The sequence below is a fragment of the Neisseria sp. S1 genome, from assembly GCF_048060015.1.
Lineage (GTDB): Bacteria > Pseudomonadota > Gammaproteobacteria > Burkholderiales > Neisseriaceae > Neisseria > Neisseria arctica.
Genome location: NZ_JBLUPI010000002.1, coordinates 172,032 through 257,496, shown reverse-complemented (window position 1 = coordinate 257,496; position 85,465 = coordinate 172,032). Strand labels below are relative to the sequence as shown.

Genomic DNA, 85,465 nt, shown 5'->3' with positions numbered 1-85,465 from the left:
TGTTTGGCTTTGCTTCGGTCCCGCATACTTAGCTTTAGCGCAAAACCGTGCGTATCCAGCGGTTGACCCACTGCTGCTGTTTGCGGGTGATGGTGCTGTAACCGGGTGTACTGTGCTCCGGCGGCGGCTCTGCAAAGCCAAAGGCGGGAGGAAGGCGGGTGTCTTTGATGGCCGGGTAGACCCACATTTCGGCGGGTAGCGCCTGTTGCGCCTCGGGGGTCTGTAGAAAGGCCACCAGCTTGCCGGCCAGTGCCGGTTGGGCTGCTCCTCTTAATACCGCCGCGCCTTCTACCTGACGGTAAACGCCTCCTTTGAGTAGCAGGTTCCCTGTCGGCGGAACCTTGTATCGGCCCTTGCTGAAGAAAACCTCCGCCGCAGGGCTGGTGGTGTAGCTGACTATCAATGGACGACTACCACCACCAGATCATGTAAGATATTTGTAGTATATGAAAATTTTTATTTTTGCAGGTACTAATTTTAAGTATTTAAATATAACCACAATTTGACTAACTTTGATTATTTTTATGAGTACAAAATAATTTTGAAAATTACTTGAATTTGTTGTATTCACCCTTATTTAGGTAAGTATTGAAATCCGGTATTTGTATTTACTGTTAGAGTACAAATACTGATTTTGTTTGAAACATCTGCCTTTGCAGGTATTGTTATATTTTATCGGAGCATACACATGACCATTCGTCCTTTACATGACCGTGTAGTTGTTAAACGCTTGGAAGCTGAAGAAAAAACTGCCTCAGGTATTGTATTGCCGGGAGCTGCTGCTGAAAAACCAGATATGGGTGAGGTAATCGCCGTAGGCGCAGGTAAAGTTGGTAAAGACGGCCAGCGTCGTTCTTTAGATGTTAAAGTTGGCGACAAAGTAATTTTTGGAAAATACAGCGGTCAAACTGTTAAAGCTGATGGTGAAGAACTATTGGTAATGCGCGAGGAAGATATCTTTGGCATTGTAGAGTAATCTGTTGTTTTAATATGAACAAAAGGCGCCATCTAAATAAGATTGGGCCTGCTTATAAATATATTTAAGTTAAAAGTTGGAGATGAAAATGGCAGCTAAAGACGTACAATTTGGTAATGATGTTCGCCAAAAAATGGTAAATGGTGTGAATATCTTAGCTAATGCAGTTAAAGTAACTTTAGGTCCGAAGGGACGTAATGTAGTATTAGATCGTGCATTTGGCGGTCCACATATCACTAAAGATGGTGTATCTGTGGCAAAAGAGATTGAATTAAAAGATAAGTTTGAAAACATGGGCGCTCAAATGGTTAAAGAAGTGGCGTCTAAAACTTCGGATGTTGCAGGTGACGGTACTACTACTGCTACCGTATTGGCACAAGCGATTGTTGCCGAAGGTATGAAATATGTAGCAGCGGGTATGAATCCGACTGATTTGAAACGAGGTATTGATAAAGCTGTTGCTGCCTTGGTAGAGGAGTTGAAAAATATTGCGAAGCCGGTACCTGAAAAGTCAAAAGAAATCGCTCAGGTTGCATCAATTTCTGCTAACTCTGATGAGTCAATTGGTGCCATCATTGCCCAAGCTATGAATGAAGTAGGTAAAGAAGGTGTCATTACCGTAGAAGATGGCAAATCATTAGAAAATGAAGTAGAAGTAGTGAAAGGTATGCAGTTTGACCGCGGTTATCTATCTCCTTATTTTGTAACCGATGTTGAAAAGCAAATTGCAGGTATGGATAATCCATTTGTATTGCTGTTTGATAAAAAAATCAGCAATATTCGTGATTTGCTGCCTGTGTTGGAGCAAGTTGCCAAAACTAGCCGTCCGTTGTTGATTATTGCAGAGGATGTTGAGGGTGAAGCTTTAGCAACTTTGGTTGTTAATAATATCCGAGGCATCTTGAAAACCGTTGCAGTGAAGGCTCCTGGATTTGGTGATCGTCGTAAAGCCATGTTACAAGATATCGCTATTCTTACAGGTGGTACCGTTATTGCTGAAGAAGTAGGTTTGTCATTGGAAAAAGCTACTCTGGATGATTTAGGTCAAGCTAAACGTATTGAAGTAGGTAAAGAAAATACTACGATTATCGATGGTTTAGGTGACAAGAATGCCGTTGAAGCCCGAGTGAAAGAAATTCGTACCCAAATTGAAATTGCAACCAGCGATTATGATAAGGAAAAACTTCAAGAGCGTGTGGCTAAATTAGCCGGTGGTGTTGCCGTGATCAAAGTCGGTGCTGCTACTGAAGTTGAAATGAAAGAGAAAAAAGACCGTGTAGATGATGCCTTGCATGCTACTAGAGCAGCTGTAGAAGAAGGTGTGGTAGCGGGCGGTGGCGTAGCACTTTTGCGTGCCCGCTCTGCATTGGAAAACCTCAAAGGTAGCAATGCTGATCAAGATGCAGGTGTAGCAATTGTACTGCGCGCAATCGAGGCGCCTCTTCGTCAAATTGTTGCAAATGCTGGCGATGAACCAAGCGTAGTTGTGAATAAAGTATTGGAAGGTCAAGGTAACTTTGGCTTTAATGCTGGTACCGGTGAGTACGGTGATATGATTGAGATGGGTGTTTTGGATCCGGCGAAAGTAACCCGCTCTGCATTACAGCATGCTGCTTCTATTGCAGGTTTGATGCTGACTACTGATTGTATGATTGCTGAAATCCCGGAAGATAAACCTGCTATGCCAGATATGGGCGGCATGGGTGGTATGGGCGGCATGGGTGGTATGATGTAAGGCCGTCTGAAAAGTACCCACAAGTTTAAAGCCTGCAAACCACTGTTTGCGGGCTTTTTTATTTTTTGATTCTTAAATGTATCAACATATTAAAGTTTGGTTAGGGTTTAAGAAAATCAATGTATTTACTGCATTAGCTTCTTGCATTCAATGGTAAGGAATACTGAGAACTACTTTCGCATTAAATTAATCAGGATTTGATAAAACATTTAAATATGAAGCTGATACCCTGTAGTGGCTGTAATTGAAGTGTCATCAAACGCACATAAAAATGTCATTTTAAGAAGTTATGCTTACTATGTTTTATATTTTAAGTAAAAACTCAATTTAAAAGGACAAAATCATGGGCCGACCTCTAAAAAATCATCTGATTAAAAACAGCCATGCCGATGAGATTAGTAATGAAAGTAGTAATACTGCATTTTCACATGTAATGAATGTGCATGTATCACGTCGTAGCATATTGCAGAGTAGTAGTGCGCTGGGGGTGGCAGCCGTTTTGCCATTGGGTTTATTCGGTGGCCATAGTTCTACACAAGCAGCCGTATTGGAAAGTAGGATGCAACGGGCAAAAAAGCTGAATTTTCATTCAGTGCCATTTTCAACTCAAGATCAAGTGATTGTACCGAAAGGATATACGGCTCGTGCATTTTATAAGTGGGGGGATCCGGTCGGTATTCCAGGGAAAATGCCGGTATTTAAAACAGATGCTTCTAACACTACACAAGAGCAAGCATTACAGGCTGGTATGCATCATGACGGTATGGCTTTTTTTCCTTTACCGTTAGGTTCGGAAAGCAGTAATCACGGTTTGCTGGCCATGAATCATGAATATGTTGATAATGGTTTGTTATTCAAAGATGGTACGGCCAATTGGGATTTAAACAAAGCGCGTAAGAGTCAAAATGCGATGGGCGTTTCGGTAATAGAGGTAAAAAAAGGTGCTAGAGGTTGGGATGTTGTCCGTCCGTCTCGTTATGCGCGTCGGATTACGCCGCATACTCCTATGGGTGTTACCGGGCCTGCCAGAGGTCACCGTTTGATGAAAACGCACGCTGATTCACGAGGTGAGCGTATTCTTGGAACGATGCAGAACTGTGCCAACGGCTATACTCCTTGGGGAACATATCTAACGTGCGAGGAAAACTGGAGTGATATTTTTACGAATCCGAGTGGCAAGATTACACCTTTGGAAAAGCGCTATGGTATCGGTCAAAATGATGATAGTTACCGCTGGAGCGAAGTAGACGATCGTTTTAATAGTGAGAAAAACCCCAATGAGCCTAACCGTTTTGGCTGGATTGTGGAAATTGATCCGTTTGACCCTAAATCGACTCCGCGTAAACATACTTCGCTGGGGCGTTTCAAACATGAAGGTGCTAAGGTTACTGTAACGCCGAACGGGCAGCTGGCTGTTTACATGGGAGATGACCAACGGTTTGAGTATATCTATAAATTTGTATCAAAAAATAAATATCAACCAAATAATCGCGCTGCGAATATGCGTTTGCTGGAAGAGGGAATCCTTTATGTTGCACGATTTAATGAGGATGGAAGCGGAGATTGGTTACCTTTGATACACGGACAAAACGGCTTGACTGTCGAAAACGGGTTTGAAGACCAAGGTGAAGTATTAGTAAAAACCCGTATGGCCGCTGATATGCTAGGTGCGACCAAAATGGACCGCCCTGAATGGATTACGGCAGATCCGTTTATTTCAGGCAGCATTTATTGTACCCTTACCAACAATAGTCAGCGTGGGCAGGCAGGTAAGCCTTCAGCCGATGCCGCCAACCCACGCAACGATAACCGTTTCGGACATATTATCCACTGGCAGGAAAGTAATGGTGATGGTACACAAGTTACCTTTAAATGGGATATCTTAGTATTGGCTGGTAACAAAAATGCTGTAAAAGCAGAACATCAAGGCAATATTAATGGTGATGATTTCGGTAGCCCTGACGGCTTGGCTTTTGATAATCGTGGTGTGCTGTGGATTCAAACAGACGTTTCTACATCAACATTAAATGCCAAAGAGTATGCAGGTATGGGCAATAATCAAATGGTTGCAACTATTCCGGGTACTAATGAGTATCGCCGTTTCCTAACCGGGCCGAATGGTTCGGAAATTACCGGAATCGCGTTTACACCTGATAACCGTACTATGTTTATCAATATCCAGCATCCGGGGGAACCGAGTGAGGGAGATACAGACCCGGCAAATCCTTTGGCTATTTCCAGCTGGCCGGACGGACCACAAGGTGGCCGGCCGCGTGCAGCAACGGTTGTTATTACTAAAGATGATGGAGGAATTATCGGTAGTTAACCGATTGAAAAGATTAAAGGCCGTCTGAAAATATTTCAGACGGCCTTTTATTTTTGGTGCATTTTTATATTTGGGCTTCGGTATAATAAAAAGTAGGAGAAGCAAACGGAAATTAAAAATAAAATATCTGATATAAAATTCTATCTGGTAAATTATTCTAACAATCGTAGTTATATGCATTGTTTGTAACAAGTTATATGGAAAGGTAACTATGCATTATTTAATGCAGACAAATCGAGATGCAGTTTTCATATCGAAAACACTATTTGATTATTAATTTTGTTATAGAGCCGTTATAGTTTGAGAAGCCGGCTTTATTTGTTTAAATCTTTTTAGTTAAACCCAGGCCTGGTACAGGCCGTCTGAATAGTTAGAGAATTGGAGTCCTAATGATTACACGCCAAACGTTATTAGCCTGGTGTGACGATATGTTGCAGCCCCATCTATTCAAAGATTATGCTCCAAATGGTTTGCAAGTTGAGGGTGCCGAAAATATTAAGAAAGTTGTAACGGCTGTTACTGCCAGCCATGCTGCTATTACATATGCAGCAGATAGTGGGGCGGATATGCTTTTGGTACACCATGGTATGTTTTGGAAAAATGAATTACAAACAATTACCGGTTGGAAAAAACAACGAATTGCAACATTGTTGAAACATGAAATCAGTATGGTTGGCTATCACCTTCCTCTCGATGCTCATTCCGAGTTGGGTAACAATGCTCGCTTAGCAGCACGAATGGGATGGATAACCGAGCGGCAGTGTGGCGAACAGAATCTGTTAAATATAGGCTGCCTTAACCAATCGCAAACTTTGGCAGATTTGGCAGTACAGCTTGAAAAGCAGCTTGGTAGAATCCCGGTTGTTGTTGGAGATGTTGAGAAGAAAATTAGTAAATTAGCTTGGTGTACGGGTGGTGCACAAGGTTTTTTCCAAACAGCTATTAATGAGGGGGTGGATGTTTTTGTTACCGGAGAAATTTCTGAGGCGCAATATCATTTGGCTAATGAAACTGGGATCGCCTTTATCAGTGCGGGACATCATGCCACAGAACGTTACGGTATTATGGCGTTGGGGGAGGCCATAGAGGAAGAGTTTGGTGTACAAATTGATTTTTTTGACGAACAAAACCCTGCATAAAATCAAAGTTTGTCGTAAAACTTTACGTTATTTTAAATAATACTTTAAGTATCCCTATAAAATCAGGTAGAATTACGGCGTTTAATGGCTCGGTATTTCCCATAATTAGGATGACTGAATAATGGATAATAAAGAAATCAATCAAGGACGCCGCCGCTTCCTTACGCTGGCTACGGCCGGCGCCGGCGGGGTGGCCGCTCTCGGCGTGGCTACACCGCTGGTGGCCAGCTTTTTCCCATCGGAAAAAGCCAAAGCAGCGGGCGCGCCGGTAGAAATCGATGTCAGCAAAATTGAAGCTGGCCAACTGCTGACTGCAGAATGGCAAGGTAAGCCGATCTGGGTGCTGAATCGTACTGAGCAGCAGCAAAAAGATTTACCAACCTTGGATGGAGAATTGGTAGATCCAACATCGGAAGTAGACCATCAGCCGGCAGATTGTAAAAACCCGCTGCGCTCGTTGAAGCCGGGAATTTTCGTTGCCATCGGTATCTGTACTCATTTGGGCTGTTCTCCCACATTCCGTCCGGATGTGGCTCCTGCTGATCTGGGTGCGGGCTGGAAGGGTGGTTTCTTCTGTCCTTGCCACGGTTCCAAGTTCGATTTGGCTGGCCGCGTATATAAAGGCGTACCGGCACCGACCAACTTGGTTATTCCGCCTTACAAATATCTGACCGACACCACTATTTTGGTCGGTGAAGGTTAAAAGAAAAGGGACCCATTATGGCAAACCAAAGCAATAATGAAAATAAATCATTGTTAGGCTGGGTGGACGCGCGTTTCCCTTTGTCTAAAATGATGAAAGAGCATGTAACCGAATATTACGCACCTAAAAACTTCAACTTTTGGTATTTATTCGGCTCATTGGCTATGTTGGTGTTGGTGATTCAAATCGTTAGCGGCATCTTTCTAACGATGAACTACAAACCCGACGGTAACCTGAACCAATACCATCTTCCTGCTGCTTTTACCGCTGTCGAATACATCATGCGCGACGTATCGGGCGGCTGGATTATCCGTTATATGCACTCCACTGGTGCATCCATGTTTTTTGTTGTCGTGTATCTGCACATGTTCCGTGGTTTGATTTATGGTTCATTCAAAAAACCACGTGAATTGGTGTGGGTATTTGGCTCGCTGATTTTCTTGGCATTAATGGCAGAGGCTTTCATGGGCTATCTGTTACCTTGGGGGCAAATGTCTTTCTGGGGTGCTCAGGTAATTATTAACCTGTTTTCCGCCATTCCTGTAATCGGCCCCGATTTGTCAGTGTGGATTCGTGGTGACTTTAACGTTTCTGATATTACTTTGAACCGCTTCTTTGCTTTGCATGTAATTGCTCTGCCCTTGGTATTGGTTGGTTTGGTGGCGGCTCACCTGATCGCTTTACATGAAGTCGGCTCAAACAATCCGGACGGTGTTGAAATCAAGAAATTGAAAGATGAAAATGGTATTCCTTTAGATGGTATTCCTTTCCATCCTTATTACACCGTTAAAGATATTCTGGGTGTAGTAGTATTCCTGATTGTATTCTGTGCAATCATGTTCTTTGCTCCTGAAGGTGGCGGCTACTTCTTAGAGGCACCTAACTTCGACCCGGCTGATCCGATGAAAACGCCTGCGCACATTGCTCCGGTATGGTACTTCACGCCTTTCTATGCAATCTTGCGTGCTATTCCTTCTTTCTTTGGAACGCAAGTGTGGGGCGTATTGGGTATGGGGGCAGCAGTAGTTTTGATTGCCTTGTTACCCTGGTTGGATAAGTCACCGGTTAAGTCTGTTCGCTATCGCGGTCCGATCTTTAAAACCATGCTGGTATTATTTGTAATATCTTTTATTGGTTTGGGTATTTTGGGGGCATTGCCTGCAACCAACGTACGTACAGTTGTGGCACAAATTTTGAGCTTCATTTACTTTGCCTTCTTCTTGGGAATGCCGTTCTATACCAAGATTGATAAAAACCGCGAAGTACCTGAGCGTGTAACCATGGGCACCAGCAAGCAACGCATGATGTTCTGGGTATATGTAGCCATCACATTGGTTGGTTCTTACCTATTTGCAACCAATATCTGATGAGGGCAGTAAGAATGAAAAAAACACTTAAAAATTGGTTTGCCGTACTGCTTTTCGCAGTTCCGATGGGGGCGGCTTTTGCGGCAGGTGGTCACGCGAACTATGAAAAAGTCCATATTGATTTGGGTGATCAAGTCAGCTTGCAGCGCGGCGCTCAAATTTTCACCAACTACTGTTTGTCTTGCCATTCGGCCTCAGGTATGCGCTTTAACCGTCTGCAAGATTTAGGTTTGACTGAAGATCAAATTAAGAAAAATTTGATGTTCACCACAGATAAAGTTGGTGATGTGATGCAGGCCGCTATGGCACCTGAGGACGCCAAAAAATGGTTTGGTGTTGCTCCGCCTGATTTGACTTTGATTGCCCGTTCACGCGGTGCAGACTACTTGTATGCTTATATGCGCGGTTTTTATAAAGATCCTACCCGCCCGACAGGTTGGAATAATACCGTTTTACCTAATGCGGCAATGCCTCATCCTTTGTGGGAACAACAAGGTATTCGTGCGGTAGAATTGGATGCTAAAGGCCGCCCTGTAATGGAAACCGATGAGCATGGTAACTTAGTACCCAAGTTATATTGGGAGTCCACTGGCTTACACAGTCGACGTTTACCCAATGGTAAGGTTATCGAAAAAGAATATGATGACTATGCCCGTGATCTGGTGAATTACTTGGTATACATGGGAGAGCCTGCCCAAATACAGCGTAAACAGGTTGGCTATATCGTTTTAATGTTCTTGCTGGCAGTTATGTTACCTTTGGCATACTTCCTGAAAAAAGAATATTGGAAAGATGTGCATTAATTAAGTAGATTATTTAAGAGGGCAGAACCAATAGGTTTTGCCTTTTTTCTTGACTTTTAACCTGATGATGCGTTGGTGAAATTTATATTTAAATCAATGTCTTGAATTGATTTTGTGGAAGAAATTTAAGAAATTCGTTATAATTTGCTAACTTTGCAAATATTAAAGGCCGTCTGAAACCGAGCCTGTTTAGGAGCAGTATTTATTATGATGACTTTGTATTCGGGTATTACTTGTCCATTTAGCCAACGGTGCCGTTTTGTTTTGTTTGAAAAAGGCATGGATTTTGAAATTAAGGATGTTGATATCTTTAATAAGCCGGAAGATCTGGCCGTAATGAATCCTTACAATCAGGTACCGGTATTGGTGGAGCGTGATTTAATTCTACATGAATCTAATATTATTAATGAATATATTGATGAACGCTTCCCGCACCCTCAGTTAATGCCCGGTGATCCTGTAATGCGTGGGCGAGGTCGTTTAGTATTGTACCGTATGGAAAAAGAGCTGTTCAGTCATGTCCAAGTATTAGAAAACCCTGAGGCAGGTAATAAAGAGCAAGCGAAAGCTCGTGAGGCAATTGCGCAAGGCTTGACTATGTTGGCTCCGGCATTTGCAAAAAATAAATATGTATTGGGCGAAGATTTTTCGATGATTGATGTGGCATTATCTCCATTGCTTTGGCGCTTGGATTATTATGATATCAAACTGGGCAAGAGTGCTGCACCATTATTGAAATATGCTGAGCGTATCTTCCAGCGCGAAGCATTTATCGAGGCACTTACTCCCGCAGAAAAAGCTATGCGCCGATAATGCCGTCTGGAACAGGATAGAAAATGACTACTTCTACCAAACCTTATCTATTACGTGCATTATATGAATGGTGTATGGATAATAACTATACGCCGCACATTGTGGCATGGGTTAATGAACATACGCGTGTTCCGATGCAATATGTTCGGGATAACGAAATCGTATTAAATATTGGTGCAAGTGCGTGCCATAATCTGGTAATCGATAATGAATGGGTCAGTTTTTCTGCTAGATTCGGTGGCGTTGCACATGAGATATGGATTCCTGTCGGGCATGTAATCAGCTTTTTTTCTCGGGAAAATGGCGAAGGTTTAGGTTTTGAATTAGAGCCTTATGAACCTCGGAGAAAAGAAACTATCCCCGTAGAGGAGGAGACGGCAGAAGCTGTTGAAGATGGCTCGACAGATAAAAAAGCCAAAGCTAAAAAAGGTTTGCGTTTAGTGAAGTAATTCTATTGAAAAATAGCCGCTCCGAAGAGCGGTTATTTTTATTCCGGCATATTGGGAAGGATGAGAAACAGCTTTTACTTATTTTTATGTAGATTTGTGATTTGCGAAATTTTATTATATTGATATTGTTTTTATTGGGCACTTACAAGTTTAACCTATCTTTACTTGAGTAATGACTGGATTTTTTTTAGTGTTTGCCAAGTTTCGGCTTTTAGTTGTGGTTGGCGAAGCAGGCGTGCAGGATGGGGAATGATAAAGCGGGGAGTATTACCGCATAAGGTGTTTAGCACATCAGATTGTTCGGGTTGTTCGAAAATTTGCCCCATTAATAATATGGCAGAGGCTTCAGCTTGCTTCAATTCGGCTTGTATACGGGGTAGAGCTGCATAGATTTGTTCGGTTGTCGGATTAGGACTAAAGATAGCTGTATCGTTTACCCAGGTAGTTTTATATACGGTGTCATTTGATAAATTAATAGATTTCAGCATGTTACTCAGTAAAATGCCAACATCCCCGCTAAATAATTCTCCTGCTAAGTTATCTTCGGGGGCAGGGCAGATGCTGACAATCATTAGCGGAACAGGTTTGATATTCGCTGTCGGGGCAACGGTTGCTTCAATTATAGATTGGCTTTGCGTGTTTTTTGAAGAATGAGCGTCGGAATATGGTGCGGAAATACCTACCTGATTTTTTCGGATTGTCATGCCGGTGGACGCAGGCAGTGATCCGATGGCTGCCATAGCTGCTAACCGGGCATGATTTTCAGGTTGGGGTTGTGATGCTATATGTGAATCGTGGGGAGTCGGTATTTGCTTTGCCGTTGTAAAATTTTTCTCGGCTTCGTGGGTATTTCTTTCATGGTCGGAAGATAGTACTTTGGCTCCTCGTAGAAGCCATATTGGCCCTAAGCCCAAAGCTTCATGCAAGTGGATATAGCGACTGCTTAGCATATTTTCTCCATCCATACAGCATCTTCACGATTGCCGTCAGGTAAACTGTAATAGTGCCGGCGGCGACCACATTCACAAAAGCCGTGCTTTACATATAAGGCTTGAGCTGCTTGGTTTCCGGCACGTACTTCAAGCAGGCAGCGTTTTACAGTTTGTTCTTTAATTTTTTCAAACCATTTTTGTAGTAGCTTCGAAGCTAGGCCCAGGCGCCGGAACGCGGGGCTAACGGCAAGCAAATGTAATTCTGATTCATCGGCAATGGTTTGCCAAACGATAAACCCTGCCAAAGTTTGTTTATTTTCTATGACCCAAATTTCATTATGGCGGTTGTATAAAGCCGTCTGAAATTGTTTATCTGTCCAAGGTGAGGGATTACCTGTCGCATCCAAATTTGCCAATGCACGGCAGTCTGCCTCTATGGCTCTGCGTATTTCCCACATACTATAGCCCTTTACGTGCGGCTTGCTCTTTGGCGGTTAGCGCAATTTTGTTGCGAACATATAAAAGTTCGGCATGAGCAGGCTCAGTGGCAGGATAGCGTTGTGTTTTTGCTAATACAAGATAGTTTGAGGCGCTTGGCATATCGCTTTTGCCGTTTAGCGGGGGAGGCTCTGCCAATGAAAAAGCATTGCCGATACCTTGTGGGTTGCTGGCATTTTCAGGTAAGGGAATGGCAGTGGCTTTACCGACTTGATAGTCGCTTAGCCGTTGCGAGGTACAGGTATCGAACCATGCGTAAAACACTTCGCCCATGCGGGCGTCTGTAGCGGCTAAAATACATTCCCCTTTAACTTGATAGGCAACTGCATCTAAGCAAGGTATACCAATTAACGGGATATGAAATGGAGTGGCCAAACCTTGGGCAATACCTGCCCCAACCCTCAATCCGGTAAATGCTCCGGGCCCTTGTGCATATACGATAGCTCCTAAATCTGAAATTTTAATATCGGCTTCATCCATAAGATGACGGATATGAGGCAAAATCAGTTCAGACTGCTTGGGGCCGACATCTTCATGGTATAGGAATTGCTGGCTATCGGTATGCAATGCAATTGATAGATAACTGGTACTGGTATCAATGGCAAGGATAGGGCGGGAGAAATCTGGGAGCATAAATTTTTCGGTATCGTGTAAAACAGCGGGTATTATAACACTTCAATAGCATGGATAATGAAAGAGGCCGTCTGAAATCGTCCGGTAGACCAGTGTGCAAATTGTTATAAAATTCCCCTTCTATCTTGAATCATATTAGGATTTATTCGGAATAAAAGTTAGGGATTCAGAGTTTTAAATCGTAATTTTTAATTAGTGAATATTTGATGACTAATTATATTGGACGGTTCGCGCCCAGCCCAACGGGCCTGTTACATATTGGCTCTCTATTAACGGCAGTAGCTTCTTATATCGATGCCAAAGCGCACGGGGGGAGCTGGCTGTTGCGTATGGAGGACTTGGATCCGCCTCGCGAAATGCCCGGTGCGGCCGATCATATTTTACGCACTTTGGAAGCGTTCGGCTTTGAATGGGATGGGCAGGTCTTGTACCAAAGTAGTCGGGATGCTGCTTATCAACAAGTATTAGGCTACTTGAAAGCTCAAGATTTAGTTTACCCTTGTGATTGCAGCCGTAAGGTTTGGCAGGAAGCCGCAACTATAGGGGCAGACGGATTTGTATATAACGGCTACTGTGCAACTTTGGATAAGAAACGGCTTCTAAATAAGAAGCCGGCTTGGCGGATGCGGGTGCCTAGGCAGGAGTTTGGTTTTGAAGACAGGATTGTCGGGTATTATGAACAAAATCTAGCCGAAGAAATCGGAGATTTTGTTTTATTACGCGCAGATGGCTACTGGGCATACCAGTTGGCTGTTGTAGTGGATGATGCGGAACAAGGCGTTACGCATATTGTGCGCGGGCAGGATCTCCTGGTTTCTACACCACGTCAAATATGGCTTCAAGAATGTTTGGGTATTCAAATACCCAAATATGCACATTTGCCCTTACTGGTGAATGCAAAAGGGCAGAAGTGGTCAAAGCAGACTTTAGCTCCCGCTTTGGATTTGAATGCTTGTGAGCATCTCTTAAGACAGGTATTGGCTTATTTAAACCTCCCGGAAGCACCGCAGGTAGCTCGACCAAAAGATTTGCTAGATTGGGCAGTAGGTTGTTGGGATATTTCCAACCTCCCGAAAACGGCTATTTGCACAGAGTAGCCTAATTCCGGCTTATATCTCAAAACTATAAAAATGATTAAAAGGCCGTCTGAAAATTTCAGACGGCCTTTATTTTGTAGAGACTTTAAAGATAAAGTAGCTTTTTAGACGGCATCAACCTCTTCGCTTAAAAAGCCGCGTAATTTCTGCATGGCTTTTGCTTCGATTTGTCGGATACGTTCGGCAGATACACCGTATTCTGCAGCCAGTTCATGTAAAGTCATGCCGCCATCGTCTTGCAGCCAGCGGGTTTCAACAATACGGCGACTACGGTCATCCAACTGAGCCAACGCATTTTGCAAGCCTGTGGTTTGCAGCTCGTAATGGGCTTTTTGCGCAATTTGCTGAGTAGGTTCGTTATTGTTATCGGCCAACCAATCAATGGGAGAAAAGCTGTCTTCGTCATCATTGTTTTCAGCCATGATGCCGATATCCCGCCCGGTCATGCGCTGTTCCATCTCCAGCACTTCATTTAATTTCACGCCCAGATCATCTGCAATAGCTTGTGCTTCTTTAGGAGAAAGAGCGGAGAGGCTTTTACGCATGCTGCGCAGATTGAAAAACAGTTTACGTTGGGGTTTGGTGGTGGCAACGCGAACCAGGCGCCAGTTGCGCAGAATAAATTCATGTATTTCGGCTTTAATCCAGTGAACGGCAAATGAAAACAGACGGGCGCCGCGTGAGGGCTCAAAGCGTTTTACGGCTTTCATGAGGCCGATGTTTCCCTCTTGGATGAGATCCGCTTGATTTAGGCCGTAACCATCGTAACCGCGGGCAATGGAAACCACTACACGCAGGTGGGAGAGTATCAATTTTTTTGCGGCTTCGAGATCGCCGGAGAGTTGGCGCTCGGCCAAAGAAGTTTCCTCTTCGGGGGTGAGCATGGGAATACTGTTTACAGTATGAATGTATTGCTCCAAGCTGCCGTGGCCGGTAGGAACAGGCAGGGTCAAAGCGGTATTCATGGTCATCAGTTTTTTCCTTTGTGTATAAGCCTGCTGCTTTACAGTAGCAGCGGGGCGTTTATTCTAGCATGGTTTTTAGAGTTAGAGGGTGTGCTAACGAGGTGCATTCAACCGATTGGCGTTGGTTGTTTTGAATTAGATAACTAAATTATGTATAGATTCAATGGGCAATAGGTTAAATTTTGTATTTTTTTAAAATTGATTGTTTTTTAATATTTGAGTAGTTTACTCGGGATATGGAGAGTGTGCAATGTTTGTTTGGGTAATATCATGCAAGGGGGGATTGCGATATTGCCGATATGGAGAAATCCTGCTTAAGGCCTTGAAATAGATAAATTTATACTTCTATCTTTTATCTTTTTTCAATGCCTTAAGCAGGCAGATTGTTAGGGAATATGGCGGCGTTTACCGGATATATAGAGAATAAGGCTGAGAATACTTAGTAAAATCACCAAAGGCCAAGAGCCACCGAGTCTCATATAGGGTGTTTCTCCTGTATAGCCTTCGATTTCGCCTTCTAACACAATGGCAGTATTGGGGGGGGCTAAGGAAATTACATGCCCTTTCGGATTAATGATGGCAGTAGCCCCGGTATTAGTAGCGCGTACCATATAGCGGCCGAGTTCCAAAGCACGTGCTTGAGATTGTTGCAAGTGTTGGAACATAGCATTGGATTTGCCATACCAAGCCATATTGCTGGCGTTGGCTAAAAGAGTAGATTGCTTGGCCGCTGCAATGAGTTCGTCACCGAAGCCATCTTCATAGCAGATGTTAAATGCAACTTTTTGGTTAGCCATTTGAAAAATTGGTTGGTTTGAGCCGCCGCGCTGGAAATCTGCCAAAGGCATATCCATGATATTGTAAAGAGGTTGAATAAGTGATGGCAGCGGCTTGTATTCCCCAAAAGGTACTAAGTGGTTTTTTGAGTAACTAGGAAATTTCGGGTTGTCCGGGTCGTAGTCGGCCAAGTTGATAACCGAATTTAAATAACCGGTTTCATTTTCAGTATATTGGGCTATACCTATGGCCAAAGCACTACCGTTACGTTTGGCTTGGTCGGCAAATTGGTTGATTAGACCGGGCGGGAGTGCTTGCCTGATAACCGGTATGGCTGTTTCGGGCAGGATAACGATATCAGCATGTGTGTAGGCTACTTGCTCATAATAGCGTTCGATGGTTGGGGCGAATTGGTCGTCGCTCCATTTAAGTGTTTGTTCTATATTGCCTTGAGCTAGCCCTACAGTGGTGCGGGTATTGTCGGGGCGGGTAAATTGCATATTACGGGCGGAGAAGCCGGCCGATAATATGACAGCTAAAACCACTAATGCGGTAAGGCGCAGTTTGGTGTGACCGCCGTTGTTAATGAATAAAACCAGCCATGCGCCGCAAAATGCAGTCGCAAGTGTAACCAAATGGATGCCGCCAATGGGGGTGAATCCGGCAAGCGGGCTGTTATCAGCGATTTGTGAGTATCCCAATGCGCCCCATCCGAAACCTGTAAGCAAGCGTTCTCGGGCAAACTCGGTAAGTGTCCACAAAATGGGAAGTACTACCCCAATGTGCAGCCAACGGGGCAATGTAAATTTTTCCCATAGCCAAAATGCAGCGGCAGGATAAAGGGCTAAAAACGCAGGTAGTAAGAAGGTAAATGGTACCGCGTAGAGATTGGGTAGGCCGGATACATCGTGTAATGCTGTGTGTACCCAGTAGAATTGAGCTGTATATCCGATTAGTCCGAAAAAATATGCGCTACGGACGGCATAACGCGGGCGAAGTTCGATCAACCGGATAAGTGCGCCAAATAAAATGGGCATCAGCCAAAAATGATAATACGGGGCGAACGTTAAAGGTGTGGCTGCTGCGAATGCGATAAGTAGCGGCCAATAAATAAAGGGCTTTTTCCAATATGATTCAAGTTTTTGAATAGTATTCATAAGTATTGGGATGAATAGGTAGGAGACCGTCTGAATTGTCTTGGCCGGTTGGCGGAAGTTTCAGACGGCCTCGGATTATACTGGTTTTAAGATTGCAGTTTAGTGGGCTTGTTTTTTCGAAAACATGCGTACTATGGGCAAAATAACCAAGCAGATAAATAATCCGGTCAGTAAACCTATCACCAAATTGGCTGATATACTGTATAAGCCATTGTTCCAGTGCATTTTTTCAAGGAAATGATGGATGAAGCCCGCATTGTGGGCAATGATGCCGCCGCCTACTAAGAACATGGCTAAAGTTCCGGCAATGCTTAATCCGCGCATAAACCAAGGCATAAAGGCAATAATGGCGCGTCCGCCGGCACGAGATAGTGCGCTGCGCTTCTTCATGAGCCAAAAGCCGATATCGTCCATTTTCACAATGCCAGCTACCAAACCATATACGAGTACGGTCATGCCGAGGCCGATAGCGGCCATGACTAATGATTTGGTCATGATGCTATAAGAGCCGACTACACCTAAGGCAATAATGATAATTTCGGCAGATAAGATAAAGTCTGTTCGGATAGCCCCTTTGATTTTGGCTTTTTCGTCAATGATTTCATCGCTGGCGCTTGGGGAGTCTGCATGAGTACTGTGCTTGTTAAGCAGCTTGTGTAATATTTTCTCGGCGCCTTCAAAACATAAGAATGCGCCGCCTATCATCAGTAGTGGCGTAATCAATACCGGCAGGTATACGGATAAAAGTAAGGCAAGCGGCACCAGAATTACCTTATTGACAAAGGAGCCTTTGGCGACCGCCCATACGATAGGCAACTCTCGGTCGGCAGAAACGCCGGTGACCTGATTGGCATTTAGGGCCAGGTCGTCACCGACCACGCCGGCGGTTTTTTTTGCCGCCACCTTGGTCATCATCGCTACATCATCTAAAACAGCGGTAATGTCATCAAGTAAAGTGAATAAAGAAGCAAATGCCATGAATGATCCTGTTTGGTTGGATAATTAAAGACGGAAGAGGCCGTCTGAAAACAGATAGATTATACTTTTAGGCGTTCGTTTTGTATGTTTTGTGGTGTTTTAATCTATATAGATGAGTGTTTAAATCAGTAAAGAGGTTATGCAAGGCCTTTTTATATCAGGTTAAAACTTTATATTACGTTGTAGAGAGTTGACATTATTGGCCATGAAATGTTTGAAATAATAAAAAACTATGTGTTGTACAAAGGATACATATAGAAATATGCTAAAATTCTGCTAATTTATTCTTTCTGACGGTTATTTAAAACAAATGGATGGTATTAACAGTTTATTTTTGCTTGGGGGATTGCTGCTTTTCATCAGCGTGATCTCAACTACGCTGTCAGCCCGGTTGGGGTTGCCGTTATTGTTACTCTTTCTCGGTGTTGGGATGCTGGCAGGAGAGGAAGGAATCGGCGGTATTCAGTTTGACAGTTTTGTAACGGCTACCTTAATAGGTCAGTTGGCTTTGGCCGTGATTCTTCTAGATGGTGGTTTGCGTACGAAATTGGATAGTTTTCGTATCGCTTTGAAACCTTCCGCCGTATTGGCTAGCTGGGGTGTAATTGCCACGGTGGCTTTGCTGGGTGTATTCGCCACACTTTATATGGGTGTCGACTGGCGCTTGGGCATCTTGATGGCGGCCATCGTAGGCTCTACCGATGCGGGTGCGGTATTCAGTTTGCTGCGTAATAGCGGCGTACGCCTGAATCAACGGGTGCAGGCGACTTTGGAAATCGAATCCGGTGCCAATGACCCTATGGCGATTTTCTTGGTAACCGCCTTGATTGCGCTGACGTTAAATCCTGAAGAGGCCGGTATCGGTTCTTTTTTACTGATGTTGGTACAACAGCTCGGTTTGGGCTTACTGCTGGGCTTTCTAGGCGGTAAGGTGTTGTCGCGCTTGGTGCGCCGTCTGAATCTTGCTGAAGGTTTGTATGCCCTGCTGATTGTTTCCGGCGGCCTGCTGGTGTTTGCGGTTGCCAATTTGCTTGGCGGTAGTGGGTTTTTGGCAGTGTACTTGGCAGGTATTTTGGTTGGTAACCAACACAGCCATGCTACGGAACATGTTTTGCGGGTGATGGATGGCTTAGCTTGGCTGGCTCAAGCATCGATGTTTGTCGTATTGGGTTTGCTGGTTTCTCCCTCGCGTTTGCTGGAACACGGCATGGATGCACTGGTTATCGCAGCCTTTTTGATGTTGGTAGCCCGTCCGATAGCCGTTATCAGCAGTATTTGGCGCTTCCATTACAGCAGGCGCGAATTGGCTTATATTAGCTGGGTAGGCTTGCGCGGCGCGGTACCGATCACTTTGGCAATGATGCCGTTGATGATGGGCGTGCCGAATGCGAGATTATTATTTGACGTGGCTTTTGCCGTAGTGATTTTGTCGCTGTTGATTCAAGGCGCAACCATTCCTATAGTGGCTCATTGGCTGAAAGTTACTGTTCCTCCGAAGCCGGAGCCTGCAGACAGCCGTGAAATATGGTTGTCGGAAAGCTCTTCCGTACAGCTGTTTGCATACCAAGTGGTTGCGGATGCTGAGGTAGAAGGCATGCATCCCGATGAAGTTGCTAGGGATTTGGATTTGCTTGCAACCCGTTGTTTCGCATTGATTCGTGACGATAATCGGGTTGAGCTTTCATTGGATACGCGGTTACAGGCCGGCGATCGGGCTTGGTATATTGTGCCGGAAGACCAAATCAATGTATTGGCTAAGAGGTTTGCCGAAACCGGCACTTCCATGGGGTTGGCTCAAAGCTTCTTCGGAGAGTTCGTCGTTAATCCGGCCAGTATGGCGAGTGACTTGGCAGATGCTTATGGTTTGAGTTTGGATGAGACAGAGCGAAACCTAACATTACAGGCTTTGTTTAAAAAACGTTTCGAAGGTGTGCCTGTAGAGGGTGACCGTATCGCCATCGGTCAGTTTGTATTGACTTTGAAAGAAGTGGATGCAGACGGCAATATGCGCTGGCTGGGGTTGAAGTGCCCGGTAGACGGCTCTCCGGAGGCCGTATAAATTATCTTGCAATCATTTGTTAATACTAGGAAACCACCCGTTTAGTTCGGGTGGTTTTTTGCTTTTTGAAATAATGTAGGATTCGACGGCTATTGGCTAGAGTTCGCTATATTTTAGACGGCTAGGGTAGGTATCATTTATATGAATATCAGTATATGTGGCCATATCATATTTTTAATAACGGGATTGCTGGCCAGTTGCTGATAAATCTGTGTGCCTATACCGTATACGCAGTCTTTTATGATACATTTGCAGACTGGCTATCCTTTATCGGTATAAGTATTCATATTATTTTTTAAAGATTAAATAATATGGGTGGTTGTTGGTTTATTTGACAGACTGCCTTGTAGTGCTTATTGGATGGGAATACGAAAATTTCAGTTGAGAGATAGATAAATGTCTGCCCTTAAAGATATTATCCGTGCCGATGTGCGTGCGATGACGGCTTATCAGGTAGCTGATTTACCTGAAGATTTTATTAAGTTGGATGCGATGGAGAGTCCGTATCATCCGTTTTCGTCTTCTCCCGAATTACTTGCCCAATGGCAGAGCAGTTTGGCTGCCGCACCTATCCATTTATATCCGAATCCGGCTACCAGCGGTTTACAGCAGGCTTTGCGCAAAGCGTTTCGTATCCCTGACGCGGCGCAAATCGTGTTGGGTAACGGTTCGGATGAACTGATTCAGTTGCTTACTATGCTGGTGGCGAAGCCGGATGCCGTTATCTTGACGGTTGAGCCTAGTTTCGTCATGTATAAGCACAACGCTGTGGCTTATGGTTTGGACTATGTAGGTATTCCTCTAAATGATGATTTTAGCTTGAACCTACCTGCAGTTTTGCAGGCTGTTGAAAAGCACCGCCCGGCGTTAGTTTTCTTAGCTTACCCTAATAATCCGACCGGTGTGAGCTTCAGCCGGGAAGAAGTTATGGCGGTTGTGCGTGCGGCTCCGGGTATCGTTGTGGTAGATGAGGCTTATGGCCCTTTCAGCCGCGACAGTTTTTTAAATGAAGCTGGGCATATTGAAAATCTGGTAGTGGTTCGGACTGTGAGTAAAATAGGCTTTGCCGGTATCCGAATCGGCTATGCTTCAGGCAGCCCTGTCATTATGAATGAGTTGGCAAAAATTGTGCCGCCGTACAATATGAACCAACTTAGCTTGTTAACGGCTAAATTTGCAATGGAGCATGCGGATTTGATTGAAGCGAATACCGCTAAACTGAAGTCGGAACTCGGCAGAATGTTTTCCGAGCTCTCTGGTATAAGCCGTCTGAAAGCTTTTCCAAGTGATGCGAACTTTATTACCATTCGCGTTCCGGATGCGCAGCTTCTGTTTGATACATTGAAGCAAAACAAAATTTTGATTAAAAAATTACACGGTATGCATCCGCTTCTGGATCAATGCGTCCGCATTACGGTGGGTACGCCCGAGCAGAATGATGCTGTTTTGGCCGTGATCCGACAACTTTATGGGAATTGATTTTATGCGTACAGCAACCGTAACCCGCAATACCAGCGAAACCCAAATTACCGTTACCATTAATTTAGATGGAACCGGCGTAGGCCGTTTTGATACGGGCGTGCCATTTTTAGAGCATATGCTTGACCAGATCAGCCGACACGGCTTGATTGACTTGGACATTACTTGTAAAGGCGATTTACATATAGATGATCACCATACGGTTGAAGACATCGGTATTACTTTGGGGCAGGCTTTAAAACAGGCACTGGGCGACAAAATGGGCATCCGCCGTTATGGTCATAGTTATGTGCCGTTGGACGAAGCTTTAAGCCGGGTCGTGTTGGATTTATCCGGCAGACCGGGCTTGGAATATAATATTGAATTTACCCGGGCTATGATTGGTCGGTTTGATGTAGATTTATTTAGTGAATTCTTCCACGGCCTGGTAAACCACAGCATGATGACCCTGCATATTGACAATCTGCGCGGTTACAATGCCCACCATCAGGCAGAAACCGTATTTAAGGCGTTTGGACGTGCTTTGCGTATGGCGGTTGAATTGGACGAGCGTATGGCAGGCAAAATGCCTTCTACTAAGGGAACACTTACGGCTTGATATTGCTGATATTTTCATATTGATAACAAGAAGTTTGCCACAAAAATAATTGGAATCTTTAAATTACGTGATTGGTGCGAAAAATATGCCGTCTGAAAAATCAGGCGGCATATTTTTGTTAAGAAAAATAGTTTATTTATATAGATATAATTTAATTGTTAACAATTAAATATTGGGTGGAATGCTACTTTTTTATTATTATCTTTTAAGAATCAAATTTATATAGTTTTTACATATTAAGCTGATTGTCAAATAAAAAAGGTTAAGTTAGCATGGTTTACATGAAGGTCGGTGAAGCAAAAATAGTATTTCCGATCGGCGACATCAACAATAAAAACTTCTTTAGGAGTAATAAATGAAACTAATTGTATTAAAACCATTCAGCCTCGCTTGCCTGATGGCTTTGGGTCTTACTGCTTGCGGAGGGGAATCTTCTTCATCTGCTCCTGCCGCCGCTTCGGGGGCAGCCCCCGCTGCTAGCGCGCAAGGTACCTTGGACAAAATCAAATCATCCGGTACGATTGTTTTGGGGCATCGTGATTCATCGATTCCGTTCTCTTATATTGCCGATCAGCCCAATCAGCCGGTAGGTTATGCCCATGATTTACAATTGAAAATTGTTGATGCGGTGAAAAAAGAACTGAATATGCCGGATCTGAAAGTACGTTACAATTTGGTAACTTCTCAAAACCGTATCCCATTGGTTAGCAACGGTACGGTCGACATTGAGTGCGGTTCGACTACTAATAATTTGGAACGCCAAAAACAAGTTGATTTCTCCAATGCCTTCTTTGAAATCGGCACCCGTTTGATGGTCGCTAAAGATTCCGGGATTAAGGATTTCCCCGATTTGAAAGGAAAAACCGTTGTTACGACGGCAGGCACCACGTCTGAGCGTTTGCTGAAGGAATATAACGATAAAGAAAAACTCGGTATGAATATTATTTCTGCCAAAGACCACGGTGAAGCCGCACTGATGCTGTTTAACGGACGAGCTCAGGCTTTTATGATGGATGATATTCTTTTGGCCGGCGAGCGTGCGAAAACGCAAGACCCTGCTAAATGGGAAATCGTTGGCAAACCTATGTCGTTCGAGCGTTACGGCTGTATGATGCGTAAAGGTGATGCACCGTTCAAAGCCGTAGTGGATGGCGCTTTGGCGGAAACTTACAAAAATACCGCTGAAATTGATGCTTTGTATAAAAAATGGTTTGAAACACCGATTCCGCCTAAAAACGTGAACCTTGAGTTCCCGATGTCGGAGCAAGTGAAAGCTATTATTGCCAATCCGACCGATAAAGCGGCCGAGTAAGCCGGCGCCAGGCCAATATATTGTATGAGAAGCAGCGGATACGCAGGCCGTATCCGCTGTTTGATTGCCGTAATGTCATATTTTCAGACGGCATGACAAATATATGGCATTGGCTTGAGGCCTGAAACCTGAAATAAGAATGAAAAAGAGGTTGTTGTAATGGGTTATTCTTGGAATTGGGGCGTGCTGTTTGACAGCACCGGTATCGGTAACGAAACCTATCTCAACTGGGTTCTCTCCGGTATCGGCTGGTTGTTTCTTATCGGCAGCATTGCTTGGATTATCGCTATGGTACTCGGTACGGCTTTGGGTATCATGCGTACTTTGCCTTCTAAGCCGATGCAGATGATTGCTTCGTCTTATGTTGCACTTTTTCGTAACGTGCCTTTATTGGTACAGCTTTTTATCTGGTATTACGTTGTTCCTAACTTTTTCCCGGAAGGTTTGAAACAATGGTGGTTTTTTGGACTTGCCCCCAACACTTCCGCTATGCTTTCAGCCAGTGTCGGCTTGGGGTTGTTTACGGCCGCCCGGATATGTGAACAAGTTCGTACCGGCATTCAATCCTTGCCTAAGGGGCAGAGCAATGCTGCTTACGCACTCGGTTTTACAACCGCTCAGGTTTACCGCCAAGTGTTGCTGCCGCAATCTTTCCGTGTGATTCTTCCGCCATTGAGTTCGGAGTTGACCAACTGCTTTAAAAACGCTTCAGTCGCTTCGTTGGTAGGGGTTTCCGAGTTAATCAGCCAAACCAAAACGATTGCCGAATATACGCAGAATAATTTAGAAATTTATACTTATGCCACATTAATTTATTTGGCAATCAATTTGGCACTGATTATGTTTATGAACTTTCTCGAGCGCAAGTATCGTGTGCCGGGTTTGATGGCGGAGGGTAAATAAGATGGCTTTTGGTATTTCAGAACTACAAGCCGCTGCTCCTGGCCTGATTGACGGTATCACCACTACTTTGGAAATTGTTGCTATTGCAGTGGTGGGGGGGATGGTGATAGGTACGCTGCTGGCTTTGGCACGTTTGTCTCCCTATAAATTTTTATCGTTGCCTGCCAAGCTGTATGTCAATTTTTTTCGTTCGGTGCCGCTGTTGCTGGTATTGATTTGGTTTTATTTCGCCGTTCCAATGGTGTACAACCTGATAACGGGGCAGTATCTCACCATCAATGTAGCATTTGCCTCATGTGCCGTTGCCTTTATGGTATTTGAGGCCGCTTATTTTTCCGAAGTGGTTCGTGCCGGTATCCAATCGATTCCGAAAGGGCAGGTCAATGCGGCAAAAGCATTGGGTATGACTTACGGCCAAACTATGCGTTTGGTGATTCTGCCGCAGGCCTTTCGCAAAATGTTGCCGCTGATTTTGCAACAAAGCATCATTTTGTTCCAAGATACGACACTGGTATTTGCCATCGGTTTGGTAGATTTCTTCCGTGCTTCTTATGTGCGCGGTGATCTGATGGGTTTGCTGACTCCTTATATTCTGTTCGCCGGAGCGGTGTATTTTGCAGTGAGTGCAGTAGCTACTTTTGGCGTGAAACGTTTGCAAAAAAGAATGCGGATATAAAAATGATTGAAATTAAAAATGTGAACAAATGGTATGGTGATTTCCAAGTCCTGACCAACTGTAATACCAGTATTGCCAAAGGCGACGTAGTGGTTGTGTGCGGTCCGTCTGGTAGCGGAAAATCAACATTAATCAAGTGTGTAAACGGTTTGGAGTCTTTCCAAAAAGGTGAGATTATTGTTGACGGAACCTCTGTTGGCGATCCCAAAACCAATTTGCCCAAGTTGCGTAGCCGTGTCGGAATGGTGTTCCAACATTTCGAATTGTTCCCGCATTTGAGCATTGCCGACAACCTGACGGTAGCGCAGATCAAAGTATTGGGACGTAGTAAAGAAGAAGCCACTAAGAAAGGTTTGGCATATCTTGACCGTGTAGGTTTGAGTGCCCATGCGCACAAGTACCCGGCCGAACTTTCAGGTGGCCAGCAGCAGCGCGTAGCAATTGCCCGTGCATTGAGTATGGATCCGGTTGCCATGCTGTTTGATGAACCCACTTCAGCCCTTGACCCCGAAATGATTCAAGAAGTTTTGGATGTGATGGTAGGCTTGGCCAAAGAGGGGATGACTATGATGTGCGTTACCCATGAGATGGGCTTCGCGAAGCAAGTTGCCAATAAAGTTATCTTTATGGATGCCGGGCAAATTGTGGAAGACTGTACCAAAGAAGAATTCTTCGGTAGCCCGCGTAGCGAACGTGCGCAGCAGTTTTTATCTAAAATCCTCAATCACTAAATACCGCCAGAGTCATACAAAAGCCCGGGAAACCGGGCTTTTGGTTTATTAATATTTAAGATGCTGTCTGAAACTTACTTTTCAGACGGCCTTGGAAAATATAAAGAAATCATTGGGTGGAAGAAATAGAACAGCCTAATTATTTAGTTTGCCACCATTACAAAAGAAGTAGAATGTCGAAATTTAGATATAAATCAAATATTTCTTTTTTTTATAGTTGCTTGCAGACATAGGTTGGGAAAGATTGTAATAAACACTTGGCAATAGGCCGTCTGAAACATACAATCGCCTTGTCAGATGTTTTACTATCTTTACATAAGATAAAATGAACCGCAGTTATTTGCCGGTTGTGGTTGAAGTGATGGATGCGGACTCTGAGAGACCATGTAAGTAATCCACATACTTTTCAAATTCGGAATAGTTGCTCAATTGGTATGACTCCTACTTTATTGTTGCTCATATTTGGTAAATTGCAAGAATATATCGGACGTAATGCCCCGGCTTGGCCGTGGGCACTATCTTTCGGCTTGTGCTTGGGTTTTATGGGGTTGGCAGTTGTAGGCGATGAAATGTCGCCGATTGCTGCAACAGCATTTGGTTTTTACTGTTGGGCGTATTTGATGTTCTTACGCCGTTGTCGTGGACAAAAGGCGAAATGGTTGGTCGCATACTTAATCGGCGCGCTATTGCCCGCTATTGTTGTCTATTTATATTTCTCTACTGCCCACCAAAGTTTTTAGTCATTATTTTGAATAGTATTAGCAGCATGATCATCATGTTGTACTGCATTGTCGGATAAGGAAATACATGAAGGTAGCTATTGTTGATTACGGTATGGGTAATCTGCATTCGGTATTAAAATCGGTGCAGGCGGCGCAAAAATTGGCAGATGTGGCTGCTGATATTGTTTTAACGGATCAACCCGAAGAAGTTTTTGCCGCCGATAAGATTGTTTTTCCCGGACAGGGGGCCATGCCCGACTGCATGGGCGCACTACAAAAAAGCGGTTTAGGCGAAGCGGTAGCCGACGGATTAAAAAATAAGCCCTTTTTCGGCATTTGCGTGGGTGCGCAACTTTTATTCGATTTCAGTGAAGAGGGTGATACGCCCGGGCTAGGTTGGTTTGCCGGCGAGGTGAAACGATTTGCCGCCAACCAATACGATGAGTACGGCGATAAATTGAAAGTACCCCATATGGGCTGGAATACCGTGCATCAGACACAACGGCACCCATTGTTTGAGGGTATCGGTCAAGATTCGCGCTTTTACTTTGTTCACAGTTATTATTTCGCACCGGAAGACAGCAGAATCGTGTTGGCAACCAGCGAATATCCTAGTCAGTTTGCTTGTGTGGTAGGGCGGGATAATGTTTTTGCCACACAATTCCATACCGAAAAAAGCCATGATGGCGGTTTATTGCTTTTGCGTAATTTTTTGCGCTGGAATGGATAATTTGTGTAAAATAACAAAGTATCTTCTTTCAGACGGCCTCTGTTTGCCAGCAGGCCGTCTGAATTTATGCTGAAAAACCCATGTATCTTCAAAAATTATTTTTGCAGATACCCCGTTATCTTTGGAAACGAAATGTTACTGATTCCTGCAATCGACCTTAAAGAAGGTCAGTGTGTCCGTTTGAAACAAGGCCTGATGGAGCAAGCAACGGTTTTTTCCGACCGCCCTGCAGATATGGGGCTGCATTGGCTCAAACAAGGTGCGCGCCGCTTGCATTTGGTTGATTTGGACGGTGCGTTTGCAGGCAAACCGAAAAATCTCGAGGCCATTAGCGGGATTTTGGCTGCCGTCGCTAAAGAGATTCCCGTGCAGCTGGGCGGCGGTATCCGTGATTTGGTCACTATCGAGAAATACTTGGAGCTGGGTTTGAGTGATGTGATTATCGGTACTGCGGCAGTAAAAAATCCCGCGTTCGTGCGTGAAGCCTGCAAACAGTTTCCCGGCCATATCATTGTAGGCCTGGATGCCAAAGAGGGTATGGTAGCGATCGACGGTTGGGCGACAGTTACCGAGCATCATGTTATTGATCTGAGCAAACGTTTTGAAGATGACGGGGTAAACAGCATTATTTATACCGACATCGGCCGCGACGGCATGATGAGCGGTGTGAATATAGAGGCCACGGTTAAGTTGGCCGAAGCCGTGAATATTCCGATTATCGCATCAGGCGGCTTAACGGATTTGGATGATATCCGCGCATTGTGTGCCGTGGAAGACAGCGGTGTGGCCGGTGCTATTACCGGTCGGGCGATTTACGAAGGCAGTATTGATTTTGCCCAAGCGCAGCAGCTGGCAGATTCTTTGTCCGCTCGGTAGGCTGGTGTTGAGGGGATAAAGCGGTTTTAACGGTTCGATACCGATAATAATTTATTGATAAATTAAACCGTCATTTAAATTAAGGGATTGTTGTATGTTGGAAGCATTTATATTGGGCTTTTGGTGCGTGTGGTCGTCCGACCGCGATATTTATGCGCTTACGGAAAGCCTTTCATTCATGATTTTGGTAGTGTTGCTGCGTACGGTGATGGCTTTCGAATTGCCTGTGATTGATGCGGCTTGGGGCTTGTCGATGACGGCCTCGTGGGCATATGTTGCCGCCGTATTTTGGGGAATTAACCGTTTTGCCGGCAGTTTTATTGTTTCGCTGGCTTTATCGGGCTTGGCTGCCGTCGGATATTTTCTTTTTACCCAAAATATCGGAGACTGGGTGCAGCTGTGGTTGGCCTAAACCATTTCCAAAAACCTTATGCAATTTACCGCTTTATTTAAAAAGTGTTAAGATGCAACGGCTGTCTGATGAGGCAGCCGTTTCCTTTAGTAAAGGCAGCCGGGCATTTTTTCGGCCGCCATCTGTTCCTGAGAAAAATTATGGTATTAGCAAAACGCATTATTCCCTGTTTAGACGTTGATAACGGCCGTGTCGTCAAAGGTGTCAATTTTGTCGGCTTGCGAGATGCCGGTAATCCTGTCGACGTAGCCAAACGCTACAATGATGAAGGGGCAGACGAGCTGACCTTCCTTGATATTACCGCCAGCAGCGATAACCGCGATACCATTTTGCACGTAATTGAAGAAGTTGCCTCACAAGTTTTTATACCGCTTACCGTGGGGGGCGGGGTACGCACCGTAGCCGATGTGCGCCGTTTGCTAAATGCGGGAGCAGATAAGGCCAGTATCAATACAGCTGCGGTTACCAATCCCGACTTGGTGAACGAAGCCAGTAGTTTTTTCGGTTCGCAGGCGATTGTGGTGGCGATTGATGCCAAAGCCGTGAATGCGGAAAATACCCGTTGGGAAGTGTTCACCCACGGAGGCAGGAAGGCTACGGGCCTAGATGCGGTGGAATGGGCTAAAAATATGCAGGCACGGGGAGCCGGGGAAATCCTGCTGACCAGTATGGATCGGGACGGCACCAAAATCGGCTTCAACCTGCCGCTTACCCGCGCCATCAGCGAAGCCGTGGATATTCCCGTCATCGCTTCGGGCGGTGTCGGCAATGTGCAGCATCTGATAGATGGTGTAAAAGAGGGTAAAGCCGATGCGGTATTGGCGGCCAGTATTTTCCACTTCGGTGAAGTGCGTATCCATGAGGCCAAAGCAGCGATGCGGGCGGCGGGTATCGAAGTACGGTTATAGGTGTGATATGGTTTCGTATTCAAAGGCTTGTATTTATTGTCAGAAAATATAGTTTCAGACGGCATAAAAAGGTATATTGCCTGACAAAAGGTTGAGCATGATGGATTTAAGTATTGTCCAATATATTTTGCTGGGCGTTCTTGGTATTATTGCCGGGATTGTGAATATGATGGCAGGCGGCGGATCGAACCTGATTCTGCCCGTGCTGATGATGTTCGGTGTGCCGGCGGATATTGCCAACGGCAGCAACCGGGTAGGGGTGTTGCTGCAATCGGTATCGGGATTGTTCGGATTCAATAAAGCGGGCAGACTGCCGAAGCAGGACTTGCCCGCTATTTTATGGCCGACGCTTCTGGGCGGGCTTTGCGGCGCGTTGGCTGCTTCGTTTGCACCGGTTGAAATCTTAAAACCGATGCTGCTGATCACTATGTTGAGCGTGGCGGCACTGGCATTTTTCAAACCTTCGATGTTGTTGGTGGCACCCGATGTACAGCCTATACAAGTATCCGAAAATCCGAAAGCGCGTCTCGGTTTGTGGCTGGCAGGTGTGTATGGCGGCTTTGTGCAGGCAGGAGCGGGATTTGTACTGTTGCCCGTATTGGCTGGGCTGCTACATTATGATTTGGTGCGGGCTAATGCTTTAAAAGTATGCTGCACGCTTGGGTTTACTTTGGTTTCGTTGGCCGTATTTGTTTGGCGTGGCCAAGTATGGTGGGATATCGGCTTGGTATTGGCGGTAGGCAGTATGATCGGTGCAAAAGTCGGGGTGTTGACCGCTATAAGTATAAAGCCTGAAACATTACGTTGGGTATTGTTTGTAATGACTTTGGTGGCAGTAGTGGCGGCATTACTGAAATAATCGGGCAGGCCGTCTGAAAGACCAATGCCGTAAGGGGGCGCGATGCAGTTTGAAGAATACAGACGCTATGATGCGATAGGCTTGGCAGAATTGGTGAGAAGAGGCGAAGTATCGGCGGACGAGTTGCTGCAAACTGCTTTAGCACGTTTAGACAGCGTAAACCCTTCATTAAATCTGTTGGCTCAAGATTGGCGCGGCAAGGCTTATGCTTGGCAGTGTGCCGATAGCAATACGCCCTTGGCAGGCGTGCCTTTTTTGTTGAAAGACTTGATGGCTGATTGGCAGGGTGTGCCGACGTTATCGGGCAATCCTCTGATGAAGCAGCGGATCCCGCAGGCCGACAGTCATCTGACTGCTGCTTACCAATGCGCCGGTTTGCGTATTTTTGGTAAAACTACTACGCCTGAGTGGGGCTTGTTGCCTTACACGGAATCAGCAATATATGGTGTTACCCGTAATCCTTGGGATACAGAACGAACGCCGGGTGGCAGCAGCGGCGGTTCGGCAGCAGCTGTGGCGGCTGGTATCGTACCCGTGGCGCATGGCGGAGACGGAGGCGGCTCTATCCGACTGCCTGCGCATAATTGCGGTTTGTTCGGTTTAAAGCCGAGTCGCGGCCGAGTGGATTCGGGCCCGCTGATTCGGGAGGCATGGCAGGGAATGGTATGCGAGCATGTGCTCACCCGTAGTGTACGCGACAGTGCATTAATGCTGGATATCGCCGCGCAAACGCAGCATCATTCGATTTATGCATGCCCTCCTGCACAATCTTTTTCAGACGGCATCAAGCAGCCGTTGCGCCGTTTGAAAATCGCTTATTGGCGTAAACCGTGGTTGGGCGGAGAAGTAGAAGCTGCAGTCGGCCAAGCATTCGAGTATAGCTTGAAACTGTTGGCTGATGCGGGACACAACCTTGAAGAGGCCGCCCCTGATTTTGCCGACGCCGAACAATTGGGGCGGGCCATGCTGATCGTGTTGGCGGGAGAATTGGCGCACTTGCAATTACAGCTGGCACAACAACTCGGCCGTAAAATCAGCTATCAGGATATGGAACCGTCTACATGGGCGTTGATGACTTACGGTAAACAGCTAAGTGCAGCCGAAGCCTATTGGGCGCGTGATTTGCTGTTGGCTCAAGCTGTGGCGGCGGAGAGGTTTCATCGGGATTATGATGTGCAGGTTACGCCTGTTTGCCCGCGTTTGACGCCGTTTGTCGGAGAATTGGCTCCCTCTGAGAGCGAGCAGCGTATAAGCAGTTTACTATTGGGTAAGTTGGGATTGGGGCGGTTGTTAAAAAATAATCCGCTTATCGAGCGGGAAAGCCGTAAGGCTTTGGCGTATGTCGGTTTTACCGTACCTTTTAACATGAGCGGGCAGCCTGCCATGAGTGTGCCTCTGTATTGGCATGAAGACCACCTACCCGTGGGAACACAATTCGCAGCGGCGCACGGGCAAGAGCAATTGCTGTTACAATTGGCAGCCGAACTTGAAAGCATCAACCCGTGGGCGCAGCGTGTGCCGCCTTTATAAAGGTTTATATATAGCATAGCAGCAGAAGGAAAACGAATGGATACGCAAGCATTACTGAAGGGCGTAAAATTTGATGAAAAAGGGTTGGTTTGTGCCATTGCCCAAGATGCGGAAACCAAGCGTGTATTGATGGTGGCTTGGATGAATGCCGAAGCTTTGCAAAAAACCGCCGAAACCGGGTTTGCCCATTATTACAGCCGTTCGCGTCAAAAGCAGTGGATGAAGGGCGAGGAGTCGGGCCATACCCAACAAGTGCATGAATTGCGTTTGGATTGTGATGGTGATGCGGTAGTTATGCTGATTAAACAAAACGGCGGCATGGCCTGCCATACCGGCCGAGAGAGCTGTTTTTACCGCGTGTGGCGTGATGGCGAATGGCTGCTGACCGACAAAGTGATAAAAAGCGAAGAAGAAATTTACGGAGACAGCCGTTAAGAGGCCGTCTGAAAATATTATAGGTAGAGAAAATGAATGACGTATTGAGCCGTGTTCAAGATGTTATCGACAGCAGGAAAGAAGGCGACCCACAAAGCTCTTATGTGGCACAACTGCTGCACAAGGGAGAGGATAAAATCTTGAAAAAAGTGATTGAAGAAGCCGGAGAGGTATTGATGGCTTCGAAAGACGGTGGTAGCGAACATCTGGTCTACGAAGTGGCCGATGTATGGTTCCATACTATGGTATTGCTGGCGCATCACGGGTTACGGGTTGAAGACGTGATACAAGAGTTGGCACGCCGTGAAGGTTTGTCGGGTTTGGCCGAGAAAGCAGCGCGGCAGGGAGAGTGATTTTATATTAAAATCATTTCTGGTAAATATGAGATAATCCGTGCCGTCTGAAATGTTTTAAGCACGATTCAGACGGCTGTTTTACGGTTGCGGTGTTCAAAACTGCAAGATTTTGGGAGCAAATAATGAGTGACTGTATTTTCTGTAAGATTGTCGAGAAAGATATTCCGGCCACTATAGTATATGAAGATGACGAAATGTTGTGTTTTAAAGACATTCAGCCGGCTGCTCCCGTACATCTGTTGCTGATTCCGAAAGTGCATTTTGATTCGTTGGCACATGCAGCGCCTGAACACGAGGCGTTGTTGGGTAGAATGATGTTGAAAGTACCGGAGATCGCACGCTCGGCCGGTTTGTCCAACGGTTTCAAAACCCAAATCAACACTGGTAAAGGCGGCGGGCAAGAGGTTTTCCACCTGCATATCCATATTCTCGGTACGCCGGTTTGAGATGTTGAAATAAAATGGTTATCAAAGTAAGTTAGAATAATATATTTGCTTCGGGCGGTCTTGTAGCCAGCAGTAGTTTATTTATCGAATTTTAGATTTGTAAGGAAAAAATATGGGTAGCTTTTCTATTTGGCATTGGGTGATCGTACTGGTGATCGTAGTGCTGGTGTTTGGAACTAAAAAATTGCGTAATGTCGGCAAAGATCTCGGCGGTGCCGTGCATGATTTCAAGCAAGGCCTGAATGAGGGTAATGAGGCGGATAAAGCGAAAAAAGACGTGATCGAGCACGAAAAAGACGATAACAAATCGGCTTAAACCATGTTTGATTTCAGTTTCAGCGAGCTGATTGTTATCGGCGTTATTGCCCTGGTCGTTCTCGGGCCGGAGCGCCTGCCTAAAGTAGCGCGTGCCGCCGGCAGCCTTATGGGACGGGTTCAGCGTATGGTAAACAATGTAAAGCAGGAATTGAATGCCCAAATCGAAATGGACGAACTCAAAAAAGCCAAAAGCGAATTTGAGTCTGCAGCCTATCAGTTTCGGGATGAAATCCGTAGCGTCGGCGATACGGCGCGTAGCGAGCTGAGTGATGTTGCTACAGGTTTGGAACCACCTGCTTGGGAAAGACTACCTCCCCAGCGTACACCGGCAGATTTCGGTGTGGACGAGCAGGGGCAGCCGTTGGCGCAGTCGGTCGTATACCGTGAAGCTTGGCAGGCAAACGAGGCCGAATCAATCGTACGCCTAACAGGTGCGGTAGGTTTTCAGACGGCATCTGTACACAAAAAAGCCATGCAGAAAAAGCGAGATATGCGCCCGCGATACCGTCCCAAGCCTCGGTTGCGTGTTCGAAAGAAGTGAGTAAACGGTGTCAGAAATAGAACAAAACGCCCAGCCGTTGGTTGAGCATCTGATTGAATTGCGCCGCCGTCTGATTTTGATGGTGGCGGGTATTTTGGTATGTTTTTTATGCCTGATGCCTTTTGCGCAGAAACTTTACACCTTTGTAGCGCAGCCTTTGATGGCAACACTGCCTAAAGGTACGAATATGATTGCCATTGATGTGATCACGCCGTTTTTTGTACCAGTGAAGGTGGCATTGATGGTGGCCTTTTTGATTTCGCTGCCGAATACTTTGTATCAGATATGGGCGTTTGTCGCTCCTGCCCTGTATAAAAATGAAAAGCGATTGATTACCCCCTTGGTGGTTTCTAGCGTTTTGCTGTTTTTTATCGGGATGGCGTTCGCCTACTATCTGGTGTTTCCGGTTGTGTTTAAGTTTCTTGCGGGTGTAACGCCCGAGGGCGTGAGCATGGCCACCGATATTAATAAATACCTTTCCTTTGTGTTAGGTATGTTTGTTGCATTCGGTGCAACATTTGAAGTCCCTATTGTAGTAGTGTTGTTGAACCGTATGGGCGTAGTATCGGTAGAGCAGTTAAAACAGGCGCGCCCTTATGTGATTGTAGGGGCTTTCGTGGTTGCAGCCGTGATTACGCCGCCCGATGTGATTTCCCAAATCTTATTGGCCCTGCCTTTGATTATTCTTTATGAGTTGGGTTTGCGTTTCTGCGGTTTTATCCGTCCGGTGGAAAAAAATTCGGAAGAATAATTTTCGGACTGTATTTGCATAGACGGATAAAAATTTCGTATCGTAAGCTGCTTATATTTAGTGCTTGAGAAACTAAATAACTTGAAATTATTCAGAGGCCGTCTGAAAGCTTATTTCGGTTTTCAGACGGCCTCGTCATTGGCTGAAACAAACATATTGTCAATATTTTACGGTAGGTTTGTTTAAGGTTGTGTGGATATAGGGAAAGTCAAGCCGGTCGAAACAACAGCTTTGATTTCCTAGCCTGTATGGCGGCAGTAAGCCTGCCCGATAGAAAGGCATAGATAGCTGTTTATATTGGGAGCTTAAGGCTGGCAGACAGGGTGCAAATTTACGATAATAGAAATTTGGCAATATTTTTAGACAGGCTATAGCCGTTACAGATTGGGCGTTGCAGATGCAAATCTGATGTTTGCGGAAATAGTTTGGAAAATTAACACTTAATAAATATGATTCAAAATACAACCTCTTTAAAATGGCAACGCTTGGCTATTGTTAGCTTGGCAGGCTTGATTGCAATCAGTTTGGCTTGGGAATTGTGGTTGGCTCCGCTACGCCCGGGCGGTTCGTGGTTGGCGTTAAAAGCTTTGCCGTTGTGTTTGCCTTTGTCCGGTATTTTAAAAGGGCGGATTTATACTTTTCAGTGGTCTTGTATGTTGGTGCTTGCCTATATGGCCGAGGCTGTCATGAGGATTTTTGATGCGACTGCTGCCAGCAGGGGATGCTCTGTGGTTGCATTGGTTTTGAGCGTAATGTTTTTTACGGCTTGCTTGATGTTTGTGCGCACACAGAGAAAGGCTGCCGGCCATGTTTAATAATATTTTTTCGAGCAACCGGAGAGTTGATGATTGGCCATTGTGGTTCTGCATCGCATTAATTTGTATCGCTCCGTTTTTATCTTTATATCGTGTAGGGCCGCTTTCGAGCTTTTACCTTGAGAACGGCTCTTTGGCTGCAGCTTTGTTGCTGGTGTTTTTAAGTGCTTTTTACGGTGTATTGAATGTACGTTTGCCGGCAACAGCCGTCTACTTTTTGGTATTGGCCGCAGGTTTGTGGTTGCAAGCAAGACTGATGGGCTTGATTTACCCCGGCTTCAGTGACATGACGGTATGGACTTTTATAATTCTGGCTTTAACTGCATGGGCATGTCGTGGCTGGGTGGCTGAATTAGGACAAGATAGGGTTGTGGCCGTTTTAGCATGGGCGTTGCTGATAGGTGCGTTGTTACAGGCTGCAGTAGCGGTGATGCAATTTACGGGATGGGCTGCTTGGCCGCCTTTGCGCGGTATTGTGGCTTATCGCGGTTTGCGCGAGGTAAGCGGCCAGCTTGGGCAGCGGAACCATTTGGGGCATTACCTGATGTGGGGCATATTGGCGGCCTCTTATTTGTGGTCGCAGCGGCGTCTGCCTTTATGGGGAGGATTGTTATCAGTTGTTGCATTAACCGCCGCTTTGGCTTTGGTTAATTCACGTACTATTTTTACTTATGTGGCTGCCGTCGGTTTGCTCTTGCCCTTATGGCGGTTGAGGGCTGGGCGAGAAGCTAATCGGACAGTACTTTTGATGGGCTTGGCGTTGGCCTTGACGGTATTCATGCAGTATGCACTGAATCCGGTGCTGGCATGGTTCTCCCACGTTCAATACGATACGGCGCTTTCGCGGGTTGAGCGCAGTACTTTTGCTATGTCGGCGCGCGATATTGAATGGCGTAAGGCCTGGATAGTATTTCAGACGGCGCCATTATGGGGGCATGGTTGGGGAAGTTTGTCATTGCAAGGCTTTTCAACCAATATCTTTCCAAAGGTATATAGTACGCATGGTTTGAATGTTCTATTCACCCACTCGCATAATCTGATTTTGCAATTGTTGGCGGAAACCGGGATTGTTGGTACGCTGGCAGTAGTGGGAGGCTATTTGGCGGCTATTTGGAGAATGTTCAGACGGCCTGCCGGTCAGGCATCTTTATTGCTTTTGGCATTAATGGCGGTATCGTTGTGTCATAGTTTGCTCGAATACCCGCTTTGGTACATTTACTTTCTGGTACCGTTTGCTTTGATGATGAGCTTGTCTCCTGCTGATAAACAAGATCTGCGCTATGGTTTGAGGGGAACCGTGCAAAATTGTGCAGCGGCGGTGGTGGTGCTGTTTTTAGCCGTAGGTATTGTGCGCCTAACAGCAGTTTATACTGAGTTGGCCGAATTCAGCCGCCAGAAAAATAGTGATACACCTGCTGATATTCTTCAAAAAACAAACGGCTTGATTAAGATTTCCGCCACCGAACCGATGTTACGCTACTATGCCCAAATGTCCCTGGCTAAAAGGGCCGATCCCGCTGACCCCATGCCGGCTCAGTGGGCGCAAGAGGCTGCAATGCAAACCCAATTGTTCAGGCCTTATGCGAATGCATATCAGAGAGGCTTTTATCTTTACCGGCAAGGGAAAACGGCAGAGGCACAGGAATGGTTGCGTAAAACTTATGAATATTACCCCAATATGCTACCCTTTTATCGGAAGAAAATTTATGATTCGCCTTATTTTGAAGGTTTGCGCGAGCAAGTCGATTTTCATTGCCGAGCTTATGAAGAGGTAAATCCAAAAGCCAAGTCGTGTTTTTCGGCACAATAATCGGCCTGAACGGTTAGAAATGTAAAGGCCGTTGCATTCATTGCAAAAAAGCGCAAAAGCAGCAGGAAACATGCTACCTGTTGTTATGAAATGCGTGTTAAGATTGCAACTAACTGTACACATTGGTGATGCAGCCGATAAAAGAAGACTAATCCAAAAGGACAAAATATGAGTCGCGTATTACTGGTCGATGACGACGCTTTGCTAACCGAGTTGCTTACCGAATATCTTACTGCCGAAGGTTTGAACGTCAACAGCGTACCCGACGGCGAAGCCGGTGTGCAGGAAATTCTCTCCGGCCAGTATGATGTGGTAGTGCTTGATTCTATGATGCCGAAGATGAACGGTTTGGACGTTTTGAAAAACGTGCGTACCCAGAGTACCGTTCCGGTGATCATGCTCACCGCCAAAGGTGATGATATCGACCGCATTATCGGTTTGGAAATGGGTGCAGATGATTATGTACCTAAACCTTGTACCCCGCGTGAGCTTTTGGCACGTATTAATGCCATCTTGCGTCGCGCACAGCAAATAGGCGAACAAAGCAACAGTCCCAATAGTATTTCTGTGAGCAATGTGACCCTTTATCCGGCCAAACGCCAAGCGTCCATTGGGGATGCACCGCTGGAATTGACCAGTACGGAATTTAATTTGCTGGAAGTTCTGATGCGCCATGCCGGACAAGTAGTCAGCAAAGAAACTTTGTCCATTGAAGCGTTAGACCGCAAACTGGCTAAATTTGACCGCAGTATCGACGTGCACATTTCCAGCATCCGTCATAAGTTGGGTGATGCGTCTCTGATTCAAACGGTGCGCGGTTTAGGCTATTTGTTTGTAAAAAACTAAGTTGATGCAGCCTACTTAAATGAAATTGTTTCAACGTATCTTCGCCACGTTTTGTGCAGTCATTATCTGCGCTATATTCGTGGCGAGTTTTTCTTTTTGGCTGGTTCAAAATTCGATTGCGGAAAATCATTTCCAACAGCGGCGGACGATTGAAACTACATTGTTAAGCAGCATGATTTCCGCTTTTAATGTGCGCGGAGAATTCGGTGCGCGTGAAATTCTGCGGGAGTGGCAGGATAATCCTGTTGCTCAAAACGTGTACATTATTACTGGCGATGATCGTAAGGATATTCTTGGCCGCAGTATTGATAATCGAGTGATCGATGCCGCATACAAGTTTGCCATGGAGCATCCTGATTCTCCGTTGGCGCATATCGAATATGACCGTTGGGGCGAAGAGTATTTGTTTTTTATCCGAGGTTGGAATAATCCCCAAATACAACGCCCGCCTAGCCCTCTGTTTATTCCGGGTTTGCAGTTGGCACCCATTTGGCATGAGTTTATCATTCTCAGCTTTATCATTTTAGTCGGTTTGTTGCTGGCTTACATTTTGGCTAACAATATTACCAAGCCTATCCGCATTCTAGACCGCGGTATGAGCCGTTTGGCAGCAGGTGATTTAGAAACCCGTATTTCACAACAGGTTGATGATCGTGAAGACGAGCTTTCAAACTTGGCCGTACAATTCGATAAAATGGCGCAGCAGCTGCAAAAATTGGTTGAAAAAGAACGTCATCTGTTGCACCACGTATCGCATGAAATGCGTTCTCCTTTGGCGCGTATGCAGGCAATCGTCGGCCTGATTCATTCTCAGCCTCACAAGCAGGAGCAGTATTTGCAGCGCTTGGAAAGCGAATTGGTGCGGATGGATACTTTGGTAGGCGAGCTGCTGACTTTGTCGCGTTTGGAAACGGCTAATGTACAGTTGGAAAAAGATACTTTAAAACTGTTGCCTTTTTTACAGCAGTTGGTTGAAGATTGCCAAGCCATTGCAGAAACCAATCATCAGCATGTGGAGTTGAAGCTAGATGCTAAAATCGCAGAAGACGGTTGTGTCAATGCTAATGAAAGCTATTTATACCGCGCATTTGACAATATCATCCGTAATGCGATGAACTACAGCCCCGAGGGTAGTGCGATTATTGTAAATTTGAAGCAGGATTCACGTAATTGGATTATCGATATTGTAGATAACGGCCCGGGCGTAAATGAAGCCCAGTTACCGCATATTTTTACGGCTTTCTACCGTGCCGACAGCAGTGCCCACAAACCCGGAACAGGCTTGGGTTTGGCACTAACCAAACATATCATCGGCCAGCATAACGGCAAAATCATTGCTGAAAATGTGAAGCCCAATGGTTTGTGTATGCGGGTGACGTTGCCCAAGTGTAAGGTTCCCAAAAAAGCAGAGCCGAGATTGGCCGGAAAACCGGAAATAACAGAAGTTTGATTAGAGCTGATTATTTTTTGCGGTAAGTTGGTTTAAGGCCGTCTGAAAAAATTCAGACGGCCTTTGGATTATTTGACGACCTTTAGTCAGTATGATTGGCTAGCAATCAAAGAATAAAAAACTACCGCTTATCGGCGGTAGTTTTTATGGTTGGTTATGACCGGGATGGGATTACTGATTTTTTTCAATCCGCTTTTGCAACGCAGGCATTGGGGAGTAACCGCTTTGGGTATGGCCGTTAGGGAATACCAAAGTAGGTGTGCCGTTAAATCCTAATTGCTCGCCTAAAGACATAGTTTCTGCCACAGGGTTGTCGCATGCGGCCACCGGTTGCGGAGCCTTATTTTCGCGCATCCACGCTGTCCATGCCGCGGTAGGGTTGCTTTGGCACCAGATTTGCTCTGCCTTTTGCTGCGCATCGGGATGTAGTTTGGTGATCGGCATCATAAAGTTGTAGATGGTGATGTTATTCATTTTGGCAAACTCTTGTTCCAAGCGTTTGCAGAAAGGACAGTCGGGGTCGGAAAAGACGGCGACTTTCAATTTACCGTTGCCGCGTACTTCTTTAATGGCAAGGTCTAAAGGCAGGGTATTGAAATCAATTTTGTTCAGTTCGGCGGAACGCTCTTCGGTTAGGCTTTTGCGGGTATTGATATCAACTAAATCGCCTACCAGCATATAATTGGCATCCGCATCAACATATACGACTTGATTGCCGGTTACCACAACTTCGTAAAGTCCTTTGATCGGGGTGTCGCGTACACTCTGTACTTTCAGCTTTTGGCCTTCGTAAGTTTTTTCCAATTTGGCGGTGAGGGCTGCGGCCAAGGTATTATCGGCAGGCGTTGATTCTGCCGCGGGTGTTTTTGCTTGTGCAGATTCAGGGGTTTGGGCACTGCTCACGGGCGTCGGACCGCAGGCAGTTAAAGAGAATAAAGAGGCAGACAATAGAGTTTTGAGTAATTTTTGTTTCATAAGTTTTCCGAACAACCGGATATCCGGTCATATATAAAGTTTCAGACGGCCATTATGCCGAAAAGTCAGGTATGGGGCAAATTACTGTAGGAACAGTATAAAAAACTGTTGTTGAAACTTGGCGCACTGCCGACTTCATGCCAAAATGCCATCATCCGCGGAGAAAATAACCCATGATTCCGATTTTAGCGTTTGATATCGAAACCGTTCCCGATGTGGCGGGTATCCGTTTATTACATGATTTGCCTGAGAGTTTGCCCGATGCTGATGTGGTAGCGTTTGCACAACAGCGGCGCCGTGCGCAAACAGGCAGTGATTTTATGCAGCATCACCTGCATCAGGTCGTGGCTATTTCATGTTGTATGCGCTGGGGGCAGGATAAGATTCATGTCGGTACGATTGGTGAAGCCGGTGACGGTGAAGAAACCATGATCGCAAAGTTTTTCGAGCTGGTAGAGAATCATACGCCGCAATTAGTCAGCTGGAATGGTGGCGGATTTGATTTACCGGTATTGCATTACCGCGCTTTGATTCACGGTGTAACGGCTGCCCGTTATTGGGATACTGGTGACGGTGATTTTGGCGATAGCCGCGATTTTAAATGGAATAACTACATCAGCCGTTATCACAACCGCCATTGTGATTTGATGGATCTGTTGGCACTTTATCAGCCGAGGGCAAGTGTTCCTTTGGATGATATGGCAAAATTATGTGGTTTCCCCGGAAAACTCGGCATGGACGGCAGCAAGGTATGGGAAGCCTACCATGCAGGCAATATGAAAGATATCCGTGATTATTGTGAAACGGATGCGGCCAATACTTATTTAATGTATTTGCGGTTTCGGTTGCTGAGCGGCGCGATGGATGCCGACCAATATGAAATGGAAGTCAAACGCTTGAAAAATTATTTAAGAGCACAGGTTGACGAAAAACAACATTGGGCCGAGTTTATCGCGGCTTGGCGTTAATTGTATCAAGGCCGTCTGAAACATTTTCAGACGGCATATCTGTTTGAACCGTATTATCTGTTATCCGTTTATGAATAGTTTAGCCTCCCTCAAACAAATCTGCCTTATCGGTGTCGGCTTGATAGGCGGTTCGTTTGTGCTTGATTTGAAACGCAAGGGGTTGGTCGAACGCGTAACCGGTATTGATTTAAACGGCGATAACCTTGAGCGGGCTATTGAGCGCAAGGTTATAGATGTTGCTTACGATAGCATTTGCTCGGATAGTATCGGAAATGCCGATTTGGTATTGATTGCTACCCCTGTCGCGACTTTGCCTGCTATCTGCACCGAATTGGCACCTTTATTACCCGGACAAACGGTGGTAAGCGATGTCGGTAGTACCAAACAATCTGCTTTGGCTGCATTCAGGCAATACCTGCCGCAGCATTTGCCGCGTTGTGTTGCGGCCCATCCGATTGCCGGTTCCGACAGGCATGGCGCATTGGCGGCGCAATTCGGTTTGTATCAAGATAAAAAACTGATTCTTTGCCCGCACGAAAAGCAAGATCTAAACAGTTTATATCGGGTGGAAAAGTTATGGCAGGCCGTAGGAGCCATTACCTATCATATGGATGCGGCGGATCATGATGCTATTTTTGCCGCCGTATCACATATGCCGCATATGCTGGCGTATTCCTATGTGCATCAAATTGCCGAACATGCCGATGCTCAAATTTACCTTGAGTTTGCCGCATCAGGTTTTCGTGACTTTACCCGTATCGCTTCCAGCCATCCGGCTATTTGGACGGATATCTGTCTGGCCAACAAACAGAGCCTTCAGGCTTTGTTGGCCGGGCAACAACAGGAGTTGGCCTATTTGCAGCAAATACTGGAAAAAGCCGATGCGGCCGCACTTTACCGCTATTTTGAAAAAGCCAAGCAAACCAGAGATGATTGGCAGGCAGGACAATAATATTTAAATGAGCATTTAATTTTCAGACGGCATAGCCGATTACACGATGCCGTCTGAAAATTGTAGCTCATATTAGACTTCACTTAATTTTTATATTATTAAAAACAGGCAAGACAATGACACCGAACAAACTCGTTATCGCCAGCAGGGAAAGCGCTTTAGCCATGTGGCAGGCCGAACATATCCGAGACAAACTACAAGCTTTATATCCGCAATGTGAAGTCAGTATTTTGGGGATGACTACCCAAGGTGATCAGATTCTTGACAAAACCCTCTCCAAAATAGGAGGTAAGGGATTGTTTATCAAAGAGTTAGAGCAGGCATTGAAAGATGGCCGGGCTGATTTGGCCGTGCACTCCATTAAAGACGTACCGATGAAACTACCCGAAGGTTTCATGCTTGCCGCCATCGGCGAACGGGCGAACCCATTCGATGCATTCGTGTCTAACCTGTACGAACGTTTGGAAGAATTGCCGGCCGGTGCCGTAGTCGGCACTTCCAGCTTACGCCGAGAAGCGCAACTGCGCGCCCGTTATCCGCATTTGGAAATCCGGCCTTTGCGCGGCAATGTCCAAACACGGCTCGCCAAGCTTGATAACGGCGACTACGATGCCATCATCCTTGCGGCAGCAGGCTTACAACGTTTGGGTTTGGATGATCGTATCCGTGTCATTCTTTCGCCGATAGACAGCCTGCCGGCAGCAGGGCAAGGTGCACTAGGCATAGAAATTGCCGCGCATCGTTACGACTTATTACCTGTGCTGAATCCGCTTAATCATGCGTTAACTAATGCTTGTGTTATGGCCGAAAGAGCTTTGGCCCGCGCTTTGGACGGTAGTTGCCAAGTTCCTTTGGCCGCGTATTGTACCGAAGAAGGTGGTATGTTGACTTTGCGCGGTTTAGTAGGCCATCCCGACGGTTCTATGATTTTAGAAGCTTCCGCACAAGCTCCCATCGCTTATGCCGATGCATTGGGTCGTGCGGTAGCGAAAAAGCTAGCGGATGACGGTGCGATCGAGCTGATTAAAGCCGTATTGGCCGAGAATGCCGAATAATATTTTCAGACGGCCTTGGAAATATCCAATCAGGCCGTCTGAAAATAAAAGGCAATGATTTGATATTGCTCAGAGTAATGCCTTTAACGCCCATTTTATTATGTATGCATAAAGCCCCCTTGTTTCCCCCGCTGATTTTAATTGTCCGCCCGCCCCGGCAGGCTCTTGCCGATGTTGCGGTATGTGAAGAAGCGGGTTGGCGTGCGCAAATATTCAGCCCTATGGATATAGAAGCTGATCATGAGGCCGTAGAAAGTTTGAATGAGCGGGCACGACAGGCAGATGCGGTGTTTTGGGTAAGCCCGAGTGCGGTTTCGGTAGGCGCCCGGGCAGTTGATTTCACGAATAGCAGTACCCGGCATATTGCGGTTGGCGAGGGTACGAAAAAAGGATTGTCCGTTTTCTGCCCGTACGAAGTGCTTTGTCCCTCACAGGGAAATGACAGCGAAGCGGTTTGGGAATTGCCCGTATGGAAACAATTGCCCCTAACTGCGCGTATCTTGATCGTACGCGGACACGGCGGGCGTAATTGGTTGATAGAAAAGCTGACGGCAAAGGGCTTTACCGTTGATGTCGCCGAAGTATATTTCAGACGGGAGCGGCAGCTTGATTGGGTATGGTTCCAACAACAGCAGCCGCAAGCGGCATTTGTGGCGTCGGCAGAATGTGTCCGTCTTTTATTCGGGCAAGTACCGCCGTCATTGGCGCAATTATTGAAAACCTTGTTATACTTGACTCATCACGTGCGTATCGCCGAGGCTTTAAAAGCTGCCGGTGCCGAACATATCCGGGTGATTCCGAAGTTGGATGCGCACGCCTTGAATCATGCGTTGTACGGAGAAAAAAATGAGTAAACCCGAAGATGCGCCGTCTGAAAATCCGCAAGTTGAAACCAAGCCTGCGGTAGAACAACCCGAGCATGATGCAGTTAAAGAAAGCGCTGTATCTTCTACCGAAGCCGATAGCGGCAAACAGCCCGCTACCGATTCTCCATCTGTCGTACAAACAGCAGGCCAAAAGGCCGAAAAAATATCTGAGAAAAACGAATCTGTAGGAAAACCTATGTCTGAAACCAATCAAAATCCCGCTCCGGCAACAGCACCCGTGGTCATCAAACAGTCTTCAGGAAAAGGCCTGGCCGTAGGCGCCCTCGTGCTGGCTTTGTTGGGCTTGGGAGCAAGCGGCTTTTTATTTGTTCAAGGCCAAAACTTGTTAAAAACCCAGCAGTTGAGTTTTGATCAAAAAATCGATAAAGCCGCATTGGGTGAAAGCCAAAATGCCAATCTTCTACAAGACAACTTGCGAAAACAAGCTGAGGTGGAAAGCCTGCTGGCACAACTTTCTACAGGCCAAAAAGCCAATGCCGAACAAATTGCAGCGGCTAACCGCGCTTATCAAGAATTATTGAAAGGTCGTGCCAATTGGTTGGTAGACGAAGTAGAAGCAACATTGAATTTGGCCTCGCAGCAGCTTTTGTTATCAGGTAACGTACCCGTGGCTGTAACGGTGTTGGAAAGCATTGAAAGCCGTTTGAGCCGTTTTGACCAGCCTGATTTGCTGCCTATCAAACAGGCAATCAGCAGCGACTTGGCTGGATTAAAAAACCGCCCCTATCTGGACATTTCGGCTACTTCTTTGAGATTGGATCGCTTGGAAACCGCGGTCGCCGGATTGCCACTGGTGCTAGATAACACTTTGCAACCGGGCAAGGCCGAACCCTTGCCGGAGGATGATGCAAACCTTCCGTGGTGGCAAAATGCTTGGAATAAAATCTTAGCCAGCTTAAAAGGTGTAGTTGAGGTACGCCATCTGAATAACAACGATGCAATGTTGATTGCACCCGAACAAGTTTATTTTGTGAGGGAAAACCTACGCTTGCACTTATTAGATGCACGTACGGCTTTGCTCCGCCATAACGGCGAAGTTTACCAAAGTGATCTTAATAGTGCTGAAGCCGCTGTGAAGCAGTATTTTGATCCGGCCTCTCCGGCTACGCAGTCTTGGCTGAAAGAATTGGCGGAGTTGAAAGCTATAGATGTCCGCATGATTTCCGATAATGCCTTAAAAGCCAGCCTCACCGCGGTGCGTGCTTACCAAGATAGCGTGCGTACTGCTATGCCTGCCGCTTCTGCTTCGGATACGGTTGAAAATAATGCAGCCAGCGAAGCCGCAGCTCCCGCTCAGGCGTCTTCTCCGGAAACCTCCCCAAAACAACCTGAAAAACAGGAGGCGGCTCCTGCTGCGCCTGCCGAAGCACCTGCCAGCCAAGTTAAAGGGGATAAAGTATGAAAAGTTTGATTTGGATTATCATCCTTTTTGCTGTGGCAGTTGGCTTAGCAATCGCTTCAAGCACTTACAGCGGCAATGTTTATATTGTTGCGGAACAAACCATGCTGCGGGTAAACCTGCATGCGTTTATCCTCGGATTGATTGCGACAGTTGTCGTGTTATATCTGTTGGTAAGGCTAATTGCCGGATTGTTGAATATTCCGGGCCGTATGGAGCGTTTTGGTATTGCTCGTAAAAGCCGTAAGGCCGGCTTGGCTTTGGATAGTGCCGGTTTGGCATTTTTTGAGGGCAAGTTCCAGAAGGCGGAACAGGAGGCGGCCAAAGTTTTGGGTAATAAGGAAGCCGGTGATCATCGTGCTTTAGCCTTGATGTTGGGGGCACATGCGGCCGACCAAATGGATGATGCCGTATTGCGTGACAAATATTTGAAGGAAATTGAGTCATTGCCGCCTAAGCAGCAATTATCCCGATATTTGTTATTGGCAGAGTCCGCTCTAAACCGCCGCGATTACCCGACAGTTGAAAATAATCTGACTGCTGCCGCGCAAATCAACCCCAGCTTGACCAGACTGGTACGTTTGCAGTTGCGTTACGCTTTTGATCATGGCAACGCATTGGATGTATTGGATAAAACTGCCAAGCTGAAAAAGGCGGGGGCATTGAATGATTATGAGGCAAGCGAATATGAAAATTGGGCTTATCGCCGCTTATTGGCTTTATCCCGTGATGCCGGTGGCTTGAAAGCTTGCTTGAAACGTATTCCTGAAAGCGCGAAAGCAGGTGAGCTTTGCCTGTCTGTGGCAGAGAAATACGCACGCTTGGGGTTGTATGGTCAGGCCGTTAAATGGGTAGGAGAATATTATCCGCAAACCCGTCAAGCGGAACTGCTTGAGCCGTTTGCTGACAGCGTGCGCTATTTGGATGATAAAGCACAACGCCAAGCCATTGATACTGCGGACGGCTGGTTAAAGGCTAAGCCTGATGATGCATCTTTACTGCTACTGCTTGGCCAGTTGGCTTATGATAAACAATTATGGGGTAAAGCCCAAGGCTATTTGGAAGCCAGCCTTGCCGTTAAGCCGACAACTCAGGCACATTTAGTTTTGGCAAAAATTTTTGATGAGATGGAACAGCCCGTCAAAGCTCAAGAACAACGTCGTTTGGCTTTGGAAAGCGTAGCGGAAGAAGAGAATTTGCCTGCCGTATAATACTATTTTGAAATAGCTGAAAATGCCGTCTGAAAAGTTTCAGACGGCATTTTATATATGTATCGGTTTGGTATGATTGCTTGGTTTGTACCAATTGATTTTTAAAAGTGTTTAAGCAATATCCTGATGATGGCAGGTTAATGAATCTGCCTGTTTCATGATATGATTCGCCTTTATCAAATGTAAGTGGAAAACGGCATATGACTGCTTTAAAAAATGATACTTTCCTACGTGCTTTATTAAAAGAGCCGGTAGAGTACACGCCTATTTGGATGATGCGTCAGGCAGGGCGGTATCTGCCTGAATATAAAGCTACCCGTGCGGCGGCAGGCAGTTTTTTAGACCTATGTAAAAATACCGAATTGGCTACAGAGGTAACGATTCAGCCTCTTGAGCGCTTTAACTTGGATGCGGCTATTTTATTTTCGGATATTTTAACTGTACCCGACGCGATGGGCTTGGGTTTGTATTTTGCAGAAGGAGAGGGGCCGAAATTCGAGCGTGCTTTGCAGCATGAAGCCGATATTGCGAAGCTGGAAGTACCCGATATGGATAAGCTGCAATATGTATTTGATGCAGTAACTTCAATCCGCCGTGCATTGGCAGGCAGTGTGCCGCTTATCGGCTTTTCCGGCAGCCCGTTTACTTTGGCCTGTTATATGGTAGAGGGTGGAAGCAGTAAAGAGTTTCGTACTATCAAAACGATGATGTATTCCCGCCCCGAATTGTTGCATAAAATTTTGGATGTGAATGCACAGGCCGTTACAGCATATTTGAATGCGCAAATTGATGCCGGTGCGCAGGCCGTGCAGATTTTTGATACATGGGGTGGTGTATTGAGTGATGCGGCATTTGAAGCTTTCAGTCTGCGGTATATGCAGCAGATCGTACAAGGTTTGAAGCGTGAAAACGAAGGCCGTCGAGTGCCGGTGATTGTATTTACCAAGGGAGGCGGTTTGTGGCTGGAGAAGCTGGCCGGTATCGGAGCTGATGCTTTGGGCTTGGATTGGACATGTAATATCGGTGATGCGCGCCGCCGGGTGGGGGAGCAAGTGGCATTGCAAGGTAATTTTGATCCGTTTGCATTATTCGGTACCCCTGATAGTATCCGCAATGAAGTTGGCCGTATTTTGGCGGCTTATGGAGAGGGTAGCGGCCATGTTTTTAATTTGGGCCATGGTATCAATCAACATGCGGATCCCGAGTATGCTAAAATCTTAGTCGATACCGTACACGAACTTTCGCGACAATATCATAGTTAATATGATTTATTTAAGACCATAAGGTTTTTTAGCTGATATTTATAAAAATGCCGTCTGAAATTTTTCAGACGGCATTTTTATTGGATAAAGTATTTATTTTCCTTTGGAGTGATAAGATAAGGATCTTGAGTATATAGAATATGGTTAAGTATTTATTATAGAGTTTCGTATTATATAAAATAAATAAAAGGCACCAAAAATTGGTGCCTTTTATTTGAAAGGTTGGCGGAGTGGACGGGGCTCGAACCCGCGACCCCCGGCGTGACAGGCCGGTATTCTAACCAACTGAACTACCACTCCGCGCAAAGAAACTGGTGGGTGATGACGGAGTCGAACCGCCGACATTCTGCTTGTAAGGCAGACGCTCTACCAACTGAGCTAATCACCCTTTTATTTCTCGCTCAATGTTGCGAGAACGTAATTAAACCAAAAAGCTGCTTTCCTTGCAAGTATTTTAAAATAAATTTTAGCTTTTTCCTTGTAGTATCCAGTTTTCAAAGGAAATTATTTTTTCTTTACTTCCTGCGATCACGAGAATGTCTCCGGCTTCCAGTATAAAAGTCTCGTCATATTGCTGGATTTGATGGGTTTGACGGCGTACAAACAGCAGTTTAATTTCAAAATCCGCCAAAGGAATTTCTTTGATTTGCTTGCCGGCAGCGTAAGCTTCGTCGGGAAGGGCAAAGGCATAACGGCTGATGCTGGCTTTTTCATCGTAAAAATCTTTTTTACCGTTTTTCCCGGAAAACAGCCCTTGTAAGATTTGATAGCGGCTATGGCGTATATCAGTGATGATTTTGTGTACATTTTGATAGGAAATGCCGGATCCAAGCAGTGTATAGGCGGCTAATGCAAGGCTGGACTCTTTGGCATCCGATACGGTTTCTTCGGCACCCATCTCGGCAAATGTTTGCAGATAGTCGTCGCTGGTTGCGCGAACATGCACCGGCATGGTGGGATACATGTACATAATATTATCGAGAATGTGACGGGTTTCGGCCATGTTATTTAATGTAATAACTACCATTTTTGCGCGTGATAGTCCTGCTGCTTCAAGTACTTCACGCCGTTTGGCATCGCCGAATGCAACCGGTTCTCCTGCGCTGCGGGCGATCCGTACGCGTTCGGCATCCAGATCTAGTGCGTAGTAGGTGATATTTTCTTGTTCGAGAATCCGTGCGATGGTTTGGCCGCAGCGCCCGTAACCAATTATAAGGATATGCTCGGATTTACTCATCGTAGCAATCAGCATATTTTGCAAATCAACGGCTTTCATATCCCAATCGGATTTCACCAAACGATTGATGATCTTTTCGCTGCCGTTAAGGATGAACGGAGCCAATATCATAGAAACCAAAATAGCAGCGGTAGCGGCTTGTTCCCATTCTGAAGAAAGCATATTGAGTTTATGAGAGACGGTTAGGATAACAAAGCCGAATTCGCCGCCTTGTGCCAGATACATCGCGGTTTTCATGCTGTCGGCGACGCTATGGCGCAAATAACGGGCAATAGCCGTGATAATCAACGCTTTTAATACAAGTAATATGATTAACAGCATCAGTACGCTTTGCCAGCCTTGTATAAGGGCTGTGATATCAAGCTTCATGCCGACTGTAATGAAGAAGAAGCCCAGTAAGATGTCGCGAAACGGGCGGATATCGTCTTCAACTTGAAATCGGTATTCGGTTTCGGAAAGCAGCATACCGGCTACAAATGCTCCCAAAGCCAAGGATAGGCCTTCTAGCTCGGTGAGGTAGGCAACACCCAGAGTAACCAGTAAAACGTTAATCATAAACAGCTCGGATGACTTTTGTTTGGCTACGAGACGGAACCAAGGTGTCATCAGGCGGCTGCCTATCACGAATAAGAGGCCCAATGTGGCGATCATTTTAACGGTTGCTATACCTAGGGCATACAGAAGGTTGTCTTGGCTATCGCCGGCCAAAGCCGGCAGCAGAATCATCAGCGGTACGACAGCGATATCCTGCATGAGTAATACGCCCATCGCCATTTGGCCATGCGGCTGTCCCAGTTCCGTTGTTTCCGAGAGAATACGGCTGACGATGGCGGTAGATGACATAGCCAGTGCGCCTGCAATAGTAAAGGCATGAATAACCGGGGTATTTTGTAGTAGAAGAATGCCGAATATAGCCGTAATGGTGAGAACAACCTGTAGCCCGCCCAAGCCGAAAACCAGCTTGCGCATGGCTTTTAGCTTAGGTAATGAAAATTCCAAGCCGATACTGAACATTAGAAACATAATCCCGATTTCACCGAGATAATCAGTGGCAGGAGTTTGCGGGATCAGATGGAATACGCCGGGCCCGGCCAAAAATCCGACCAACAGATAGCCCAACATAGATGGAATATTGAGTTTGCGACAGATGATTACGGTTAAAACCGCAACCAGCAAGACGATAACGATAGGGGCTAGGGAAAAATGCATAGCGGGTGGTTTCGGTTTTCAGACGGCTAGAATCGGTCAAACCGGCGAGCACAGGATATACCGTATGGATTTGGTTTCAAGGTGCCGCCGGGATATTGAAGTCCGTATAGTCGTTAGATAGATTGATCCATTTCTGCGGCAGGCATATTCGCCGATTTGCCGGTAGGGCGTGCGGGTACGCCGACAACGGTAGTGTATTCCGGTACATCAGAGACAACAACACTGCCTGCTCCGATTTTAGACCAGTTGCCGATACGGATATTGCCCAATACCGAGGCATTGGCACCGATCATGACGCCGTCGCCGACTTTCGGATGGCGGTCGCCGCTTTCTTTGCCGGAACCGCCCAGGGTTACGCCATGCAAAATAGAAATATCGTTACCCAGTACGGCGGTTTCTCCCACAACAAAACCGGTAGCGTGGTCGAGCATCAAGCCGTGACCGAAGCGGGCCGCCGGATGGATATCAGTGCCGAATACTTCCGACATACGGTTTTGCAGAAAGTAAGCGAGGGTTTTACGCTGATTTTTCCACAACCAGTGGTTGATGCGGTGTGCTTGGATAGCGTGAAAGCCTTTGAAATAAAGCAGCGGTAATGAATATTGGTCACAGGCCGGATCGCGATCGTAGCACGCGCGGATATCGCATTCTACGGCAGCGATAATCGAAGGATCGTCTTTAAGTGCTTGGATATAGACTTCGTAAAGCGCGCGCGCATCCATAATGGCGCTGGACAACTTGCTAGATAAGTGAAAGGCTAAAACTCTGTCAAGCGAAGTATGGCGCAGCACGGTCAGATGGAGAAAACTAGCCAACATTGGTTCGGATTTTGCCGCAGTTTCAGCTTCTTGGCGGATGGTTTGCCATAAATCGGAATCATTCGTGCGGGTAGTTTGGATATTCATGATGTGCTCGCGGTTATGTTGTGGTTGGTGTTTTGAAATTGCTAGGTGTTTGCTGATAGCATATGTTTGTATCTTACCGATAAAAGGTTGCTTTTTTCAATTATTTCTTCATGGTGGGCTTCAGTGAAATAAGGCTGTCTGAAAATTTTCAGACGGCCTTTATTGTTTCGGGCTACATCAGCACGATATCGTACTGTTCCTGGGTGTAGGTGGATTCCACTGCTAGTGAGATGGGTTTGCCGATGAAGTCGATCAGCATTGCCAATGATTGCGATTCTTCGTCGAGGAACAAATCGATAACGGGCGGAGAAGCTAAGATACGGAAGCTTTGGACATCATAACGGCGGGCTTCACGTACGATTTCACGCTGGATTTCGTAACAAACGGTTTGCGCCGTTTTCAGACGGCCTCTGCCTTGGCAGGTCGGGCAAGGTTCGCACAGCACATGGTTGAGGTTTTCGCGGGTGCGTTTGCGGGTCAGTTCGACCAGTCCTAAACTGGTAAATCCGTTCAGGGTAACGCGGGTGCGGTCAAAACTGAGCGCTTTGGCCAACTCCTGTAAAACGGCCTCACGGTGGGCTTCGTGCGCCATATCGATAAAGTCGATAATGATGATGCCGCCTAAATTGCGCAAACGCAGCTCGCGGGCAATGGCGTGGCAGGCTTCGAGATTGGTTTTGAAAATGGTTTCGTCAAAATTTCTAGCCCCGACAAAGCCGCCGGTATTGACATCGATTGTAGTCATGGCTTCGGTAGCTTCAATAATCAGATAGCTGCCGAAATTCAGATTGACCCTTGGCTGCAAGGCCCGATTGATTTCCTGTTCGATATTGTAGCTTTCAAACAGCGGGCGTTCGCCTTGGAATAATTGGATTTTACCTACCGCCCCTTGTACGTATTGTTCGGCGAAGGCCAGCATACGTTGGTAATTTTCTTTGGAATCGACCAGGATTTCGCGGGTATTGTCGTTGAACATATCGCGCAAGACGCGTAACGAGAGCGGTAAATCTTGATATAGTAGAGTCTCAGGCGGACTGGTTTTAGCTTGTTGCTGGATGTTACGCCATAGTTTGGTCAGGTAGTCGATATCGGCTTGAAGTTCGCCGTCGGTCGCGGTTTCGGCACTGGTGCGGATGATATAGCCGTGGCAGGCTTCGGCGGGCAACAGATTATTGAGCCGTTCTCGCAGGCTGTTGCGCTCTTCTTCATCTTCGATTCTTTGCGAAATGCCTATATGTTCGTCTTGAGGCAAATGCACAAGGAAACGGCCGGCTAGGGAAATTTGTGTGGATAGGCGCGCACCTTTGGTGTTAATCGGATCCTTGATCACTTGAACCAAAATAGATTGGCCTTCAAACAACATATGCTCGATACGTTGGGTTTCGTCCGGATTCTGCCGTTGTTCCAATAGATCGACGATATGCAGGAAGGCGGCGCGTTCCAATCCGATATCGATAAATGCACTTTGCATGCCAGGCAATACGCGGCGCACAATGCCTAAATAAATATTGCCTACCAATCCGTGACCGCTGTTACGTTCTATATGTAGTTCACATATGTTGTTTTCTTCCAGCATAGCCACGCGGGTTTCTTGTGGGGTAATGTTGACCAATACGGTTTCCGGCGGGCGCACGCAGTCTTTAGGCAGGGGAATACTGGGTAACATAAGTTAAAGCTTCCTAAAATCAAATATTTTTGTCATCGGCTCTGAGCCAAGCGTTATGGCTGCGATAGAGGCCGTCTGAAAAAGACGATGGCAAAAATATTTTGGTATGGCGAAGGCGTAGCGGTGTAATGAAATCTCATTAAAATCAGGCAGGCGGCCGTTGCCGTTTTGGGGTATTGGGGCGTGGAAAAGCAGATTCGGTGAGACTGCCGCTACTTGGTAGTGTACTGAAATTAAACCCGATTACTATACGCTAAAACGCCATATTGCGCCAATAAAGGAATCTTAATATAGCAATTAAAAGCAGATACGGTAGTGGAGGCAATATCAGTTTGTATGCTTTACGGAACACATCGTGGCTGATTTTATTGTGTCGGGTGCCGTTGCTTTTTCGGCATTGATTGCATCTGGTATTTCCTACCGTATGAGGCGAGCATATTACTTGCATCTGAGCTGTATCCTATGCGGTTTGGATATTTATCAGGGCATGGAAAACGGCGGTACGGGGTAGCCGGCCGCAGACAATAGGGAAACGGTTTCATATACGGGTAATCCCATCACGCCGGTAAAACTGCCGTGCAGGTGGGTAACGAAAATACCGCCTAAACCTTGTATGCCGTAAGCACCGGCTTTATCCATAGGCTCGCCACTGGCGATATAGGCGTCTATTTCGGCAGCCGTGAGTGTTTTGAAGCATACGTTGCTTTGTTGCAGAGTGTGGTGCGTTTGGCCTTGGTAGTAAATTGAAACGGCGGTGAGTACCTGATGTTCGCTGCCCGAAAGGCTTTGCAGGATGTCGCGGGCGTGCTGCGCCGATTCCGGTTTGCCTAAAATTTGGTCGGTTAAGGCTACGGTGGTATCGGCAGTGATGAGAGGATAATCCGGCAGGCGGGTATTTTCGGCTTGCCATGATGACAGGGCAGCAGCATTTTTTTCGCGAGCCATCCGGGTTACATAGTGGCTGGCGGCCTCTCCGGATAGAGGGGTTTCATCGATATCGCCTTTCAATCGGATAACGCGGTAACCGAGGCTTTCTAAAATTTCACGCCGGCGCGGGCTGCCGGAAGCTAGATAAAGTGTATGCATTATAAATAGGCCGTCTGAAAAAAATGGTATTTGCCGGTTATTTTTTACCTTGGCCGCTTACTGCGGCACGTTGTAATTTGTCGAGCCATGCGGTGGGTAACAGCCGTTTCAGATACCAGAAAACTTTGGTAGGCAGGGTAACGCGGTAGCGGGCCTTGGGGTGCGCGGTAGTCAGTGCTTTCACGCATATGGCGGCGCAATCAGGTGAAGACATGGTAAACGGGGCTGCATCGCCTTCTGTTTCGAGACGGCGTAATTGGGCGCGGTAGCTTTCGGCGTGTACACTATTTTCAGTATCGATATAGCGGTTGAACGTAATGAGGGCATTGTCGCGAAAGCGTGTGGCAATCGGCCCCGGTTCTACGAGGCTGACAAAAATACCGCTGCCGTGGGTTTCATGGCGAAGCGTGTCGCACATGCCCTCAAGTGCGAATTTGCTGCTGTTGTAGGCACCACGCCAAGGCATGGCGGCAAAGCCGAGGATGCTGCTGTTGACGAGAATGCGGCCATGTCCTTGTTTGCGGAAGATTTTCATGGCATGGGTAATGCATTCCCAAGTGCCGAATACGTTGGTTTCAAACTGTTGTAGCAGAGCTGTGCGGGGAATGTCTTCAACGGCGCCGACTTGTCCGTAGCCGGCATTGCAGAATAAGGCATCCAACCTGCCACCGGTGGCGGTGAGAAGGTGTTCGAAGGCAGCCTCGATTTGCGTACTGTCGGTTACGTCGAGCAATAGTGCGTCTGTCAGGCCTTCATTTTGCAGGCGGGATACGTCGGCAGTTTTCCGGCAACCGGCAAAAACCCGCCAGCCAGCGGCCTGCATCTGTTTGGCGGTATCGTAGCCGATACCGCTGGAGCAGCCCGTAATAAGGATGGTTTTCATGTGATTTTTTTTCGTTTGCTATTGGATACCCAAGACCGTCTGAAAAAACGTTTTGTCTTTTTATTTTGCCGACAGTGGCTTTGCTGCTTTATTGTTTGCGGAGGGCGGGAAGGCTATCAGGTTTTCGATCTGCATGTGTATGCCGATGCGGCTGCCGACAGGGTGGTCGTGGTGACCGGGAACATGGGCGAGAACCTCTTCCCCGCTATCCAACCTGAGGGTATAGGTGAAATAACTGCCTTTGAAATCTTTTGCCAGCACTTCGGCCTGTACCGGGCTATGGTCGTCATGGATAATGTCGTCAGGGCGGATGAGTACGTCTACTTCCTGACAGCTTTGGCAGGCAATCGGTACCGTACCGCAGAAATCACCGCAGGCTAAGCGGATGCAATGCGTGCTGATGGTTTGCCCGCGCAATAAAACACCCTCTCCGATAAAAGCGGCTGCTTCGGCATTGGCCGGATGGTGGTAAAGGTTGTAGGGGGTATCCCATTGCTGGAGGCTGCCGGCCGACATGATGCCGATTTTATCGGCCATGGAAAAAGCTTCTTGTTGGTCGTGGGTAACCAAAACCGCGCTGGTGTTTTCTTTTTTGAGCAGTTGGCGGACTTCTTTCGACAAGCGTGCGCGCAGGTCTGCATCGAGATTGGAAAAAGGCTCGTCAAGCAAAATCAGATCAGGCTTGGGTGCCAGTGCGCGCGCCAGCGCAACCCTTTGTTGCTGGCCTCCGGAAAGCTCGTGGGGGTAGCGTTCTCCGTAGCCTTGCATGCCGATGAGCAAGAGTAGTTCGTCTACGCGCTGCTTGCGCTCGTTTGTAGTTTGCCGGTGAATGCCGAAAGCAATATTGTCTGCTACGGTGAGGTGGGGGAACAAAGCATAGTCTTGGAAAACCATGCCGATACGGCGTTGGTGCGGGGGAACAAAGCTGTTGCCGTCTGAAAGTGTGCGGCCGTTTAGCGAGATGCTGCCGTTTTGGGGCTGTTCAAAACCGGCAATGGCACGTAAGGCGGTGGTTTTTCCACAGCCCGAAGCACCCAGCAAACAGGCAATTTCGCCTTTTTTCAGATTGAAGCCGAAGTGGTTTAATACGGTTTTGCTGCCGAATTGGAGGTGCAGGTCGGAAACTTCTAAAATCATCGGTTACGCTCCGTTCGTGAAAACAGAATAACGGGCAAGAGGCCGGTTAATACGATTAAAAGGGCAGGTAGCGCGGCATAAGCATATTGGCCTTCGGTGGTGAAGGCATAGATACGTACGGCCAGCGTATCCCAATCATAAGGACGTGTCATCAGAGTGATGGGCATCTCTTTCATAATATCGACAAAAGCCATCAATACGGCCGTGCCTAGCGAGCCTTTTAAAAGAGGCAGGTAAACGCGGCGCAGTACACCTGTGCCGGTGCAACCGAGCGAGCGGGCTGCTTCGGCTTGAGAGGGACTGATGCGTTCTAATCCGGCTTCGATAGAGGCATAGCCAACGGCGAGAAACCGGATCAGGTAAGCCAGCAGCATGACTGCCAGTGTGCCTTTGATGATCGCACTGCCTTCGGGTAATTGCAGTTTTTCAATCAATAAATTGTCGAACCATGCCACCGGAACGAATACGCCGACGGCCAATACCGTACCCGGTACGGCGTAACCCAATGTGGTAATACGCGCGGCAACGGCTGCCAAGCGGCTGCGGTCGGCACGCTTGGCAAGTGCCACCAGCAAGGCGACGGCGGCGACCAGAAGGGCGGCTGCCAAGGATGCGGCAAACGAGTGCCAGGCGTTGAGCCATAAGGTGCGGTTAAAGCTGACGGGCCAAGTTTCATAAGCCCAAACAGTAAGTTGAACAACCGGGATCACAAAGGCGAGCAGCAAAATGAGGCTGCAAAAAGCACTGGCCAGCCATTTGCGGACACCGTGCAGAGATTTGTGGCGTTGCTGTTGTGCTTTGCCCGCCTGATGAAAACGCCGGCGGCCCCGGCTGATTTGTTCCAACACCAATAATATGAATACTGCCGTAATCAGTAGTGCCGCCAGCTGTTTGGCGGTTTCAAGGGAATAAAAGTCAAACCATGCTTGGTAAATGGCGGTGGTGAAGGTGTCGTATGTGAAAACGGATACGGTACCGAAATCGGCTAATGTTTCCATCAGGGCGAGAATCAGGCCGCCGCCTATCCAAGGTCTGGCCATCGGTAGGGCGATTTTGACAAATGACTGTGCGGGCGAAAGCCCCAACGATGCGCCGGCTTCCAAGGCGCGTTGTCCCATTCCGGAAAAAGCGTTGCGGGCAAGCAGGTAGACGTAAGGATAAAAAGTCAGGCTCATTACCGCAGTTAATCCGAATACATTGCGAATATCAGGCAAGCCTTGTTCGAGTCCGTAATTCTCCCGTAACCACGTGCTGAGCGGGCCTGTATAGTCGAATAACCCTAACTGGGTAAACGCCAATACATAAGCAGGAACGGCTAAAGGCAGCATCAAGGCCCAAAAGAAAAAGCGGCGCAGTGGAAATTCATACATGGCGGTAAGCCAGGCACATAGCGTGCCGATTACGGTAACGCCGATACCTACGCCCGTAACCAGTATCAAAGTATTTTTGATTAGCTCCGACAATTGGAATTCTAATAAAAATTCCCAAATTTCTGCATCAAATTCACCTACCGCAGTGGTGATAACGGCTAATGGCACGATAACCAGCAGCGTGCACAACAGCAGCCAGCCGCGCGGCAGCAGTTTGATTAATGATAAGTTCATGTTTCAGACGGCCTGCATTGATTCGGTAGGTGCGATTATCGGGGGCATAGGCAATAAATGCAATGGCAAACCGCTATATTTTCGGTATTTTTAAGATAAATGATAGCTTTTATTATTCTCTTGTCGGCTGCTTTCGAATGGAGTAGAATGGCTCTATATCTAAATGAGAATAGTCTTTAATTCCATTTTGATAACGGGAAATAGGGCCGTACGGAAGGTTTACAGAATCAGGCCGAAGCTCCGTTGCCGTTTTATTTCAGCGATTATCCATACTGGCATAGTGTACCTCTTTTATCTTTTTTATAAGGTTGAGGAATTGCGGAACAGGGAAGGTGTTAACCGCAAGATTTGCTTGTATGGCTTGAAGACAAAGGAATTCAGTGATGATGAAAAAAATCTTGGCTGCCTCGTTGGCTTTGGGTGTCGCCGCCCCCGCGCTTTCTGCCGAACTGGTTGTTTATACCTCGCGTGCAGACAATTTGTTGAAGCCGATTGTGGCCGCTTATGAAAAACGTACCGGCAATACCATCAAATTGGTGAGCGGTACCGCAGGTCCGCTGATGGAGCGGATGAAGGCCGAAGGCCGCAATAGCCCGGCCGACGTACTGATTACCGTAGACGGCGGCAATTTGTGGCAAGCCTCTCAGATGGGCTTGTTACGTCCGGTTAACTCCGCTACGCTGAAGAAGAATATTCCCGCCCACCTGCGTGATCCGAAAAATGAATGGTTCGGTTTGTCTGTACGTGCGCGTACTATTTTTTACAATACCAACAAAGTTAAACCTTCCGAGCTTTCTACTTACGCGGATTTGGCTAATCCGAAATGGAAAGGCCGTTTATGCTTGCGTACTTCGGCCAATGTGTACAATCAATCTCTGGTTGCAACCATGATTGCCAATCAAGGTGCGGCTAAAGCTACCCAAGTAGTAAAAGGGTGGGTGAACAATCTGGCAGTGGCTCCGTTTGCCAATGATACCGCTATGCTTGAGGCGATCGGCGCGGGCCGTTGTGATGTGGGTATTGCCAATACTTATTATTACGGCCGTTTGATGGAGAAGCAGCCCAACCTGCCCATCGGCATCGTGTTTGCCGACCAAAAAGGCAAGGGTACCCATGTGAATGTTTCGGGTGCGGGTGTAGCCAAATACAGCAAACAGCCTGCTGAGGCGCAAAAATTCATCGAATGGTTATCCAGCAGCGAAGCGCAAAATTTATTTGCGGATCTGAACAACGAATATCCGGCTAATGCCGGCGTGCTGCCTGATCCGCGTGTTGCGAAATGGGGCAAGTTCAAGCAAGACGTCATTAATGTTTCGGTAGCAGGGCGTAACCAGCGTCAGGCAGTGATGCTGATGCGTCGCGCAGGCTTCCGTTAAGGTGGAATTGTGATAAAAGGCCGTCTGAAATTTCAGACGGCCTTTTTATATGTTGATAGCCAAGCTTGTATTTATTGTAAATTTGAGGTGTGGGGTTCTATCGGGTAGAAGCATAAAGTGTTGGTATCAATCCGAACATTGGCCGATGGTACGGGCTATTGAGAATTGGTTTGGCGGTATATTTCAGAAGAGGGGCCATTTTGAAGACTGCCGTGGTGCTTTCCGATAAAATAACCGCCGTGTATTAACGGCGCGATTTTTATGGATATAGTTTGGGCTTTGGGCGGCTTGGCGGTGTCGGCATTTACTTCGGCAACCATTCTGCCCGGAACTTCGGAAGCCGCTTTTTTGGCCGCATTGCATGTTTACCCACAACATTGGGCAATTATTTTATTGGTAGCCGGCTTGGCAAACGGCTTGGGCAGTGTGGTGTCTTATACTATGGGGCGGTTGATTCCTCCTAAAAAGCAGCCGTCTGAAAAAGTGTTGGCTTGGCTGAAACGGTGGGGCGTATGGACACTTTTATTGGCTTGGGTGCCTGTCATAGGCGACGGCTTACCGATTGCCGCTGGCTGGTTGCGTTTGAATGTTTGGCACAGCACTTTGATGTTGATAGCAGGGAAATTTTTACGTTATGCGGCTTTGTTGGGAGCTGCGGTTGTTATTTGAACGGTAGAGATACGGTTTCAGACGGCCTCTTACTGCCGTAAACCGTGCTAAAAAATAGGTGGATATGAGCGGTATTCAAATTACTTGGGGTGAGATTGTATTGTATTTGCACGGCTTGGCGGTTTTGGGTTGTGCTTTGCGGGTTTTGTATAAACAGCGCAATATCGGCAATACTTTTGCCTGGTTGATTTTGTTCTTTGTCGTGCCGTTTATAGGTGTGGCGCTGTATTTGTTGTTGGGGGAGCCGAGGTTAGGAACGGCTCGTGCAAAACGAACGGCCGAGATGAACCGTTTCTATACCGAAGTCAGCGAACGTTATTTGGCTGATGTTCATTTGGAAATACGCGATGATTTGTCGCCGCATTACCGCGGTATCAGCCAGCTTTCTTCATCGGTTACCGGGCTTTACGCGACCAACAGCAATGCGATGAGTTTGCTTTACACGACCGAAAGCATTCTCGACAGTATGCTTGACGATATCCGTACTGCCTCCCATTCCTGCGTTTTGGTTTTTTACATTATCGATCCTCAAGGCCGTATCGAAACTTTATTAGAGGCATTGGAAGAAGCGGCGCAGCGTGGAGTGGATTGCATGGTGTTGGCAGATGCGGTCGGTAGCAAGGCTTTTTTTCGAAGCTATTGGCCGCGTCGTTTGCGGGCGGCCAAAGTGAAAGTAGAAAGTGCCTTGCCGGTAGGGCTTTGGCGTTCGCTATTTACCCGTACTGATTTAAGAAATCACCGTAAGATATTGATTGTAGATAAAAAAATCGGCTATACGGGTAGCTTTAACTTGGTTGATCCGCGTTATTTCAAACAAAATGCGGGTGTCGGCGAGTGGGTGGATGTTATGATGCGGTGCAGCGGGCCGCTGGTGTTGGAAATGGCTGCAGTGTTTTATGCCGATGTGGCGGTAGAAGATGATCGTAATCTGGCAGAAGTCCAGCAGTATTTAAAAGGCTTTGCCGAGCAGATTCCAGCCCTTATGCCCGGGAAAAGAATGGCCGGCAATATTGTGGCCCAAGTGATCCCTTCTGCACCCAACCAAGCCGAAAGGGTGATTTACGATACGATTATTTCGGCAATTCATGCGGCCGAGCGCAGGCTGATGATTACGACACCTTATTTTATTCCGGATGAACCTCTGCTGTTGGCACTCACGACTGCTGCCCGTCGGGGCGTGGAGGTTACATTGATTTTGCCGGCTAAGGTTGATTCGCTGATGGTGCGTTATGCATCTCGCGCGTATTACCCGATTTTACTCGAAGCAGGTGTGAATATTGCTTTGTATGAAGGCGGTTTGTTACATGCGAAAACGCTGACCGTAGATGACGACTATGCTCTTTTCGGCACGGTAAACATGGATATGCGCAGCTTTTTTCTTAATTTGGAGATCAGCTTGGCCATTTATGACCGTGCGATGACGGCAGAAATTGCCGGCCGTCAGTATGCTTATCTGGCCGATAGCCGACGTATTGATGCCGGTGTATGGCGTTTGCGTCCGAGATGGTGGGGATTAGTTGAAAATACAGTACGTTTGATGAGTCCGCTGTTGTAGTGCATGGATAGGCCGCGTATAGCTGCCGCTGAAGAGATTACTGATTGGGCGGATTAGGCCGTCTGAAAAATTGCGGATGCATAAGCTTGATAATTTTCAGCCATTACTGCAATAGAACGCCATAGTTGTAGAATAAGCGGTTTTGCCGTTGTATTTTATGTAAGTATTTATATAGTTAAGTAGAAATAAGCCGCATATGCTTGGATATGCGGCTTATTTTTTCTAGATGACGGATGGTTTCTTAATTTCCATGCCGGGAAGTCTCGTGTGTTTTTTCCCATACCAATTGTGGAGAAAGTTTATTCAGGCAGTCTGTGTGCCCGAGCGGACATTCCCGTTTGAAGCAGGGGGAGCATTCCAAATTCAAGCTGATGATTTTTGCCTGCGGGCTGAGCGGCGGCGTGTGATCCGGGCTGGATGAACCGTAGATGGCGGCCACTTTACAACCTAGGGCGGCAGCCAGGTGCATTAATCCGCTATCATTGCAAACAACGGTATCAGCGCAAGCAAGTAGGTCTATGGCTTCGGCCAAGCTGGTTTTGCCGCATAGATTTTGACAAAGGCCGTCTGAAAGACGGTTGATTTCATCCGCTATTTCAAAATCTTTTTGCGAACCAAAGAGCCAAATCTGCCAGCCTTGCTGTGCATAGCGTTTCGCCAAGTCGGCAAAATGAGCAGCAGGCCAACGTTTGGCAGGGCCGTATTCTGCGCCCGGACAGAAAGCTACGATAGGGCGGTTGGTATCCAAGCTGTGTTTACTTAATGCTTCGGCCTGGCTTTTGGGGGCGATTTTGAATGCAGGATTATCGGAGTGGCCGTTAAAATCGTTTTGGCGGTCATAAGCCAGTGCGGTATAGCGGTCTACCATGAGCGGCAGGGCGGCTTTGTCGAGTTTGCGGATATCGTTTAACAGAAAATAGCGTGATTCACCCACATATCCGGTGCGCCGCTTGATGCCCGTAGCAGCGGCAATGACAGCGGATTTCAGAGAGCCGGGTAATACGATGACTTGGTCGTAGCCGTGTTTGCCCAGCTCCCGTCCCACTTGCCAGCGTTTTTTTAGCTCGAGCGCGCCATGTCCGAAAGGGTTTTCGAAAACACGGTTTACTTCGGGCATACGTTCGAATACGGCCATTGACCATTTGGGAGCAAATACATCGATTTGGCAGCCCGGGTGAAGCTCGTGTAGCCGGCGGTAAAGCGGCTGAGTCATAACGCAATCGCCGATCCAGCTGGGAGAAATAATCAGGATTTTTTTAGATGTCATGTAGGCCGGGGTTCTGTGGGAAGAGTTGTGCGGTTAAGCAAATATTTTGAGGCAATGCTGCTTTTCATTTTCTCGATACTGCCATTTTCAGATACCGTTTTTATTTGGTATTCGGGTATTTTTAGCTGCTCGGTCATTTGCTTTATCGATTGTATATTAAAGAGGTGCTTATCCGAGATTGCAAATGTTTTGAGGTATAGGTATCGGATTTTAGAACCAATCAGCTGTCTGTTTCTTGGTATCGGATTTTTTGGTTACGGCGGATGAGGGTGGCTGCATTGTCTTGAACATGCCAGCGGGTATTGCCGTTGCTATATTCCGCCCCTTGCGCCCATGCGCTCACTTGGGTCAGAACCTCTACCGTGCTGCCTTGGCGAAGCTCGACAGCCAGCGGGCTGCGGTCGTTGAGATAAACGGCCGTGATGCGTCTGCCGTTGGCTGCCCGGTAAGAGATGGTGTTGTTTTGTATCTCGGCGACAACCGGCGTAGGAGCTTCGGGGCGCACGGCACGTTGTGAACCGCATGCGCTAAGTAGGGCAGCCAATAAAAGGGGAAGATATCGGCGCATCATGTTGTATCCCGCTGCTGTTAATGGTGGCCTTTGGCTTCGCCTTCCAAATGGTAGACGGCACCGCAATACGGGCATTCGATAGAGCTGTTGGATTCGATCGGCAAAAATACGCGCGGGTGGCCGTTCCAAGTTTCATTTTGCGGGCCTGAACAATGCAGCGGTAAATCGTGTGGTGTGATAACGATGGTTTGGTCGTTCATATATGTTTCTTTCATATCGGATATAGGTTCGAATAGGCCGTCTGAAACGCATTCAGACGGCCTGAAAAAGCTTATTTTACATAAGTCAGCAAATGGCGGTAAGCGGGATTGCGGCCGCACACGATATCGAAAAAGCGGCTTTGGATGTCGGTAGTAACCGGGCCGCGTTCGCCGATACCAATTTGGCGGTTATCGATTTCGCGTATGGGCGTTACTTCGGCTGCCGTGCCGGTGAAGAATACTTCGTCGGCAATATAGAGTTCGTCGCGGGTAATACGTTTTTCCACTACTTCGAGGCCGATTTCTTTAGCGATGGTGATAACGGTACGGCGGGTAATGCCGTCTAATGCAACGTCTAAAGCGGGGGTGTAGAGAACATTATCTTTCACCACAAAAATATTTTCCCCCGATCCTTCGGCAACATAACCTTGTGCATCCAGCAAGATAGCTTCATCGTAACCGCCCTGCTGGGCCTCCGTATTAGCCATAATCGAATTCATGTAGTTGCCGTTGGCTTTGGCTTTGATCATGGTAATGTTGGGGTGGTGCCGGGTAAACGAGCTGATTTTGCATCGGATTCCGCGTTTGAGGCCTTCTTCGCCGAGATAGGCGCCCCACGCCCAAGCGGCTACGATAACTTGGACATCGTCTTCTTTCGGCGCAATACCGAGTTTGGCCGAACCGTAAAATGCCATCGGGCGGAAGTAGCACGAACTCAGGCCGTTGGCTTTGACAACATCGATATGCGCCTGATTGATTTCTTCTTTGCTGAACGGCAGCTGCATGCCGGTGATTTTTGCAGAGTTAAACAAGCGGTCGGTGTGTTCTTGCAAACGGAAAATAGCCGGGCCTTCGGCGGTTTCGTAAGCACGCACGCCTTCGAATACGCCCATGCCGTAGTGCAGGGTATGGGTAAGAACATGGGTTTTGGCCTCGCGCCAATCCACCAATGTGCCGTTGTACCAAATTTTTCCGTCGCGATCGTCCATTGTCTGAGCCATGATGTCTTTCTTTCTTCTGAGTAGATTTGAAACTTGTGTTGGATGAATACTGTAAGTTTCAGGCGGGAAACGGCTGAGCGGTACGCAGCACAGATAACGGTAGGATAAATCGTTTTATAAAACCGGCGCGGTGCGTGTGGCAGCTGCCGGAGAGTTTCAGACGGCCTGAATATCCGATTATTCTATTATACAGATTGTGTACAAGCAACCGTGCCGGCTAAGGGGTACGGCATATCGGATAACGCAAAGGTACTAAAATCGTTTAAACTAATAATAATCTCCTTTCTGCCTATTGGCCGGATGTCTTGTTTTTTATCGGAGTGCGATGATGAAAGCCATTTCCTTAATTTTTAAGATACTTATTTTATTGGTATTTTTGTTGCTGGCTGTCAGTAATGTACAGACCGTTCAATTTTTCTACCTACCCGGCTATGAAGTAAGCTTGCCGCTGATTGTCGTGTTGTTCGGCGCATTTGTAGTTGGAACCGTGTTTGGTATTTTTGCAATGTTCGGGCGTTTGCTGCGCTTGCGTAGCGAAAATAACCGTCTTCGGGCAGAAGTGAAGAAAACCGCGCGTATGGGCGAACAGGATCTGCAGACTCCCGCCGCTTCTGAAACGGTTGTCGTACCAACTACCGTATCCAAGGCGGAATAAGCGCGTATGGATAATGAAATTTGGATGTGGCTGCTGCCGATTTTCCTGCTGCCGGTATTTTTTGCGATGGGTTGGTTTGCGGCTCGGGTAGACATGAAAACGGTATTGAAACACGCTAAAACTGTTCCTGCCGGTTTTTATAAAAGTTTGGATGCGTTGGTAGACCGCCAAACAGGGCGCGCTGCCAGAGAATTGGCTGAGGTAACCGATTTGCAGCCGCAGTCGTACGAACTGAATTTAACTTTGGGCAAACTTTACCGCCAACGCGGTGAGAACGATAAAGCGATTGCGATGCATAAAGCTTTATTGGATGCACCCGATACCGTGGGCGAAAAGCGCGAACGGGTTTTGTTCGAGTTGGGGCAGAACTACCAAAGCGCGGGGCTGGTTGACCGTGCCGAACAGATTTTTCTCGGTTTGCAAAACGGCAATATGGCTAAAGATGCCCGTGAGGTGCTGTTGGGCATTTACCAGCAAGACCGCGACTGGGGCAAGGCGATTGAAATGGCTCAGTTGCTCAGCCATGACGAGCAGACTTACCAATTTGAAATCGCCCAATTCCATTGCGAGTTGGCGCAGGCTGCGTTGTTTCAATCTGATTTTGAGACGGCTCGCCAAGAAGTGCGTAAAGCCTTGGATGCCAATCGAAAATGTACCCGCGCCAATATGATTTTGGGCGATATCGAGCAAAAACAGGGCAATCTTCAGGCCGCAATTGATGCTTATACCGCGATTGAAAAGCAAAACCATGCTTATCTGAGTATGGTGGGCGAGCGTTTGTATGATGCCTATGATGCTTTGGGTAAGCCGCAAGAGGGTTTGAATGTACTGACGGGTTATGCGAAAACCTTTCCGCAGCTTGATTTGATTAATGTGATTTATGAAAAATCACTACTGCTTCACGGTGAAGCCGCCGCGGCCCAAACAGCCATAGACTTGGTACGCCAGAAGCCCGATTTGCAAGGCGTTTACCGTTTGCTGGGTTTGCAGATTAGCGAAATGGATCCGACTTGGAAGGCAGATGCGGATATGATGCGCGCGGTAGTCGGCCGGCAATTGCAAAAAGCGGTGATGTACCGTTGCCGAAACTGCCATTTTAAATCACAGGTATTTTTTTGGCACTGTCCGGCCTGCAATAAATGGGAAACGTTTACGCCCAACCGTATCGAAGTTTAACCCACGAAACAAGCGGCTTAGTTCAGATTGCAGCCGCTTGTTTGTTTTTGGCGACCCCGTTTCAGACGGCCTGAAAACAGCCGGTGGATTTTTGTAAAGAATATTGATTGAATTTGAAAGAGATGTGGTTATGAACCGTTTGTCTTTACCCGAATATGATCCGCAAGATCCGGCGGCTTTTCTTTATACTTTAAGCGATGCCTATTTGGCTTACGCCCAAGAGCATGGCGATACCGAAATGGCAGCGTTGAACGATGAACAGCATACGCTCTTGGCATATTGTTATTTAGATAGCCAAGTACAAGAGGGCGGTTTTATCCAGTTGATTGCAGCCGGCTACGGCGAGTATGTATTGATGAATCCTCTGGCCGACAGCTTGCGCCGCTGGCGTATCAAACCGACACCGAAAATACTTGATAAAGCTAAAGCTTTGTATATCAAGCACGGAGAAGCCATAGAAGAATTGTCGGCACAGGAAATTCCGCTGGACGATATTCGTGCGCGCTTTGGTGATTTTGAAGAGTTGGACGCCGATTACTACGATACGGCGGATCAAGATTTGATCACGGCGGCGGAATATGTGCAGGATAACGCGGAAAAATTTACCCTGATCGGATAAATTTTTTTTCGCATTGCCGACAAAAACTCGCGGAAGAATTAAAACATACCTCGACCGCTTGCGCTGCTTTCGGGAACAGGCATACTGACGTCCCAATGTTCTACAATCTTACCGTTATTGTTCAGGCGGAAAATATCTACTACCGCATTGCCGGGATCCTCCGGTGTTTTTTTACTGTTGACGTGAAGTACCACCAAATCACCTTCGGCGACTACTCGTTTGATATGCGGGCGTGATTGCGGATATTTTTGAAAAAACGGCGTGAGTGCATCTATTAGTGCCTGCCCGCCGTCGGGTATACGGGGGTTATGTTGCAGATACTCCTGACCGATATAGCGTTCAACTGCTTGCTCGGGCTTGTGCTGATTGAAAGTTAAATCATAAAAAGCCAACACATTGGCTTTGTTGCGTTCCAACGTTGATGCGGATTGGCCGGTAATAGAAGTGGCGCATGCGCTTAAAAAGAATAAGCCGATTATTGGTAAAATTTTGATCTTCATGTTTTTCTTTCTATTTTGATTGCAGTGGGTAAAAGAGAGCTTATGCCCGGCGGCAGAACGCATATATGGCCCTCAGGCAGAGTAGGGTAAAGAGGTGGCGTATATTTTTATCCCAATTAATCATTCAAAGGTAAATATTTTTAGGAAAATGCCGTCTGAAAATGGATATTTCAGACGGCATTTGTTTGGCCTGCTGTATGAATGAAGTAGGGATGGCACACATACATGGTTTGAAAATAAATCATCCGGCCTGCTGGAGTTCAGGCCATATGTATTTCAACCGTTGGTTTGGCAGTAATCTGATTTGCTGATGTGGATTAAGCAATGTTCAGAAAAGAGCTGCGGGATAAAATTCACAAAAAAGGCAAAGTATTAGCCGTATAAGGTTGGAATTTTATTCCGACAATTATTGTATGGTTTGTGTTTTACCCTGATAGTTCTTATAGGCCGGATAGTAGCGGGTTAGCGTTGGCCGGCGTGGCGGGCGCGGAAATTGTCGATGGTGAAGAGGTTATAATCCGCTCCGTCGCGATCACCTGTATAAACCAGTTTTACACTGTCATCGTTTTTAGCTGCGCCCAGCACTGAGGTGGGGGCTGGTTTTACCAAACCGCGAGCTTCAAGATCCGCATGTGGTTGGAAACCGTAAGGGTAGTTGTCCGTTGGTGCGCCACTGGCTAAGGCGGCAGTTGCGGTGAAACCCAGTACGCTGGCTAAGATAAGTTTTTTCATCATTTTTTCCTGTTTTGAAATGTTTTCGGGAGCTGTTTTGTCTCGATGAAATGCAGTGTACCCGTGCGCACTCGGCGGATAAACGGGTATTTTGTTGAAAGATGTTTTCCTACTTGGAAACATTAAATATTGTTAACATTTTAATTTTATTTTTTAAGGAAATTTAATAGCTCGAAGATAAAGACGATACAAATCAAGATGTAAAAATGCCGTCTGAAAATTTTCAGACGGCATTTTTTATAACAAAGCAAATGTTTGCCGATATATTTAAAGCAGTTTGTTTTGCTGATTAACTCTATCTTTATATGGCAAAATACTAAAATTTGATATGGAAATAATTATTTAAAACAAATAATTGTTGTTGAATTTGCAGCCTGAAGAAAGGTTGTGGCCATATTCCACGCCAATACTTGGAATAAAATCGCCAAAAATGTTTTTGGGGGAATTTAACCGAGATCGCCGAAGTGGCGTTTTGCCAAAGTTTCGGCTTGTTGTTGCCAGTCATTGCCGGAATAGGGGTCAAGGGTATGGGCAAGCGGAATTTTACGTAGCCAAGTGAGCTGGCGCTTGGCCAATTGTCGGGTAGCGGCGATGCCTTTGTCGACAAAATCTTTATAATCGGTATTTCCTTCCAAATAGTCCCAAGCTTGGCGATAGCCCACGCAGCGCATGGAGGGTAAGTCGGGACTGAGAGTGGGGTAGTTTCGCCGTAATATCTCGACTTCTTCTATAAAACCTTGCTCCAGCATATTTTTGAAACGGCGGGCGATTTGTGTGTGCAAGAGGGAGCGGTCGGCTGGAATCAGCGCTACCGTACACAAATCAAGCGGCGGAACATAGGCTTGTTGTTCGGCGAAATGGGTACTCAAAGGTTTGCCCGTGAGCCGGAATACTTCAAGAGCGCGTTCGATACGCTGGCTGTCGGCAGGTTGTAGCCGGGCAGCGGTAATGGGATCGGCTTCTTGCAGCCGTGCATACAGGCCGGCAAGGCCGATACGCTGTTTCTCTTCTTGCAGGGCGGCGCGTACGGCGGGATCTGCTTCGGGCAGATTGTTGAGGCCTTCGGTGAGTGCGTGGAAATACATCATGGTTCCGCCGACGATTAACGGCAGGCGGCCGCGTGCATGGATTTCGGCTGCCAAACGGACGCAGTCGGCCACGAAATCGGCAGCACTGTAAGCTTCTAGAGGAGAAATGATATCGATAAGATGATGGGGAACCGCGGTACGTTCGGCAGCCGTGGGTTTGGCCGTACCGATGTCCATGTCGCGGTATACCAAAGCGGAATCGAGGCTGATGATTTCAACTGGAAGGGTTTGCGCCAATTGCAGGGCAAGGCCGGTTTTGCCGCTGGCGGTCGGGCCCAGCAGGGCGAGGGCTTTCGGTGTTTGCATAATTTTTTCCGGGTATCCCTTTATGGGGGCGATATTATTGCAGATGCCGTCTGAAAATATGCAGCCGGCAAATTTTTGCAGGTTACGAATAATCGAATAAATCGGGTTGGGCCTGTTCGCTGGTTACGCGTACGTCGGTTTCGCCATCGGCAAATACGATATGCAGTTTTTGGCCTTGCTTGAGCTGTTGGGCGCTGAGTATAACTTGCCCGCGGCTGTTGCGTACGACACTGAAGCCGCGTTCGAGGATATGTTGCGGCGAAACGGCGTCAAGCAGGGCGGTTTGTTTTTCTAAGCGGCGGTGGTTGCGGTCGAACAGGTTTTGCCAGTTTTGCCGCAAGTTACTTTGCAGCGTTTGAATGTGGAGGGCTGCACGGGCGGTGTCGGGGCGAAGGTGGGCAAGGATTTGCTGTTGCCGCAACAATTGCTGGCTACCGTAGCGGTGGTGGTTTTGCATGGCGAAATGCAGGTTTTGCCGGAGTGCGGCAATATGGTTTTTCTGTTCGGTTAGTTTTTGGCGCGGATGGCGTACTTGGCGGGCGGCCCAATCCAGCCGTTGGCAGGCATCGTAATAGCGTTGCTGCAAAATGCTTTGCAGTTGCGCGGCGGTTTGTTGCAATTTGCGTTGTTGTTCGGCGCGGTTGGGGCTGACTAATTCGGCGGCACCGGTCGGGGTGGGCGCGCGGACGTCGGCAACGAAGTCGGCCAAAGTAAAATCGGTTTCGTGGCCGATGCCGCTGACAACGGGGATGGAGCAGGTTTCGATGGCGCGCACAACGGCTTCTTCGTTAAAAGCCCATAAGTCCTCGATGCTGCCTCCGCCGCGACAAACAATCAGTACATCGGTTTCGGCACGCTCGGATGCTGTTTGAATCGCTTGGGCGATTTGCAGTTCGCTGCCGGCTCCCTGTACAGCAGTCGGATAAATGATAACGGGTATCTCGGGCGCACGGCGCTTCAGCGTGGTGGCAACGTCGCGCAAGGCTGCCGCCGCTAAACTGGTGACGATACCGATGGCACGGGGATGCGTAGGAATGGCGCGTTTGCGCTCCGCTGAGAATACTCCTTCTGCCTGTAATTTTGCTTTGAGCTTTTCGTAGGCCTCGTAGAGTTGCCCCAACCCTTTCAGGCGTACTTCGTTTACGGTGATTTGAAATTCGCCGCGGGCTTCGTAAATGCTGATGCGGCCCGATACCTCGATGTGGTCGCCTTCTTTCAATGCGCCACCGAGTTTGGCGGCAACACCTTTAAACATGGCACAGCGAACTTGGGCACGGCTATCTTTCAGGGAAAAGTAGTAATGCCCGCTGGCGGCGCGGGTAAGGTTGGAGACTTCACCCGCAACCCACAGCCCGAACAGGTTTTGTTCGAGCAGGTTTTTAGCGAGTGCGTTCAGTTCGGAGACGGATACGGCAGCAGGGGCAAAAAGTTCGGACATTATCAATACGGTCTGAAACGGCAAAAGGCAAAGCGGGAATTATAGTCAAATCGCCGTCTAAACGGTATGTTTTCGCATATTTTCCGCAAATGATTCAGACGGCCTGTCTATCCTGCGGCCTGACAGTTCATTTGCCGTTATAATGCTTTTGCGTGCAGTGGTATAAACTTACGGCACGATCTGTGAGGGTATTACCCCTATTGTTTCATATGTATAAATATTGTTTTTCAAATCAAGGCCGTCTGAAAATCCTCATATGCCCAAATTACATCAGATTATCGAACATCATTGGCAAAACCCCCGGCTTTGGTTGGGGCTGTTGTTGTGGCCGTTATCACGAATTTTTACAGCGTTATCAAGTGTGCGTCGCTATCTGTATCGGATAGGCCGTCTGAAAAGCGAGGCTTTGCCGGTGCCGGTTGTAGTGGTGGGTAATATCCATGCGGGGGGTACGGGTAAAACTCCGGTAACGGCGGCGTTGGTAAGCGGTTTGCAGGCCCAAGGTGTAAAGGTGGGCATCATTAGCCGCGGTTACGGGCGTACGGGTAAAGGGATACATGTATTAAGCCCGCAAAGCCGTGCAGCCGATGCGGGTGACGAACCCTTGATGTTGTACCGCCAAACTGGCGCACCGACGGCAGTGGGCAGTAGCCGCGTAGAAGCGGGGCGCGCTTTGTTAGCAGCGTATCCGGAAATTGAATTGGTGATTGCCGATGACGGTTTGCAGCACTATGCCTTGCGGCGTGATGTGGAAATTGCCGTTTTCCCCGCTGCCGATATCGGGCGGGCGGATTTGGATTTGTTGCCCAACGGTGCTTTGCGGGAGCCGTTTAGCCGTGTTCAACAGGCCGATGCGGTGGTAGTAAGCGGCGGGAACGGTGTGAATGGGAAAGAATATTTTCCGGCAGGTATGCCGCTGTTTGGCAGCCGTATTGAAAGCGGCAGGATTTACCGCCTGAACCGTCCTGATATTTTGTTGGAAACAGGCCGTCTGAATAATATGCGGATCGCGGCGGTGGCGGGTATCGCTAGGCCCGAGCGTTTTTTCCGCAGTTTGCAGGCAATGGGGATTGAGTTGGTTGAAACCCGTGCGTTGCCCGACCATGCCGCATTGACTTCGGCCGATTTGCCCAAGGCCGATATGGTCATCATTACCGAAAAAGATGCCGTAAAATTAGCCGATTTGCACGCGGATAATGTGTGGGTGCTGCCGGTTTGTGCGATAATCGAACCTGACTTGGCGGCGTGGCTGGTCGGCCGTTTGAATCTGAATACAAAGAAAGAAGCCTAATGGAAAAAAAATTTTTGGATATTCTAGTATGCCCCGTATGTAAAGGCGCATTGGAATACAAACAGGAAAAGCAGGAATTATGGTGCCGCCAGAGTAAACTGGCTTATCCGATTAAAGACGGTATTCCGTTTATGCTGGAAAACGAAGCCCGCCAACTCAGCGATGAAGAGCTGCACCAATGAATAATTTTGTCGTCTTGATTCCCGCGCGTATGTCGTCTTCGCGGTTGCCGCGAAAAGCATTGGCCGATATTTGCGGCAAACCCATGGTAGTGCGTGCTGCAGAGCAGGCGCAAAAAAGCCTTGCCGCGCGTGTGGTGGTGGCGACGGATCATGCGGAAATTGCCGAAGCTTGCCAAACGTACGGCATTGGGGTTGTGATGACGGCGGATACCCACGAGAGCGGTACAACGCGCTTGGCGGAGGCCGTGCAAAAGCTGGAATTGCCTACGGATACCATAGTTGTTAACGTTCAGGGTGACGAACCGCTGATTGATCCGGAATTGGTGAACCGTACGGCGGCCGCCTTGGCGGGCAGTAGCGCGCCGATGGCAACGGCGGCACATGAAATCCACGATTTCGATGAATTTATGAATCCCAATGTAGTCAAAGTGGTTTTGGATAAAAACCGCCGTGCGATTTATTTCAGCCGTGCGCCGATCGCCTATCCGCGCGATAGTATGCGTGCGGGTGAGCGCAGTCTGCCGCAAGAGGCCGCACCTTTGCGCCATATCGGTATTTATGCCTACCGCGCCGGCTTTTTACAGGATTATGCGGCCATGAGCGCATCGCCTTTGGAAAATATCGAATCGTTGGAACAGTTGCGAGTTTTGTGGCACGGTTATCCGATTGCCGTAGAAATCGCCGCCGAAGCTCCTGCAGCGGGTGTGGATACCCAAGAAGATTTGGACCGTGTGCGCGAGGTATTCCGACATCTTCAAAAATAAAGTAGCGGCGGTATTAAAAATATGCAGAAGCCGTCTGAAAAGTTTTGCTGAAAACTTTTCAGACGGCTTGTAAACGTATTAATATAATCACAAACAACACACGCTTCAGTTTTTGAAATTCATTTATTTGATGACATTGTAAGGAAAATATATATGAAAGCATTGCTTCTCGGTGCCCCCGGCGCAGGTAAAGGAACCCAGGCCCAGTTTATTACCGCCGCCTTCAATATTCCGCAAATTTCTACCGGCGATATGTTGCGCGCCGCCATTAAAGCCGGTACGCCGCTGGGTTTGGAAGCCAAGAAAATTATTGATGAAGGCGGTTTGGTGCGCGACGACATCATCATCGGTATGGTGAAAGAGCGTATTGCCCAAGAAGATTGCAAAAACGGTTTTCTGTTTGATGGTTTTCCGCGCACTTTGGCGCAAGCCGAAGCGATGGTTGAGGCGGGCGTGGATTTGGATGCTGTGGTGGAAATCGACGTGCCTGACGAAGTTATCGTGAACCGTATGAGCGGGCGTCGGGTACATCTGCCTTCCGGCCGTACTTACCATATCGCCCACAATCCGCCTAAGGTTGAAGGCAAAGACGATGTTACCGGCGAAGATCTGATTCAGCGCGATGATGACAAAGAAGAAGTGGTGAAAAAACGCTTGGATGTTTACCACGAGCAAACAGAAGTGCTGGTAGATTTTTACAGCAAACTCGAGGGAGAGCATGCGCCAAAATACATCAAAGTAGACGGTACCCAACCTGTTGAAGCCGTGAAGGCAGAAGTCTTGGCTGCTTTGGGTAAATAACCGTTATTTAAGCAAACTGCTTTGCAAAACGCCATCTGAAATTTTCAGACGGCGTTTTATTGCGTATAGACATTGCAAAGATGCAGTTGTCGGAAACGATTAAAGATATTTACGCATCAATTCGCATTCGACGGTTACTTCGCGGTTGAGCGGCAACATGGCGGCTCCTAAAGATTCGTAGCCGTTGAGTTTGTAAAAGCCGATGGAATTTAGTGAGGCGTAAAGCTTCAGCATGCTTAAACCGGCTTCGGCGGCAAGCTCTTCCGCTCTTTGCAGCAAGGCCGTACCCAAGCCGTGGTTATGTACAAACGGGTGTACATACAGCGCATCTAATTCAGCCTCCCGCAAATCAAGCTGGAAAAAGCCTTGGATGTGGTTTTTATATTCGACTACCCACAGTTTTTTATATTCGTCTGCCAGTGTATCGAGGTAGCTTTCGGGGCTGAGCAGTGCGCTCCATGCCGATAGAATACGGTCGTCATAGCTGCGGGCGCAGGTGTATTGTACGGAATACAGATGCGCGTTGTAGATATGTTCGCAATCGTGCACGGAGGCAGGGCGTAGAACGGTAATCAGACTCATGGCATTTAGGCTTGAAAAAGTGGGTGGCGGGAGTCATCCGGCGGCATTGCTGCCAAACGGTTTTCATTTTCAGGCGTATATTTCATTGCCCGATACAAGAATTATAGCGATTGGTGTAACTTTTGGGCAGCTTCCAATGCACTATCCGCAGTTTCGGCCAATATGGTGAAATGCCCCATTTTCCTTCCGGCGCGGGCGGCGGCTTTACCGTATAGGTGCAGGTGGACACTACTGTGGGTTTGCAGCGGCTGCCAGTTTGGTTCGCCGCCATTTTTCGGCCATACGTCGCCCAAGATATTTGCCATACAGGCAGGGGTGAGCAGGCGGGTTTCTGCCGGCGGAAGGCCGCACATCAGGCGGACTTGTTGTTGGAATTGATCGGCGCAACAAGCATCTAAAGTGTGGTGGCCGCTATTGTGCGGGCGCGGGGCGATTTCGTTTACGACTAATTCCTGATTGTCGCCGACTACAAACATCTCCACCGCCAGCACGCCTATGTAGTCCAATTCGTCGGCAAGGCGGCAGGCCATGGCGCGTGCCTGCTGTTGAACGCTGTCGGGCAGGCGTGCCGGAATAATGGAATAGGCGAGAATACCGTTTTCATGAATATTTTCGGCAGGATCGAAAGTGCGGATTTCTTGTGTGTTCAGACGGCATACCACTACTGAAATTTCGGCACGCAAATCCACCATTTTTTCTAACACGCAGTCTACGCTGCCGTGGGCTGCAAAGGCGGCTTCGAGTTCGGCCAGGGTGGTGACGCGGATTTGACCTTTACCGTCGTAACCGAGAGTGGTGGTTTTGAGTATGCCCGGCAGAAAGTCGGTACTGCTTGCGGTAATATCCTCTGCTTTGCAAATGGCTTGGTAGGGGGCGGTTTGTAACCCTGCTTTTCTGATCCAAGCTTTTTCCTGAATACGGTTTTGCGCAATGGCCACGCAGTCGCCGCTAGGTGATACGCGCGTGTGCCGTGCCAGCATCCGCATCGCATCCGCATTAACATTTTCAAATTCGGTGGTGACGGCGGCACATTTGGCCAGCTCTGCCAGAGCGGCTGAATCGTCAAACGGGGCGCACAAATGACGGTCGGCAAAGGCAGCGGCCGGAGCGAGCGGATCGGGGTCCAGTACGGTAACGCGGTAGCCCATGGTTTTTGCGGCAACGGTAAACATACGGCCGAGCTGGCCTCCTCCGAGTATACCAAGCATGGCGGGAGGCAGGATGGGGGTGGTCGGATTCATATCGGAAGCTGTGAAGTGGTAAGAATCATTTAAAGGCGGATATTTTAACAGTTTATGAGGCCGTCTGAATATTTTTCGGACGGCCTTCGAAAGGTTGGAATAAGATGGCGCTGTCTCTTGCCGATATTTATTCCGAATGGCTGTCGCGCTGCTTTTTCCGGCCGAAGGTTTTGATATCTTTCCAGAATAAAGGCTCCCGTTTGAAGAGTAGGGCCAATAGAGGCAAATTGCCGAGTGCCACAATCAGATACAGCAGGGTAATACTGTCGAAAGCCCATAAAAGTACGGCGCTGAGCAGGGCGGCTACCACCATAAACATACCGTTCACGATATTGTTGGCAGCAACGGCATGGGCGCGGAAAGTATCGCTGCTGGCGGTTTGCAGCCAAGTATAAAGCGGTACGGAGAAAAAACCGCCGAAAAATCCGATCGCAATCATGGTCAGCATAACCGGCCAGGCATTGGCTTGTGCCAAAAACCACAATAGGCCGCGCAACTCGGTAAAGTGTTGGGTGTGCGTGAGCCAAACCAACAGCGTGCCGGCGGCAGTGAGTCCGACCGCACCGAAAACGACCAAACCCAAATGCAGCTGCTGATGGCTGAGTTTGGCGCACAATACCGAGCCTGTGGCGATACCGATAGAAAACAGTGCCAACATCAGGTTGAATACATTATCGTTGCCGCCTAAATGGATTTGGGTGAACGTCGGCAGCTGGGTAGTGTAAACCGCACCGATAAACCAAAACCATGAAATACCGATAATGGCGGTAAATAAAGGCGGCTGAGCCATGGTTTGCTTAATTAAGGAGCGGGTGCCGCGGATAATATTCGGGTCGATGGCGGCGGCAGGGTCTTTAGCGGCGACCGTAGGCATGAAAAAGCTGCTGAGCGTACCGAATACGGCCAAGAGAATGACCAAGGTGCCGGTAATATTGGGATTAAAGCCGGCAATGACCGTACCGAGAATCTGACCGAATAAAATGGCTAAAAATGTTCCCGACTCTATCAGGCTGTTGCCCATCAGCAATTCTTTACGCTCCAAATAATCGGGCAGGATGGCATATTTCAACGGGCCGAAAAGAGTGGATTGGGCACCCATCAGAAACAAACACAACAGCAGCAACGGGGCGGACTGTATGTAAAAACCGAATGCCGCCAAAGACATGACCGCTATTTCCAGAATTTTAATAATCCGTGCCAATTTGGCTTTGTCATATTTGGTGCTGAGTTGGCCGGAAACGGCGGAAAAGAGAAAGTAGGGCAGGATAAACAACAAGGCGCCGAGATTGAGCATCTGGCTGGGCGGTAAAAAATCATTGTGCCCCAAGCCGTAGAAGCTGATCATGACAAACAGGGCGGTCTTGAACAGATTGTCGTTGAAGGCGCCGAGAAATTGGGTGCCGAAAAGCGGAGCAAAACGGCGGCTTCCGGCGAACCCCAGGTTATTTTTTAGGCTCATTTTCACTTTCTTGGCGCGAGGAGGTTAGGCCGTCTGTAGAATCGTCGTCCATCAGAATGCGGTGGGCTGGGCCTTCCAAATCATCAAATTGCCCGTTTTTGCCCGACCACCAAAAGAAATAGGCAATCATAAATGCCAAAATGATGCTGATCGGGATGAGGATGTATACGCTTTCCATCAGAGGGTTCCGGTTAAGTCATTCAATACAAGCGTTTGGCCGCCGAGACTGAGGTATTCGTTACGGATACGGCCGATGGCCGATTCGCCGTCCGAGAGGGTAACGCCGTCTTTTTCCACCTGCCAATAAAGAGGAGTATCGGAGGATTCAAGGGCGGATAATACCTGTGCGGCGGCGCTATCGACCTGAGGGTTTTCGCTTTGAAGCTTGACGGCAAAACGGCCGCCTTGGGGCTGGGCGGCGTGTTCATCGTCCGGCAGCATAATTAAAAAGCCTAAATGCGTGCCGTTTGGGGTGTGGATACTGAAATAATGCATCATTTTCTCAGGCCGTCTGAAAAACGGCCGTTAAATCAATTCCAAATCCGGACCGGCGGTTTGCGCACGGCGGCTGCGTAATTGGATGTCGAGGCGTAAGTCGTGGGCAGAGTCGGCATTTTTCAGGGCCTCTTGGAAGCTGATCTGGCCGCTTTCGTACAACTCATATAAAGCTTGGTCGAAAGTTTGCATACCGTGGTCGGTTGATTTTTTCATCAAGTCTTTAATACCGTGGACTTCGCCTTTTAAAATCAAGTCGGCGATCAATGGCGAGTTAAGCAGCACCTCTACTGCTGCAACGCGGCCTTTGCCTGATTCGCGCGGTACCAGACGCTGTGAAACGAAAGCACGCAGGTTGAGCGATAAGTCGGTCAGCAGCTGGGTGCGGCGTTCTTCGGGGAAGAAGTTGATGATTCGGTCGAGCGCTTGGTTGGTGCTGTTGGCGTGTAAGGTAGCCATACAGAGGTGGCCGGTTTCGGCAAAAGCGATCGCGTAGTCCATGGTTTCCCGGTCGCGTATCTCACCGATCAGAATCACATCGGGTGCTTGGCGGAGGGTGTTTTTTAATGCCGCTTGCCAGTTTTCGGTATCGACGCCTACTTCGCGTTGGGTGATGATGCTCTTTTTATGGGTGTGTACGAATTCAATAGGATCTTCAATGGTAATGATATGGTCGTGGCTGTTTTCGTTGCGGTAATCAATCATCGACGCCAGTGAGGTGGATTTACCCGAACCCGTGCCGCCCACAAAAATAACCAAACCGCGTTTGGTTAGGGCGATTTGCTTCAATACCGGCGGAAGGTTGAGACTTTCGAATTTTGGAATGGCGCTGGTAATGGCGCGAAACACCAAAGCCGTTGCGCCGCGCTGAACCATGGCGTTGACACGGAAACGGCTGGTGTCGGGCAGGCTGATGGCGAAGTTGCACTCATTGGTGTTGGTAAATTCTTCTATTTGTTTGGTATTCATCACTGAAAAGGCTACTTCCATGCAGCGCTCGGCAGAAAGAGGGGTCTCTTCAATCGGTGTAATTTTACCGTCCAGCTTCATTGCGGGTGGAAAATTGGTAGTGATGAAAAGGTCGGAGCCTTTGTGTCTGTTGAGATGGCGAAGCCATGTATAAAGTGCTTCTTTAGCGGGTAGTGAAGAAGTGTTATCCGTCATTTTTATTACCTGTGAATATTGCTCCGGCATATGTTTGTTTGGGGATTGGCCGGATGATATATGTCGGTTGGTTTTCGGTAGTATATAACAAAATAACAATTACGGCAGTGCTGTCTTTAGCTGTTTTCGAACGGCTCGGAAAATGGCATCTGTTGGCTTCAGACGGCCCCGGTGCGTATAATGTACAGATTTGCAAATACAGAACTTTTGTCAATGGCTCTTGCGTGATTGCGGTATGGCATGGTTTTGAAAATGAAGGGAATTATTATGAGTCAGGTGGGGACTGTTGCGGTTATCGGTGCGATGGCGCAGGAAATCGAGCTTTTGAAAAACAGTTTGGAAAACATGCAAACCGAAAGCTTGGGCAATTTCACCGTATACAGGGGGCGTTTGGACGGTAAAAATGTGGTTTTGTCGCTCAGCGGTATCGGTAAAGTGAATGCGGCCGTGGCTACCGCTTTGGTTGTCAGCCGTTACGGTGCCGACTGTGTGATTAATACCGGTAGTGCGGGTGGTTTGGACTATGGTTTGAAAGTGGGTGATGTGGTGATTGGTAGCGAAGTGGCACATCATGATGTGGATGTCACCGCTTTCGGTTATGCCTACGGACAAGTGCCGCAACTGCCTGTGGCTTATCAAAGTGATGAATGGTTGGTGGCGGCGGCTGATCGTGCCGCAGCGGCATTTTCGGGTGCAAAAGTGTATCGTGGCCTGATTGTGAGCGGAGACCAGTTTATTCACAGCTCTGAAGCGGTGGCACAAATCCGCAGCCGCTTTGAGGGTGTGTTGGCGGTGGAAATGGAAGCGGCGGCGATTGCTCAGGCTTGTATGCAATTGGCGGTGCCGTTTGTGGTTGTGCGGGCTGTGTCGGATTCGGCCGATGAGGCCGCGGACGTGAGTTTCGAAGAGTTTTTGAAAACGGCTTCCGTGCATTCCGCCCAAATGGTACGCAGCCTGTTGGGCGAGTTATAAATAGGAAGGCCGTCTGAAAGACGGGGAGGGGCGGATGAAAACCGTAAATGTAAAACACTTGGTATTCGGGCGGGGGCGTCCGAAAATTTGTGTGCCGCTGGTGGCGAAAAATACTGCCGAACTGGATGCCGCGGTAGCTGCATTAAACGGCGTCCCTTGCGATTTGGTTGAGTTTCGCGCTGATTTTCTGACCGATGCGGCCAATGCCGAAGCAGTATTGGCACACCTGAAGATTTTGCGCGAACGCTTGCCCGATATGCCCGTTTTATTCACTTTCCGAACATTTGCAGAGGGCGGTGAATGTGAAGTGCCGTCTGAATACTATTTTATGTTGCTGCATCGTGTGATTGCCTCAAACCTGGCAGATATGGTTGATATCGAGCTATTTGCCGGTGATGACGGGGTGCAGGCGTTAATTGCGGCGGCGCGTCAATGCGGTGTGGTTACATTATTGTGCAATCATGATTTTTCGGCTACGCCGGAGAAAGAGGAAATTATCCGCCGCTTGCGCCTGATGCAGGAGCGCGGAGCGGATATTTGCAAAATCGCAGTGATGCCAAAATCGGCTGCAGATGTTATTACGCTGATGGATGCCGCCGAAACCATGAGCCGCTGTTATGCCGAACGCCCGATAGTGGCGATTGCTATGGGACGTTTGGGGGCGGTCAGTCGCGTGGCGGGCGAGTTTTTCGGATCGGCAATGACTTTCGGAACGGCAGGCAAGGCTTCTGCTCCCGGGCAGATAGAAGCGGCGGAGCTCAGCCGTATTTTGGATGTCATGGCGGTTAAAGATTAGGCGGTCCGGATCCTGAAAATAATGGAATATAAACAAAAGGGAAGCGGCGGTGGATATGGTGTTGCCATATGATTGCGAATCCTGTTTCAGACGGCCTTTGAGCTTTTAAAAATATGGAATACGAAAACCACAGATGCGGGGTGAAGTAAAGTTATGAGTCGAGAAACGTGTTTCCACTGCGGGTTGGAAGTACCCGAAAATCTTCACCTGACGATCCGTTACGAAGAGCGCGAAGAGCCGGCTTGCTGTGCCGGGTGCCAAGCCGTGGCGCAGAGCATTATTGACGCGGGCTTGGGCAGTTATTACAAACAACGCACGGCCGATGCCAAGCAGGCCGCACTGCCGCCGGAAGAAGTGTTGGCGCAAATCAGATTATATGATTTGCCGGAAGTGCAGCAGGGCTTTGTCGAGCAAGGCGAAGGTGATAGTCGCGAGGCCGTATTGATGTTGGGCGGCATTACTTGCGCGGCTTGTGTTTGGCTGATTGAGCAGCAGCTATTGCGCCTCCCGGGCGTGTTGCGCGTAGATTTGAACTATAGTACCGAGCGTGTACGGGTCAGCTGGGACAACAACCGTGTGGCCTTATCGGATATTTTGCTCCGTATTCAGTCTACCGGTTATACCGCCGCGCCGTATGATGCTCAAAAACAGGAAGCCGCCGCCCAAAAGAAACGTAAGCAGGCGTTGATTCGTTTGGCTGTGGCAGGCTTGGGCATGATGCAGACGATGATGTTTGCCGTGCCGACTTATCTTTATAACGATATCGAACCGCAGTTTCTTAAATTGCTGCATTGGGCTTCGTTTTTTATGGTGTTGCCGGTGATGTTGTATTCGGCAGTACCGTTTTACCAAGGTGCATGGCGCGATTTGCGCAACCGCAGGGTGGGCATGGATACACCCGTAACGATTGCCTTGCTGTTGACATTGGCGGCGGGTATGTATGCGCTGTTCAGCAATGCCGGGCAGGGCATGTATTTCGAATCGATTGCCATGTTCGTATTTTTTCTGCTTAGCGGCCGCTACATGGAGCAGGTGGCGCGCCGTAAGGCCAGTGATGCCACCGAACGGCTGGTGAAGCTTGTGCCTGCCTTTTGCCACCGCTTGCCCGGTTATCCTGCAAGTGAAGAAGTGGAAGAGGCAGCGGTGGTTCAGCTTGCGGTTGATGACGTGATACTCGTGCGCCCGGGCGAGGTGATTCCGGTAGACGGCGAAGTATTGCAGGGCGAAAGCGAAGTAAACGAAGCGATGCTGACCGGTGAGAGCTTGCCTGTGCTGAAACAAACCGGCAGCCAAGTAGTCGCCGGCACGCTTAATACGGCCAGTCCTTTGGTGGTTAAAACCCGCCAAGTAGGCGGTAATACCCGTTTGTCGCATATCGTTCGCCTGCTTGACCGAGCATTGGCGCAAAAGCCGCGCTTGGCGGAGTTGGCCGATAAATATGCCTCTTCGTTTGTATTCGGCTTGTTGGTGATGGCCGTACCCGTATTTATCGGTTGGAGCTTGTATGCGGATATGACGACGGCGCTATGGATTACGGTTTCGCTTTTGGTGATTACTTGTCCGTGTGCGCTTTCGTTGGCTACGCCGACCGCATTGGCAGCCTCTACCGGCAGCTTGGCTTCAGACGGCGTGTTAGTGGGTGGCAGTCATAGTTTGGAAGGTTTGTCGCAGGTAACGGATGTTGTGTTCGATAAAACCGGTACACTCACGGAAGGCCGTCTGAATGTGGTGGCAACCCGTCTTTTCGGAAACTGGTCCGAAGCGGAGGCCGTACAGATAGCGCGCCAGTTGGAAGTGCAGTCGGAACACCCGATAGCCAAAGCCATTCTTGAGATGCCGTCTGAAGAGAGTTTGCAGATAACGGCAGAGCAACGCCTGAACCGTGTCGGTCACGGCGTGAGCGCAATGCTGACAATTAACGGTGAAACATTATTATGGTCGCTTGGCCGGGTGGGGTTCGTAGCCGAAATTGCCGGGGCGCTTCCGAACGGTCTTTCTGCCATCGAGCATGACGGCGGTTTGGTGGCTTTAGGCAATACGCGCGGGTTCCAGGCCGTATTTTTGTTGAGCGACCAAATCAAACCCAATGTGGCCGAAATGTTGTCCGAGCTTCGGCAACAAGGCTTGCAGTTGCATGTGCTCAGTGGCGACAGGCAAACCGCTGTGGATGTGCTGGCGGCACAGCTGGGCTTGGATCATGCGAGAGCGGAAGCTTTGCCCGAGGATAAGCTGGCTTATGTGGAAACGCTGCAACGGCAAAATCGAAAAGTGCTGATGGTGGGAGATGGTATTAATGATGCCCCCGTATTGGCGCAAGCCGATGTGTCGGTTGCCATGGCGGGAGGAGCCGATGTGGCGCGGGATGGCGCGGATGTTGTGTTGTTAAATGATGATATGACTGTTTTGCCGAAAATTATCGAACAGGCGAGACGCACCCGTACCATCATCCGTCAAAACCTGGTATGGGCGAGCCTATATAATGTTATCGCCGTACCGTTGGCGGTTTTCGGCTTTGTTACGCCTTGGATTGCCGCGTTGGGTATGAGCCTTAGTTCTTTATTGGTGGTTTCCAATACTTTGCGCCTTTTGAAAAAGGGTAAGCGTTATCCGGCTTAATGTTGAGAACATCATTTGATTCGGCAATAAAATTAGATGGTTTTGTGAAAAACATTATCAGGCCGCTTGAAAGAGGCCGTCTGAAAGGATTTTCAATACAGGTTTAATGACTTATTCGTGATCACCATAGGGCGGGTAGTATATTCGGTGTATTGGGGACTTTTCCGACCGTATTATCCGTAAAATAGGGAGCATAAATTAGCCGCATACGGTTGGGTGTGCGGCTTATTTTTTATCGATAACAGAGCTTTGCTTTATTAATTTTCTGCTTGCTGGCGTGTGTTTTTTCAGACTGATTATTTAGATCAGACAGTTGAGTAGTCATGAGTAGTAATTCGAACCGATTGGGCCATGGCGAGGGTGCTTTCCTGTTGGGAGCGTACTATTTTAAGAAGCAAACAATTGAAAATTTACCCGAGGGTAGAAATGGTTTTAACAAATCGGAATCTTGATTAAACAAAAATTTACATATATAGTCGGCTTTCACCCTATTGAGGTTGTCTATTTGGCTGAGGCTAAAAATCAATCTATATGTTTGAAGTACATAATAGCATTTTGGATATTGTTTTTATTGTACTTTTTATTTTGTATGATTTATTTTTACCGGGCTGTTTTCATTATATGAATTAAGAATAATGCAAAGAGGAGTTTAGGTATGGAAAAGCCTTTATTTAAATTAACCGCACTGGCTGCAATTGCTTTGGGCTTGGCTGCCTGCGGCGGAAAGAAAGAAGATGCGGCTTCCGGAGGCGGCAGTACTTCCGGTGGTGCGAGTACTTTGGTTTATTGTTCTGAAGGTAGCCCGAGCGGTTTTGATCCGGGCCAATATACGGACAGCGCAACATTTGATGCTTCTGCGCATACGCTGTATAACGGGTTGGTACAGTTTAAAATCGGCACTACCGATATAGAACCCGGTTTGGCTGAAAGCTGGGAAGTTTCCGAAGATGGCAAGCAATATACCTTTAAGCTGCGCCAAGGTGTGAAGTTCCATACTACCGATTACTTCAAACCAAGCCGTGATTTCAATGCGGATGATGTGTTGTTTACTTTCCAGCGTATGTTGGATAAAAAGCATCCTTTCAATGCCGCTTACCCGGCAGAGTTTCCGTATGCTGCCGATATGGGTATGGTGGATGATGTCGCTTCAGTAGAAAAAGTAGATGATTACACCGTAAAAATGACTTTAAATAAAGTCAATGCGCCTTTCTTACAAAACTTGGCCATGCCTTTTGCTTATGTATTGTCTGCTGAATATGCAGATAAGCTGACTGCCGAGGGAAAACAAGCCAATATCAATACCCAACCTGTCGGTACCGGGCCGTTTGTGTTGAAGTCATACCAAAAAGACCAGCAAATCCGTTATGTGAAAAATCATGAGTATTGGAATAAAGACAATGTCAAAATCGATAATCTGATTTTCGCCATTACTAAAGATTCGGGTGTGCGTGCACAGAAAGTCGAGGCCGGAGAGTGCAGTCTGTCGCGCTACAATAAAGTGGCGGAAGTAGAGGCTGCGAAAAAATCGGGTAAGGTAAATGTTGAATCACGCGAAGGCTACAATACAGGTTATCTGAGCCTGAATAGCCGCGAAGGCCGTATCGCATCTGATGTGCGTGTGCGCGAAGCACTTGATTTGGCGATTGATAAAGATGCCATTATCAATGCTGTATTTGCCGGTGCCGGCAAACGTGCCGCAGGTTTGCTGCCGCCAAGCCAATGGGGTGTGGATACCAATTTGAAACCTTCGGCTTATGATCCCGAGCGCGCTAAGGCATTGTTGAAAGAGGCCGGTAAAGAAAACGCTTCGATCGAGCTGTGGTATATGCCGGTTCAACGTCCGTACAACCCGAATGCCAAACTGATGGCTGAAATGATTCAGGCGGATTGGGCGAAAGTCGGTTTAAAAGCTAAGCTGGTAACATATGAGTGGGGAGAATACCTCAGCCGTGGTAAGAAAGGTGAGGCTGATACTATGTTGATCGGCTGGACCGGTGATAACGGTGACCCTGACAACTGGTTCGGTAATCTTTTGAGCTGTGCTGCTGTGGGAGGGTCAAACTATGGCGGTTTCTGTGATAAGGAATTTGATAAAGTCATTGTCGATGCCCGTTCTACTACCGATAAGGAGAAGCGTACGGCCTTATATATGGAAGCGCAAAAGCTGTTAACCGAGAAAAAACCTGCGGTTTATTTGGCGCATTCTGTAACTGATGCCTTATTGGCAAAAAATGTTAAAGGTTACGTATTGGAGCCCTTGGGCAGCACTCGCTTCGAGGGTGTAAGCATAGAGTAATAGCAGCTAAAACACCATTTTGCTTTTGTATGGGCAAAATGGTGTTTTTTAGTGTTTTCAGACGGCATCTGATGCCGTCTGAAAATGCAGACCATCATTATCAAAATAGATTTTAAATATCAGAGTAAGGCTTATGTTTTCTTATATTTTGCGCCGGTTACTGCTGATGATTCCGATTTATATCGGCTTAACCATCACTACATTCACGCTTATCCGTTTGGTGCCGGGAGATCCGGTATTGGTAATGATGGGTGAGCGCAGTGTCGATCCTGCCGTGCGCGAGGCTATGATGCAGCGTTTAGGGTT

At 47.5% G+C, this 85,465-nt stretch carries 84 protein-coding genes, 2 tRNA genes and 2 pseudogenes (1 of these 88 running past the window's edge); 57 read left to right on the top strand and 31 right to left on the bottom strand.

Annotation, left to right across the window (positions count from 1 at the left end; all coding sequences use genetic code 11):
• Positions 1–34: 34 nt before the first annotated feature.
• Positions 35–418, bottom strand: a pseudogene (locus ACEPPX_RS02870) (thiamine ABC transporter substrate-binding protein); the annotation flags it as partial.
• A gap of 270 nt (positions 419–688) precedes the next feature.
• Between ACEPPX_RS02870 and groES the strand changes: the two are divergent.
• The 9 genes from groES (at position 689) to ACEPPX_RS02825 (ending at position 10,311) form a co-directional block, all read left to right on the top strand.
• A complete protein-coding gene (gene groES / locus ACEPPX_RS02865) occupies positions 689–976 on the top strand; it encodes a co-chaperone GroES (RefSeq protein ID WP_047761187.1) in 288 nt (95 codons plus the stop codon).
• Between the two features lie 88 nt (positions 977–1,064).
• Positions 1,065–2,711 carry a chaperonin GroEL gene (groL, locus tag ACEPPX_RS02860; RefSeq protein ID WP_416622863.1) on the top strand — a complete coding sequence of 549 codons (1,647 nt, stop codon included), beginning with the start codon at positions 1,065–1,067 and terminating at the stop codon, positions 2,709–2,711.
• Between the two features lie 343 nt (positions 2,712–3,054).
• A complete protein-coding gene (locus ACEPPX_RS02855; RefSeq protein WP_416622862.1) occupies positions 3,055–5,037 on the top strand; it encodes a PhoX family protein in 1,983 nt (660 codons plus the stop codon).
• Positions 5,038–5,426: 389 nt separating this feature from the next.
• Complete coding sequence (locus ACEPPX_RS02850) at positions 5,427–6,176, top strand: Nif3-like dinuclear metal center hexameric protein (protein ID WP_416622861.1); 750 nt, start codon at positions 5,427–5,429, stop codon at positions 6,174–6,176.
• Between the two features lie 121 nt (positions 6,177–6,297).
• Positions 6,298–6,879 (top strand): ubiquinol-cytochrome c reductase iron-sulfur subunit, encoded by a 582-nt coding sequence (petA, locus tag ACEPPX_RS02845; protein ID WP_047761191.1) that lies wholly within the window; start codon positions 6,298–6,300, stop codon positions 6,877–6,879.
• 17 nt (positions 6,880–6,896) lie between these two features.
• Positions 6,897–8,246: a cytochrome b gene (locus ACEPPX_RS02840; RefSeq protein ID WP_416622860.1), complete on the top strand. Its 1,350-nt coding sequence runs from the start codon at positions 6,897–6,899 to the stop codon at positions 8,244–8,246.
• A gap of 14 nt (positions 8,247–8,260) precedes the next feature.
• Positions 8,261–9,049: a cytochrome c1 gene (locus ACEPPX_RS02835; RefSeq protein WP_082131259.1), complete on the top strand. Its 789-nt coding sequence runs from the start codon at positions 8,261–8,263 to the stop codon at positions 9,047–9,049.
• A 207-nt stretch (positions 9,050–9,256) separates the two neighbouring features.
• A complete protein-coding gene (locus ACEPPX_RS02830; RefSeq protein WP_047761194.1) occupies positions 9,257–9,862 on the top strand; it encodes a glutathione S-transferase N-terminal domain-containing protein in 606 nt (201 codons plus the stop codon).
• A gap of 23 nt (positions 9,863–9,885) precedes the next feature.
• The gene (locus tag ACEPPX_RS02825; protein WP_416622859.1) at positions 9,886–10,311 is read left to right on the top strand and encodes a ClpXP protease specificity-enhancing factor; all 426 of its coding nucleotides are present in this window, start codon (positions 9,886–9,888) and stop codon (positions 10,309–10,311) included.
• Positions 10,312–10,472: 161 nt separating this feature from the next.
• Here the strand turns inward: ACEPPX_RS02825 and ACEPPX_RS02820 are convergent, their stop codons facing one another.
• The 3 genes from ACEPPX_RS02820 to tsaB are packed head-to-tail and all read right to left on the bottom strand — an operon-like array spanning position 10,473 to position 12,374.
• Positions 10,473–11,261 (bottom strand): uracil-DNA glycosylase family protein, encoded by a 789-nt coding sequence (locus ACEPPX_RS02820; protein ID WP_416622858.1) that lies wholly within the window; start codon positions 11,259–11,261, stop codon positions 10,473–10,475.
• Positions 11,255–11,701 carry a ribosomal protein S18-alanine N-acetyltransferase gene (gene rimI, locus ACEPPX_RS02815; RefSeq protein WP_416622857.1) on the bottom strand — a complete coding sequence of 149 codons (447 nt, stop codon included), beginning with the start codon at positions 11,699–11,701 and terminating at the stop codon, positions 11,255–11,257. The genes ACEPPX_RS02820 and rimI overlap by 7 nt, the downstream gene beginning before the upstream one ends.
• 1 nt (position 11,702) lies before the next feature.
• On the bottom strand, positions 11,703–12,374 hold the full coding sequence (gene tsaB / locus ACEPPX_RS02810; RefSeq protein WP_416622856.1) for a tRNA (adenosine(37)-N6)-threonylcarbamoyltransferase complex dimerization subunit type 1 TsaB: 672 nt from the start codon (positions 12,372–12,374) through the stop codon (positions 11,703–11,705).
• Positions 12,375–12,580: 206 nt separating this feature from the next.
• On the opposite strand from tsaB, the gene gluQRS reads away from it, so the two are divergent.
• Positions 12,581–13,471, top strand: a complete 891-nt coding sequence (gene gluQRS / locus ACEPPX_RS02805) for a tRNA glutamyl-Q(34) synthetase GluQRS (protein ID WP_047761198.1) — start codon at positions 12,581–12,583, stop codon at positions 13,469–13,471.
• Positions 13,472–13,575: 104 nt separating this feature from the next.
• Here gluQRS and rpoH read toward each other — a convergent pair whose 3' ends face one another.
• From rpoH to ACEPPX_RS02790, 3 genes are all read right to left on the bottom strand, one after another.
• The gene (gene rpoH / locus ACEPPX_RS02800; RefSeq protein ID WP_416622873.1) at positions 13,576–14,445 is read right to left on the bottom strand and encodes an RNA polymerase sigma factor RpoH; all 870 of its coding nucleotides are present in this window, start codon (positions 14,443–14,445) and stop codon (positions 13,576–13,578) included.
• 377 nt (positions 14,446–14,822) lie between these two features.
• Positions 14,823–16,370, bottom strand: coding sequence for an apolipoprotein N-acyltransferase (gene lnt, locus ACEPPX_RS02795; RefSeq protein WP_416622855.1), 1,548 nt, complete (start codon positions 16,368–16,370; stop codon positions 14,823–14,825).
• A gap of 99 nt (positions 16,371–16,469) precedes the next feature.
• Positions 16,470–17,348 (bottom strand): DUF808 domain-containing protein, encoded by an 879-nt coding sequence (locus ACEPPX_RS02790; RefSeq protein WP_416622854.1) that lies wholly within the window; start codon positions 17,346–17,348, stop codon positions 16,470–16,472.
• A gap of 310 nt (positions 17,349–17,658) precedes the next feature.
• Between ACEPPX_RS02790 and ACEPPX_RS02785 the strand changes: the two genes are divergently transcribed.
• The 24 genes and pseudogenes from ACEPPX_RS02785 (at position 17,659) to ACEPPX_RS02670 (ending at position 38,911) form a co-directional block, all read left to right on the top strand.
• Positions 17,659–19,407, top strand: coding sequence for a potassium/proton antiporter (locus ACEPPX_RS02785; RefSeq protein WP_416622853.1), 1,749 nt, complete (start codon positions 17,659–17,661; stop codon positions 19,405–19,407).
• 396 nt (positions 19,408–19,803) lie between these two features.
• The gene (hisC, locus tag ACEPPX_RS02780; RefSeq protein WP_416622852.1) at positions 19,804–20,886 is read left to right on the top strand and encodes a histidinol-phosphate transaminase; all 1,083 of its coding nucleotides are present in this window, start codon (positions 19,804–19,806) and stop codon (positions 20,884–20,886) included.
• A gap of 7 nt (positions 20,887–20,893) precedes the next feature.
• Positions 20,894–21,484: pseudogene (hisB, locus tag ACEPPX_RS02775) on the top strand (imidazoleglycerol-phosphate dehydratase HisB); the annotation flags it as partial.
• Positions 21,485–21,839: 355 nt separating this feature from the next.
• Positions 21,840–22,796, top strand: a complete 957-nt coding sequence (locus ACEPPX_RS02770; protein ID WP_416622851.1) for a glutamate/aspartate ABC transporter substrate-binding protein — start codon at positions 21,840–21,842, stop codon at positions 22,794–22,796.
• Between the two features lie 159 nt (positions 22,797–22,955).
• The gene (locus ACEPPX_RS02765; protein WP_416622850.1) at positions 22,956–23,699 is read left to right on the top strand and encodes an amino acid ABC transporter permease; all 744 of its coding nucleotides are present in this window, start codon (positions 22,956–22,958) and stop codon (positions 23,697–23,699) included.
• A gap of 1 nt (position 23,700) precedes the next feature.
• Positions 23,701–24,375, top strand: a complete 675-nt coding sequence (locus ACEPPX_RS02760; RefSeq protein ID WP_047761205.1) for an amino acid ABC transporter permease — start codon at positions 23,701–23,703, stop codon at positions 24,373–24,375.
• Between the two features lie 2 nt (positions 24,376–24,377).
• Entirely contained in the window at positions 24,378–25,106 is a 729-nt protein-coding gene (locus ACEPPX_RS02755; RefSeq protein ID WP_047761206.1) for an amino acid ABC transporter ATP-binding protein, read from the top strand.
• A 434-nt stretch (positions 25,107–25,540) separates the two neighbouring features.
• Complete coding sequence (locus ACEPPX_RS02750; RefSeq protein ID WP_047761207.1) at positions 25,541–25,846, top strand: hypothetical protein; 306 nt, start codon at positions 25,541–25,543, stop codon at positions 25,844–25,846.
• Positions 25,847–25,913: 67 nt separating this feature from the next.
• Positions 25,914–26,558 (top strand): imidazole glycerol phosphate synthase subunit HisH, encoded by a 645-nt coding sequence (hisH, locus tag ACEPPX_RS02745; RefSeq protein ID WP_416622849.1) that lies wholly within the window; start codon positions 25,914–25,916, stop codon positions 26,556–26,558.
• Between the two features lie 132 nt (positions 26,559–26,690).
• Positions 26,691–27,434: a 1-(5-phosphoribosyl)-5-[(5-phosphoribosylamino)methylideneamino]imidazole-4-carboxamide isomerase gene (hisA, locus tag ACEPPX_RS02740; protein ID WP_416622848.1), complete on the top strand. Its 744-nt coding sequence runs from the start codon at positions 26,691–26,693 to the stop codon at positions 27,432–27,434.
• A 94-nt stretch (positions 27,435–27,528) separates the two neighbouring features.
• Entirely contained in the window at positions 27,529–27,846 is a 318-nt protein-coding gene (locus ACEPPX_RS02735) for a multidrug transporter MatE (RefSeq protein ID WP_416622847.1), read from the top strand.
• Positions 27,847–27,986: 140 nt separating this feature from the next.
• A complete protein-coding gene (gene hisF / locus ACEPPX_RS02730; RefSeq protein WP_416622846.1) occupies positions 27,987–28,754 on the top strand; it encodes an imidazole glycerol phosphate synthase subunit HisF in 768 nt (255 codons plus the stop codon).
• Positions 28,755–28,851: 97 nt separating this feature from the next.
• The gene (locus ACEPPX_RS02725; protein WP_416622845.1) at positions 28,852–29,613 is read left to right on the top strand and encodes a sulfite exporter TauE/SafE family protein; all 762 of its coding nucleotides are present in this window, start codon (positions 28,852–28,854) and stop codon (positions 29,611–29,613) included.
• A 42-nt stretch (positions 29,614–29,655) separates the two neighbouring features.
• Positions 29,656–31,143: an amidase gene (locus tag ACEPPX_RS02720; RefSeq protein WP_416622844.1), complete on the top strand. Its 1,488-nt coding sequence runs from the start codon at positions 29,656–29,658 to the stop codon at positions 31,141–31,143.
• Positions 31,144–31,179: 36 nt separating this feature from the next.
• Complete coding sequence (hisI, locus tag ACEPPX_RS02715; RefSeq protein WP_047761212.1) at positions 31,180–31,578, top strand: phosphoribosyl-AMP cyclohydrolase; 399 nt, start codon at positions 31,180–31,182, stop codon at positions 31,576–31,578.
• Positions 31,579–31,610: 32 nt separating this feature from the next.
• Positions 31,611–31,931: a phosphoribosyl-ATP diphosphatase gene (locus ACEPPX_RS02710; RefSeq protein WP_416622843.1), complete on the top strand. Its 321-nt coding sequence runs from the start codon at positions 31,611–31,613 to the stop codon at positions 31,929–31,931.
• 125 nt (positions 31,932–32,056) lie between these two features.
• Complete coding sequence (locus tag ACEPPX_RS02705) at positions 32,057–32,380, top strand: histidine triad nucleotide-binding protein (RefSeq protein ID WP_416622842.1); 324 nt, start codon at positions 32,057–32,059, stop codon at positions 32,378–32,380.
• Between the two features lie 112 nt (positions 32,381–32,492).
• Positions 32,493–32,696 (top strand): Sec-independent protein translocase subunit TatA, encoded by a 204-nt coding sequence (tatA, locus tag ACEPPX_RS02700; RefSeq protein ID WP_047761215.1) that lies wholly within the window; start codon positions 32,493–32,495, stop codon positions 32,694–32,696.
• A gap of 3 nt (positions 32,697–32,699) precedes the next feature.
• Positions 32,700–33,239: a Sec-independent protein translocase protein TatB gene (gene tatB / locus ACEPPX_RS02695; protein WP_416622841.1), complete on the top strand. Its 540-nt coding sequence runs from the start codon at positions 32,700–32,702 to the stop codon at positions 33,237–33,239.
• A 7-nt stretch (positions 33,240–33,246) separates the two neighbouring features.
• Positions 33,247–33,990: a twin-arginine translocase subunit TatC gene (gene tatC, locus ACEPPX_RS02690; RefSeq protein ID WP_416622840.1), complete on the top strand. Its 744-nt coding sequence runs from the start codon at positions 33,247–33,249 to the stop codon at positions 33,988–33,990.
• A gap of 449 nt (positions 33,991–34,439) precedes the next feature.
• Entirely contained in the window at positions 34,440–34,805 is a 366-nt protein-coding gene (locus ACEPPX_RS02685) for a DUF2069 domain-containing protein (protein ID WP_047761218.1), read from the top strand.
• On the top strand, positions 34,798–36,615 hold the full coding sequence (locus tag ACEPPX_RS02680; protein WP_416622839.1) for a Wzy polymerase domain-containing protein: 1,818 nt from the start codon (positions 34,798–34,800) through the stop codon (positions 36,613–36,615). The genes ACEPPX_RS02685 and ACEPPX_RS02680 overlap by 8 nt, the downstream gene beginning before the upstream one ends.
• Positions 36,616–36,783: 168 nt before the next feature.
• Positions 36,784–37,461, top strand: a complete 678-nt coding sequence (locus ACEPPX_RS02675) for a response regulator transcription factor (protein ID WP_047761220.1) — start codon at positions 36,784–36,786, stop codon at positions 37,459–37,461.
• Positions 37,462–37,480: 19 nt separating this feature from the next.
• A complete protein-coding gene (locus ACEPPX_RS02670) occupies positions 37,481–38,911 on the top strand; it encodes a sensor histidine kinase (RefSeq protein ID WP_047761221.1) in 1,431 nt (476 codons plus the stop codon).
• Positions 38,912–39,082: 171 nt separating this feature from the next.
• On the opposite strand, the gene ACEPPX_RS02665 is transcribed toward ACEPPX_RS02670, so the two are convergent.
• Positions 39,083–39,886 (bottom strand): thioredoxin fold domain-containing protein, encoded by an 804-nt coding sequence (locus tag ACEPPX_RS02665; protein WP_416622838.1) that lies wholly within the window; start codon positions 39,884–39,886, stop codon positions 39,083–39,085.
• Positions 39,887–40,059: 173 nt separating this feature from the next.
• On the opposite strand from ACEPPX_RS02665, the gene ACEPPX_RS02660 reads away from it, so the two are divergent.
• The 7 genes from ACEPPX_RS02660 (at position 40,060) to hemE (ending at position 47,620) form a co-directional block, all read left to right on the top strand.
• Positions 40,060–40,854: a 3'-5' exonuclease gene (locus tag ACEPPX_RS02660; protein WP_047761223.1), complete on the top strand. Its 795-nt coding sequence runs from the start codon at positions 40,060–40,062 to the stop codon at positions 40,852–40,854.
• Between the two features lie 70 nt (positions 40,855–40,924).
• Positions 40,925–41,806, top strand: a complete 882-nt coding sequence (locus ACEPPX_RS02655) for a prephenate dehydrogenase (protein WP_416622872.1) — start codon at positions 40,925–40,927, stop codon at positions 41,804–41,806.
• A 116-nt stretch (positions 41,807–41,922) separates the two neighbouring features.
• A complete protein-coding gene (gene hemC / locus ACEPPX_RS02650) occupies positions 41,923–42,861 on the top strand; it encodes a hydroxymethylbilane synthase (protein WP_047761225.1) in 939 nt (312 codons plus the stop codon).
• A gap of 104 nt (positions 42,862–42,965) precedes the next feature.
• Entirely contained in the window at positions 42,966–43,715 is a 750-nt protein-coding gene (locus tag ACEPPX_RS02645; RefSeq protein WP_416622837.1) for a uroporphyrinogen-III synthase, read from the top strand.
• Positions 43,708–45,150 (top strand): uroporphyrinogen-III C-methyltransferase, encoded by a 1,443-nt coding sequence (locus ACEPPX_RS02640; RefSeq protein ID WP_416622836.1) that lies wholly within the window; start codon positions 43,708–43,710, stop codon positions 45,148–45,150. Before ACEPPX_RS02645 ends, ACEPPX_RS02640 begins: the two co-directional genes overlap by 8 nt.
• Positions 45,147–46,358, top strand: coding sequence for a heme biosynthesis HemY N-terminal domain-containing protein (locus ACEPPX_RS02635; protein WP_416622835.1), 1,212 nt, complete (start codon positions 45,147–45,149; stop codon positions 46,356–46,358). The genes ACEPPX_RS02640 and ACEPPX_RS02635 overlap by 4 nt, the downstream gene beginning before the upstream one ends.
• A 200-nt stretch (positions 46,359–46,558) precedes the next feature.
• On the top strand, positions 46,559–47,620 hold the full coding sequence (hemE, locus tag ACEPPX_RS02630) for a uroporphyrinogen decarboxylase (protein ID WP_416622834.1): 1,062 nt from the start codon (positions 46,559–46,561) through the stop codon (positions 47,618–47,620).
• A 223-nt stretch (positions 47,621–47,843) separates the two neighbouring features.
• Here hemE and ACEPPX_RS02625 read toward each other — a convergent pair.
• The 5 genes from ACEPPX_RS02625 to rng all read right to left on the bottom strand — a co-directional run bounded on the left by ACEPPX_RS02625 (position 47,844) and on the right by rng (position 52,637).
• Positions 47,844–47,920, bottom strand: a tRNA-Asp gene (locus ACEPPX_RS02625).
• Positions 47,921–47,932: 12 nt separating this feature from the next.
• Positions 47,933–48,008: transfer RNA gene (locus tag ACEPPX_RS02620), tRNA-Val, on the bottom strand.
• Between the two features lie 78 nt (positions 48,009–48,086).
• On the bottom strand, positions 48,087–50,066 hold the full coding sequence (locus ACEPPX_RS02615; RefSeq protein ID WP_416622833.1) for a cation:proton antiporter: 1,980 nt from the start codon (positions 50,064–50,066) through the stop codon (positions 48,087–48,089).
• Positions 50,067–50,179: 113 nt separating this feature from the next.
• Positions 50,180–50,971, bottom strand: coding sequence for a serine O-acetyltransferase (cysE, locus tag ACEPPX_RS02610; protein WP_047761231.1), 792 nt, complete (start codon positions 50,969–50,971; stop codon positions 50,180–50,182).
• A gap of 172 nt (positions 50,972–51,143) precedes the next feature.
• Positions 51,144–52,637 (bottom strand): ribonuclease G, encoded by a 1,494-nt coding sequence (rng, locus tag ACEPPX_RS02605; RefSeq protein WP_047761232.1) that lies wholly within the window; start codon positions 52,635–52,637, stop codon positions 51,144–51,146.
• Positions 52,638–52,992: 355 nt separating this feature from the next.
• Between rng and ACEPPX_RS02600 the strand changes: the two genes are divergently transcribed.
• Entirely contained in the window at positions 52,993–53,148 is a 156-nt protein-coding gene (locus tag ACEPPX_RS02600) for a hypothetical protein (protein ID WP_416622832.1), read from the top strand.
• Here ACEPPX_RS02600 and ACEPPX_RS02595 read toward each other — a convergent pair.
• The 4 genes from ACEPPX_RS02595 to ACEPPX_RS02580 are packed head-to-tail and all read right to left on the bottom strand — an operon-like array spanning position 53,118 to position 57,347.
• A complete protein-coding gene (locus ACEPPX_RS02595) occupies positions 53,118–53,723 on the bottom strand; it encodes a Maf family protein (RefSeq protein WP_416622831.1) in 606 nt (201 codons plus the stop codon). The two genes, ACEPPX_RS02600 and ACEPPX_RS02595, sit on opposite strands and share 31 nt — an antisense overlap.
• 37 nt (positions 53,724–53,760) lie before the next feature.
• Positions 53,761–54,606 carry an SDR family NAD(P)-dependent oxidoreductase gene (locus tag ACEPPX_RS02590; RefSeq protein ID WP_416622830.1) on the bottom strand — a complete coding sequence of 282 codons (846 nt, stop codon included), beginning with the start codon at positions 54,604–54,606 and terminating at the stop codon, positions 53,761–53,763.
• A gap of 60 nt (positions 54,607–54,666) precedes the next feature.
• The gene (locus ACEPPX_RS02585; protein ID WP_416622829.1) at positions 54,667–55,743 is read right to left on the bottom strand and encodes an ABC transporter ATP-binding protein; all 1,077 of its coding nucleotides are present in this window, start codon (positions 55,741–55,743) and stop codon (positions 54,667–54,669) included.
• Positions 55,740–57,347 carry an ABC transporter permease gene (locus ACEPPX_RS02580; protein ID WP_416622828.1) on the bottom strand — a complete coding sequence of 536 codons (1,608 nt, stop codon included), beginning with the start codon at positions 57,345–57,347 and terminating at the stop codon, positions 55,740–55,742. Before ACEPPX_RS02580 ends, ACEPPX_RS02585 begins: the two co-directional genes overlap by 4 nt.
• A gap of 383 nt (positions 57,348–57,730) precedes the next feature.
• Here ACEPPX_RS02580 and ACEPPX_RS02575 point away from each other — a divergent pair, with 383 nt between their 5' ends.
• From ACEPPX_RS02575 to cls, 3 genes are all read left to right on the top strand, one after another.
• On the top strand, positions 57,731–58,723 hold the full coding sequence (locus tag ACEPPX_RS02575; protein WP_047761237.1) for a Fe(3+) ABC transporter substrate-binding protein: 993 nt from the start codon (positions 57,731–57,733) through the stop codon (positions 58,721–58,723).
• A gap of 261 nt (positions 58,724–58,984) precedes the next feature.
• Positions 58,985–59,392 carry a YqaA family protein gene (locus tag ACEPPX_RS02570; protein ID WP_416622827.1) on the top strand — a complete coding sequence of 136 codons (408 nt, stop codon included), beginning with the start codon at positions 58,985–58,987 and terminating at the stop codon, positions 59,390–59,392.
• Between the two features lie 64 nt (positions 59,393–59,456).
• A complete protein-coding gene (gene cls / locus ACEPPX_RS02565) occupies positions 59,457–60,947 on the top strand; it encodes a cardiolipin synthase (RefSeq protein WP_416622826.1) in 1,491 nt (496 codons plus the stop codon).
• 241 nt (positions 60,948–61,188) lie between these two features.
• On the opposite strand, the gene waaF is transcribed toward cls, so the two are convergent.
• The 4 genes from waaF to ACEPPX_RS02545 form a co-directional block, all read right to left on the bottom strand.
• Positions 61,189–62,214, bottom strand: coding sequence for a lipopolysaccharide heptosyltransferase II (waaF, locus tag ACEPPX_RS02560; protein ID WP_416622825.1), 1,026 nt, complete (start codon positions 62,212–62,214; stop codon positions 61,189–61,191).
• A 220-nt stretch (positions 62,215–62,434) separates the two neighbouring features.
• Entirely contained in the window at positions 62,435–62,785 is a 351-nt protein-coding gene (locus tag ACEPPX_RS02555) for an MliC family protein (protein ID WP_235284607.1), read from the bottom strand.
• Between the two features lie 17 nt (positions 62,786–62,802).
• The gene (locus ACEPPX_RS02550) at positions 62,803–62,985 is read right to left on the bottom strand and encodes a zinc-finger domain-containing protein (RefSeq protein WP_047761282.1); all 183 of its coding nucleotides are present in this window, start codon (positions 62,983–62,985) and stop codon (positions 62,803–62,805) included.
• Positions 62,986–63,056: 71 nt separating this feature from the next.
• Positions 63,057–63,986: a branched-chain amino acid transaminase gene (locus ACEPPX_RS02545; protein ID WP_047761240.1), complete on the bottom strand. Its 930-nt coding sequence runs from the start codon at positions 63,984–63,986 to the stop codon at positions 63,057–63,059.
• A 328-nt stretch (positions 63,987–64,314) separates the two neighbouring features.
• On the opposite strand from ACEPPX_RS02545, the gene ACEPPX_RS02540 reads away from it, so the two are divergent.
• The 3 genes from ACEPPX_RS02540 (at position 64,315) to ACEPPX_RS02530 (ending at position 66,436) form a co-directional block, all read left to right on the top strand.
• Positions 64,315–64,641 (top strand): LapA family protein, encoded by a 327-nt coding sequence (locus ACEPPX_RS02540; protein ID WP_047761241.1) that lies wholly within the window; start codon positions 64,315–64,317, stop codon positions 64,639–64,641.
• Positions 64,642–64,647: 6 nt separating this feature from the next.
• The gene (gene lapB, locus ACEPPX_RS02535; RefSeq protein WP_047761242.1) at positions 64,648–65,817 is read left to right on the top strand and encodes a lipopolysaccharide assembly protein LapB; all 1,170 of its coding nucleotides are present in this window, start codon (positions 64,648–64,650) and stop codon (positions 65,815–65,817) included.
• Positions 65,818–65,947: 130 nt separating this feature from the next.
• Positions 65,948–66,436 carry a DMP19 family protein gene (locus tag ACEPPX_RS02530; protein WP_047761243.1) on the top strand — a complete coding sequence of 163 codons (489 nt, stop codon included), beginning with the start codon at positions 65,948–65,950 and terminating at the stop codon, positions 66,434–66,436.
• A 38-nt stretch (positions 66,437–66,474) separates the two neighbouring features.
• Here ACEPPX_RS02530 and ACEPPX_RS02525 read toward each other — a convergent pair whose 3' ends face one another.
• From ACEPPX_RS02525 to xseA, 4 genes are all read right to left on the bottom strand, one after another.
• Positions 66,475–66,936, bottom strand: coding sequence for a nuclear transport factor 2 family protein (locus ACEPPX_RS02525; protein ID WP_416622824.1), 462 nt, complete (start codon positions 66,934–66,936; stop codon positions 66,475–66,477).
• A gap of 462 nt (positions 66,937–67,398) precedes the next feature.
• The gene (locus ACEPPX_RS02520; RefSeq protein WP_416622823.1) at positions 67,399–67,668 is read right to left on the bottom strand and encodes a hypothetical protein; all 270 of its coding nucleotides are present in this window, start codon (positions 67,666–67,668) and stop codon (positions 67,399–67,401) included.
• Between the two features lie 446 nt (positions 67,669–68,114).
• A complete protein-coding gene (miaA, locus tag ACEPPX_RS02515; protein ID WP_416622822.1) occupies positions 68,115–69,062 on the bottom strand; it encodes a tRNA (adenosine(37)-N6)-dimethylallyltransferase MiaA in 948 nt (315 codons plus the stop codon).
• An 82-nt stretch (positions 69,063–69,144) separates the two neighbouring features.
• Complete coding sequence (xseA, locus tag ACEPPX_RS02510; RefSeq protein ID WP_416622821.1) at positions 69,145–70,500, bottom strand: exodeoxyribonuclease VII large subunit; 1,356 nt, start codon at positions 70,498–70,500, stop codon at positions 69,145–69,147.
• 256 nt (positions 70,501–70,756) lie between these two features.
• On the opposite strand from xseA, the gene lpxK reads away from it, so the two are divergent.
• The 4 genes from lpxK to adk all read left to right on the top strand — a co-directional run bounded on the left by lpxK (position 70,757) and on the right by adk (position 73,538).
• On the top strand, positions 70,757–71,791 hold the full coding sequence (gene lpxK / locus ACEPPX_RS02505; protein WP_416622820.1) for a tetraacyldisaccharide 4'-kinase: 1,035 nt from the start codon (positions 70,757–70,759) through the stop codon (positions 71,789–71,791).
• Positions 71,791–71,973, top strand: coding sequence for a Trm112 family protein (locus ACEPPX_RS02500; RefSeq protein WP_047761248.1), 183 nt, complete (start codon positions 71,791–71,793; stop codon positions 71,971–71,973). Before lpxK ends, ACEPPX_RS02500 begins: the two co-directional genes overlap by 1 nt.
• Entirely contained in the window at positions 71,970–72,737 is a 768-nt protein-coding gene (kdsB, locus tag ACEPPX_RS02495) for a 3-deoxy-manno-octulosonate cytidylyltransferase (protein ID WP_416622819.1), read from the top strand. The genes ACEPPX_RS02500 and kdsB overlap by 4 nt, the downstream gene beginning before the upstream one ends.
• 153 nt (positions 72,738–72,890) lie before the next feature.
• Positions 72,891–73,538: an adenylate kinase gene (adk, locus tag ACEPPX_RS02490; RefSeq protein ID WP_047761250.1), complete on the top strand. Its 648-nt coding sequence runs from the start codon at positions 72,891–72,893 to the stop codon at positions 73,536–73,538.
• Between the two features lie 99 nt (positions 73,539–73,637).
• On the opposite strand, the gene ACEPPX_RS02485 is transcribed toward adk, so the two are convergent.
• From ACEPPX_RS02485 to ACEPPX_RS02460, 6 genes are all read right to left on the bottom strand, one after another.
• Positions 73,638–74,120 carry a GNAT family N-acetyltransferase gene (locus tag ACEPPX_RS02485; protein WP_047761251.1) on the bottom strand — a complete coding sequence of 161 codons (483 nt, stop codon included), beginning with the start codon at positions 74,118–74,120 and terminating at the stop codon, positions 73,638–73,640.
• Positions 74,121–74,221: 101 nt separating this feature from the next.
• The gene (locus ACEPPX_RS02480) at positions 74,222–75,361 is read right to left on the bottom strand and encodes a 5-(carboxyamino)imidazole ribonucleotide synthase (protein ID WP_416622818.1); all 1,140 of its coding nucleotides are present in this window, start codon (positions 75,359–75,361) and stop codon (positions 74,222–74,224) included.
• A gap of 127 nt (positions 75,362–75,488) precedes the next feature.
• Positions 75,489–76,820 carry an MFS transporter gene (locus ACEPPX_RS02475; RefSeq protein WP_047761253.1) on the bottom strand — a complete coding sequence of 444 codons (1,332 nt, stop codon included), beginning with the start codon at positions 76,818–76,820 and terminating at the stop codon, positions 75,489–75,491.
• Positions 76,804–76,998, bottom strand: a complete 195-nt coding sequence (gene ccoS / locus ACEPPX_RS02470; protein ID WP_416622817.1) for a cbb3-type cytochrome oxidase assembly protein CcoS — start codon at positions 76,996–76,998, stop codon at positions 76,804–76,806. Before ccoS ends, ACEPPX_RS02475 begins: the two co-directional genes overlap by 17 nt.
• The gene (locus ACEPPX_RS02465; RefSeq protein ID WP_414629260.1) at positions 76,998–77,318 is read right to left on the bottom strand and encodes an HLGFF motif protein; all 321 of its coding nucleotides are present in this window, start codon (positions 77,316–77,318) and stop codon (positions 76,998–77,000) included. Before ACEPPX_RS02465 ends, ccoS begins: the two co-directional genes overlap by 1 nt.
• 27 nt (positions 77,319–77,345) lie before the next feature.
• Positions 77,346–78,479, bottom strand: a complete 1,134-nt coding sequence (locus ACEPPX_RS02460; RefSeq protein ID WP_416622816.1) for a PilT/PilU family type 4a pilus ATPase — start codon at positions 78,477–78,479, stop codon at positions 77,346–77,348.
• Between the two features lie 267 nt (positions 78,480–78,746).
• Here ACEPPX_RS02460 and mtnN point away from each other — a divergent pair, with 267 nt between their 5' ends.
• The 5 genes from mtnN to ACEPPX_RS02435 all read left to right on the top strand — a co-directional run.
• Positions 78,747–79,451 (top strand): 5'-methylthioadenosine/S-adenosylhomocysteine nucleosidase, encoded by a 705-nt coding sequence (gene mtnN / locus ACEPPX_RS02455; protein WP_416622815.1) that lies wholly within the window; start codon positions 78,747–78,749, stop codon positions 79,449–79,451.
• A gap of 34 nt (positions 79,452–79,485) precedes the next feature.
• On the top strand, positions 79,486–80,247 hold the full coding sequence (gene aroD / locus ACEPPX_RS02450) for a type I 3-dehydroquinate dehydratase (RefSeq protein WP_416622814.1): 762 nt from the start codon (positions 79,486–79,488) through the stop codon (positions 80,245–80,247).
• Between the two features lie 153 nt (positions 80,248–80,400).
• Positions 80,401–82,863 carry a heavy metal translocating P-type ATPase gene (locus ACEPPX_RS02445; protein ID WP_416622813.1) on the top strand — a complete coding sequence of 821 codons (2,463 nt, stop codon included), beginning with the start codon at positions 80,401–80,403 and terminating at the stop codon, positions 82,861–82,863.
• Positions 82,864–83,518: 655 nt separating this feature from the next.
• Entirely contained in the window at positions 83,519–85,159 is a 1,641-nt protein-coding gene (locus ACEPPX_RS02440) for an ABC transporter substrate-binding protein (protein WP_416622812.1), read from the top strand.
• 133 nt (positions 85,160–85,292) lie between these two features.
• Positions 85,293–85,465, top strand: partial view of an ABC transporter permease gene (locus ACEPPX_RS02435; protein WP_047761260.1) — the beginning only. Its footprint extends 841 nt past the window's final position; only the first 173 of its 1,014 coding nucleotides appear in the window; its start codon is at positions 85,293–85,295; the stop codon falls past the right edge of the window.

What these genes read in the sequence shown, in the direction of transcription:
- groES (WP_047761187.1), top strand. Translation starts at nt 689, where the DNA reads ATGACCATTCGTCCTTTACATGACCGTGTAGTTGTTAAACGCTTGGAA.
- groL (WP_416622863.1), top strand. Translation starts at nt 1,065, where the DNA reads ATGGCAGCTAAAGACGTACAATTTGGTAATGATGTTCGCCAAAAAATG.
- ACEPPX_RS02855 (WP_416622862.1), top strand. Translation starts at nt 3,055, where the DNA reads ATGGGCCGACCTCTAAAAAATCATCTGATTAAAAACAGCCATGCCGAT.
- ACEPPX_RS02850 (WP_416622861.1), top strand. Translation starts at nt 5,427, where the DNA reads ATGATTACACGCCAAACGTTATTAGCCTGGTGTGACGATATGTTGCAG.
- petA (WP_047761191.1), top strand. Translation starts at nt 6,298, where the DNA reads ATGGATAATAAAGAAATCAATCAAGGACGCCGCCGCTTCCTTACGCTG.
- ACEPPX_RS02840 (WP_416622860.1), top strand. Translation starts at nt 6,897, where the DNA reads ATGGCAAACCAAAGCAATAATGAAAATAAATCATTGTTAGGCTGGGTG.
- ACEPPX_RS02835 (WP_082131259.1), top strand. Translation starts at nt 8,261, where the DNA reads ATGAAAAAAACACTTAAAAATTGGTTTGCCGTACTGCTTTTCGCAGTT.
- ACEPPX_RS02830 (WP_047761194.1), top strand. Translation starts at nt 9,257, where the DNA reads ATGATGACTTTGTATTCGGGTATTACTTGTCCATTTAGCCAACGGTGC.
- ACEPPX_RS02825 (WP_416622859.1), top strand. Translation starts at nt 9,886, where the DNA reads ATGACTACTTCTACCAAACCTTATCTATTACGTGCATTATATGAATGG.
- ACEPPX_RS02820 (WP_416622858.1), bottom strand. Translation starts at nt 11,261, where the DNA reads ATGCTAAGCAGTCGCTATATCCACTTGCATGAAGCTTTGGGCTTAGGG.
- rimI (WP_416622857.1), bottom strand. Translation starts at nt 11,701, where the DNA reads ATGTGGGAAATACGCAGAGCCATAGAGGCAGACTGCCGTGCATTGGCA.
- tsaB (WP_416622856.1), bottom strand. Translation starts at nt 12,374, where the DNA reads ATGCTCCCAGATTTCTCCCGCCCTATCCTTGCCATTGATACCAGTACC.
- gluQRS (WP_047761198.1), top strand. Translation starts at nt 12,581, where the DNA reads ATGACTAATTATATTGGACGGTTCGCGCCCAGCCCAACGGGCCTGTTA.
- lnt (WP_416622855.1), bottom strand. Translation starts at nt 16,370, where the DNA reads ATGAATACTATTCAAAAACTTGAATCATATTGGAAAAAGCCCTTTATT.
- ACEPPX_RS02790 (WP_416622854.1), bottom strand. Translation starts at nt 17,348, where the DNA reads ATGGCATTTGCTTCTTTATTCACTTTACTTGATGACATTACCGCTGTT.
- ACEPPX_RS02785 (WP_416622853.1), top strand. Translation starts at nt 17,659, where the DNA reads ATGGATGGTATTAACAGTTTATTTTTGCTTGGGGGATTGCTGCTTTTC.
- hisC (WP_416622852.1), top strand. Translation starts at nt 19,804, where the DNA reads ATGTCTGCCCTTAAAGATATTATCCGTGCCGATGTGCGTGCGATGACG.
- ACEPPX_RS02770 (WP_416622851.1), top strand. Translation starts at nt 21,840, where the DNA reads ATGAAACTAATTGTATTAAAACCATTCAGCCTCGCTTGCCTGATGGCT.
- ACEPPX_RS02765 (WP_416622850.1), top strand. Translation starts at nt 22,956, where the DNA reads ATGGGTTATTCTTGGAATTGGGGCGTGCTGTTTGACAGCACCGGTATC.
- ACEPPX_RS02760 (WP_047761205.1), top strand. Translation starts at nt 23,701, where the DNA reads ATGGCTTTTGGTATTTCAGAACTACAAGCCGCTGCTCCTGGCCTGATT.
- ACEPPX_RS02755 (WP_047761206.1), top strand. Translation starts at nt 24,378, where the DNA reads ATGATTGAAATTAAAAATGTGAACAAATGGTATGGTGATTTCCAAGTC.
- ACEPPX_RS02750 (WP_047761207.1), top strand. Translation starts at nt 25,541, where the DNA reads ATGACTCCTACTTTATTGTTGCTCATATTTGGTAAATTGCAAGAATAT.
- hisH (WP_416622849.1), top strand. Translation starts at nt 25,914, where the DNA reads ATGAAGGTAGCTATTGTTGATTACGGTATGGGTAATCTGCATTCGGTA.
- hisA (WP_416622848.1), top strand. Translation starts at nt 26,691, where the DNA reads ATGTTACTGATTCCTGCAATCGACCTTAAAGAAGGTCAGTGTGTCCGT.
- ACEPPX_RS02735 (WP_416622847.1), top strand. Translation starts at nt 27,529, where the DNA reads ATGTTGGAAGCATTTATATTGGGCTTTTGGTGCGTGTGGTCGTCCGAC.
- hisF (WP_416622846.1), top strand. Translation starts at nt 27,987, where the DNA reads ATGGTATTAGCAAAACGCATTATTCCCTGTTTAGACGTTGATAACGGC.
- ACEPPX_RS02725 (WP_416622845.1), top strand. Translation starts at nt 28,852, where the DNA reads ATGATGGATTTAAGTATTGTCCAATATATTTTGCTGGGCGTTCTTGGT.
- ACEPPX_RS02720 (WP_416622844.1), top strand. Translation starts at nt 29,656, where the DNA reads ATGCAGTTTGAAGAATACAGACGCTATGATGCGATAGGCTTGGCAGAA.
- hisI (WP_047761212.1), top strand. Translation starts at nt 31,180, where the DNA reads ATGGATACGCAAGCATTACTGAAGGGCGTAAAATTTGATGAAAAAGGG.
- ACEPPX_RS02710 (WP_416622843.1), top strand. Translation starts at nt 31,611, where the DNA reads ATGAATGACGTATTGAGCCGTGTTCAAGATGTTATCGACAGCAGGAAA.
- ACEPPX_RS02705 (WP_416622842.1), top strand. Translation starts at nt 32,057, where the DNA reads ATGAGTGACTGTATTTTCTGTAAGATTGTCGAGAAAGATATTCCGGCC.
- tatA (WP_047761215.1), top strand. Translation starts at nt 32,493, where the DNA reads ATGGGTAGCTTTTCTATTTGGCATTGGGTGATCGTACTGGTGATCGTA.
- tatB (WP_416622841.1), top strand. Translation starts at nt 32,700, where the DNA reads ATGTTTGATTTCAGTTTCAGCGAGCTGATTGTTATCGGCGTTATTGCC.
- ACEPPX_RS02685 (WP_047761218.1), top strand. Translation starts at nt 34,440, where the DNA reads ATGATTCAAAATACAACCTCTTTAAAATGGCAACGCTTGGCTATTGTT.
- ACEPPX_RS02680 (WP_416622839.1), top strand. Translation starts at nt 34,798, where the DNA reads ATGTTTAATAATATTTTTTCGAGCAACCGGAGAGTTGATGATTGGCCA.
- ACEPPX_RS02675 (WP_047761220.1), top strand. Translation starts at nt 36,784, where the DNA reads ATGAGTCGCGTATTACTGGTCGATGACGACGCTTTGCTAACCGAGTTG.
- ACEPPX_RS02670 (WP_047761221.1), top strand. Translation starts at nt 37,481, where the DNA reads ATGAAATTGTTTCAACGTATCTTCGCCACGTTTTGTGCAGTCATTATC.
- ACEPPX_RS02665 (WP_416622838.1), bottom strand. Translation starts at nt 39,886, where the DNA reads ATGAAACAAAAATTACTCAAAACTCTATTGTCTGCCTCTTTATTCTCT.
- ACEPPX_RS02660 (WP_047761223.1), top strand. Translation starts at nt 40,060, where the DNA reads ATGATTCCGATTTTAGCGTTTGATATCGAAACCGTTCCCGATGTGGCG.
- ACEPPX_RS02655 (WP_416622872.1), top strand. Translation starts at nt 40,925, where the DNA reads ATGAATAGTTTAGCCTCCCTCAAACAAATCTGCCTTATCGGTGTCGGC.
- hemC (WP_047761225.1), top strand. Translation starts at nt 41,923, where the DNA reads ATGACACCGAACAAACTCGTTATCGCCAGCAGGGAAAGCGCTTTAGCC.
- ACEPPX_RS02645 (WP_416622837.1), top strand. Translation starts at nt 42,966, where the DNA reads ATGCATAAAGCCCCCTTGTTTCCCCCGCTGATTTTAATTGTCCGCCCG.
- ACEPPX_RS02640 (WP_416622836.1), top strand. Translation starts at nt 43,708, where the DNA reads ATGAGTAAACCCGAAGATGCGCCGTCTGAAAATCCGCAAGTTGAAACC.
- ACEPPX_RS02635 (WP_416622835.1), top strand. Translation starts at nt 45,147, where the DNA reads ATGAAAAGTTTGATTTGGATTATCATCCTTTTTGCTGTGGCAGTTGGC.
- hemE (WP_416622834.1), top strand. Translation starts at nt 46,559, where the DNA reads ATGACTGCTTTAAAAAATGATACTTTCCTACGTGCTTTATTAAAAGAG.
- ACEPPX_RS02615 (WP_416622833.1), bottom strand. Translation starts at nt 50,066, where the DNA reads ATGCATTTTTCCCTAGCCCCTATCGTTATCGTCTTGCTGGTTGCGGTT.
- cysE (WP_047761231.1), bottom strand. Translation starts at nt 50,971, where the DNA reads ATGAATATCCAAACTACCCGCACGAATGATTCCGATTTATGGCAAACC.
- rng (WP_047761232.1), bottom strand. Translation starts at nt 52,637, where the DNA reads ATGTTACCCAGTATTCCCCTGCCTAAAGACTGCGTGCGCCCGCCGGAA.
- ACEPPX_RS02595 (WP_416622831.1), bottom strand. Translation starts at nt 53,723, where the DNA reads ATGCATACACTTTATCTAGCTTCCGGCAGCCCGCGCCGGCGTGAAATT.
- ACEPPX_RS02590 (WP_416622830.1), bottom strand. Translation starts at nt 54,606, where the DNA reads ATGAAAACCATCCTTATTACGGGCTGCTCCAGCGGTATCGGCTACGAT.
- ACEPPX_RS02585 (WP_416622829.1), bottom strand. Translation starts at nt 55,743, where the DNA reads ATGATTTTAGAAGTTTCCGACCTGCACCTCCAATTCGGCAGCAAAACC.
- ACEPPX_RS02580 (WP_416622828.1), bottom strand. Translation starts at nt 57,347, where the DNA reads ATGAACTTATCATTAATCAAACTGCTGCCGCGCGGCTGGCTGCTGTTG.
- ACEPPX_RS02575 (WP_047761237.1), top strand. Translation starts at nt 57,731, where the DNA reads ATGATGAAAAAAATCTTGGCTGCCTCGTTGGCTTTGGGTGTCGCCGCC.
- ACEPPX_RS02570 (WP_416622827.1), top strand. Translation starts at nt 58,985, where the DNA reads ATGGATATAGTTTGGGCTTTGGGCGGCTTGGCGGTGTCGGCATTTACT.
- cls (WP_416622826.1), top strand. Translation starts at nt 59,457, where the DNA reads ATGAGCGGTATTCAAATTACTTGGGGTGAGATTGTATTGTATTTGCAC.
- waaF (WP_416622825.1), bottom strand. Translation starts at nt 62,214, where the DNA reads ATGACATCTAAAAAAATCCTGATTATTTCTCCCAGCTGGATCGGCGAT.
- ACEPPX_RS02555 (WP_235284607.1), bottom strand. Translation starts at nt 62,785, where the DNA reads ATGATGCGCCGATATCTTCCCCTTTTATTGGCTGCCCTACTTAGCGCA.
- ACEPPX_RS02550 (WP_047761282.1), bottom strand. Translation starts at nt 62,985, where the DNA reads ATGAACGACCAAACCATCGTTATCACACCACACGATTTACCGCTGCAT.
- ACEPPX_RS02545 (WP_047761240.1), bottom strand. Translation starts at nt 63,986, where the DNA reads ATGGCTCAGACAATGGACGATCGCGACGGAAAAATTTGGTACAACGGC.
- ACEPPX_RS02540 (WP_047761241.1), top strand. Translation starts at nt 64,315, where the DNA reads ATGAAAGCCATTTCCTTAATTTTTAAGATACTTATTTTATTGGTATTT.
- lapB (WP_047761242.1), top strand. Translation starts at nt 64,648, where the DNA reads ATGGATAATGAAATTTGGATGTGGCTGCTGCCGATTTTCCTGCTGCCG.
- ACEPPX_RS02530 (WP_047761243.1), top strand. Translation starts at nt 65,948, where the DNA reads ATGAACCGTTTGTCTTTACCCGAATATGATCCGCAAGATCCGGCGGCT.
- ACEPPX_RS02525 (WP_416622824.1), bottom strand. Translation starts at nt 66,936, where the DNA reads ATGAAGATCAAAATTTTACCAATAATCGGCTTATTCTTTTTAAGCGCA.
- ACEPPX_RS02520 (WP_416622823.1), bottom strand. Translation starts at nt 67,668, where the DNA reads ATGAAAAAACTTATCTTAGCCAGCGTACTGGGTTTCACCGCAACTGCC.
- miaA (WP_416622822.1), bottom strand. Translation starts at nt 69,062, where the DNA reads ATGCAAACACCGAAAGCCCTCGCCCTGCTGGGCCCGACCGCCAGCGGC.
- xseA (WP_416622821.1), bottom strand. Translation starts at nt 70,500, where the DNA reads ATGTCCGAACTTTTTGCCCCTGCTGCCGTATCCGTCTCCGAACTGAAC.
- lpxK (WP_416622820.1), top strand. Translation starts at nt 70,757, where the DNA reads ATGCCCAAATTACATCAGATTATCGAACATCATTGGCAAAACCCCCGG.
- ACEPPX_RS02500 (WP_047761248.1), top strand. Translation starts at nt 71,791, where the DNA reads ATGGAAAAAAAATTTTTGGATATTCTAGTATGCCCCGTATGTAAAGGC.
- kdsB (WP_416622819.1), top strand. Translation starts at nt 71,970, where the DNA reads ATGAATAATTTTGTCGTCTTGATTCCCGCGCGTATGTCGTCTTCGCGG.
- adk (WP_047761250.1), top strand. Translation starts at nt 72,891, where the DNA reads ATGAAAGCATTGCTTCTCGGTGCCCCCGGCGCAGGTAAAGGAACCCAG.
- ACEPPX_RS02485 (WP_047761251.1), bottom strand. Translation starts at nt 74,120, where the DNA reads ATGAGTCTGATTACCGTTCTACGCCCTGCCTCCGTGCACGATTGCGAA.
- ACEPPX_RS02480 (WP_416622818.1), bottom strand. Translation starts at nt 75,361, where the DNA reads ATGAATCCGACCACCCCCATCCTGCCTCCCGCCATGCTTGGTATACTC.
- ACEPPX_RS02475 (WP_047761253.1), bottom strand. Translation starts at nt 76,820, where the DNA reads ATGAGCCTAAAAAATAACCTGGGGTTCGCCGGAAGCCGCCGTTTTGCT.
- ccoS (WP_416622817.1), bottom strand. Translation starts at nt 76,998, where the DNA reads ATGGAAAGCGTATACATCCTCATCCCGATCAGCATCATTTTGGCATTT.
- ACEPPX_RS02465 (WP_414629260.1), bottom strand. Translation starts at nt 77,318, where the DNA reads ATGATGCATTATTTCAGTATCCACACCCCAAACGGCACGCATTTAGGC.
- ACEPPX_RS02460 (WP_416622816.1), bottom strand. Translation starts at nt 78,479, where the DNA reads ATGACGGATAACACTTCTTCACTACCCGCTAAAGAAGCACTTTATACA.
- mtnN (WP_416622815.1), top strand. Translation starts at nt 78,747, where the DNA reads ATGAGTCAGGTGGGGACTGTTGCGGTTATCGGTGCGATGGCGCAGGAA.
- aroD (WP_416622814.1), top strand. Translation starts at nt 79,486, where the DNA reads ATGAAAACCGTAAATGTAAAACACTTGGTATTCGGGCGGGGGCGTCCG.
- ACEPPX_RS02445 (WP_416622813.1), top strand. Translation starts at nt 80,401, where the DNA reads ATGAGTCGAGAAACGTGTTTCCACTGCGGGTTGGAAGTACCCGAAAAT.
- ACEPPX_RS02440 (WP_416622812.1), top strand. Translation starts at nt 83,519, where the DNA reads ATGGAAAAGCCTTTATTTAAATTAACCGCACTGGCTGCAATTGCTTTG.